This window comes from Caballeronia sordidicola (assembly GCF_001544455.2).
In the GTDB taxonomy this organism is placed as follows: domain Bacteria; phylum Pseudomonadota; class Gammaproteobacteria; order Burkholderiales; family Burkholderiaceae; genus Caballeronia; species Caballeronia sordidicola.
The window spans coordinates 1-114,949 of the sequence record NZ_FCOC02000013.1; the positions used below are offsets into that span (position 1 = coordinate 1).

The window sequence follows — 114,949 nt, forward strand, 5'->3', positions numbered from 1 at the left end:
TGAGGTCTTTATTGAAAACTGCGCCAAGCACGGCATTGTCATTGACCCCGCTGTTGCACTTGGAGTGTGAAAGCGCCAGGTTTAATATCGGCTGCCAGTGTAAAAACCGGGCGCAAGCGCTGACGCCAGATGTGGCGAGTCTGCACATTCACCCACAAAGCCTGTGTTTTGATAAACAATACCGGCACCGCACGTACTCGTGAGCTTCGAAACTACATCGCCGATGCCCGACCACCGTTTGCAGTTAATCACGCCCGACACGCATTGCGTTGCCATCGACCTGGTCTACGCAACCGACCGCAATCTCACCGGCAAACCGATCTACAAGGCGGCGCACTGCCTGCTGCTGAGCCCTGCTGAAACCGCGCTGAAAAAGGCTGTCGAACTGGCTGGGCATATTGGCATGACGCTCAGGATTTTCGATGCCTACCGGCCGCCGCAAGCGCAGCAAGTGTTGTGGGACTTCCTGCCTGACCCGACTTATATAGCGGACCTGAAGCGCGGCTCGAACCACAGCCGCGGCACGGCGGTCGACCTTACCCTGGTCGACGCCAGCGGTCAGGACCTAGACATGGGCACTGGTTTCGACGAAATGTCGGTGGCCTCCGAGCACTTCCATGCGGGCTTACCCGAACATGTGCAACGCAACCGCACGCTCTTGCTTGGCGTGATGCACGGCGCGGGCTTCACGCATATTCCGAGTGAGTGGTGGCACTACGAATTGCCGGGCTCGCGCGAGCTTCCTGTTATCGATAATGCGGACAGTGGTCCTTTGCGCCTGATGTAAAAGCACAGCAGGGACACTCTCAACTTCCACGGAGCGAGTATGAAACGAGCATTGCGTGACGCGCTGGCAACCATCACGATGATGTCTATTCTAAGCTTGACCAGCATGAGCTTTGCAAACGCGGCCACGCCGAAGGACATGCTGGTAATGGCGACCCTGCTCGATGAATTCACCACCCTCGATCCTGGTGAGATCTATGAACTGGTGCCACAGGAATACGTCGCGAACACCTACGATCGCCTGATTCGCGTTGATCTGAAAGACCCGGCGCGCTTCAATGGCGACGTGGCGCAATCATGGGCCGTGAGCCAGGACGGATTGACGTTCACGTTCAAGATCAGGCCGGGTCTCAAGTTCCACTCGGGCAATCCGCTCACCGCTGACGACGTGGCATGGTCGATCCAGCGCACCGCATTGCTCGACAAAGGCGCGGCGGCCGTGCCGGCCGGCATTGGGCTGACCAAGGCAAACGCGCTGCAGAACGTGAAGAAAATCGACGATACAACGGTCTCCATTACGACCGACCAGAAGTACGCGCCGACTTTCGTGCTGAACGTGCTCGGTTCATGGCCAGCTTCCGTGCTCGACCGAAAACTGCTTGAATCGCACGCCAAGGGTAACGATTTTGGCAACGAGTGGCTGAAGACGAACGAGGCGGGGTCGGGCGCGTACAAGCTCGTGAAGTGGACCGCGAACGACAGCGTCGTGCTTCAGCGTTTCGATGGTTATCGCGTGCCGCTTGCCATGAAGCGTATTGTGATGCGGCATGTGCCCGAAGCGTCGAGCCAGCGCCTGATGATAGAGAACGGCGATATTGATGTGGCACGCGACCTGAGTTCGGATGACCTCGTCACGCTCACGAAGAAGGGCACGATTCGCGTGACCTCGGTTCCGCAGGCGACGCTGATGTATCTCGGCTTGAACAACAAGAACCCGAATCTTGCGAAGCCGGACGTGCAGGAAGCCATGAAATGGCTCATCGACTACAACGGCATTCAGCACAATATCGTGCGCACGACTTACAAGGTTCACGAGGCGTTTCTGCCCGAGGGATTTCTCGGTGCGCTGAACACCAACCCGTATCATCAGGACGTTGCAAAGGCGAAGGCGCTGCTCGCGAAGGCCGGCGTTCCGAACGGATTCACCGTGAAGATGGACGTGCGCAACGACTCGCCTTATGGCGAAATCGCGCAGGCGGTGCAGGCGAATCTGGCGCAAGGCGGTATCAAGGTCGAATTGATCTCAAGCGACAACAAGCAGACGCTTGGCAAATATCGGGCGCGTCAGCACGATATCTATATCGGTGAATGGTCGGCTGACTATATCGATCCGCATAGCAATGCGCAGGGCTTCGCGTGGAATCCGGATAACTCCGACAACTCCAGCTTCAAGATGCTTGCATGGCGCAATTCGTGGGACATTCCGCAATTGACGAAAGAGACGCAGGCCGCGCTCGAGGAATCGTCGACCGCGAAACGCGCGCAGCGCTACGAAGCGATGCAAAAGGAAGTGCTTGACCATTCGCCCTTCGTGATCATGTTCCAGAAGGTCTCGCAGGTCGCGGTCCGGCCGGGTGTGACCGGACTGGAAGTGGGGCCGATCTTCGATCTGGTGTCATATCGTGACCTGAAGAAACAATGAGCGTGGCGGCGCGGCTTACCATTTTCCAACGTGCGCGCGGTGTGCTTGCCGGTCATGCCGGCGTGCGCCGCGGATGGTTGCTCGTGCACTGGATGTTGATGCTCGCGGTGACTTTTATCGGGTTGCTGGGCGTGACGTTTTTTATCGGACGAAAGATTCCTATCGATCCGCTGCTCGCCATGCTCGGCGAGCGGGCTTCGCCGCAGGCCTACGCAGCGGCGCGTCTCGCGCTCGGGCTCGACAAGCCGTTGATCGTTCAGTTTTTCATCTATGTACGTGACGTGCTGCACGGCAATCTGGGCATGTCGCTGCTGACGTCAAACCCGGTTGTCGATGACATCAAGCGCGTCTTTCCCGCAACTCTCGAACTTGCCACGCTGTCCACTTTCATGGGCATTGTGATTGGTGTGCCGCTTGGCGTGGCCGCCGCGGTAAAGCACAACCGCTGGATCGATCACGTCGCGAGGTTCATCGGACTGGCGGGAAGCTCGTTACCGGTGTTCTGGCTTGCGCTGATGGGCCTGCTGTTGTTCTATGCCAAATTACACTGGGTATCCGGACCGGGCCGCATTGATCCGCTCTACGATGGCCTGGTCGATACACGCACCGGCAGTCTGCTGATCGATTCCATCATTGCAGGCGAATGGGACGTGCTGAAAAATGCGCTCTCGCATATCGTGCTGCCCACTGCCATTCTCGCGTTCTATTCCATTGCATACCTGAGCCGCATGACGCGATCCTTCATGCTCGAACAGTTGAGCCAGGAATACATTGTGACGGCGCGCGCGATGGGTCTGAGCGAGCGCCGCGTGATCTGGCGTCATGCGTTCGGCAATATCGCGGTGCCGTTGCTGACCGTGATCGCGCTCGCTTATAGCTATTTGCTCGAAGGGTCGGTCCTCACCGAAATCGTGTTTGCGTGGCCGGGTATAGGTTCATATTTGACGGGTGCGCTGCTCAACGCCGACATGAACGCCGTGCTCGGCAGCACGCTGGTGATCGGCGCGACATTCATCACGCTCAATTTGCTGACGGACGCGCTGTATCGAGTATTCGATCCACGCGCTCAATGAACGCCAAAGGTTCATGACGTGCTTCCATCTACCGATTCGACTCCAATGACGAAACCGCGCAGGGACTGGCAGGCGTGGCTGTTGACTGACACACCCGCGTCCCGCAGGCAGGCTGCGCTGGGGTTGACGTATCGGCGCTGGCGGCGGTTTTCGAGCAATCCGCTCAGCGTGTTCGGACTCGCGATCTTGCTTTTGCTGATTGCGTTCGCCGCAATCGGTCCGTTGCTTCCACTTCACGATCCCTTGCGCCAGGTGCTTGGCGACCGTTTGCTGCCGCCGGGTTCGCCTTCGCATTGGTTCGGCACCGATCAACTCGGCAGGGATATCCTCGCGCGCCTCGTCATTGGATCGCGGCTGACGTTGAGCATTGCGATCCTGGTCGTGGTGTTGGTGGTGCCCGTGGGATTGCTGATCGGCACGGCGGCGGGTTTCTGCGGCGGATTCATCGATACCGTCCTCATGCGTCTCACCGACATTGCGCTTGCGTTTCCGAAGATCGTGCTGGCGCTCGCGTTTGCGGCCGCGCTCGGGCCGGGCGTGATCAACGCGGTAATCGCGATTTCCATCACGGCGTGGCCGCCGTATGCGCGTCTCGCTCGGGCCGAAACGCTGCGTCTCGTGCAAGCCGATTTCATTCACGTTGCGCGCCTGCAAGGGGCGTCGTCCATGCGGATCTTGTTGCGTTATATCGTGCCCATGTGTTCGTCGTCGGTGATCGTTCGCGCGACGCTTGACATGGCGGGCATCATCCTGACCGTTGCAGGGCTGGGTTTTCTGGGGCTTGGCGCGCAGCCGCCGAGTCCCGAATGGGGCTTCATGGTGGCGTCGGGACGCGGCGTGCTGCTCGATGCGTGGTGGGTCGCAACCATTCCGGGCATTGCAATTCTGCTGGTCAGCCTTGCGTTCAATCTGCTCGGCGACGGCCTGCGCGATGTCTTCGATCCTCGTCAGGGAGGCTGACATGCAAGCCGGCAAGCTTTGCGAAATCGATAACCTGCGTATTGCATTCGAGGCTCACGACGGCTCGCTGACCGAAGCCGTGCGCGGCGTTTCGCTGACGCTTGCAAAGGGCGAGCGGCTTGGGATTGTCGGCGAATCGGGATCGGGTAAATCGTTGACGGGCCGCGCGTTGCTCGGGCTCCTGCCGGCATCGGCGCGTTGGTCGGCCGACGCCATGCGCATCGAAAATCAGGACCTTCTAGCCATGCATCCGAAAGAGCGGCGGCGTTTGTGCGGCACGCAGATGAGCATGATCCTGCAGGACCCCAAGTATTCGCTGAATCCGGTCATGACCGTTGCGCAGCAAATGCGCGAGGCGTTCGGGCGGCAATCGCCAAAGTCGAGTGCGAAGGCAATGCGTGAGCGCATTGTCGAGGCGCTGGCGGCCGTGCATATACGTGATCCGCGGCGCGTCGCCGATGCATATCCGCATGAGCTTTCCGGCGGCATGGGCCAGCGCGTGATGATTGCGATGATGGTTTCATCGGGCCCGAAATTGCTGATCGCCGACGAACCCACCAGCGCGCTCGACGTACTCGTTTCCATGCAAGTTCTCGCCGTCCTCGACGAGATGATCGCGAAGCACAACACCGGCTTGATCTTCATCAGCCACGACCTGCCGCTCGTGATGTCGTTCTGCGACCGCGTCATGGTGATGGTCGGCGGTCGCGTCGTTGAAACCTGCGCGGCGCGAGATCTCGCGCATGCGCAGCATCCGTACACGCGCGCCTTGCTCGCCGCAAGCCCGCCGCTGCGCAATCCTCCCGATCAACTGCCCGTGCTTCAACGCGACGCGGCCTGGTTCGCCGAGGCCGCGCGATGATCGATGCAAACGGGGTACAGGTCCGCTTCAAGACCAAAACCGGTTTTGCCGACGCGGTGCGCTCGGCGACGTTTCATGTGGACGAAGGCGAGGTGTTCGGGCTCGTGGGTGAATCTGGCTCGGGCAAGTCGACCGTGCTGCGTGCGCTGACCGGGCTCGCGCCCATTGCCAGCGGGTCGATGCGCATCGGCCGTCATCTGCTTGGCGAGCGCATTGACCGGGCGTTCAGGCGCGAAGTGCAAATGGTGTTTCAGGATCCGTACGGGTCGCTGTATCCGCGCTTCACGGTCGACCAGACCTTGCGCGAACCGCTGTCGATCAATGGCATGGATCGCCACGACGAGCGCATCCTCGACGCACTGCGTGAAGTGGGTCTTGGACCGGCCTTTCGCTTCCGGTACGGGCATCAGCTATCGGGCGGACAGCGCCAGCGCGTGGCCATAGCGCGGGCGCTGATCGTCGAGCCGCGCGTGCTGCTGCTCGATGAACCGACATCCGCGCTCGATGTATCGGTGCAGGCGGAAATCCTGAATCTGCTGCGGCGGCTGCATCGCGAGCGCAATCTCACCATGATGCTCGTCAGCCACAACATGGCGGTGGTCGGATTTTTATGTCAGCGCGTGGCGGTGATGCGCGATGGAGATATTGTCGAGCAGCTTCCCGTTGAAGCGGTGCGGGAGCAGAATGTGGCGCATGAATACACGCGAAGCTTGTTGCTCGCCACGCAAGGATATACGCGAAGAACGGACGATTCAGGCGGCCGCGAGCCGTTTGATAGAATAGGGCGTTAGCTGGTGGCATCCCCGAAGCGCGCGTGACGCCGGGATCGCTTTCGTGGCTATCAGGCTTTCGTGGCGGCCCGCAGGTCCTGCTGGCGCCCAACGCAGCTCAAACGCAACCCCAAACGTGACAGTCCGGCCCGACCCGCTTTATCGACTACGTTCGAAAACCGGGTTGCCGGCACCTAAAACGCCGATGAAACTGCTAGATGCCCTGGTCGAACAGCGAATTTCGGCCGCAGCCGCGCGCGGTGAGTTCGACAATCTGCCCGGCGCGGGCGAGCCGCTGGAATTCGACGACGACGCACTGGTCCCCGAAGAAGTTCGCGTTGCCAACCGCATTATGAAAAACGCCGGTTTTGTGCCTCCTGCCGTGGAACATCTGCGGGCGTTGCGCGATCTGCAAAACGAAGCGGGCGAGGCGGAAGATCCGGCGACGCGCGTCAAACTGCAGGCCAAGATGCTCGCGCTCGACATGGCGCTCGAGTCATTGCGGGGCAATTGCGCCGTGGTGCCGCTTGAGTATCGGCGGCGCATTGCGCAGCGCCTGTCCGACCGCTGGTCGGAGCAGGAAAAGACCGCCGACGCCGCCGCGCACGATCAGGCCGGGCAAAAGTGATTGCCGTCTCCAAGTCTGCATCCGCGGATGAAATCGATTCCACCGCCGCCGAGCGCGACCGCCGTTTCATGGCGCTCGCGCAAGTCGCCGCCGAAAAAGCGCGCGCGCTAGGGGAAGTGCCCGTTGGCGCGGTGCTGGTGCGCGGGGACGACGTGATCTCGACCGGTTTCAATCATCCTATTGGCGCGCACGACCCGTCGGCACACGCTGAAATGGCCGCGTTGCGCGCGGCGTCCATCGCGCTCGAAAACTACCGGTTGCCCGGCTGCGAGTTGTTCGTCACGCTTGAACCGTGCATCATGTGCGCCGGCGCGATCATGCATGCGCGTATTGCGCGCGTGGTGTTCGGTGCGCACGACCCCAAGACAGGCGCGTGCGGCAGTGTTGTCGATGCGTTTGCCATCGGCAACCTGAACCATCACACGACCGTTACCGGTGGCATACTCGGCGAAGAATGCGCCAACGCGCTACGCAGTTTCTTCGCCGAGCGCCGCCGCGAAACGAAAGCCGCGCGCGACGCCCGCAACGCCGGCCTGGCTGACCCTACAGATCCGCTTCTACCCCGCCCATGACCCTTCGCGCACGCACTATCGATCTGGTTGCTCCTTCCGGTTACCCCGCTCTGGAACCTGTTGAACGTGCGATCACGCGCCTGCAGGAGCAGGGACATACGCTCGAAAACGCGACTTCCGCATGGCGCAGATATCAGCGCTTCGGCGGCACGGACAGCGAGCGCGCGTCGGACATCAACCGGCTCGCCGATTCATCGCGTCCGTTGCCGGAAATCGTTTTGGCGGTCAGAGGCGGTTATGGCGCTTCACGGATCCTGCACGGCCTCGACTACGATGGTTTGCAACGGCGCTTGCGTGATCGGCCTGTCGTGCTTGTCGGTCATAGCGACTTCACGGCCCTTCAGCTCGCGCTATTTGCACGCGCAGGCATCAAGACCTTTGGCGGGCCAATGCTCACCGCCGATTTTGGCGCGGAGGAGCCAAGCACGTTCACGATGGATCACTTCTGGAATGCGATCACGAAGCCGTCGCTCACAGTGACGAGCGATGCCCCACAAGCGCAATCCGCCGATGTAACCGGCATGCTGTGGGGTGGCAATCTCGCGATGATCGCGTCATTGATTGGCACGCCTTACATGCCGCTGGTGGAGGGCGGGATTCTGTTTCTCGAGGACGTGAACGAGCATCCGTTTCGGGTCGAGCGGATGATTTATCAGCTTCACATGTCCGGAATTCTTGCGCGGCAGCAAGCTCTCGTGCTGGGCCAGTTCACTGGCGTCAAACTGTCTGAATACGACAACGGCTACACGTTCGAGACAATGGTCGAACAAGTGCGCTCTTTGGTTGGGATTCCGGTCGTGACCGGATTGCAGTTCGGGCATGTGCCGGATCTGTTGACGTTGCCGTTCGGTGCGACTGCGCATCTGGTCGCAAAGCCTGACGGTTTTGAGCTCGCGCTTTCCGATTTTCCGCATTTGACCTGAGCGGATTGAAAGCCAATAACAGAAAGCGCCCCCGGGGCGCTTTTTTTGTAAGTGCGCACTTGGATTGGGCGGAAATGCACGACTTTCGTGCTTTAGATTGTCAACAAAATAAGCGTTTGAACGATGAGGGAAACTACCTAACTCGGTCGCGAACGCCTTTATTTAAAGGGTTTAGTGCAGGAGCATCTCGTTGAAACTGGCAAGCATCATCGATTTCTCGTCAGAAATTGTTGACAGTTTTTATGTCCGTCATAAGATGCAATACATACAAGCGAACGCGATCATGTCCGAAGCCAAAGTGAGCGATTTATCGAAGGTAAGCGTCATCGGCAATGCGGCGCCAGCCGCAGCGGCGACGGCCGAGTCGATCGCGGCGAACATTCGCGACGCGATTCTCGAGCATCGTCTGGCGCCTGCAGCCAAGCTGACAGAAGCGCAGTTATGCGAAGTATTCGATGTAAAGCGCGGAACGGTGCGTCAAGCCCTTGCACAACTCGCGGGCGAGCGCCTGGTCGATCTTGAGCCAAACCGCGGGGCATTCGTGGCGAGCCCTTCGGTGCAGGAAGTGCATGAGGTGTTCGAGATGCGGCGCATCGTGGAATTGGCGGTGGTCGAGCGCATTTGCAGCGGTCACGGCACACGTCGTTTGAAGTCGATCAGCGCCACCATTGGGCGTGAACGCAAAGCATATGAAAGCCGCGATTTTTCATCGTGGATCAGGCTGTCTGGAGAGTTTCACAAGGAGCTTGCGCAGCTTACCGGCAATACCGTTTTATGCGAATGCCTGTCTGGGCTCGTGGCGCGCTCCACGTTGATATCGGCGTTATACGAGTCGCTTGGCCGTAGCTCCTGCAGTTTTGAGGATCACGAAGAGATACTCGCTGCGCTGGACGCGGGCGACGCCCCGCAAGCCGCTGAACTGATGGCGCGTCATTTACAGGACGTGGAAATGAAAATGCTTGATCGACCCGCACGCGGTGCCGTCGATCTGCATGAAGTCTTTGCCAAACCGAAGGTGCCTGGGCGCGAGAAAAGCGCCTGAACAGAGCCTGAGCGATGTGATGAGCACGCGACCGCACTCGTGGGCGCGATGCGATTGTCTTAGCTGAAAGTCGAATGAACCTTAAGGTCCGCATTAAATGAATGCGTGACTTCACCATGCTTTTCCTGAGTGCATGCGCCTATGCGCGCGTGTTGAATAACCATATTGCGTCCGCGCCAACGTTTGTACGGTGACTGGAGCGCTAAACGAATCGACGAAAAGAACGCCGCGCGAAGGCCATGCGAAGGCGTCTTTAGATATACGACGTTGCATCACAGTCGCTAATCCAAAGCGGCGCGATTGCCAAGTTCATTCAAGGAGAAGTCATGGTTCAATTCAGCGCGACCCCTGGCAGTGCTGCAATACCCGCTTACGACGATTCAGGACGGGACCCGGACCATCCGGCCGGATATAGCGATCGTCTTTATAACGACGACCTTGCGCCTCTCAAACATCAGACCTGGAGCGCATACAACATCTTTGCTTTCTGGATGTCGGACGTTCACAGCGTGGGCGGTTATGTGTTCGCGGGAAGTCTGTTCGCACTGGGCCTCACGAGTTGGCAAGTGCTGGTTTCGCTGCTGGTTGGAATCGGTATCGTCAATGTGTTGTGCAACCTGATCGCAAAACCGAGCCAGCAGGCCGGCGTTCCTTATCCCGTGGCATGCCGCGCGACCTTTGGCGTGTTGGGCGCAAACCTTCCCGCGGTAATCCGTGGCCTGATTGCAGTCGCGTGGTATGGCATCCAGACGTTCCTCGCGTCGAGTGCGCTCGTGATCGTGCTGCTGAAATTCATGCCGCAATGGATGCCATACGCCGATGTCCACAAATACGGCTTCGCCGGATTGTCGGCATTGGGCTGGGCAGGCTTCATGTTGCTGTGGGTGCTGCAAGCCGTCGTTTTCTGGCGTGGGATGGAGATGATCAAGAAGTTCATCGACTTCGCAGGACCGGCGGTCTATGTCGTCATGTTCATTCTTGCGGGCTACATGGTGTGGCGCGCGGGGTGGCGCAACATTGGCTTGAATCTTGGCGGCGTGAAGTATCACGGCATGGAAGTCGTGCCTGTCATGATCACGGCAATCTCGCTGGTCGTGTCGTATTTCTCCGGACCCATGCTCAATTTCGGCGACTTCTCGCGATACTGCAAAAGCTATAAGAGCGTAAAGCGTGGAAATTTCTGGGGACTGCCGTTCAACTTCCTCGCATTCTCTCTGGTCACCGTGGTGACGACAGCCGCCACATTGCCCGTCTTCGGCCAACTGATCACGGACCCGGTCGAGACCGTGGGCCGTATCGACCAGCCGACTGCGGTCATTCTGGGCGCGCTGACTTTCACGATAGCGACGATTGGCATCAACATTGTCGCGAACTTCGTTTCACCAGCTTTCGATTTCTCTAACGTTGCACCGCGTTTGATTAGCTGGCGCATGGGCGGCATGATGGCGGCGGTGGCGTCGGTGTTCATCACGCCGTGGAATCTTTTCAACAACCCTGCTGTGATCCATTACACGCTCGACGTGCTCGGCAGTTTTATCGGACCGCTGTATGGCGTGCTGATCGTGGACTTCTACTTGATGAAGCGAGGCAAGTTCAATGTGGAAGAGTTGTACACGACGTCGGAGACGGGACGTTACTGGTACAACAACGGCGTCAACTGGCGCGCGGTTATAGCGTTGTTGCCGGCGGCGGCAATTGCGATTGCATGCGTGATGGTGCCTGCACTGCAGGGCTCGGCGAACTTCTCCTGGTTCATCGGGGCAGGATTGGGCGGCGTGTTTTACTGGATCATCGCGGACAAGAAATCAGCGTCCAATTTTGCTTGAGAAACCGTCATGCCGTGCATTGGCTTGAGCGGCATGACAGCGATTTCCACACGTGACGAAGAAGGAAGAAATGCGCATCAAACTGATCAATCCCAATACGACCAGCCGCATGACCCAGGCAATGGATCGTTGCGCCAGGGAAGTGGTATCGAACGGAACGGAAGTCATTTCAGTCAGCGCGTCGATGGGGCCGCCGTCCATTGAGGGTTACTACGACGAGGCGCTTGCCTCGCTGGCGTTGCTGCAGGAAATAGAGAAGGGAGAGAACGATGGCATGGATGGCTATGTCATTGCATGCTTTGGGGATCCGGCGTTGTATGCCGCGCGCGAACTGGCGCGTGGTCCGGTCATAGGAATAGCCGAAGCGGCAATGCATGCGGCTAGTGTGATTGCGCCGAGCTTTTCAGTTGTGACAACACTCAAGCGCACGTGCACGATGTCGTGGCATCTGGCCGAGCGCTACGGCATGAAGCGTTTCTGCAAGAATGTCCGTGCAACCGATGTTGCGGTGCTCGACCTCGATGTTCCCGGTTCCAGGGCGCGCTCGATCATTATCGATGAATGCCGCAAGGCTTTGGTGGAAGACGGCGCGGAATCCATTGTCCTTGGGTGTGCGGGCATGGCTGAGTTTTGCCGCGAGATTGAAGATGCAATCGGCGCGCCGGTAATAGAGGGCGTGACGACAGCAGTCAAATGGGCGGAGGCGTTAATTTCGCTAAGACTTAAAACCGCTAAGCGAGGCGACTATGCGCGTCCCTTGCCCAAGCAATACGATGGAGATCTGGCGATTTATAGCCCCCGCTAAGCGCAGATCATACCTGCCGCCTGACTCGCAATATCTGCGTATGAATATGGGCGCGGCCATGCGTTTTCGCTAAACTGGTCTATCGTCGCGCAGGGTCCATCAAGGTGCTGTTGGACACCGTGCGCGGCTCCATCGACTTCAACGCACTCATCCAGCCATGTCGAACGAATCGAATTACCCACGCGACCTGATCGGCTATGGCCGGCACCCCGTGCAGCCGAACTGGCCCGGAAATGCGCGTATTGCCGTGCAATTCGTGCTGAATTACGAGGAGGGCGGAGAAAACTGCGTGCTGCATGGCGATGTAGCGTCCGAGCAGTTCTTGTCGGAGATCGTGGGCGCGGCGGCTTATCCTTCGCGTCACATGAGCATGGAATCCATTTACGAATACGGATCGCGCGCGGGCGTATGGCGCATTCTTCGCGAGTTCGAAAAGCGCGGCTTGCCGCTGACCGTGTTTGGCGTTGGCATGGCAATTGAGCGTCATCCGGATCTGGGCCGCGCGTTCGTTGAACTGGGACATGAAATTGCGTGCCATGGGTATCGATGGATTCACTATCAGGACATGTCGCCCGAGAAGGAAGCGGAGCATATGCGTCTTGGCATGCAGGCTATCGAGCGCGTAACGGGCGTGAAACCGCTTGGCTGGTACACGGGACGCGACAGTCCCAACACGCACAGGCTGGTGGCAGAGCATGGGGGCTTTCTCTACGACTCGGATTATTACGGCGACGACCTGCCGTTCTGGATGGATGTGGAAGTGAGCGGCGGCGCGAAGGTGCCGCAGTTGATCGTTCCCTACACGCTGGATACCAACGACATGCGTTTCGCGACGCCACAAGGTTTCAACACGGCGGAGCAATTCTTTGTGTATTTGCGCGATGCTTTCGACGTGCTCTATGAGGAAGGGAGTGAGACGCCGAAGATGTTGTCGATCGGCATGCATTGCAGGTTGCTTGGGCGTCCCGGGCGCTTCCGTGCGCTGCAGCGTTTTCTTGATCACATCGAGCAACATGATCGCGTCTGGGTCACGCGGCGCGTGGATATTGCGCGTCATTGGCGCGAGCATCACCCGTACGAAGGAACGGCCGGAGCAAGCGCGTGATGACGACCGTACCAATGACACTGGAGCAGCTCAACGCGTTGAACGCGGACGATTTCGCTGTCGCTTTGTCGGGCATTTTCGAGCATTCGCGTTGGGTTGCCGAGGAAGCGGCAATGAAGCGTCCATTTGCGAGTATCGATGCGCTCTATACAACCATGGCAGCCATTGTCGATAATGCCAGCGCCACGCGTCAGCTTGCGTTGATCAATGCTCACCCGGAGCTTGCGGGTAAGGCCGCTGTGCGCGGTGAACTCACCCACGAGTCCACGCGGGAGCAGAGCGGCGCGGGGCTCGATCTTTGCACGCAGGAAGAGTTCGACGCGTTGCAGGCGCTTAACGCGAGTTATCGCGAGAAATTCGGTTTCCCTTTTATTCTTGCCGTGCGCGGGTTCGATCGTCACGGCATCATCGCGAACTTCAAGGCGCGGCTGCATAACAGCCGCGATGTCGAGTTGCGCGAAAGTCTGCAGCAAATCTACCGGATAGCGCGTTTCAGGCTCGACGATCTGATCGCCGCCTGAGGCCTGCGCGCCGCCTTCAATTCAATCAAGGAACCTCATGTCCATACCGACACTCGATCCCAACGCTCCTGAATTCACGCGCCGTTATGTGAATCTCGCGGACCCGCGGCTTGGTGCGCAGGCGTTCGAAGCCAGCGACGATTTTTTTGCGCCGAAGGAGCGCATGTTGAATCCTGAGCCGGCTGTTTTTATCGTGGGTAAATACGACGATAACGGCAAGTGGATGGACGGCTGGGAGACCCGTCGCAAGCGCGTGAGCGGTTACGATTGGTGCGTGGTGAAACTGGCGCGGCCGGGCGTGATCAAGGGGTTCGATATCGATACGAGCCACTTCACCGGCAATTTCCCGCCGGCGGCGTCTATTGAGGGCGCGCACGTGGCTGAGGGCGCGCCGAATCAGGCGACGAAGTGGACTGAAATCGTGCCGTCCATGACGTTGCAGGGTAATACGCATCACTATGTGAACGTCGCGAATGAGCAGCCGTTCACGCATTTGCGCGTGAACATTTATCCCGATGGCGGTATTGCCCGCTTGCGCGTTTATGGTCAGCCGCAGCTTGACTGGAGCAGCGCGAGCCGCAGTGAGTTATTTGATCTCGCCGCCATGGAGAACGGCGCGTATATCGTAGGCGCGAACAATCAGCATTTCGGCTTGGCGTCGACCTTGCTGATGCCGGGGCGCGGCGTGAATATGGGTGATGGCTGGGAGACGCGGCGGCGTCGTGAGCCGGGGAATGACTGGTGTATCGTGGCGCTGGCGCAACCGGGCGTGATCAGGAAGGTCGAAGTGGATACAGCGCATTTCAAGGGCAATTATCCTGACCGGTGTTCGTTGCAGGCTGCTTATGTGACGGGCGGGACGGATAGTTCGCTGGTTACGCAGGCGATGTTCTGGCCGGTATTGCTTGGCGAGCAGAAGTTGCAGATGGACAAGCAGCATGGGTTCGAAGCGGAGCTAGCCGCGTTGGGTCCTGTTACGCACGTGCGGTTCAACATTTATCCTGATGGCGGTGTATCGCGTTTGCGGTTGTTCGGCACGCTGGCGTGATGTGTTTAAAAACGAAACAGGTTCCACGATGAAAAAGTTGGCGATTGAACCGTTGACCAAGGCCGCCTTTGAGCCGTTCGGCGATGTCATCGAGCTCGAGGGTGCTAAGCAGATTCCGATCAATCTCGGGACGACTATGCGTTTTCACGATCTTGCTCGTATTGATGTGGAAGATGAGGGCGGGCGGCCGCTCGTGAATCTGTTTCGTGGGCAGCCGCGGGTGTTGCCTTTTGAGGTGTCGATGCTTGAGCGGCATCCGTTGGGGAGTCAGGCGTTTGTGCCGCTTAACGATCGGCCTTATCTGGTTGTGGTGGCGCCGGCGGGGGAGCTTGAACCTTCGGCTGTTCGGGCGTTTGTTACGCGGGGATGGCAAGGGGTTAATTATGCCAAGGGCGTCTGGCATCATCCGTTGATTGCACTTGGCGAAGTGAGCGACTTTATTGTGGTCGATCGGGGGGGGGATGGGGTTAATCTTAATGAGGTGCAGCTTGATGAACCGGTTTGGTTAATGGGCGAGGATTTTGTTCGCACTTGATTTAAGGCATGCGGGGGGCAGGTTTCATGTCTGGGGCCTGCTTTTTAGGGTTTCGCGCGTTTCTTGTTCGTTGGTCCTATTTAGCACTGTTAGCCACTATCCGTGGCGGGACTTCATTTCTTTGTCCAACGGCGACAAAGAAACGAAGCAAAGAAAACGCCTTTCAACCGCTAATTCTTAAGTGTCCCGAGCGTGCAGTGACATCTGCTTGGGACTTCAAAAGAACCCTCGACGCCATAACCACCATCACCTGAAACCCTTCCCCTCCGAACCCCTACATCCACACGCTTCGCCACCCGTGTTCTCGGGCAAGCACACAACCTCACGAAACCAGTACGGCCAAACACCCCAATTTGCGTGCAAGCACGCAAATGGGCGCGCGCTGCGCGCCGCGCTTTCCGGTTTGACGGCTACTCACACTGGTGGCGAAGCGTGTGGGTATCTGTGAACGAAGGGGAAGGGGTTCAACTGTCCGGGGTTTTACGCTGAGTGTTCTTTTGAAGTCCCAAGCAGATATCAGTGCACGCTTGGTCTCTTTAAGAATTAGCGGTGGAGAGGCGTTTTCTTTGCTTCGTTTCTTTGTCGCCGTTGGAAAAAGAAATGAAGTCCCGCCACGGACAGTGGCTAACAGTGCTAAATAGGACCAACGAACAAGAAACGCGCGAAGCCCCCAAGAGCAGGACCCCCACGCATTCCCCCCGAAGTGCGAACGAAAACCTACTTCAAAGCCCCACCTTGAAACCAAGCAGCAATCTTCGCCCGTTCGCCATCGGTCATCTGGGTAACATTCCCAAGCGGCATTGCTTTCAACACAACAGCCTGCTGATAAACCCGCTGCGCGTTCAAAGAAATGGCCTCTGGCGTATCAAGCAAAACACCAGCGGGCGCCGCCCCCATCATAGTAGGATGCGCAGCATGACAGGTCGCACACCGCTGCTGCAAGATAGGCGCAATATCGGCCACACGCACACCTGGCGCACCCGCCACTGGCGCAACAGTCGGCACCCCCTTCGGCATGGTCCACGCAAACGCACCAAACATCAGCAACACGCCAATCACCGGCAAGTACCACAACACCTGCCCGCGATGCCGCATCACAAAAAACTGCCGGATCAAAGCCCCAGCCAACATGATGATCAACAACACAGCCCAGTTATACGGATGCGTATAAGTCATCGCGTAGTGATTCGATAACATCACGAACACCACTGGTAACGTAAAGTACGTGTTGTGCACCGACCGCTGCTTGCCACGCTTGCCATAAATGGCGTTGGGCACTTCGCCCTTGAGCATCGCATCGACCATTTTGCGCTGGCCGGGAATGATCACGAAAAACACATTCGCCGACATGATCGTGGCAAGGGTCGCACCGGTAATCAAATAAGCCGCGCGCCCGGCAAACACGTGGCAGGCGAGCCACGCCGCAATAATCACATACACGCCCACGCAGATGCCGAGCAACCCATCGCGATTTCCAAGGACCCGGCACAGCGAGTCATAAACAATCCAGCCCGCCAGCAAGAACCCAAGCGCCGACGACACCGCAACAACCGGCCCCATGTCGAGCACATTCTTGTCGATGAGATACGTGCTCGGCGAGAACAGATACAACACCATGAAGAGCCCAAAGCCCGACATCCACGTGGTGTAGGACGGCCACTTCGACCAGTGCAGATCATCCGGCATGTTCGCCGGTGCGACGGTGTACTTCTGCATGTTGTAGAAGCCGCCACCATGCACGTGCCACAATTCGCCGAACACGCCGCGCTTCGTCGCGGCCGGATCTTTCGGCGGTTTCAAACTGTTGTCGAGCGCCACGAAATAAAAGGACTCGCCAATCCACGCAATCGCCACCACCACATGCAGCCAGCGCAACGCGAGATTCAACCAGTCAACAATAAAACCTTGCATGAAACGTCTCCACCACGAATTCTTTGATTAAGCCTGGAAGGCCGCCCTCGAGCGAAACTCAAAAACGCGCCTCAACTTCCGCGATACGTGCTGTAAGCCCACGGCGATACAAGCAGCGGCACGTGATAGTGCGAGGTGGCGTCGGCAATACCGAATCGCAGCACCACACGATCCACAAAGCGCGGTTCAGGCAAGTTCACGCCGCTCGCGGCAAAGTAATCGCCGGCATGGAAAACGAGTTCGTATTCGCCGGCAACAAACGCATCGTCCTGAAGCAACGGGGCGTCGCAGCGGCCATCGGAGTTTGTATGCGTGGTGAGAAGCGAGCGCCGGGCATCGCCGGCGAGCACGAAGAGTTCAACCTTGATACCGGCGCCTGGGCGGCCATGTGCGGTATCGAGTACGTGGGTGGTTAGCTTGCCCATTCGCGTTGTCCTTGTAGTGTGCGAGGAGCGGCTGCGCATCGAACCGTCTGGAACAGACTGGAGCGGCGGATCGAGGCTCCACAATCGTGGCTACATACCCGTCGGCGTGAATGGATGCGCGCCGTGTTCAGCATTGTAAAAAGTTGCCGTGACCATGACGCGCGCGATAAGCAAGATAATCCGCAGCACATGAGCGAAAACCCTGCAACGCGCGCTGTGAACGGCTCACGTTCCCACCCTTTTTCATCGCTTCCCGCCGATCCTACCCGCACCAAAATTCACGATCATATCGAGTCTGTGAAGACAAACATGGCGGCGTTCGCATTGTCAGGGTCTTTTTGGCTGGCGACAGTGAGGTCTTGCACAGCACGGCAGGCTGGCATCCCGAAGACGGCGATCGACGCTGGGTAACCGGGCAATCGCGCGAAGTCGAGTGATATTCTTCGCGCCCTCGGAAAAACAGTGAAGTAGCGGAGATCGACATGCAACAAAAGCTCAAGACCTTGCTGGTGAAGAACGCGCAGGTGCTCGTGACCATGGACGATACGCGGCGCGAGATTGCCGGCGGCGGCTTGTTCATCGAAGGAAACCGGATCGTGGCCGTGGGTCCGGCGAGCGAGTTGCCGCAAGAGGCGGACGAAGTGCTCGATATGTCGGGGCATCTGGTGATTCCCGGCCTGGTCAACACGCATCACCATATGTATCAGAGCCTGACGCGTGCTGTTCCCGCCGCGCAAAACGCCGAGTTGTTCGGCTGGCTGACGAACTTGTACAAGATCTGGGCGAACCTGACGCCGGAGATGATCGCGGTATCGACACTGACCGCCATGGCCGAGTTGCTGCTCTCGGGCTGTACCACGTCGAGCGATCATCTCTACATTTATCCGAATGGCGCGCGTCTGGATGACAGCATCGCGTCGGCGCAGCAGATTGGGATGCGGTTTCACGCGGCGCGTGGAAGCATGAGCGTCGGGCAGAAAGACGGCGGATTGCCGCCGGATTCGGTGGTCGAAAAAGAAGACGCGATTCTGAAGGACACGCAGCGCCTGATCGAAACCTATAACGACGAAGGCCGTTACGCGATGCTGCGTGTCGTCGTGGCGCCGTGTTCGCCGTTCTCGGTAAGCCGTGAACTGATGCGCGATTCGGCGCTCTTGGCGCGGGAATATGGGGTGTCGATGCATACGCATCTCGCCGAGAACGCGAACGACGTCACGTACAGCCGCGAGAAGTTCGGCATGTCGCCGGCCGAGTACGCGGAGGATCTGGGCTGGGTCGGGCCGGATGTGTGGCACGCGCATTGTGTGCAACTGGACCGCGCAGGCATCGAGTTGTTCGGGCGCACGGGAACGGGCGTCGCGCATTGTCCGTGCTCGAACATGCGGCTGGCATCGGGCATTGCGCCCATCCGTGCGATGCGCGACGCGGGCGTGAGCGTGGGCATTGGCGTGGATGGTTCCGCATCGAACGATGGCGCGCAGATGGTCGCCGAGGTGCGCCAGGCGATGTTATTGCAGCGCGTGGGTTTCGGTCCCGACGCCATGAGCGCGCGCGAAGCCCTGGAGATTGCCACACGCGGAGGCGCAAAGGTGTTGTGGCGCGACGATATCGGCGCATTGGCGCCCGGCATGGCGGCGGATTTCGTGTCCTTCGACTTGAGTCACCACGCCTTCGCGGGCGCGTTGCACGATCCGGTCGCGGCGCTGGTTTTTTGCGCGCCTTCGCAGGTGGCGACCAGTGTTATCGATGGGAAAGTGGTTGTGCGTCACGGTCAGTTGACGACCGTCGATCTGGGTCCGATCGTCGAGCGTCATAACCGGCTGGCGGGAAAGCTGATGCAAATGGCCCGCTAACGATCAAGGCACGTCGATCAGCGAGCGCGTGGCATCGGCGACGAGGTGACGGAGCCATCGCACTTCGTCGGAGTAATGGCAGCGCTCGTGCCATAGCTGGTAGTACTGCATCGGCGGAAAATCGAGCGGCGCGGGCACCACGGTCAATGGCAGGAACTTCGCGTAGTGATCGGCGAAAAGGCGCGTGGTCGTGAACACGAGATCCGACTTGATCAGCACGTACGGCGCGAGATTGAAGTACGGCAGCGTGACGACCACATGGCGTTTCAGGCGTTCACGTGCGAGATGGACATCGATCGCGCCGCGCTGGCCCACCGAATAGGGTGTGGGTGCGAGATGCGGCGCATTGAGATATTGATCGAGCGTGAGCGCGCCGCGACGTGCAAACGGATGATTGGAACTGACCAGACACACGATCTTGTCGACGAAAAGATTCGAGAGATGCAGTTGTTCAGGCGGTTCGGGCCAGTTGCCCACCACAATGTCGAGCTTGCCTTCTTCCAGCGCGAGTTCGTAGTCGAAAGCGGGACCGAGAGAATGGAATTCGAGCGTGGCGTTCGGTGCGGCGATCCGGAATCGTTCGACTACCGTGGGCACGAACAACACGTTCAGGTAATCCGGACAGCCAATCCGGTAGCACCGCACGGAAGTGGAGGGCTCGAAATTATGCTGCTGGACCTTGATGCGTTCGATTTCGCGCAGCGCGTTTTGCGTGGGTTCGAGCAGGCGCAGGCCGTATTCGGTCGGCACCATGCCCGCCTTGCCGCGCACGAGCAACGGGTCGCCGGTGATATCGCGCAGACGCCTGAGCGCCGCGCTGATGGCCGGCTGCGACTGGTTCAACTTCACGGCCGCGCGCGTGACGCTGCGTTCCATGAGCAGGGTGTGCAGGACGCGTAACAAGTAAGTATCGATTGCTTCGCGTTGCTGACTCATGTTTTCTCCAATATATGGTCAGGCTGATCGACCAGGGTGCGGGACATATCGTTTTTAATATGACACATTTATCGCGTCAAGCCAGGCATACCCGCAACCGCGCGCGTGGCAAGTCTTCAAGCCATGCGTTGTTGCTTGGAAGTGACTCCAACGCGAACTTATCGCGTTCACTATTTTGAGCAATCGACGCCCCGCACCGTTTTGGGTATCTTTTCCTCGCAGACCGCATGTTTTCCGTTGCCGTCATACCGGTCACCCCGCTTTTGCGCAATTCCGCACTTTCTGACTCCTTATGGGCGACGCTATTTCCTCATCCATTCAGCCGGGCGGTGCGCGTGTTCCGCGCCTCGCGCTACGCGGCATAAGCAAGCAATATCCGGCCGTCAAGGCTAATGACGACGTGACGCTCGTCGTGGAAGCCGGCGAGATCCACGCGGTGCTCGGCGAGAACGGCGCGGGCAAGTCGACGCTGATGAAGATCATCTACGGCGCGGTGCGTCCGGACGAAGGCGAGATTCAGTGGAACGGCGAGACCGTCGAGATCGACAGTCCGGCGGCCGCACGCAAGCTTGGCATCGGCATGGTGTTCCAGCATTTTTCCTTGTTCGATACGCTCACGGTCGGCGAGAACATCGCGCTTGCGCTCGACGACAAGTTCGATCTGAAGAGCCTGAGCAAGCGCATTCGCGAGGTGTCGGCCGATTATGGACTCGACGTCGATCCGCAACGCCATGTGCATAGTCTCGCGGTCGGCGAGCGTCAACGCGTCGAGATTGTCCGATGCCTGCTGCAGAACCCGCGTCTGCTGATCATGGATGAACCCACTTCCGTGTTGACGCCGCAAGCGGTGAAGAAGCTTTTTACAGTGCTGAGAAGGCTTGCGTCGGAAGGATGCAGCATTCTCTATATCAGCCACAAACTCGATGAAATCCAGGCGCTGTGCCAGACCGCGACGGTGATGCGCGGCGGCCGCGTGACCGGAAGCGTCGATCCGCGCAAGGAAACGCACGCAACGCTTGCGCAACTGATGGTCGGTCATTCGCTGCCCGATTACACGCGCCGCAAACATACGCCGGGCGACGTGAAACTCGCGGTGAAGAACTTGTCGGTTGCAAGCGCCGATCCGTTCGGCACGTCGCTGCAAGGCGTTTCGTTCTCCGTGCATGCGGGAGAAATTTTCGGCATCGCGGGTGTATCGGGCAATGGACAGGCCGAGTTGCTGGCCGCGCTCTCGGGCGAGATCCGCGACAAACACATCGCGCCCGATGCAATCACCATCGTCGGCCAACCGGCTGCACGTTACAGCGCAGGCGGACGACGCGCCCTCGGCTTCGCCTTCGTGCCCGAAGAGCGGCTCGGACGCGGCGCGGTGCCAGCCATGTCGCTCGCTGAAAACGCGCTGTTGACCGGGCATCGAGAACACATGGTGCGCGGCGGCTGGATCAGCACGAAGTCAATGCGCGCATTCGCCGACCGCTGCATCAACGCCTTCGATGTCCGTTGCGGCGGCAACGGAGCGCTCGCGCAAAGCCTGTCGGGCGGCAACTTGCAGAAGTTCATCGTGGGCCGCGAGATTTTGCAGGAGCCGAAGGTGCTCGTCGTCGCGCAGCCGACGTGGGGCGTGGACGTCGGCGCGGCCGGTTTCATCCGCCAGCAATTGCTCGATCTGGCGGCGCGCGGCGTGGCGATTCTGGTGATATCGGAGGAACTGGAAGAACTCTTCGATATTTGCGACCGTATTGCCGTTCTCGCGCGCGGCAAGCTTTCGCCGGTGCGTGAAACCGGTCTCACCAATGCGGAAGAAATCGGCCTTTTCATGGCGGGTCTCTTCGATGGTCATCGCGCCGAACCCGCCGCCCTCGACACCACGGCACCGACATCATGAATTTTCCATATCGACTCGAAGCGCGGCCAACGCCGTCGCGCGCCATGCAGCTTGCCGTGCCGGTGGTCGCCGCCGTGCTGACGCTGATCATCGGCTTCCTGATCTTCACGCTCGTGGGACAGGATCCGTTGCGCGCGATGCACGGGTTTTTCATCGAACCGTTGTCGAACGTGAATGGCTGGTCCGAGCTTGTGCTGAAGGCCTCGCCGTTGTGCCTGATCGCGCTGGGTCTGGCCGTGGGTTATCGGGCGAACGTCTGGAACATCGGCGCTGAAGGGCAGATGCTGCTTGGCGGGATCGTGGCGGGCGGGATTGCGATTCATCTCCCCGATGCCACAGGCTGGTGGCTCCTGCCGCTGATGATGGTGGGCGGCGTGATTGGCGGCATGGTGTGGGCAGCCATTCCCGCGTTGCTCAAGAGCCGGTTCAACACCAACGAAATCCTGACGAGCCTGATGCTCACCTACGTCGCAACGCAATTGCTGATTTATCTGGTGAGCGGTCCGTGGCGCGATCCGGAAGGCATGAACTTCCCTATCTCGGCCATGTTCAGCGATGCCGCGCAATTTCCGCGTCTCTACAGCGACTGGGGCTGGGCGTGGCTGAAGGGCACGCGCATCAACGCTTCCGTGTTCCTGACGGCGATCGCCATTCCGCTCGTGTGGCTGTTCATGAGGAAAAGCTTCGCGGGGTATCGGATGAACGTGGGTGGTCTCGCGCCGCTCGCCGCGCGCTACGCCGGTTTCTCCGATAAGAAGGCCATCTGGACCTCGCTGCTCTTGAGCGGCGGACTGGCAGGTCTCGCCGGGATGGGCGAAGTCGCCGGGCCGATCGGACAATTGCAGGCCGGCTGGTCGCCGGGATATGGCTTCACCGCGATCATCGTTGTGTTCGTGGGACGTTTGCATCCGGTCGGGATCGTTCTCGCGAGCCTCTTGATGGCGCTGCTGTATCTCGGCGGCGAAGCGGTGCAGACCTCGTTGCAGCTGCCGCAAGCGCTTGCCGGTGTGTTTCAGGGATTGCTGTTGTTCTGCCTTCTGGGTGCGGACCTGTTCGTCAACTATCGCGTGCGCCGCCGGGTCGTCGCGCATGCGCATTCGTAAATACACATGGACATCAATCAAGCCAGCTCGCTTGCATCCAGCGCTGTTGTCGCGGCCATTCCATTGATGTACGCCGGCGCCGGCGAACTCGTCGCGGAGAAGTCCGGCGTGTTGAACCTCGGCGTGGAAGGCATGATGCTGATGGGCGCCGTCACCGGCTACGCCGTGACCGCGATCACCGGCAACCCGTGGCTGGGCATAGCCGGCGCGGTGGTCGCGGGCGTGCTCATGTCGCTCGTGTTCGCATTCCTCACCATTACCATGCTTGCCAATCAGGTCGCCACGGGGTTGTCGCTGACGATCTTCGGCATCGGGTTTTCGGCGTATATCGGCAAGCCTTATACGTCGGCGGCGGTGCGCGCATCCATCGATGTCTTGCCCATACCCGGTCTCGCGTCCATTCCCGTCATTGGGCCGGCGTTTTTCATGCTGACGCCGCTGGGCTATCTCGCGTTCATCATGTTCGGCGTGATCGGCTGGTTCCTGTACAAGACGCGCGCGGGTCTCGTGCTGCGCTCGGTGGGCGAGTCGCCGTCGGTTGCGCACTCGGTCGGGTTTCCGGTAGTTGGCGTGCGCTATGCCGCCACGCTTTTCGGCGGCGGCATGGCGGGCATTGCCGGCGGTTATTACTCGATCGTCTACCTGCACTTGTGGCAGGAACAATTGACGTCGGGGCGCGGCTGGATCGCGCTTGCGCTGGTCGTGTTCGCGACGTGGCGGCCGGGCCGGCTGCTTATTGGCGCGTTGCTGTTTGGCGCCGTGATGGCGCTGCAGTTCTATGCACAAGCTATCGGCGTGCCGATTCCGACTCAATTCCTCGCGATGCTGCCGTACCTTGCGACCATCGTCGTGCTGGTGCTGATTTCGCGCAATCCGAACACGATCAAGCTCAATGCTCCGGCGTCGCTTGGCAAGCCGTTTTTCGCGGCGAGTTGAGCGAGCGGTCGAAGTCGATTATTTCTGGCACCACGATTTTCATAAACAACACCAACACATCGACAGGAGAATCACGATGAAAAAAAGCTGGCTGAACACGTTGGGCGCGGCGGGCGCCGTGGGTACGATGCTCGCGCTCTCGGCCGCAATGGTTTCGGTGCCCGCGCGGGCAGCGGACGCGCCGGGCGTTGCATTCGTCTACCTCGCAAACCCCGGCGATGCAGGCTGGACCTTTGCCCACGACGCCGGCACGAAGGAAATAGAAGCCAAGTACGGCAACAAGATCAAGATCACGCGGGTGGAAAACGTGCCGGAATCGGCTGATTCCGAGCGCGTGTTCCGCGATCTCGCTGCGAAGGGCAACAAGGTGATTCTGGGGACGAGCTTCGGCTACCAGGACTTCGAACTGAAAGTGGCACGCGACTATCCGGACATCACGTTCCTGACCGCGACGGGATATAAAAAGGCCAAGAACTTCGGCGTCTACGACAACCGGATGTATCAGGGCGCCTATCTCGCGGGCGTCGCGGCGGGGTATGTGACCAAGACGAACACGCTGGGATTTGTGGCGTCCGTGCCTATTCCCGAGGTCATCCGCAACATCAATGCGTACACGCTGGGTGCGCGGTCGGTGAATCCGAAGATTCACACCAAGGTTATCTGGATCAATAGCTGGTTCGATCCGGGCAAGGAAAAGCAGGCGGCCGAAACGCTGATTGGGCAGGGCGCCGATGTCTTGCTGCAGAACACCGATTCGAACGCAACGCTTGCCACTGCCGCCGAGAAAAAGGTTTATGCATTTGGCTGGGATTCGAACATGAAGAAATTTGGTCCGAGCGCGCACTTGGGGTCCGTGGTGTCGCACTGGGGCGTGTATTACAACTCCATGGTCGAGCAGCTTCTGGCTGGCAAGGTCAAGACAGATCCGGTGTGGCTGGGGATGCCGCAGAAGGCGGTTGATATCGAGGACATGAACACGGCCGTTGTCTCGGCTAAAGCGATGCAGGCGGTCCAGGCCAAGCGTGAGGAGTTGCAAAGCGGAAAATGGGATGTCTTCATGGGACCGGTGAAGGATCAAACGGGCGCGGTGAAGATCGAAGCTGGCAAGAATCTGACTGATCCGGAATTGCAGCGAATCAACTGGTACGTGGAAGGTGTGGATGGCGCGTTGCCGAAATGACCTGGGGTGATGAGTAGCTGTACGCGCAAGTCCTACTTAATGTGTGTCAACTTTCTTGTCAAATGAAAAGGCCGCGCTCGGGAAAGAGCGCGGCCTTTGTTGTCTGCGTCGCGATTAATCCTAATCGTCGATTCGCAGTCCAACTTTGAGGGTGACTTGCCAGTAGGCGACTTTCCCGTCTTCGATTTGGCCGCGGGTTTCGGTGACTTGGAACCAGTGAAGATTACGAAGTGTTTTCGATGCTTTTTCGATTGCGACGCGCACGGCGTCGTCGCTGGACTGAGTTGAGGAGCCAGTCAGTTCGATTTGCTTATAGACGTGATCGGTCATGAATTCTCCGGTTGGGTGGCGTTGCGCGGTTCAGGACATGAATGCGTCATGCAGACCCAGCAAAACTCGAGCCTAAAAAACAAGAGAACGACAAAGATACGCGGGCTTGCGAGCTTGCCCGAGAACGCGGGTGGCGAAGCGTGTGGATGTAGGGATTCGGAGGGGGAGGGTTTCAACTGTCGGGTGGATTACGCCGAGCGTTCTTTTGAAGTCCCAAGCAGATGGAATTGCACGCTCGGGACACTTAAGAATTAGCGGTTGGAAGGCGTTTTCTTTGCTTCGTTTCTTTTTCGCCGTTGGAAAAAGAAATGAAGTCCCGCCACGGATAGTGGCTAACAGTGCTAAAAATGACAGCCAAAACGGAACGCGCGAAACCTAAAAAGCAGTACCTCGCGCAGCCTAAACCCGTCCAAAGTGCGAAAAAAGCCCTATCTCAATCGAGAAGCCGCATCCCCCGCATCCTGACGCCTGGCCCCGCGCCTCGTCCTTGAACTCGCTGCGCCCGCGCCAAACTCGCTCAAAATCTGCGTCCTGGCCCGGCTGGCAAACACCAGAAACCCGAACCCATTAGCCTCATACCAATACCCACCGTTCTCGAGCCCATCGAGCGGCTGCTCCAGCGCATTGGTAATGCACTCAACACACCGCCGGTGCAATTCCTCCACAGCCGGATACGGCGGCTGCGCGCCCCTCACGCTGCACAAAAGCACATCAAGTCCCGGCAGGACATGCGCATACAACACCGGCTCATCCTGCGCGCGGGCGCGTGCGATCTTCGTATCGAGTTGGCCGAACGGCTTGAAATGCCTCAGCACGGCGAGAAACGACTCGTCGCCATCGACCTTCGCGCGTCTACGCTTTTTCGGGAAGGACATAAAAATTCGCCTGAAAAAGAATTGCAAAAAACGCAGCGTCCTCATGCGGCCACTCCCGTCTGGCGGGCCGCTCGTTTGTCTGGACACGTCGATCTTTTATAGCACATCGATGTGGTGGATTCACGGCGATTCAGGATAAGGGCGCAGCACTCGAGTCACTCGACCTCTCGTGCAACGCCGCACGAATCTTGCCGAAAACCCCGCTGCGGCTCGCATGGCATTCATGTCTCAATAATAGACCTACGAAACCCTGCTGCGCCAAAAATTGCGAGGAAAATTCAAGCGAATGTCACGAACGGGCGTCCCCGCAACGGTGCATGCAGAAAACACAAAGCCCGCGGCTGCCAACGCGGGCTTTGTGTATCGCGGCTGAATCAATTGCGAAGGTCGAGCTACGGCTCTGCCTCAAACGCGCGGCGAGCCCTTGAGCGAGTCACGGATTTCGCGCAGCAGAAGCACATCTTCCGGCGTTGCAGGAGCAGGCGCGGGCGCTTCGTTCTTGCGCAGGCTGTTGATGAACTTCACCATGAGGAAGATGATGAACGCAAGGATGATGAAGTTGATCAACACGGTAATGAACGATCCATAGCCAAACACGGCCACGCCTGCGGTTTGCAAATCTTTATACGAACCGGGATTTCCCTTGAATGTTGGCGGTATATCACCGAGCTTGATGAACAAATTGGAAAAGTCGAGCCCGCCTGTTGCCAGCCCGACGACCGGCATGATCAGATCCTTCACGATCGAATTGACGATGGTCGAAAACGCGCCGCCGATAATCACACCGACTGCCAGATCCATCACATTGCCTTTGAGGGCGAAGGCCTTGAATTCCTGAATCATGCTCATGCGTTGCTTCCTCCATTAAAGTTCATAAGAATCGGCAGCAAGGGATGTGCCATTGGATCGTATCCAGCGAGCTTCGCGCCGCCGTTCGCGAAGACTCACATGACTCCGGCGGCACAGTTTGAAACGAATTATGGCAATAATAGCCAATCGATTGCATTTCCGTCCCTGGTTTTTTGAGCAATAGACCCAGTTGGACGACGCTTTGCGCCGCTGTGGAGTCGGGCTACGTGGAGAAGATATGGGCTCAGTTTTCCTCCGGAGGCGCGGCTTTGACGCGACCCTGCGCGATCGCCTGCACGAAAGCGGCGTGATCTGCGACGGTCTGCGTGCCGTAGAGCTCGGCCCATTGCGCATACGCGGTATCCAGCCGATCCGAGCTGCCGCAATAGCCTGCGATCAGCGCGGCATCGCCGGTACGGGCATGGGCTCGCGCCAGCAGCAATCCCAGGCACCACGCATAGAAATCGAAAGTCGCGCCGTGCAGCCAGTCGACAGGAATTGATCCGCGCATGTTTTTCATTTGCCGGACATAGAAATCGCGCCCGGAAATGGTGGTCCAGCCAAGCAACGGATCTGACGAGCTTTGCAGAAGGCGCTGTCCGTGAACCACGCGCCGTCCCTGATGGCTGAACGGCTCGGGCATGGCCGGGACAAAAGGCGCGGCGGCCGGCACAATGCCTTCCTTCACCTGCATGAACAGCGGATCGCCATGTGCGCGCCCGAGCAGCAGCACCAAATATGCGCGCGTTCCGACACTGCCGACACCGACCACCCGATGCGCCACATCCACCAAGTCATAGCGTTCGAGCATCGTGCGCCACTCACCGGCGATTGTTTGCATATAACCGCGCAATCCCTGGATCACGTGGTTTGTCTCCGCTGCGTCGAGCCGCGTGAGAATGGGCGGATCCTCTCGAAAACGCCAGCTCTTGCCGTAAGGCTCAGCCACGCGCGCCAGCATCGTCGCGTGGCTTCGCTTCATTGCGCGCTCGACCGCTTTCGCAATCGTCGCCTTCTCAGCGGAATTGAGTGTGACGGGCGCTTCGATATGCAGCACGCTCGCGTAGGAACGCATCTGCCAGATATCGTAGGCCGGTATCTGCCATAGCGCGGACATGGTCGTTCGGTACCCCGCGCAGGCCGTGCGCACAGCGTGTTCGCGGCCGCTGGCATCGACCCCGTTTTCCCGCGCCGCCACGTTGATGCTCGCCGTCAGCCGCTTGAGATCCCATTCCCAGGGAGCCACGATGGTTTCGTCGAAGTCGTTCAGGTCGAACACCACGTCCTGACGCGGCGTGCGAAAAAGGCCGAAATTATTGAGATGCGCATCGCCGTCGATCATCACGTGATGTCCAATGGACGGCGTTCGCGCCAGATCCCACGCCATCACGTTCGCCGCGCCGCGCAGGAACGCAAACGGGGAGACTGCCATGCGCGCCATGCGCAACGGCACGAGCCGTTCCTGTCGGCCGGCATTGTTTGCAAGCACGCGCTCCACGGGATCCGGCCTGTCGCTTTCGGGCTGCCAGGCGGCGTGGGCATTGAACGGAACGGTGTCGCGTAATGAGCGGCCTTGTGCCCGGCGTTCTTCGGCACTGCCATTCGGAGTGGCACCTGGCGCTATCGGAGCGGAGACGGGTTGAGTGGGCAAGAGAGGTCTCCTTGTCAATAGATGGCGGTGTCCCGAGACATGTGAACAGCATGGTGCGCGCCCATTCTGCTCGACAACCTGATCGACACAGGCACGTAACCTGCTAATAGTTTCTGCCCGTAGGCAATAGGCGATGCAGTTGGAAGTTTACCGGACTCCAATACCCAAGCCGACACCACGCGCACCAATTATCGATCGCATGACCCAAATACCTGGACATCCGCATACATGGCTCACGATATCCGCATTGCCGAAGGTTCGCCGTTTCCGTTGGGCGCGACCTGGGACGGCGAGGGCGTCAATTTCGCGTTGTTCTCCGCGAACGCCACGAAAGTCGAACTCTGCCTTTTCGATGAAAACGGCGAGAAGGAACTCGAGCGCATCGAACTGCCTGAATACACCGATGAAGTTTTCCACGTCTATCTGTTCGGCCTGAAGCCGGGCGCGGTCTATGGGTATCGCGTTCATGGGCCGTACGAACCGGAAAACGGGCATCGGTTCAATCCGAACAAGCTGCTGCTCGATCCGTATGCGAAGGCGCATGTTGGCGAACTCAAGTGGGACCCGGCGGTATTCGGCTACACGCTCGATGACGAAGGCGAAGACCTGAGTTTCGACGAACGCGACAGTGCGCCGTTCATGCAAAAGTGCCAGGTCGTGGACCAGAGCTTTTCATGGGTTCACCCAACGCGCGTTCGCGTGCCCTGGGAACAAACCATCTTCTACGAAACCCATGTGCGCGGCTACACGAAGCGCCATCCGGCCGTGCCCGAAAATTTGCGCGGCACGTTCGAAGGCCTCGGCACGAAGGAGGTGATCGAGCACATCAAGAGTCTTGGGGTGACGTCGGTCGAACTGCTGCCCATTCATGCGTTCGTGAACGACAGCCATCTCACCGACAAAGGCCTCACGAACTACTGGGGCTATAACACCATCGGCTTCTTTGCGGCCGATCCTCGCTTTTTCGCGCAAGGCCCGGGCGCCGTTTCCGAACTCAAGCAGATGATCGACCGCTTCCACGAAGCCGGGCTCGAAGTGATTCTCGACGTGGTGTACAACCATACGGCCGAGGGTAACGAACGCGGGCCGACTCTTTCGTTCAAGGGCATCGACAACGCTTCGTACTATCGCCTGCCGGACGACAAACGGTATTACATCAACGATACCGGCACGGGCAATACGCTCAACCTGTCGCATCCGCGTGTACTGCAAATGGTGACCGATAGCCTGCGTTACTGGGTGACGGAAATGAACGTCGATGGATTCCGCTTCGATCTTGCGACCATTCTCGGCCGTGAACCCTACGGATTCGACGAAGGCGGCGGTTTTCTCGACAGTTGCCGCCAGGACCCCATCCTGTCCAGCGTGAAGTTGATTGCCGAACCGTGGGATTGCGGCCCCGGTGGTTATCAGGTCGGCGGTTTCCCGCCCGGCTGGGCCGAATGGAACGATAAATTTCGCGATACCGTGCGCGAGTTCTGGAAGGGCGAAGAGGGCGTGGCAGCGGAACTGGCCACGCGCATTACGGGTTCGGGCGACAAGTTCAACCATCGCGGACGCCGTCCGTGGGCGAGCGTGAATTTCATTACCGCTCACGACGGCTTTACATTGAACGATCTCGTCTCGTACAACGAAAAACACAACGAGGCGAACGGCGAAGGCAACAACGACGGCAGTTCGGACAACCGGTCATGGAATTGCGGCGTGGAAGGCCCGACCGACGACCCGGAAATCCGCGCACTGCGCGAACGCCAGAAACGCAACATGCTGGCTACGTTGCTATTCTCGCAAGGCACGCCCATGATCCTCGCCGGCGATGAATTTGGCCGCACGCAGCAAGGCAACAACAATGCGTACTGTCAGGACGACGACATAAGCTGGGTGAACTGGGATATCGATGAAGACGGTCGCGCCCTCATCGACTTCGTGCGCAAGCTCACGACCTTACGTCATACGCTGCCGGTGCTGCGGCGGGGGCGTTTCCTCACAGGCGAGTTCCACGAAGACCTGCAGGTGGCCGACGTCAAATGGTTCAGTCCTTCGGGCGACGAACTCACGCCCGAGCAATGGGACGATCCGGCGATGCGCTGCTTCGGTCTTGTCATTGACGGCCGCGCGCAGGCTACCGGCATTCGACGTCCGGCATCAGATGCCACCTTGTTGCTGGTCGTCAACGCGCATCATGATGTCGTGGATTACACGCTGCCGGAAATCCCGGGCAGCGACCAGTGGAGTTGCCTGATCGACACCAACGCACCAATCCGCGAGGAACTCGAAGACTTCGATTCGGGTGCGGTGTATCAGGTGACAGGACGCTCGCTGTTGCTGTTCGCGCTGCACGCCCGGGGCGCGACGAAACGCATTTTCAAGCGCCTTGAGGAAGCGCTGACAGACGAAGTGGAACCGGACGGTAAGGAAGAGGGCAATAGCGCAAGTTGATGAACGCAGGGCGTATTCACGTCGGAGTGTAGTCACAGCGGCTATCATGCGGGTCATGAAACCTTCAAAGCCGTTGACATTCCGCTTCTGCCTGCTTTTTTCAACCATGCCGCGTGTCGTTCCTCGCGCCCATAGAACGTGATGCTGGCGGCGTTTTTGCGTGTCGCCGGTTGGGATCAGCTAGAACGGATCTGGGAATTCGTGGTCGGATTCTTCAAGTTCCTGTGGGCGCTGCTGCGGTTTCTCGGCGGGGGATGAAAACAAAAACGCCGGACGATGCAAATCGTCCGGCGTTTTTCAGTTTCGCAGGCAAGCGGTCAGCTATTGTTGTCCCAGTCGCCTGAATCGTTGCTGCCCAAATCCACGCCGCCGCCGTTATCGCTCCAGTCGTTCGAGCCGTTGCCGAAGTCGAGTCCGCCGCCGTTGTTGCCGCCGCCTCGACGGCGCAATTCGTCGTCCACATCCACGGGCACTTCGCGTTCGATCACGCGTTCACGATTGCCGCCAGAGAGCGCTTCGCCGAGCAGCAGACCGCCGATCAAACCTCCCAGGCCGCCACCGAAACCGCCGCCTTGCTGCACGACGACCGGCGGCTGCTGTTGTTGCGGATAGGGCGAGTAAGGCGGCTGACCTGGCGCGGTGCGACCGAAACGCTCAGCTTCCTGCGCATACACCGACTGGTTGTCGGCGGCGCTCGCAGCCGACGCTGCGGCGCGCGGGTCGGGGCGTCCTTCCGAGCGCGCCCGCACGCTGTCGATCTGATTCGACAGATCCTCGATCGCATACGGCGGCACAGGGTTCTTCGAGTTCGACAACGCCTCGACCATCTGGCGCAGTTGTGTCTCGATGCCTTCCACTTCCTTGAGCATCCCTTCGTGCCCCGGTTGCGTCGATAAACGCACGTCGAGCTTGAGCGAGCGTACGTCGTTAAGCAGTTCTGTCGCGCGTTTAAGCTGTGTGCGGCGATCGGCATCTGCCTGGCCGTCCTCAGTGGAGCGCGCGCGCTTCAGGCCCCAGCGCAACACCAGCGCAATCCCGGCGATCACCACGGCGAGCAAGACCCACATTCCCATGGACGGGCCGTGCTTCTCGGGAGCCGCTACTGCGCCCTGATTGAACGGATTGCGCGTGACCGACGTCATCGCATTGCCGGAAGAACGCTCGCTCATCTGCCCGCCCAGATTCGCCGATGAATTCACGCGGTTCGCATCCGAGCGAATCCGCGCTTCCATGGCGTTGAAGCGCGACGGATCGGTGAACTTGATTGCGGGGTCGAGCGTCCTGGCCTGCTGGATCTGGGCCAGCGCATCCGCTGGACGGCCTTCGCGATCCAGCACCTGCGCGTAGAGATAGCGCGCCTTGGCGTTGTTCGGATGCGCCTGGATCACCTCGCTCAGTTGCGAGTCGGCCTGGCTCCAGTTGCCTTGCGTCATCGACTGTTCGATCTGGCCGGCGCTCGGCACGGCAAACGCCGCGGCCGAAACCAGCATGAGCGATGCAGCCAGCGCCATCACATATTTTTTCATCTGCGGACCGGGGGCGTTTGCACCCGTCTCCATTCGGTGCGACATGTCGATGCAATATCCGGACGTTGCCCGCAGAGCGCGCTGTTGAATGGCTGACCTCTGCGTCGTTTGTTCACGGCGTGGCGCGTAATGGTGCGCGAGCTTTCCTGCCTGCTTGCCGCGTGACTTTACAGCGCCCTTGCGCGTGGACGGCGCAAGTTTCGCGCCGTCCACGCACGAGTGAAGCTTACTGCGCTGGCGGATTGATCTGCTTCTTCAGCGCTTCCAGGCGATCTTCGACTGACGGCCCGCGCGTAAGCGCTGCGAGTTTGTCGTCGAGCGCCTTGCCGCTCTTTTGATCGGCGGAGTTCAGCCGGGCATCCGAACGCGCGTTCGATAGCTGCACCTTGTCTTCCAGCTTCTGAAAGTCTTCCGACAGGTTTTTCCCGCCAATGCCACCCAGCGCCGTCGCGGCGACATCCTTCGCGGTCGCGATCTGCTGCTTCGCCTGCAGGATGTTCGAACGCGAGTTGAGCTCGTTGCGGCGCTGGCGCATATCTTCGATTTGCTGCTTGAGATGATCCGTCGAAGGAACCAGCGTCGCCAGTTCAGCGGCCAGCGCGTCGCGCTCGGATTCGGCATTGGCTTGCGCGCTCAGCGCTTCGCGGGCCAGCGCTTCGTCGCCGCCTTGCAGCGCACGCTTTGCGCCTTCTTCGTACTTCTTGGCCTTTTCGGCCGCGACGTCGCGCTTGCTCTGCTGCGTGGCAACCTGCGCCTCGATTTCGATCAGCGAGTTCTCGGCTTTGGCAATGCTGTCGTCGAGTTCGCGCACGATCTGACGAGCGTCTCGCGACGGGTCCTGAACGGTGTCGGCGGCGTCGTTCAACAGGCCCTTGACGGTGCGCGAGATGGAATCCAAAAGCGACATGAGTTTCCTCCTGAAATAAGTCGGCTGCCTAGCGGTGGACCATTCGGCGGACGGTGCTGCAACGTTCACGAATATCCGATGAACGCATGCTCTAAAAGTTGCCCGAACGCGGCGCGCATTGCGTCGCCGGGCTTCGTGCGTCAGGTAAATCAGGCCGGGCGCGCCAATTGCAAGCTCGCCGATACACTTTGTTTCGAGCTTCGCAGCGAGGGCAGAGTTTCAGTCTTCGGCTGGCTTTAACGGCATTTGCCGACACATCCGGGCCAACGAATTAAACCATGCATCGGCTTAAACCGGACTTAACGGGTTCAACCGGCCCCGGTCAAGCACAACGGTACACCAAGCGGTTGACGGTGCGCGCACTGATGCGCGCCGGGCCAGAAAATTCACCGAGGCTTCAGCCATTCTTTACGCATTCAATGGATCGTTCATGTCGAAGACATTTCTTGTCGCGTTTGCCGTCACCGCTGTCGTTTTCCTGATTCTCGACGCCATCTGGCTCGGCGTGGTTTCGCGAAATCTCTATCAGCGGGAAATTGGCGAGTTGCTCCTACCGAAGCCGAATTTCGGCGCGGCGGCGGTCTTTTATGTGATCTATGTCGCGGGGCTGGTTTATTTCTGCGTCATGCCGGGTGTGGCAGAGGCAAGTGTCATGCGCGGGCTGATCAGCGGCGCGTTGCTCGGGGTCGTCGCGTATGCAACCTACGACCTCACGAATCTGGCGACGCTCAAGGGCTGGAGCGCGACGCTGGTTTTTATCGATATTGCGTGGGGCGCGTTTGCGAGTGCGGCGGCTTGCGCGGTTGCAGTCGCTGTGACCGCGCGCGTGGCTGCGGCGACTTGAGGCGACCTGAAGCTGTTCAGGGACGCCCGGAGAGCGACGCGTCTTCGTCCGATGCATCCGGTGACGCAAGGTCATCGGTGTAATCCGCGTTCGATTCTTCCGCTTTTTCCGCCGCGAGCGTCTGTTTGCTGGCTTCCCTCGCGACCTGAGCGGCATCTCGCGCCTCGCGCGCCGCGGCGCGTTCGGCAACTTGCCTCAATGCAACATTCAGCGGATCGGGTGTTTTTGGCGCACGCAGCCGATCGACAAGCCCCGCGACCTTGACCTGCTCGCTGGTTGCATTGAAGCTGAGTACGGCGCGCCGCATGAGTTCGCTGACACTGATGCCGAGGCCGTCGGCCGTGTTGGTGATCGCAAGTTTCTGCGCCGGGGTGACAAAAACAACGATGCGTTCGCTGGGTTTGGTGGTCATGAGCGCCTCACATGCAGGGGCCACGCAAGCACGGCCGGTCAACGTCCGTCAGCAGCACGACAGGTAACGCTTTGAATGTGCGCTGCAAGTACGGAGTCAGGCAAAATCGCGCAATCAATATATCCATCATATCGTTTTAGCGCTGCCGCGTGCTTATGTGCGTGAACGGCGCAGCGCGCGCGAGACAGCTAAGGAAGCCTTGCGGCATCAACAACTTGCATTGTGCAGATGAGAATGCTAAAGCCCGCTTTCCTATGCCGTGCGGCCGCGCGCGCACACGTGCAAAAAACGGAAAACCTTTCCGCATCAACGGTGCGTTCGGTCTGTATCAAAGGTCTCACAATGAATTTACTTACAAAAAAATCGGGGCTCCGCCGGTGCTCGTCGCTCGAATTCTTTAAAATGCGCTGTTATTCTGCGCGGGGCCGTGGGCGTTGCAGCTTTCTTACAACGCCATAATGGCCCAGCCGCGGGAACGCGCAGCCAGTCCGGGGACATTGGCGTGCAACGCATGCGACTCGCGCAGTCCGAGCCGCAGCGCTCATCCATGACGACGGCTGCACATTCGGCTTCAAGGCGCAAAGGGCTTTTGGCTTTGCAGCCTCAACATTTATCGTCACGCGGCAGGTTGGCGTGGCGCACCGGGCGCCCCAGAAGCGCACCGTTCAAATCCAGTCATGCCAATTATCAAACGACCAAAATCCTCGAACGCACCCCGCGATGACCGGGATCAAGACGGTCCTTACCGTTATCGCCAACCTTCCGGTCACGCCTCCGCCGGACCCTCCATAGCGCTGCGCCTCCTGCTGTGGTTTGTCGGACTGATCGCCGTCATGGCTATCGTTGGCGCGTTGATCGTGGGATACGCGCTCGTGGTGATGGGGCCGAACCTGCCTTCGCTCGACGCCATCACCGATTACCGGCCAAAAGTGCCTCTGCGCATCTATACGGCGGATCACGTGCTGATTGGAGAGTTTGGTGAGGAGCGCCGGCGCATTGCGCGCTTCGACGAAATCCCGGACCAGATGAAAAAAGCCGTGCTCGCAATCGAGGACTATCGGTTCTACGAGCATGGCGGCGTGGACTTTGTCGGCATTGCGCGTGCAGGCGTGAGCGATATCCTGCATGGCGGTGCATCGCAGGGCGCGAGCACGATCACCATGCAGGTCGCGCGCAACTTCTTCCTTTCCAGCGAGAAGACCTACACACGCAAGATCTACGAAATGCTGCTCGCGTACAAGATCGAGCGGGCGCTGACCAAGGACCAGATTCTCGAGTTGTACATGAACCAGATTTATTTGGGCGAGCGCTCGTACGGATTTGCATCGGCGGCGCGGGTGTATTTCGGCAAGGATCTGAAGGATCTCACGCTCGCCGAATGCGCGATGCTCGCGGGCCTGCCAAAAGCGCCGTCCGCGTATAACCCGGTGGTCAATCCGAAGCGCGCGAAGATTCGCCAGCAATACATCCTGAAGCGCATGCTCGATCTGAAGTTCATCACGCAGGAGCAATTCGATCAGGCGAGCGCCGAGGAATTGCACGCCCGAGTGGCGGGCACCGAATACAGCGTGCATGCCGAGTACGTCGCGGAGATGGTGCGGCAGATGATGTACGCGCAGTATCGCGACGAAACCTACACGCGCGGTTTCTCGGTGACCACGACCATTGATTCCGTCGATCAGGACGCGGCTTATCACGCGGTCCGGAAAGGCGTGATGGATTACGAGCGGCGCCATGGGTATCGCGGGCCGGAAGGTTTCGTCAATTTGCCGGCGAACCCGGATGACCGCGATGAGGCCATCGACGACGCGCTCGCCGATCATCCCGACAATGGCGACATCGTTGCGGGTGTAGTGACGTCGGTTAATCCCAAGCAGGTTGTGGTGGAATTTGTCAACGCCGATCCGGCGACCGTTACCGGCGATGGCTTGCGTTTTGTCGCCACCGGCTTGCGTGCCAACGCGCCGCAAGCGGTGAAGATCAAGCCGGGTTCCATCGTGCGGGTGATGAAGGACGCGAAGGACAACTGGACGATCACGCAGTTGCCGCAGGTGGAGGGCGCGCTGGTTTCGCTCGTGCCGCAGGACGGGGCGATTCGCGCGCTGATTGGCGGCTTCGATTACAACAAGAACAAGTTCAATCACGTCACGCAGGCGTGGCGCCAGCCGGGGTCGAGCTTCAAGCCGTTCATCTATTCGGCGTCGCTCGAAAAGGGTCTTGGACCGGCGACGATCATCAACGACGCGCCGCTATATTTCCCGCCTACATCGCCAGGTCAGCAGGCGTGGGAACCCAAGGACGACGATCAGCCGGATGGCCCGATGTCCATGCGCACCGCGTTGCAGAAGTCGAAGAATCTGGTATCGATCCGGATTTTGTCGTTCATCGGCACGAAGTATGCGCAGGATTACGTCACACAGAAGTTCGGTTTCGATGCCGATAAAACCCCGCCATATTTGCCGCTCGCACTCGGCGCGGGTCTCGTCACGCCGCTGCAACTGGCGGGCGGTTATTCGGTCTTTGCAAACGGCGGCTCGCGAATCAATCCGTACCTGATCGGTGAGGTCGCCGATGCGCGCGGCACCGTGATCTCGCGCGCCAATCCGCTGCTGGCGGGGAACAACGCACCGCAAACGCTCGAACCACGCAACGCTTACGTGATGAACAGCTTGCTGCATTCGGTCGCAACGGCCGGCACGGGTTCGGGCACCAATGTGCTCAAGCGCAACGACCTGCAAGGCAAGACCGGCACGACCAACGACGCGAAGGACGGCTGGTTCGCGGGTTACCAGCATCAACTCGTTGCTGTCGCGTGGATGGGCTATGACCAGCCGAAGTCGCTCGGTGGCCGCGAGTTCGGTGCGCAACTCGCGCTGCCGATCTGGGTCGAGTTCATGCAGCATGCGCTCGCCAAGATCCCTCAGCAGCCCATGGAAATGCCTGAAGGCCTGACGAGCATTGACGGAGACCTGTTCTTCGCCGATAAAACCCCGGGCAATGGTTTTGTCGCGAGTATCGGCATGGATACGGCGAATCCCGCGGAAGGTTCCAGCGATGCCGTGGGTGGCGTGGGACCGGGCGGCCTGACACCGCCGCCTCCGCCACCGGATGTTGCTCCGGCTGAACGCCAGGAGATCATGAATCTCTTCAAGGGCCATTGAGCCGATATAAAAAGCCAAAAGAAAAACGCGCCGCAATCAGATTGCGGCGCGTTTTTTATGGTGCAACGTTTATGGTGCGACAAGCCAGGCGTTGCGAACTTACTTGCCGAGCGTTGACGCCGGTTTCACGTCGCATTGAGTGCTGATGCTCGACTGGTCCGAGAACGTCAGTTTCAATGGAATCGTGGTGCCGGCTTTGAGCGGCTTGGGCGCGTCTTCGAGCATCAGGTGATAGCCGCTCGGCGCAAATGCCAGGGTGCCGTGCGCGGGGACATCGGCGGAATCAACCATTGCCATGGTCGATGTACTGCCGTTGCTGCTCGATTTATGCAGCATCGCCATGCCGAACGCGGGCGTTTCAGCGCCGGTGAGCGTAGCGGGTTTATCGCCGTTATTCGACACCACGAAGTAGCCCGATGAAGGCAAGCTCGCCGGCATCAAGCGGATCCAGCAGTCGTGTGCTGAGAGTGTCGCGGCTTGCGTGCTCGATACGGCCATGGCGCTTGCTGCAAGCAAACCAGCGTGAATCAGTGTGCGTTTTTTCATGTGCGGATCACTTCACGTTGAAGAGGTAGTGGCCTTGCGTACGATGCCCGTCTTCGGCCACCGCGGTCCATTCCACCTGGTACGCGCCGGTCTTGAGTTCGCCGAGCGCCACGCTCATATGCTTCTTGTTAGTGGCATCGATGGCTGACTTTGCGCTGTTGACCTGCTTGCCCGCTGCATCCACGACGATCAGCGTGCTGAAGGTCGGCTCCAGGCCTTCCGAGAAATCGATGGCAACTTCGTGCGGCGCTTCTACGGTCGCGTCGGGCGCCGGACTTTGCTGCTTCGGCAGTGCATGGGCCACGGCGAATTGGGCCGTGACCAGAAGGGCAGCGGCGAGCGCGCCATGCTTGAGCACGTTTGCGGTGTTTGAAAGAGACGAGTTCATGCTGATCCTGTTTGCGCGAGAAAAAGGTGCCGGCGATACAGCCAGCGGCATTGCGGCGAATCAGGCGAAGAAAGGCGGTGCGCGGGGAAGCGCCGCGAACACGGGCGTGTAGGGCGCGGCGGGCTGAGCCGGAGCAGTGCCCGGCGAAGTCGCGGCAATAACAAGCGCTGGAAGCGCATTAAGTGAAGAGGGGGCTGCGGGCGAGTGCGCGGCGAAATTGCAGTATCCGCACGCGTCCCAATGACCTGCGGCCGAGTGCTGCGAAGGCGTTTGATCGTGAGTGCGTGTCTGCGTGTGCGGTACTGCGGAACAGTGAACGCTTAGAATGGCGTTAGCGCGAGCGCCTGAAGCAAGTGCTTGCGATACGGCCGGCGCGAGAGCCGTCATCAGAATGACGAACATTCCAACAAGGCTGCCGAACTTGCGGACGAGACGACGGCGCATGAGGCTGGCTATGGCTTCCAAAGCAATGAACTGCTGATTATGCCACGCGCGGAACAGGGAATTTGTGCAGTTGCGCTGCCTGCGCTGCGACCGATTGCGGCACGCATTTGCGTACTCAACAATTTTTAATTGATGGACCAGACAGGCTCAGCACGATCACAGACCCAGAAACGTCAAAAGCCCGGAGAACCGGGCTTTTGACGTTTGGCATTCTTGGTTGCGGGGATAGGATTTGAACCTATGACCTTCGGGTTATGAGCCCGACGAGCTGCCAGACTGCTCCACCCCGCGAAAAAGATTATAAGACAACGGGCACCGCAGTGCAACATGTTTGTCATGTTGGTCCGGCTGATGAAGCTGATAAGCAAAAAAAACGGCTGCATATCTCGTGGAAGAGACATGCAGCCGCATCAGACAGCATGCGTCAAGAACGCTTGATTCTCGCTTAGAAGCCGAACGCGAAACCTGCGCCGCCCGTGGTTTCTTCGCCGGTCGTCGAACCGCCGATTGTCAGGACCATGTTGGTTCCAAAGCGCTTCTGGAAGCCGATCGCGATTGCAGCCTTGTCACGATACACACCCGTGCCCGCAGCAAAACGATTGTCCTTGTCGGCGATTGCTGCCGCGCTGCCCGCCATCATTGCCATCGCGCTGCTCATCGCGCCAACGCTGTTGATGTGGTTGTTCGCGAGCGACAGGCCGCTGTTCATGTCGGAGCGAAGCGCGTCCGTGTAGCCTTTCGCGGACTTCACACCCGTGTTCACGGACTGCTGCATCTGGTTCACGTTGACCGCATCCGTGCCTTCCGTACCGGCTTCGACGTTCGTGATCTGACGTTGTCCGCCTGCTGCTGTGGTTCCTACTGATACGGAATTAGCACGATCTGCTACCGAACCCGCGCCGAGCGCTACCGAATTCTTCGCCGTAGCCGAAGAATTCGCGCCCACAGCGACGGCATTCGCGCCGCTCGCCACCGACGAAACGCCGGAAGCGACCGAGTTCGCGCCCGAGGCCACGGCCTTCGCGCCCGATGCCACCGAGTACGTGCCGCTCGATGTCGCCGCTTCCGTGTCACGGCTGCCGTCTGCTGTGAACATCGGGTTGTACGCGCCGTTGGCGAGGTTGGTGACCTGGCCGATCATGTCGTTGATCTGCCCGAGGTTCACGGCGTCCATGCTGCTTGTGCCCGCTGCGACGTTATGCAAGGCCGTACCCGATGCATTGCCATTGCCAAGCGTTGCATTGGCGTAGTCGGGCGTGCCGTCGGCGTTGGTGTCGTACTTGATTGCGCTGGCGCCAAGCGCCGTTACGCTGTTCGATACCGCGTTGAGCTGGCCGACGTTGGCGGCATCGGTGGAAGCGGTGCCCGCTGCCACGTTGGTGATCTGACGCTCGCCGCCCGCTGCGCCGACCGACACCGAGTTGTCGCGATCCGCCACCGAGTTAGAGCCGAGCGCAACCGAGTTCTTGCCCGAGGAAACAGCCGCGCCGCCAATCGCCACTGAATCCGCACCGGTAGCCGATGAATCGGCAAGCGTCGAATTGGAGTGGAAGTACTTGATGCCGCCGCCATTGCTGATGTTGTTCGTAAAGTCCTGCAGTGCCGCGACGTTCGTGTTCGTGGCGAATAACTGCGAACCGTTCACGGCGTCGGTACTGTCCGCGTTCAGTCCACCGGCCTTGACGTTGGTCAATAGCGTAGGCTTCGTGGCGCCTGCACCGCCAAGCGTGATCTTCTGGTAGTCCGGCGCACCGTTTGCGTCCGTGTCGTACTTGACCGCGAAGCTGCCGAGCGTGTCGACGTTATTCGAGACAGCCGTCAATTGACCCAGATTGACTGCATCTGTCGAAGCCGTACCCGCTGCCACGTTGGTGATCTGGCGTTCTTTGCCCGCTGCGCCGACTGAAACCGTATTATCGCGATCCGCCACCGAGTTAGAACCGAGTGCGACCGAGTTCTTGCCCGAGGACAACGCCGCGCCGCCGATGGCCACCGAATCCGTGCCTGTCGCCGATGAATCTGCAAGCGTCGAGTTCGCGTGGAAGTACTTGATGCCGCCGCCGTTGTTGATGTTCGTCTCGAACGTTTCGAGCGAGCCTACGCGCTGATTGGTCGAGTACAACTGCGAGCCATTGATGGCGTCCGTGCTGGTCGAACTGAGGTCGCCAATTTTCAGGTTCGTCAGTTTGGTTGGATTTGCGGCACCGACGCCACCGAGCGTAACCTGCGACTTGTCGGCCGTGTCATACGCGACCTTGTTGGAAAGTTCCGAATCGATCTTGGAAATTGCATCGCCTACGGTCCCGGCCTGTGCGCCTGCAACGGTATAGGTCGGCGCCTGAACCGTGCCATCGGCGTTCACTTTCGCTCCTCCGCCAAGCAGGGCGGTCACGCTCTGAAGCTGCGTCACGTTGACTGCGTCGTACGCTTGGGTACCGGCTGCAACGTTGACGATCCTTCTTTGCTTGGTGGAACTGCCGACCGAAACGGTGTTATCCAGATCGGCTACCGAGTTGGCACCCAGTGCGACTGAGTTAGCACCCGTCGCTGTCGCACGATAGCCCAGCGCAGAAGCCAGTTTGCCGTCTGCAATAGTGCTGAAGCCTACGGCTGTTGCTGAACCGTAAGCTCCGGTACCTGTGGCCTGCGCGAGTGTTCCGATCGCGACATCGCCGTTTGACGCGGCCGTTGCAGATGTGCCGAGCGCCAGTGTTTGCATGGTGCTTGCTTCGGCGTGCGTCCCGATAGCGATCGCCGATCCAGATGAATCACTGCTTCCCGTCGCGCTTGAATAGGAGCCGATCGAAATGTCGCCGTTGCTGTTTGCCGCTGCCTCACCGCCGATTGCGACTGACTCCGTTCCCACGGCGGTCGAATCTTCCAGTGTCGAGTTGACGTGGAAGTACTTGTTCGTTCCGGACGCAGCGGAAAGAGCAGTCAAGGCGTCGCCTACGTTGTCGTAACTTTTTGCGCCGATGGTGTAGCTCGGTGCGGTCATTGCGCCCTTGCTATCCAAGGCAGCCTTGCCTCCGAGCGCCGTGACAAGCGGAGACAATTGCCCCAGATTGACAGCGTCGGTACTCGACGTGCCTGCTGCGACGTTGATGATTTTTCCCGACGATACGTTGACGCCGTTCGTCGAGCGCAGTGTCAGATCAGTGCCCGATACTGTAGTGCCGGAAGCGTCGATCACGACTCCGTTCGTTCCTCCCGGTCCGCTGCCGTAAAACAAACCGGACGACAAGTTTCCAGCCCAAACGCCGCCTTCACTTGTTCCGTTAAGAGAGGTGAGGTAGGCGAGACGGCTTCCAGAAACAGCTGTGAAGCCTGAACTCCAGGCTTCACAGGGTTGCATGTTGGATCCAGCTCTTGAACAGGTGTCGACACCATTGTCCTCACTACCCAGATAGGGCGCGTTTTGTGCCAGGACGCTGATTGGCGACAGCATCCCCACAGTTGCTCCCAAGGCGGCCGAAGCGGACGCGACCTTTACCGCCAATTTTTTCGCTGAGGACTTGCCGCGAGTTGGACTATTTTCCGAAGCCGCCACCCAAGCGCCAATCGATTCGTTCCAGACGGACTTATAAACCTTGTTCATTTTGCATTCCTGCGTAGAGTTGATCCGTGTCCAAGACACGAGCACGCAAACGAAATCGTTCGTTGCGTGTCGGGATCAGCGCCGGTATCGAGTCCGAATGGACCCGCCAATGGCTTTGTGGACAAAGCTTTGAACTCTACTGAGCCGGACGAAATGCTCGAATGAGTATTGTCCTAATTCAGCAGGCGGTGCAATTTAAACAACACGTTGGCATGCAGCATTAACCAGATATATCGATTAACTCAAAGAAAATTAAGAGCTATTGAGGCGTTGGCTGAATCTCAAAACTGATTGGTCAAATGACGTACTCGTCGTCGACGTGCATTTGAATGACGTACATACACAAGCCTGCTATTGAAGTCGTGTCACAATTTATGCATTCGACTCGTTCTACTCACACTTGCATACGGAAACATCGTCTATGGATATTCTTAAAGACCTGCAAACCATCGCGCACCAGGAAAAAACCCTCGTCTTTCCGCACTTCGATTCCAACCGCGCATGGCAGCTTGGCTCTCAACTTCGCGAGATGGCGGTGGCGCGAGGCTTGGCAATGGTGATCGACGTACGCACCTTCGGGCAGCCGCTGTTTTTTTGCGCACTCGATGGCGCCACGCCCGACAACGTCCGCTGGGCGCAGCGCAAGGCGCGCACGGTCGAGCATTTTCGCGTGAGTTCGTATGCAATTGGCCTGGGGCTTCAACAGGCATCCGCAACACTCGCCGATAAATACTCACTCCCCGCCGCTGAATTCGCTTCCCACGGCGGTGCGTTTCCACTGACCGTGCAAGGCGCAGGCGTGATAGGCGTAGTGACGGTGTCGGGCTTGCCGCAACGAAAGGATCATGAGTTCGTGGTCGAAGCGTTATGCGCCGTGCTCGGGCACGATGCAGGCACGCTCGCGCTTGCATCGGACAAGGTGTAAACGATGCGAACTTCCGCATACGCGCTGCTCGCCATCGCGATTGTTGCCGAGGTCGTGGCGACATCGGCCTTGCGGGCGTCGGAGGGCTTCTCGCGGCTGGTGCCAGCTGTGATCGTGGTGATCGGCTACGGCATCTCGTTCTACTTGCTCTCGCTCACGCTCAAGTCACTGCCGGTCGGCATTGTGTACGCCGTCTGGTCAGGGGCGGGCATCGTGCTGATCACGCTGGTTGCAGCGCTCCTGTTCAAGCAAATCCCCGATCTGCCCGCCGTGCTCGGCATGAGCCTGATCGTGGCGGGCGTGATCGTGTTGAACGTGTTTTCAAAGGTCAGTCCGCATTAGCGATTGCTGGCGGCGGACGCCGGGATTCAATTGCAGCGAACGACCATCGACCGATTTTTTACATTTGCCGATATCACGTTCGTAATGCCGCCGCCCGTTGGACCGCCTTCCTCGTTGTCCTTCGAGACGATCGTGTAGCCGGTCGCACCGCACTTGTCGCCGGCCATGACGTAGCAGCTTGCCCACGTGGTGCTGGCGTCGGCGCCGCTGCAGTTGATCGCGTAGCCGGATTGGCCGTCGGGCAGATGGATCAGCGAAGCATCGTTGGACGATGCACAGCCGCCAAGACTCAACAGGCACGCGGTCGAAAGTGCCGCGCCCACGCTCTGCAGCGCGCGAACAATGGATTTGTCGGGCGGCATGCGCCATGCAAATTGCTTCATTCTCTTCCTTTGGTTGCCAAGCGCCGGATTGTGCTCCGGGCATGTTCGTGCCGCATTTTCCCACAAGCGCACAGTCGCTGGAAAAAGCACTGTTCTTGATGCACATCAACAACGCCTGAATGGCTGGCGCGGGCCTTGCGGTAATCGTTGGCAGGCTTTTAGCGCCGGTAATCAATTGATCGTTTTATCGTCCCCAACGTTCGCGCAATACCGGAAGAAAATGCAACCGGATGCAACGAACACGAACTAATTGCAGGTTGGCAGACCTTACGGTCCATGTACATCGAATAAACGTTCCATAAAACTACGAGAGGACAACCATGGCAGAACGCGTTACAGGCCCGTATCGCGGGTATTACATCAGTGCGGCTGCACGTCTTACGCCCGCGCCCGGACAAAGTGATGATCAACCGGCGCCGCCCATTTATGTCGGCACCGTCAATGTCGCGCAGGGCGGCCCGGACAATGTGCACCGGTTCGAAACCATGGTCGATCTGGGCGGGAGACAACGCTTTGCGACAGAAGACGAGGCACTCAGCCAGGTCGAAGATGCAGCGCGCGCCTACATCGACAGATTGTTGCAAAATACCTGATGCGCACGCTCAACATCCGTCACCCGGCGATGCGCTGCGTGGCCGAGGCGCTGCTCGACCTGTTTCCGAGCGGCGCGGATATCAGCGAGATTGGCACGGACGCGAAGCCCTGCCTTTTTGTGAGCTGGCGTACGAGCGGCACGGCCGGGCAGCCGGGCAATATCGCCTGGGGCGTGCACTACCGCTTTGAAGCCGACGCGCTGAGCCTTTTCGATCTCGCGAGCGAGCCCGCCCAACAGCGGTTTTGCGAGCACGTGAGGGACATGAGCCGGCATCTGAAGTTCGACTACGCCGATCGTGATGCGGTCTCGCTGAAGATTGTCGATGTGCCGGCCGAGATGGTTCGCGATTGCATGAATACGGCATAGGGCCGGCCGAAGCCGTCCGCTGCGATTCATGTCAAAGTTCTTCTGTTTCTTGCGTCCGAGGCAATCATGAACATCCAGTTTCCGGCAGACGCGCCCGCGTATCGCGATGCGAATCTCACCGTGGTCTTTCCTGCGTTGGTCGACGGCGAGCGCGTGCCGTGCGCGATCTCGGTTGAAGCACTGGAGGATCATTTCGGCGTGGAGAGTTGCGATAGCAACGGCTGGATTCGCGCATTCCATGCCGCTCGTCCGAAAATCGAAGCGGTGGCGCGGGAACATTTATCGGTTACGCGAGGTGCGCCCGTGCTTTTGAAAAGCGGTCATTTTCCTCCGGGCGCCGTTTCGTACTAAACAGCGTTCAGGTTTCAATTGACTTGACGGTCACCTGGCGGAAAATGCGCTGATGGCCAGTCAAAAACCACATTCGTCCGATCAACCGCTGCTTCGCAGCCATATCCTTGACGCCGCTCGCGCAATCGTAGTGCGCCAGGGTTTTGACGCGCTCTCCATGCGCAAACTCGCGGAGGTTGTCGGCTATTCGCCCGCTTCGCTTTATCTACATTTTGCCGGACGCGATGCGATTGCTCACGCGCTTGGTGCAGAGGGTTATGCCAGGTTGCTCGCCGCGCTGCATTCCTGCGACTCGATTGCCGACGAGCTGGAGCGCGTGAAGTCGATGGCGCATGGTTATGTTGAATTTGGGCGTACGCATCCGGCAGTGTACCGGCTGATTTTCATGCAGAATTGCGCTTACACCGTGGCGATATTCAGCGACACGGCGATATCTGGTGAAACGCCCCTTTCGGTTTTCGCGAAGGCGCTTGCGCCGTTCAATCTGTCGCCGGCTGCCGCTGAAACCTTGTGGACGGCATTGCATGGCATTGTGTCGCTGAGTTTGACTGCGGCGAAATATCTTTCTACGCCGACTGACGCGCTTATTGATTCAACGCTTGAACTTTGTCTGTCAGGCGTCGGAAAAAAGCCGGTGCGGTCATCAGGCTCACGCGCCGTTTGACCCCTATGGCCATACTTTCCAGTTCCCTTTGAAATCACCGAACCCGTATTGCACATGAACGAGACCATCGACGAAATACATATTGAACGCGCGCGGGGCATTGGTTTTATTGCGCTGGACCGGCCGAAGGCGCTCAATGCGCTTTCCACGCCGATGATCCATGCCATTCATGGCGCGCTTGACGCCTGGCGCGACGACGAATCGGTGCACGCCGTGGTTATTTATAGTCGGCATGGCAGAGCGTTTTGCGCGGGTGGCGATGTCCGGTTTCTGTATCAGTCGGCGAAGGCCGGCGAGCGCGAAGCCATCGATGAATTTTTCACCGATGAATACCAATTGAATCACGCGATCTTTACGTATCCGAAGCCGTATATCGCGTTGCTCAACGGCGTGGTAATGGGCGGCGGAATGGGCATTTCACAAGGCGCGCGCCATACGGGCGGTCTGCGCGTGGTGACGGGCTCGACCAGGATGGCGATGCCGGAGACGCGTATCGGCTTGTTTCCGGATGTTGGCGTGAGCTGGTTTCTCGCACGCACGCCTGGCGCAATTGGGCGTTATCTCGCGGCGACGGGCGCGACCATCGACGCAGCGGATGCCCTCTACGCCCATCTCGCCGATGTCTACATGGACGAAGATGAGCTCGCCGCGCTCGTTGGTACGCTCAAGCAGCAGAGTTTCGCGTCGGGCGGGGAGGTTGTACGGTTTATCGAGGGAGAAGGGCGGCCTGACGCAGGGGGGGAAAGTGAGCTTGCGCGCAATCGCGCGTATATCGACAAGCATTTTGCATCGGGCAACGGCGCGGCGTGTCTGAAGTCGCTCGAGAGCGCCACAAGCGGCGCCGAGCACGAATGGGCGGCGCATGTGGCGGCCGAGTTACGCGAGCGCTCGCCGCTGTCCATCGATGTATCGCTGGAATTGATCGATCGGGCAAAAACGTCGACCATGGCCGAGACGCTTCGGCGCGACCTCGGGCTCACGCGTGCGACGTTTCATCATGGCGACGTGATGGAAGGCATCCGGGCGCGCATTGTCGACAAGGACAATCAGCCGAAGTGGAAGGTGACGCACGTGGAACACGTAACGCCCGAGGCGGTGCTGCGGATGTTCGAGAGCCCCTGGGCCGAAGCGGGTCATCCGCTTGGCCATCTTGCGGATTAATCCGCGTCGCTGCCGGCCGTGAAGGCGCGCATGAAGACGAGCGCGCCCCAGCCCCACATTGCATTCGACGCAAATCCGAGCGCGAGGCGCGGCAGCATGTTGCCGCTTGGCCAGATGCCGCGCACCGGATCGAGCACGAACACGCTCGCCGCAGTAAGCACGATCCCGCCGAACACCAGCGCGCCGATCCACGGTGCGGAGCGGTCTGGCGCAACACGCAGCAGCCACGCCATCAGAATGCCGAAAAATCCGCTCCACAATGCCGCCACGATGAATTCCGGAATGCCCAGCGGCAAAAACGGGGCCGTGGAATAACCGGCGGCATCTATTACGCCAGCCGCATGCAATAGCGCAATTGTCGGTTCACGAAAGAACAGGGCGGCGAGAAAGCCCGCGACGAACGGCAAAATGACTTTTTGCATTAAAAACACCGCTTGGGACGCGAGCCGCGGCCGCGCCGATTTTTTGGAGTGGCGTCATTATAGGGGCGGGCATGCCGCGTTATGGTGCAATCAGCGGCGGCTTTGCCGCAGATGCAACGCGACGGTGTTTGTCGCTACTTTGCGATGGCGTCGCTGGCCGGATTGTTGTGCAGCATCCGGTCGCTATTGGCGGGCAACGCCGGGCGCTTGGTCGGCATGTTGTCCGGGTTGCTGGGGCGCGCCCCGCCTGCGCCTGGAGCGTCGGACGTGGCAGGTGGCGGCTTGACCATGGACGCGGAGTCGGCGGCTTTTGCGCTCTGAGCTTGCACACAGGTAGCGCCGGCGAGAAGTGTTGCCGCAACCAACGCAGCGCCAGATGATTTTCTAAGGGTACTGGAATTCATAGGTATCTCCGGGGCGGCGTGCATGCCGAACGTGCTGTGCAGAGCGCTTCCATTTGCTTTTGTGACAGCACCGACCGCAGAAGATTCGAGGTATTTGTCGATGGAACATACCGCGCTGCAGTTCTCAGTCGCATTCCGGGTGTTACGGTAAAATTACGCATTCGGCGCAAATATCGCGCCTCACATCCCGAATGCAGCAGTTTTCATGTCGACAGCATCAAAATTCAGCCCGCGCCGGGTTTCGGTGGCCCCGATGATGGATTGGACGGACAGGCATTGCCGTTCGCTCCATCGCATGATTTCCCGCCACGCGTGGCTTTACACCGAGATGGTCACGACCGGCGCCTTGCTGCACGGCGACGTTGCGCGGCATCTCGCGTTCACGCCCGGCGAAGCTCCCGTCGCCTTGCAGCTTGGCGGCAGCGAACCGGCCGACCTCGCCCATAGCGCGAAGCTCGGCGAGCAATGGGGCTACGACGAGATCAACCTGAACTGCGGTTGTCCTTCCGAGCGCGTCCAGCGCGGTGCGTTCGGCGCATGCCTGATGAATGAACCGCAACTTGTCGCCGATTGCGTGAAGGCGATGCGCGACGCTGTACAAATTCCAGTCACGGTGAAACATCGGATCGGCGTGGATGCCGTAGAAGACTACGCGTTCGTGCGTGACTTCGTCGGTACCGTGGCCGATGCCGGTTGTGAAGTGTTTATCGTCCACGCACGCAACGCGGTTTTGAAGGGCTTGAGCCCGAAAGAAAACCGCGAGATTCCACCGTTGAAGTACGAGTACGCGTATCAGTTGAAGCGCGATTTTCCGCATCTGGAAATATCGATTAACGGTGGCATCAAGACGCTCGACGAGGTGGAAGAACATCTCAAGCACGTCGATGGCGTCATGCTCGGCCGCGAGGCTTATCACAATCCATACGTGCTGGCGGGTGTGGATGCGCGTTTTTACGGGGCGTCTACAACCGTTCTTTCCCGGGAAGAGATCGAGGCCGGATTGATCGAATATGCGCGCGAGGAAGTGGCGCGCGGAACCTATCTCGGCGGTATCACGCGCCACGCGCTCGGCTTGTATCGCGGTGTGGCGGGTGCGCGTGGCTGGCGTCGTGTGTTGTCGGATAGTCGCAGACTTGCCACCGGCGATCTGGCCATTTTCGACGAAGCGCGCACGCATCTACGTGAATCGATCGAAATGGTCGAATAAGGACTAGGCAAACCGAATCTTTGTTCGTATAATCTCGTCTCTCGATTCAGCAAGCAGGTTTTGTTGCGGTAGAGAAGAAGTAAGTCAGTGGTGGCTGTAGCTCAGTTGGTAGAGTCCAGGATTGTGATTCCTGTTGTCGTGGGTTCGAGCCCCATCAGCCACCCCAAAAGATTCAATGACTTAGCAGTGTTTTTAGCCGCTTGGTTACTCTGCAAAAAAGCCCATCTAACCGTGGGCTTTTTTGCTTTCCGCCCGACCTTTCCTACCGCTATCAATCACCAATTTTCTTGGTCCACGGCATTGCTGATCGGTCACAGCGTCGCTCATACACGCCTGGCTAACAACAATGGGCTTCGATTCAAACGTATGTGGATAACACGAATCCGCAGTGCAACGTTTTGAAGAGCCGCGTTGGCTTGTATGTGGACTTGCACATTTTTAACAGTTGCGAAAATTAAATCTCCTGCTGAAACCGAAGCAATGAAAATCAAACATGCTGCAATACGCTGAATAATATCCCGACGAAATAAATAATCCCCAAATCCTTACAAAAAGCATACTTAATGCTGCACCGCATTCAACTTTATCGGCCTTTAAAGCATTGTTTTCGGCAAAGGCGATTTGTCTTACCAGACTGACGGCTAATCTATCCCTTTCTCAAGAACGTGAGGCATAGTTCGAGCATACGACGAAATCGCCACTCGGTGTGGCTCCGACGGTTCGCAGAAGGGCGCTGGCATTTGCTTGGTGGCAACTGTGTACGCCCCTGCCAAGGTAAGAAACTGCTCACGATAGTCAATCTTTTATAGAACCAGCTTCGCCAACTCGAAAATGGTTTTAATGAAATCCGCTCGTGAACAAAATGCAATCAGATCCAATCATATTCCGAATAACACGGAGGCTTAGTTTCTATGCATGTGTTCCAGCGAGCCCAGAGACTTCCGAAGAGAGTTTCAGCTTTGATCAAAAACACGACGCTTGTCGACAAGCGGAAGCTTTATCCGATTTGGGAGCAAACTCATCTGTCAAAATTGCTGACTTACCTGGACGTGGATTGCGTATTCGATATAGGTGCCAATCAAGGGCAGTACGCCACGATGCTGAGAAAGAAAGCGGGCTATAAGGGATTTATATTTTCATTTGAACCGAATCCGCACGACGCCCGTATTGCGCGTGACCATGCGAAGGGCGACGATAAGTGGATCGTCGACGAGATTGCTGTTTCGGAGGAGGACGGCGAGGCGCAGTTCAACGTTATGCGTGCCAGCGAGTTCAGTTCCTTAAGCATGCCAAGCCACGAAGACGTTCAGCTTTTTCGTGGAATGAATTCGGTTATCGAGACTGTCGCGGTGAGAACGGAACGTCTGGAGACCGCTCTTCAACGATTGCGCGCGAAGTATTTGTTCAAAAGGCCATTTTTAAAGATGGATACTCAGGGCTTCGATGTCAAGATCGTAAAATCGTCGGAGAACATCATGCGGCAATTCGTCGGGCTGCAAAGCGAATTGGCGATCGCGAAGCTGTACACTGATTCCGTGGACTTCCGTGAAGCAATTACCGTATATGAGCGTTGTGGGTTTTCCCTCAGCGCATTTGTGCCCAATAATTCCGGGCATTTCCCTCATCTCCTGGAGACCGATTGTGTGATGATCAGATCCGATTTGGCGAAAGACTGATTGTCGAAACACAGAAGATTCTCAGTCACTGAAACTCTGTGAGCGTGTCCGCCTCAAGCAATTGGATGGGACGCCGGAGCGATCATCGTTTGCATAAGCGCGAGTAGCAGGGAGGGCGGTTGTCCCTTCTGAAAATACCCGTCGAATTCGGTGTTGGGCGCCTGTTTTCGCACAGTCGCTTCGTCTAACGCTGTGAATGCGATTATCGCGATGTCCTGGGTTGCCGGGCGGCATCGAAGAAATCGAGCCGCCTCAAAGCCATTTATTTCTGGCATCGAGATGTCCATGAGGACGATATGTGGTGTCCATTCGCCAGCAATATCGACGGCCGCTCGACCGCCATATGCGACACGGCAATCCAGTCGTTCCAATGACATATAAGCAAACAGGGCATCTGCTGCACATTGATTGTCGTCGACGACCAGGACCTTGGGAATATGCCCGTTGACAGGTACTTGCCGGATTGACCAGACCCCGTAGTGTCTGACTTTTTGTATTTTCACATTCTGCCGCTAGTCGACAACGACATGCGAAGCACGCGTTTCGACCATATTATTTTCACGATGGCTGTGTTAATACCGCAATCATTGGTCCCAACGTTCCAAAACCGTTCATATAAGCGAAAAGGTAACGAGGAACCGTGATTTTTACCGGATCAGCCTCAAAATAACCGCCGCTTGATGGATGCTGATCTTGTCGGGGCAGGTTCTGCGCCGCCGGTATTGCAATAAGCCGATCAAGCCGGGAAAGCGCACGACAAGTTGCGAGCCACAGCCGTCCTCAGGGCAATAGTGAGCAGCGCGGGATGCTACTTTGGGGCGAACGGCGCCGCTGATATGATCAGGCGACGGCCGTTTTCCTGCATTCATCAAGTCGTTCGCGCAATTGGAACCTGCGCACCGCCATCCAGGATTTGCCTTAATGTCCAATGAGAAAGCTGTTCTTTGTAGAGTGCTTCCCGACCCGGGCTCAAGTGGGGAGCCCGCCGAACTGCTGACCACGCTCTTCGAGCAATCACCGAGTTTCATGGCGATACTTGAAGGCCCGACTCATCGGATTGTGCGGGCCAATGCGAATTATCTGCGACTGGTGGGGGACAGGCCGATCTTGGGCCGTACCGTCGCCGACGCGTTACCAGATGCTCAGGCGCAAGGCTACGGTGAATTGCTTGACAAGGTTTTCAACACGGGCGAGGCCTATTCCGCGTTCAGCGCCAAATATGCTGTGCAGACCGTTGCGGGCGGCCCTGTTGTTGAGTGGTTCGTCGATTTCGTCTTTCAGCCACTGCGCGATTCCGATGGCACCATAACCGGCATTTTCGTGGAAGGTTACGACGTCACCGACCGGACGCAGGTTCACGCATTCCATCTTGCGCTGCTTCGCTTGAGCGACGAATTTCAGACACTGGGTACACCGGAGGAATTCAGCTTTGCCGCTTGCCGTGTTTTGGGGGAGGCGCTGCAAGTCAGCCGCGTGGGGTACGGTACGATCGACCCGATTGCCGAAACGTTGCACGTGGAACGGGACTGGACGGCTCTCGGCATCGAGACGCTGGCGGGCGTGACGCCGCTGCGCGAATATGGTTCGTTTATCGACAGTCTCAAGAAGAACGAATTCATCAGGATCGCGGACGTCCGGGAAGATCCGAGGACCAGCTTTGCGGCGGCGGCCCTTGAGAGCAAGAGTGCCCGCTCTTTCATGAACGTCCCCGTGGTCGAAAAGGGTGTTCTGGTCGCCGTGCTGTTTGTCAATCACGCGCAACAAAGGGACTGGACCGAGACCGAGACCACCTTCATGCGGGAAGTTGCGCTTCGCACGCGCACTGCGGTGGAACGTGCACGGGGGATTCTGGATCTGCAGGAAAGCGAGTTGAGACTTCGTGCCGCCAACGAATCGCTCGAGCAGAGAGTGCAGGAGCGAACCCGCGCACTGATGGAAATCGAGGAGCGGTTTCGTCAATCCCAGAAGATGGAGGCAATTGGACAACTGACCGGTGGGATCGCGCACGACTTCAACAACCTCCTGGCCTCCATGAGCGTCAGTATGGAGGTTTTGGAGATGCGCCTGAAACAGGGCGATACTGAAAACGCGCAGCGTTACATTGGCATGGCGAAGGATTCCGTCAAGCGCGCGGCTTCACTCACTCAAAGGCTGCTCGCGTTCTCCCGGCGTCAGACGCTCGACCCCAAGCCAATGGATGTGAACCGGTTGATCGGCAACCTCGAAGACCTGATCAGCTGGACGGTGGGTCCGTCCGTCAGTGTCGACGTGGCTGGTGCAGGCGATCTCTGGCTCACGAAGGTCGATGCGTCGCAACTGGAAAATGCGTTGTTGAATCTATGCATCAACGCGCGAGACGCCATGACGCCCGCCGGCGGAAAGTTGACCATCGAGGCGGCCAACAAATGGCTCGACGCAAGCGCGGCAGCCCAACTGGACTTGGCCCCTGGCCAATATATTTCCATCGGCGTGACGGATACCGGCTGCGGCATGTCGCCCGAGACAATTTCCCGCGCGTTTGATCCGTTCTTCACGACCAAGCCGATGGGTCAGGGCACCGGTCTTGGATTGTCCATGGTCTACGGCTTCGTGCGTCAATCGGGAGGGCAGGTGCACGTCGCTTCGGAGATAGGCCGCGGAACGACCATGAGCCTGTATCTTCCCAGGTATTCTGGAGGCATCGATACCGAATCGGCGCGAGCTTCGCCCGAACACCTCAAGATGCACGCGGATGGAGAATGCGTGCTGGTAGTCGAAGATGAGGAAACGATTCGGGAGATCATCGTCGAGTCATTGACGGCCGAGGGCTACGTTGTCCTGTCCGCCGCAAGCGGCGTCGATGGACAGAAAGTCTTCGAATCCGGCCGCAAGATCGATCTGCTTCTGACCGACGTCGGCCTTCCGGGCGGCATGAACGGCCGGCAACTGGCGGATGCCGCGCGCGTCAGATGTCCTGGGCTCGCGGTGATTTTCATGACGGGTTACGCTGAACATGCCGTCGTTGGAAAGGGGTTTCTGGAGCAGGGAATGTCGGTCGTCACGAAGCCGTTTGAACTGGGACCATTGACCGTCATGATCCGGTCGATGATTGACGGCAACCGCGCAATGCCTGATGCAGCTTCGCGAAGTTGACGCCACTCAGGGGTCGTGTGGCTCCATTGCGCCGGGCGGCTTCAAGGGCGATGCATGTCGTCCTCTTCGGCGTGATGCGCAGAGCCGCTATCCGAGCCCGATCCACCGATGCCGCCTCCGCCTCCACTTCCGCCACCGCCAAGCCCCTTGTTACCTTGTGCGCCTCCGCCGTCCCGGCCACCGTCCTTTGGCTTCGAGCCCGAAAGCCGTGCAGGACCTTGTTCTGGAATCGTTATGCCGCGGTGAACGGGCTCAAGATCGAGAACCTCGCGGATGAAGTTGCGCAGCGAAATGACCAGTTCCGCCGTATGGATGGTTTGCCCCTCCGTCATTTCCCGGGCGGCTTTAGCAGCCAATCGAACCTGTTCTTCGGTGCCTAGCAGAATGATGTCGGCCAGCGCCACTTCGACTGCATCGCGAATGCGCCGGGAACGGTCCGAGCGGCTGGAATAATTCGCCTTCGCGAGTTCGTCCGTCGTCGCAGCGTTTTCAGGAGGGGTGGGCAGTGCCGCTTCCGCCGCAGCAGGGACGGCCATCGCTGCACGCTTCAAGTCGCGCAGATGGGCAGGATCGACGGCAAGGTTGCCAGTAAAGGAACCGCCGAGGGTCTTGTACGCGGCAATGAGCGTGCGCAGCCTTTCGTTTATCTGCCGGTTTTCGCGCTCGCGCCGTTGCTGCACGGTTTGCATGAGCAAGAGCCGGATACCGACGCCGATCAGCGTGATCACGGCTAGCCCGAGCAGCGTGGACAGCAAGGCTTGCCAGGAACTGAAATCGAGGTTGCGCATTAAAGACTTTTCTCGGACGCTGGTTTGTAGGGCGATCGCAAGCAAGTGATGGACCTTGCCGGACAGGCGCTGCAGCAAGGCGCGCGCTATGGTAGTTTCGGCGTCTGGCCGAAGCGTCGAATCACGGCCTCAAACCTGAACATAACCATGGGGAAGCATACGATGGAGTACCGGAAACTCGGTGGAACGGATGTCAATGTCAGCCTGATCGGACTGGGTACGATGACCTGGGGCGAACAGAATACGGAAGCCGACGCGCACGCGCAAATCGATGCCGCGCTCGCCGCCGGCATCAATCTGATCGACGCCGCCGAAATGTATCCGGTCCCGCCGCGCCCTGAAACACAAGGGCGCACGGAAGAATACATCGGCACATGGCTGCGTGCGCATCCGGCGTCGCGCGACAAGATCGTGCTGGCGACGAAGATTGCGGGCCCCGCGCGTCAGCCGCATAACCCGCGTCATATCCGCGGCGAAGACAACCGGTTCGACCGGAAGAACCTGACAGAAGCCATCAATGCCAGCCTTGCACGGCTGCAAACGGATTACGTCGATCTGTACCAGTTGCACTGGCCGGACCGCAGCACGATGACGTTCGGGCGCGCGAATTATCCGTGGATCGAGGACGAATCTACGGTGCCGGTAGAAGAGACGCTAAGCGTGCTCGGCGAGTTCGTGAAAGCGGGCAAGATCCGTTATGTGGGGGTATCGAACGAGACGCCCTGGGGTGTCGCCCAGTTTCTCAAGGCCGCCGATAAACTCGGCCTGCCGCGCATTGTCAGCATCCAGAATCCATATAGCCTGGTGAACCGCACGTTCGAGGCAGGGCTTTCGGAATTCACGCACAAGGAAGGCGTTGGGCTGCTTGCATATTCACCCATGGCTTTCGGCTGGCTTTCCGGCAAGTATGAAGGCGGCGCGCGTCCGGACGGCGCGCGCATTACCTTGTTCGAGCGTTTTCAGCGCTATAGCAAGCCGCACGCGGTCAAGGCGGTCAGTGCTTATGTGGCGCTCGCCCGTCGCCATGGACTGAGCCCGGCGCAGCTTTCGCTCGCGTTTGTGAACAGCCGTCCGTTCACGACCAGCACGCTGATCGGCGCCACGACGCTTGCGCAATTGCACGAGAACATCGGCAGCGTTGACGTGAAATTGTCCGATGAGATCCTCGCGGAAATCGACGCCATTCACGAACTCCAGCCCAACCCTGCGCCCTGACCGGTTCGCCAAAAATTGTCATGCATGGCCGCTACGCTCAACCGTGGCGGCCACGAAAAATTACCTCCCGCGTCGTTTTTGCATGGTTTCAAGCGTAAAGTTGTTGTCTTAGTAAGTGCCGTAATCGTCTGTCATAAGCCGCGCCGCGCCTTTTGCGGCGCGCGCTTCGCTGTTCTTTGGTGACGCGCCAGTTCTCATGGCACTACACTTGCTCGAAAGACCCGGTTGCCCGCTGTGGCGCCTCTTGTGCCTCAGCGCGCCCTACGCAAAAGGAGTCGTCGCTCATGCCGCAAACCCCCTCGAATTCGTCCGATCTCGACACCCTCGCCATCAACACCATCCGCACGCTGTCCATGGACGCAGTGCAAAAAGCCAATTCGGGGCACCCCGGAACGCCGATGGCGCTGGCGCCAGTTGGATTTCATCTGTGGCAAAACCATCTGCGTTATGACCCGACCGAGCCGCTCTGGCCCAATCGCGACCGCTTCGTCTTGTCGGTGGGGCACGCTTCCATGCTGCTGTATTCGCTGCTGCATTTGACGGGCGTCAAGGCCGTCGATCACGCGGGCAAGGCGACTGGCGCTCCGGCGGTATCTCTCGACGACATCAAGCACTTCCGGCAACTGGACAGCAAGACGCCGGGACACCCGGAATACCGGATGACCACCGGCGTGGAAACCACGACCGGCCCGCTCGGGCAGGGCCTGGGAAACAGCGTTGGCATGGCCATGGCCGCGCGCTGGTATGAATCGCATTTCAACAAGCCGGATGCGAAGATTTTCGACTATCGCGTGTACACGTTATGCGGCGATGGCGACATGATGGAAGGCATTTCGCACGAGGCGGCTTCCATGGCCGGGCACCTGAAGTTGTCGAACCTGATCTGGATCTACGACAGCAACCGCGTGACGATTGAAGGGCACACGGATCTGGCGTATAGCGACGACGTGGAAACGCGCTTCAAGGGCTATCACTGGAACACGCTTCACGTGGACGACGCCAACGACGCCGGCGCACTGGAAGCCGCGCTGAATCAGGCCAAGGCGAGTACGGACAAGCCCACGCTGATCGTGGTGAAGAGCATTATTGGCTGGGGCGCGCCGCACAAGCAGGATACGTCGGCGGCGCATGGCGAGCCGCTGGGTGTCGATGAAATCAAGCTCGCGAAGAAAGCCTATGGATGGCCGGAGGACGCGAGCTTCCTCGTGCCGGATGGCGTGTACGAGCATTTCAACGAAGGCATTGGCGCACGTGGGAAAGCGGCGCGCGAAGCGTGGCAGAAAAGCTTCGATGAATACGCCAGTAAGTATCCGGAACTGGCAAAAGAGTTCGCTCAGATCGAAGCGCATGAATTGCCGGAAGGCTGGGACGCCGACATTCCGGTCTTCGATGCCGACGCCAAAGGCGTGGCCTCGCGCGAGTCGTCGGGCAAGGTGTTGAACGCCATCGCCAAGCGGATTCCGTGGATGATCGGCGGTTCGGCGGATTTGTCTCCATCGACGAAAACCGATCTGAAATTCGAAGGCGCGGGCAGCTTCGAATACGACAACTATGCAGGCCGCAACCTGCATTTCGGCATTCGCGAACACGTGATGGGCGCGATCTGCAATGGCATCGCGCTGTCGAACCTGCGGCCCTATGGCTCGACGTTCCTGATTTTCAGCGACTACATGAAGCCGCCCATCCGGCTCTCGGCAATCATGGAAGTGCCCGTGGTCTACGTTTTCACGCACGATTCCATCGGCGTGGGCGAGGATGGTCCGACGCATCAGCCGATCGAACAACTGGCGTCTTTGCGTGGCGTGCCCGGCCTGAGCACGTTCCGTCCGGGCGATGCGAACGAAGTGGGCGAAGCGTGGCGTTTCGCGCTGGCGCAACCGCAAACGCCGGCTTGCATTGTCGTATCGCGCCAGCCCATGCCGACGTTCGACCGCTCTAAATACGCATCGGCGAAAGGCGTGCACAAGGGCGCCTATATTCTCGCCGATGCCGATAACGGCAAGAAGCCCGAAGTCATCCTGATGGGAACGGGCACGGAAGTGGGCGTGTGCATCGAGACATACGAGAAATTGAAGAGCGAAGGCATTGCCGCGCGCGTGGTCTCCATGCCGTCGTGGGACGTGTTCGAGAAGCAGGACAACGACTACAAGGAATCCGTGCTGCCGCCGGACGTCGATGCGCGCGTGTGCGTGGAACAGGCCGGCTCGCTTGGCTGGGACCGGTATGTCGGCCGCCTGGGCTCGGAAATCGTGATGCATACGTTCGGGGCATCCGCGCCGCTTGCCGACTTGAAGAAGAAGTTTGGCTTCACGCCGGAACATGTCTACGAAGAAGCCAAAAAGCAGATCGAACGCGTCAAAACCAGCCATAAGGAGTAAGCCGTCATGCAAATTGGAATCGTTGGACTCGGCAGGATGGGCGCAAACATCGCGCGTCGCCTCATGCGCGGTGACCAGACTTGCGTGGTGTACGACCACAATCCGGATGCAACGCAAGCCGTGGTCGCTGACGGCGCAACGGGTTCAAGCGACCTGGGCGATCTCGTTCAGAAGCTGACCGCGCCGCGCACGGTCTGGCTGATGCTGCCGGCCGGCAAGATCACCGAAGATTCCATGAACGATCTCTACGAGATTCTGGAAGCGGGCGATACGATCATCGACGGCGGCAACAGCTTCTACAAGGACGACATCGTTCACGCAGCGAAGCTCAAGCAAAAGGGCATTCATTTCGTCGATGTCGGCACGTCTGGCGGCGTGTGGGGACTGGAACGCGGTTACTGCATGATGATCGGTGGCGAGAAGGATGTGGTGCAGCGGCTCGATCCGATCTTCTCCGTGCTGGCTCCGGGGCGCGGCGATATTCCCGCGACGCCGAACCGGGAAGGCCGCGACGCGCGCGTTGAAAACGGCTACATGTATGTCGGGCCGGTCGGCTCGGGTCACTTCGTGAAAATGGTGCATAACGGCATCGAATATGGCTTGATGCAGGCATATGCAGAAGGCTTCGATATCCTGAAACACAAGTCGTCGACAGATCTGCCCGAAGCGCAGCGCTACGATCTCGATCTGGCCGACGTGGCCGAAGTCTGGCGGCGAGGCAGCGTGGTGTCGTCTTGGCTGCTCGACCTGACGGCGGGTGCGCTGGCGGGCAACGTCACGCTCGACAAGTACTCGACCGAAGTTGCCGACAGCGGCGAAGGGCGCTGGACGATCGAGGCGGCGATCGAGGAGGCGGTGCCGGCGCAAGTGTTGTCGGCGGCGTTGTACACGCGCTTTCGTTCACGCGATGGAAACTCGTTCGCTGACCGGATGTTATCGGCAATGCGTTTTGGATTCGGCGGTCATAAGGAGTTCACGCCGGGTTTGAAGTAGGATTGCTGATGAGTTGATAGCAGGAAAGCCGCTCGGCGCAAGCTGCAGCGGCTTTCTTTTTTGCTTCGGCACATTGACGCGCTAACACGTCAACGCATCATGCGCCGGCGAAACAGGATCGCGCAGATGAAGAACGGGATGATTGCATAGGCCGCGAGCACCGCGACGTGGATAACAAGTTGCTCCGGCGGCCGGTCAAGCATCGCGGGGCGGATCAACGCTACGGCGTGCGACAACGGCAACAACAATGACACGTGCTGGGCGAGCGCGGGCAGTTGCGTCAGCGGAAAAAACACGCCGGAAAGCAGCAGCATGGGCGTAAGCGCAAGCGTCTGGTAGAACATGAAAAAGTCATAGCTCGGCGCGAGCGCCGTCACGATCATCGCCGTGCTGGAAAACGCCAGACCGGTCAGGACGATCACCGGTAACGCATAGAGCATCGATGGAAAACTCGCGTACCCGAGCACGCCGGCCACCAGCATGATGGCAACACCCGAGAGCACGGACTTGCTCGCGGCCCACACGATCTCGGCAAGCACAATATCGCCGAGCGTGAGTGGCGTATGCATGATCGCCTCCCACGTGCGCTGGACGTGCATGCGGGAGAAGCCGGAATACATGGCCTCGAAGCTCGCCGACATCATCACGCTCGACGCCACCGTGCCCGCCGCAAGAAACGCGATGTACGAAACGCCGTCCACGTGGCCGACCATCAGCCCCAGTCCGAGACCCAGGCCGAACAGATAGATCATCGGGTCCGCCAGATTGCCGAACATCGATGCGATCGCGAGCTTTTTCCAGACGAGGTAGTTGCGCCGCCAGACCGACATCCAGTTCGAGGCGTTTGCCGGCATGGATGACAGGAACGGCTCGTGTTCGGGCTTCGGCACGGCTTGACGGGAAATGTCCGGGGCGCTTGTTTGCGTTTTGCTCGACATTGGCTAGTCCACCATCTCGCGCCCGGTCAGGCGCAAAAACACGTCTTCAAGATTGGCGGGCCTGTGCAGGTAACGCACGCCCGGCCGGCCCTTCACCCGCCGATGCACGGGCGCAGGGTCATCGACATAACAAAACAGCGTTTCGCCGCTGATTTCCATACGGCCCACGAACGGTGCGAGTTCCTCGCGCAAGGCCTGCGGATCGGGTCCGTAGATCTCGATCACGTCGCAACCGATCACCCGCTCGATCAGTTCATCGGGCTTGCCTTCCGCGACCTTGCGTCCTTCCTCGATCACGCACAGCCGGTCGCAAAGCCGTTCGGCTTCCTCCATGAAGTGCGTGGTGAGAAGAATGGTCTTGCCGCGCGCGAGCAGCGAGCGCAGCCGTTCCCAGATCAGGTGGCGTGCTTGCGGATCCAGACCCGTGGTCGGTTCGTCCATCACCAGGACGTCGGGATCGTTCACAAGCGCACGTGCGAGCGTCAGCCGCCGCTTCATGCCGCCAGACAATTCGCCGACCCGCGCATTCGCCTTGCTTTCGAGCCGCGCGAATTCCAGCAGTGACGGGACCACGGCCTCGATCTCCCGCCCGCTCATGCCGAAATACCGGCCGAAGATCAACAGGTTTTCGCGGACCGTGAAATCCGGGTCGAGATTGTCGAATTGCGGAACAACGCCAACGCGCCGCCGCGCGTAGCGGGCGCGCGACGGAATGGGTTCATCGACGAGGCGGATCGTGCCGATATCCGGCGCTGCGAGCCCGAGCAGCATCTTGAGCGTGGTCGTCTTGCCCGCGCCATTGGGTCCGAGCAGCCCGAAACACTCGCCAGGTTGTACGTGAAAGGACAATCCATTGACGACCGTCTTGTCGCCGTAGTGCTTTTCGACATCGATAAACTCGATAGCCGGGCGTACCGGCGCGTGATCCGCCGGTCGGGTGTCGTGGGGTAACACTGCTGCATCTGCCATGCGGGAGGACTCGGCGTCGGGACGGAAACAAGCTGCCTAGTTTAATCGATTGCACCAGCGCGGCGCGGCGGCGCGCATGGCCTGCACTGCCTATGCGCATGAACGCCATCCCGTGACTGCGCGGGGCTCGTGGTGAAGTGCCGGTCAAACCCGCAGAGCCCCGTCAGACAAGGCGTTACGCGTGCTGGCACGCTGCACGCTTGAAGTTTTTCCGCGATGCACATGCATTAGCGTTTTCCATCGTTGCAAGCGTTTTAGCGACGCACCATGATGACGGCAACGCGACACGCGTTTTGTCGCCCGCTGGGCACAGGGCAGAACACGCAACACGTTGACGACTGTTTTTTCGATGCCCTTTGCTGCCACGAGCAGCGCGGAGAACCACCATGGCGAGCTACCGAAAAATCCTGCTGTGCTACGACGGCTCTCGTGAAGGACGAAAGGCGCTGCGTGACGGCGCAAATCTCGCGCTCGAGCTGAAGGCCGAAACGCATCTGCTGGCCGTTGTGGATATGCGTTCCAGCATTGCACAAAGCGCAGGCCTGCTTACGGACATGGCCTGCGGGCGCTTCGAAGATGCCGCACGGGATATCTTGCGCGAAGGCGTGGAGTGGCTGACGGAGCGCGGCGTGAGCGCGCAGGGCCATTTTGCGTTCGGTCACCCTATCGATGAAATCGCCGGATTGGCGCAAAGCCTGCAGGTGGATCTGGTGGTGGTCGGACACCGTTGCCGCACGGGCCTTGCACGGTGGTGGATGGGCGCGGGTAACACACCGCTGATGGACCGTGTGTCGTGCAGCATCCTGGTGGCCGTGTCGCCGGTCGGATCAACGGCCGAGCAGGAGGACGCGGCGCATGCCGCAGTGCCTGCGAAGGCGGAAGTGAATGCTTGACGACGAACCTGCCCGGTTCACCCGTTCAACTCGATACCCGCCAGTTTCCACGAGAACAGGCCGTATCGTTTGAGAATGGCCGAGTAGCGCGCGTCTCCGGCGCCATGCTGGTAGTTGACCGCGAAGGTATCGAAACTCCTGTAGCCAGCCGTAGTCTGAGGCGGCTGTTTGGGCGCGGGTTGGGCAGGCGTGCTCGTCACGGGCGGCGGTTGTGACGAGGCTGGCGGTGTTCCAGCAGCCGTAGGATCGCTCGGAGACGGAGCCGGTGGTTTCTCGCCAGGCTCGCCTCGCGGCGGCATGCCATTTAAAATCGCCGCTACGCCATCCGGCGTTGCATACGAATCCACGAGCGGGCCAATTAGCGCCGCGCCGATCATTGCACCAAGTAGCGCCAGCGGATTGCCGCTTTTTTGCACATCGATCTTTCGCGTAATCAGTTGACCGACCTGGTCCTTCAGGCTCTCACGCAACAGCGGGAAGTCCACGTATGCATTCACCGTCGCGGCGTCGCGGGCGTCGGCGGCGCGTTTGATCCTGTCGAGCGCGATATACGGGGACGCGTAGAACATCCCGAGCGCCGCAATGACCGCAACCACAATCAATGCAGTTAAAACCGACTTGCTGGTACGAGACATACGTCAGGGCGCCTTCGTGCAAATGAGCTGAATAACTGGATGAGCGAACCGCGAATTTCCGGGCGTGAGATGAGAAGTCCAACCACTGTTAGTTGACCGCGCCGCCACGAAATCGATCCCTCAAACTCATTGGCAAAAAAACGACCCGAAGGTTCATGCAAGCAAGCCACCTTCGACACCCGCACGTTCTTCGTCGATACAGCGGTCGATCATGCGCGACACCGCTTCGATATTTCCAACCATGATGACGCGCGATTCACCGCGATAAACGCGTACCGGTGCACGCCGCTCGGCCTGCGCATGCACGGAAGCATTCAGCGACACACGCGCGAACGCCGGCTGCCGCGATGGAAGGACGGGCGGTTCGTCGAAGAGGTCCGGCGTATGGGTGTCCTTGCGCGTCTTGCAGGAAATCAGCGCGCGCAGATGCCGAAAGCGGCCGAACTCCCGGAATTGCCTGAACGAAAGTGGTGAGCGCGCTGCGGGCGCAAAAGAAGCCGACGCAGCCGATAAAAACGCGACAGAAAACAGACGGGCAAATCGTTCCATGATGTTTCTCCGTGAACAATAGGGTGCGCGCCGGTCAATCGCGAATGCGATGTCCGTCACGCTTTACAAAACCGGAAATTCGACTGTGGCGCGGCCGGAAGCAGGAGCACCCGTTGCCGCCACGCAGATTCAGAAAACAGCGTCTTGAACGAAAGAACCGAACAAAACCAAACGCCGTCGTTAATTCAACAGCATCCGGCGCGCGTCAGAGTTCGCCGGATCGAATCAGTCCTACAGCAATACCTTCAAGTGCGAATTCGTCGCTGCCCGAAGCCACGAAGATATTTTCGTAGTCAGGATTTTCGGCGATCAGTTCAACCCCGTCAGGACGGCGCTTCCAGCGTTTCACCGTTACGTCGTCGCCAAGGCGCGCGACAACGATCTGGCCATCCTTGGCTTCGTTCTTCTTTTGCACCGCGAGAAGGTCGCCGTCGAAGATGCCTGCGTCTCGCATGGAAAGTCCGCGAACCTTCAGCAGATAGTCGGGCTTGCTGGAGAACAAGGCCGGATCACAGGCGAAATGCTGCGAGATATGTTCCTGCGCAAGGATTGGGCTGCCCGCAGCCACGCGCCCGACCAGCGGCAATGACAATTGCATGATGCTGGCATGCGGCAACGTGAATTGATGCGGTCCGTCGTCGGGACCTGCCTGGTTCAGCAGGCGGATACCGCGTGACGATCCGGCGGCCAGCTCGATCACTCCTTTACGAGCTAGTGCACGAAGATGTTCCTCGGCGGAGTTGGCCGAACTGAAGCCGAGTTCCGCGGCAATCTCGGCGCGCGTGGGCGGAAACCCCGTCCGCTCGATAGCGCGCTGGATCAGTTCGAATACCTCTTGCTGCCGCGCAGTCAGTTTGCTCATTTTGGTCACGTGCTTTAGCCCCTTGTCTGGTCCGCGATCCACTGTATGGATGAACAGATGCCTGTAGTTTTATACAGTATTCGCCGCTTTTCAAGCTTTACTTTAAGTTCGGCGTCGTTTGAACCACACAAGAGCCCGAAACGCGGCGCTTCAACAGCCATTTATTGGTCGCAACGCCGCTTCCAGTCTTCATTAGCACTTTTCGATCTAAAAGAATGAGGAACAATTATTTTTAATAATGAAAGCCCGTCGATAGACTCAGCCCATCAAACACCATAAGACGGAGAACGGGGAATGCTGAGTCGGAATTCGGGATGGGGCGCGCGTGCAAGGAAACTGCTGGCGACAGCGGTTATCGGGGCTGCGTCGGGGGTAGGGATGATCGCGCAGGCGCACGCCGATACCTCGTTTCTCAACGTGTCGTACGACCCGACGCGTGAGCTGTATCAGGACTTCAATCAGGCTTTCGGCAGGAAATGGAAAGCCGAGACTGGCGAAACCGTCACGTTCAAGCAGTCGCACGGCGGCTCGGGCGGTCAGGCGCGCGCCGTTCTGGATGGTTTGCAAGCCGATGTGGTGACGCTGGCGCTTGCTTACGACATCGATGCGTTGTCGGCGAAGGGCATCGTGGCGCAGGACTGGCAAAAACGCCTCCCGGACAATGCGTCGCCGTACACGTCGACGATCGTCTTCCTCGTGCGCAAGGGCAACCCGAAGCAGATCAAGGACTGGCCGGATCTGGTCAAGCCGGGTGTATCGATTGTGACGCCGAACCCCAAGACGTCCGGCGGCGCACGCTGGAACTACCTCGCGGCGTGGGCGTATGCGGAACATCTGCCAGGCGGAAATGCAACGACGGCCAAGGACTTCGTGACGAAGCTGTATAAAAACGCCGGCGTGCTGGATTCAGGCGCGCGCGGCGCGACCACGAGCTTCGTGCAGCGTGGTCAGGGCGACGTGCTGATTGCGTGGGAAAACGAGGCGTTCCTGTCGTTGAAGGAGTTCGGTCCGGACAAGTTCGAGATCGTAGTGCCCTCGGTGAGCATCCTGGCTGAACCGCCGGTTGCTGTTGTCGACAAGGTCGTTGACCGTCATGGCACGCGCAAGCTTGCCGAGGCGTATCTCAAGTACTTGTATAGCGAGGAAGGTCAGGAGATCGCGGCGCGCAACTTCTACCGGCCGCGTTCGACCACGGTTCCGGCCGCGCTCACCAAGCAGTTCCCGAAGATCAAGCTTTACACCATCGACGATTCGTTCGGCGGCTGGACAAAGGCGCAAAAGACGCATTTCGCCGATGGCGGCGTGTTCGATTCGATCTATCAGCCGCAGTAATTGTGGCGGCATGAAAGCAGGAAATACAGCATCGCCCGCGGTCATCCGCTCGCGATGCTGTAGTCATAAAGGGTCGTCAAAGGTCGAAAAACAGAAGAACCCGGAAGCGCCAACACGGCCGCACAGACGGTCAGAACCTTGAAACACCCTGAAGCGCCGTCCCCGCGGCGCAACGGTACTGGATGATGGACGCATGACAACTTTCACTTTCCGCAAGCCCAGCGCACTGCCGGGCTTCGGCCTGACGCTTGGCATCACGGTGGCGTATCTGAGCCTGGTGGTTCTGATTCCGCTTGCCGCGACCTTTGCCAAGACGGCCACGCTCGACTGGGCGACCTTTATGCGCGCGGTCACGGCGCCTCGCGTGATGGCGTCGTACCGCCTGACGTTTTCGGCGGCGCTTGGCGGCGCATTGATCAACGCGGTGTTCGGCTTCCTGGTCGCCTGGGTCCTCGTGCGATACACCTTCCCGTTCAAACGCATCGTGGATGCAGTGGTCGACCTGCCGTTCGCCTTGCCCACGTCCGTTGCAGGGATTGCGCTCGCGGCCGTGTACGCGCCCAACGGCTGGATAGGGCAATTTCTCGCGCCGCTCGGGCTCAAGGTGGCGTTCACGCCGCTTGGCGTGCTGGTGGCGCTGACGTTCATCGGCTTGCCGTTCGTGGTGCGCACGGTGCAGCCGGTGCTCGAGGACTTCGAGCGCGAGCAGGAGGAAGCCGCCGCGTGCCTGGGCGCAACGCGCTGGCTGACGTTTCGCCGCGTGGTGCTGCCGTCGCTTTTCCCCGCGCTTCTGACCGGCTTTGCGCTTGCTTTCGCACGGGCGCTCGGCGAATACGGCTCGGTGATTTTCATCGCGGGCAATGTGCCGATGAAATCCGAAATCACGTCGCTGCTGATCATCACGAAGCTGGAACAATACGACTACGCCGGGGCAACTGCGATTGCCGTGGTGATGCTGTGCGTGTCGTTCCTGATGCTGCTGCTCATCAACACGCTGCAATGGTTTCTCCAGCGGCGCACGAGCCGTGGCGGCGCGGGTCCCGCGCCCGCGCTCGCCGGTTCGTTGCACATCGACGGAGCCAAGGCATGAGCAGCGTCAACCAGAAAACGGCCGATATCGCGGCGTTGCGCGCGGTAGAACACAAGCTCGATCCCGTCACCGAACCGCGCGCAGTGCGCTGGATCCTGACTGCGGTCGCGCTGATTTTTCTCGCGCTGTTTCTCGTCGTGCCGCTTGTCGCCGTATTCGCGCAAGCCTTCGCGAAGGGCGTGGCCTATTACTTCGATTCCTTGAAGGACCCCGATGCGTGGTCGGCCATCAAGCTCACGCTGATCACCGCCGCGATTGCCGTACCGCTGAACGTGGTGTTCGGCCTGTCGGCGTCCTGGGCGATCGCGAAATTCGAGTTTCGCGGCAAGGCGTTTCTCACCACGCTGATCGACTTGCCTTTCTCTGTTTCGCCGGTCGTCTCGGGCCTGATCTACGTGCTGATGTTCGGCGCGCAGGGCTGGTTCGGACCCTGGCTTATCGACCATAACGTGCAGATCATCTTCGCCGTGCCCGGCATCGTGCTCGCTACGATCTTCGTCACGTTCCCGTTCGTTGCGCGCGAGTTGATCCCGCTGATGCAGGCGCAAGGCAACGATGAAGAAGAGGCCGCGCATGTACTCGGTGCATCGGGCTGGCAGATTTTCCGGCGCGTGACCTTGCCCAACGTCAAGTGGGGTTTGCTGTATGGCGTGATCCTCTGCAACGCCCGGGCGATGGGCGAGTTCGGCGCGGTGTCGGTGGTTTCGGGCCACATTCGCGGCCAGACCGACACCATGCCGCTGCACGTCGAAATCCTCTACAACGAATACAACTTCTCGGCGGCGTTCGCCGTGGCGTCGCTGCTTGCGCTGCTTGCGCTCGTCACGCTCGGTCTGAAACTGCTCGCCGAGACCCGCATGGCGCAGTCGATGGAAGCCGCGCAGGCCCAGCCCGCCGATATCGATGCCAGCAAACCCGCTGCCGCGTCACTCCAGAACTAGAAGGCGAAGATCACCATGAGCATCATCGTTCGAAATTTGCAGAAGCGCTTTGGCGATTTCGTCGCGCTGGATAACGTCTCGCTCGATTTTCCGGCGGGTGAACTGGTCGCGTTGCTCGGACCTTCGGGTTGCGGCAAGACCACGTTGCTGCGCGTGATCGCGGGGCTCGAGTACGCGGATGCGGGCTCGGTCGTGCTGAACGGCGAGGACGTCGCGGCTGTCGGCGCACGCGAGCGTCAGGTCGGTTTCGTATTCCAGCATTACGCCCTGTTCCGTCACATGACCGTGTTCGAGAACGTCGCGTTCGGTTTGCGCGTGAAGCCGCGCAAGGAGCGGCCATCGGAAGCGGTGATCCGCGAGAAAGTGCATGAACTGCTCAAGCTTGTGCAGCTTGACTGGCTGGCGCAACGGTTTCCGTCGGAGCTTTCGGGCGGGCAGCGGCAGCGGATTGCATTGGCGCGCGCGTTGGCCGTCGAGCCGAAAGTGCTGCTGCTCGACGAGCCGTTCGGCGCGCTCGACGCCAAGGTCAGAAAGGAATTGCGCAGTTGGTTGCGGCGTCTGCATGACGACCTGCATATCTCGACCATCTTCGTCACGCACGACCAGGAAGAAGCGCTCGAAGTCGCCGACCGGATTGTGGTGCTCAATCGCGGGCACGTGGAACAGGTCGGCAGTCCGCAGGACGTCTACGACCATCCGCAGACGTCGTTTGTGTATGAGTTTTTGGGCGCGGCCAACCGCCTGAGAGGTACGGTCGATAAGCAAGGTTTCGTAGCACAAGGCGCCGCGCAGCCGATCGCCACCGAAGCGAATTTTGCAGGCCCGGCGATAGCCTACGTGCGCCCGCACGATCTCACGCTGTTTCCAACGGCCTCGGGTCATCGGGATGGCATCGTGGTCGACGTGCGCCGGGTGGTCACGCTCGGCGGGTCCGTGCGCGTGGACCTGGAAGGCGCGGAAGGCAACGTGCTCGAAGCCGAACTCGATCGCGAGACGTGGCGTGGTTTGAACCTGAATATAGGTGACGGCGTGACGGCCGTCCCGCGCGTCCTGCGCGTGTTCCCGGCGCACTGAAAATTCCCAAGAAGAGAGGCTGACATGAACTTCCAGCAATTGCGTTTCGTCCGCGAGGCCGTGCGCCAGAACATGAACCTGACCGAGGTCGCGAACGTGCTGTATACGTCGCAGTCGGGCGTGTCCAAGCAGATCAAGGATCTCGAGGACGAACTCGGCGTGGACATCTTCATCCGGCGTGGCAAGCGTCTCACCGGTCTCACGGAGCCGGGCAAGGAAGTGCATCAGGTGATCGAGCGCATGTTGCTCGACGCCGAAAACCTGCGCCGCGTCGCGCGCCAATTCGCCGATCAGGACAACGGCCATCTGGTGGTTGCAACCACGCACACGCAGGCGCGTTATGCGTTGCCAAAAGTCATCCGCCAGTTCACCGAGGTGTTCCCGAAAGTCCATCTTGCGCTGCGCCAGGGCAGCCCGCAGCAGATCGCGCAGATGATCATCAATGGCGAAGCGGATATCGGCATCTCGACAGAAGCGCTCGACAGATATCCGGATATCGTCACGTTCCCTTGCTATTCGTGGCATCACACGGTGGTGGTGCCGAAGGGGCATCCGCTGGTTGGCCGCGAGAACATCACGCTTGATGAAATCGCCGAATATCCGATCGTGACCTACGACAACGACTTCACCGGCCGCTCGCACGTGGACCAAGCGTTTGCCCGGGCGGGCGCACTGCCGGACGTGGTGCTGACCGCCATCGACGCCGACGTGATCAAGACCTATGTGGAACTCGGCATGGGCATTGGCATTGTGGCCGCGATGGCCTTCGATGAAAAACGCGATACCGAACTCGTCGCGCTGGATACCCAGCATCTGTTCGAAGCCAGCACCACGCGCGTGGGTTTGCGCAAGGGCGCGTTTCTTCGCGCTTACGCGTACAAGCTCATCGAAATGTTCGCGCCGCAACTGGATGAAGCACAGATCGCGGCGCAGTTGCGCGAAGCGGCGTAGGCCTCGCGCGGAACCGGCTTCAAACAAGCTTTAAACCGGCTCCGCTACAATTGCGGCATGAACTCCTTACACACTTCATCGCCGTCCGGATTGCCGCCTGGATTGCCACGGATCGCCGTGCTCGCCACCGGCGGAACCATCGCTGGCGAGGCGGGTGACGCCGCGAAAACTTCCGGGTACAAGGCGGGCGTTGTCGGTGTCGATAAATTGCTCGATGCCGTGCCGTCCTTGTCGCAAGTCGCGCGGATTCACGCGGAGCAAGTGGCGAGCATCGACAGCAAGGACATGACGCCGACACTCTGGGCGACCTTGTGTGCGCGCGTGAATGCGTTGCTCGCGCTGGACGACATTGACGGTGTCGTCATCACGCACGGCACGGATACGCTCGAAGAAACCGCGTACTTGCTGCATCTCACTGTAAAAAGCGACAAGCCGGTTGTGCTGACGGCCGCCATGCGGCCCTCGACGGCTTTATCCGCCGATGGCCCGCTCAACCTGCTCAACGCAGTCACGGTGGCGGCGAGCAAGGCGTCGTGGAAACAGGGCGCGCTGGTCGCATTCAATAACCAGATCCACAGCGGGCGCGACGTGGTCAAGACCAGCACCTATGCGGTCGATGCTTTCCGTTCACCCGAAGGCGGCGCGCTGGGCTGGGTGCAGGATGGTCAGCTTGAATATCAGCGCACGGTCGTGAGGCCGCATACGTTGCAGACGCCATTTCAGATCGCGGCTGATTTGCCGACGGTTGAAATCGTAGCGAGTTACGCGGGTGTATCGCGAGTGGCTGTGGATGCCCTGGTCGCTGCCGGAGTGAAAGGGCTGGTGATCGCGGGCACGGGAAACGGCTCGATTCATTCAACCTTGCAACAAGCCGTGGCCGATGCCGCGAAGCAAGGAGTAGTGGTCGTGCGTTCGTCGCGAGTCGGCTCGGGTCATGTGATGCGCAACGGCGCGGCGCCCGACGACACGCTGGGATCAGTCACGGCGGGGAGCCTGAACCCGTACAAGTCGCGCGTGCTGCTGATGCTGGCGCTGGCGGCGGGAACGCCGCCAAAATACATGCAAAGCGTCTTCGATACCTACTGACTTCCAATAAAAACGCGAACCGAAGCTCGCGTTTTCATCAACAAAATCAATCGTTCAAGCTAGCGGCGGAATGCGCAAGACCTGTCCCGGGTAGATCTTGTCCGGGCTGCTGAGCATGGGCTTGTTCGCCTCGAAAATCACATCGTTTTTCGCGCCATTGCCGTAGTACTTCGTTGCGATCTTCCAGAGATTGTCGCCTGCGGCAACCGTATGGAATTGTGAAGCCGGCGTGGGATTCAATACGGTCATGCGGTCGTCGACTTTATCGACGTGCTGCACATTGCCTGCGGCGACGAGGATCTTTTCCTTCGTCGCCTGATCGGCGGCTTGCCCGCTGACCGTGACCGTATGCGAGGCGCCGTCGAAGGCGACCTGGAGGTTGTCGGCGCTGAGGCCTTGAGTGCGGATATACGCCGCGATGGCGTCTCCGGCGGTCTTGTTGAGCGCCGCCACGTCCGGCGCTGCTGGCGCGGCGGACGCCGTGGTCGACACGGCGCCGAATAACTTTTCGCCTGCTTCCTTGATGAAACTGAACATGCCCATGTTGCAACTCCTGTATTAACCGGTGAAGCGGCCCAGTCGAGCCGAGCTTCTTAGTCGCGTAGCCCCAGGCTTAGTTCGCGGACTTCACGGCAGGAGTTGTAATACTGTGTCGATGAACACGATGTAAAACAAAAGCACGAAACAAGACAACGAATCAAAAGCAAAAAAAGATCCGGCAGGCGGACACCCGGCAATGACGTCTGACCGACCAAGGCTTCCACGTCATCGCCGGGCGCCGCTAGACGGACCCAACGTTATTACACTTTTTGCAACCCACCGGAGATCAGCCGGTTTTCAGCAATTCAATTTCCTTCGGTAACCTGATGATTCGACATCAGTTCCAGCGCCTTCACCATTCCCGAGTGATCCCACTCGCGTCCGCCGTTCGCCACGCACACGCTGAACAGTTGCTGCGCGCTCGCCGTATGCGGCAATGCGAGTCCAAGCTTCCTGGCGCTTTCCAGTGCGAGGTTCAGATCCTTCTGATGAAGCTCGATCCGGAAGCCTGGATTGAATGTGCGTTTGGTCATGCGTTCGCCGTGCACTTCCAGGATCCGCGATGCGGCGAAGCCGCCCATCAACGCCTTGCGCACGCGCTCAGGATCGGCGCCCGACTTCGATGCAAACAGCAGCGCTTCCCCCACCGCTTCAATATTGAGCGCCACGATAATCTGGTTGGCGACCTTGCACGTTTGCCCCGCGCCGTTTTCGCCGATGAGCGTGATGTTCTTGCCCATCACTTCGAACAGCGGCTTCGCGCGTTCGAACGCGGCTTCGGGGCCGCCGACCATGATCGTGAGTGTTGCTTCGCGCGCGCCGACTTCGCCGCCGGAAACGGGTGCATCGAGATAATCGCAGCCGAGCGCGTTGATTTTCTTGGCGAAAGCCTGCGTCTCGAGCGGCGAGATGGAGCTCATGTCGATCACGAGCTGGCCTTTCTCGAGTCCTTTTGCCACGCCGTCGTCGGCGAAGAGAACATTGGCCACATCGGGCGTGTCCGGCACCATCAGGACGATGATTTCGCTGCCGCGCGCTACTTCTGTCGAATTGCCGGCCACCGTGCCGAGCGCGCGCAGATCGTCGGGCACCGGATATGCGCCGTTGAGTACCAGCGTGTGGCCGGCTTTCTTGAGGTTGCGCGCCATGTGGGCGCCCATGATGCCGAGTCCGATAAAACCGATTGTTGCCATTACGTGTGTCTCCTCCAGATAGTGTGGGCCAGGGCGTCAGGCCGCCGCGTGCGCGTTCTTCCAGCCAGCGAGTTCCGCGAGCCATCCGAGGCCGGCTTCGGTCGTTGCACGCGGTTTGTATTCGCAGCCAATCCAGCCTTGATAGCCAATCGAATCCAGCAGCGAGAACAGGAACGGATAGTTGATTTCACCCGTGCCCGGTTCGTTGCGGCCAGGGTTATCAGCCAGTTGAACATGCGCGATCGATGGCAGGTTGCGCTTGATCGTCGCCGCCAGTTCGCCTTCCATGCGCTGCATGTGATAGATGTCGTACTGCAGGAACAGGTTGTCCGAGCCGACATCGCGAATCACGTCCAGTCCTTCCTGCGATTTGTTCAGCGCGAAGCCGGGGATATCGAAGTGATTGCACGGCTCGACCAGGAGCCTGATGCCTTCTTTCTTCAACGCGCCAGCCGCGAACTTCAGGTTTTCGACGATCGTCGCCCGCGCTTCCTCGCGGCTGACCGATGCCGTAGGAATGCCCACCAGGCAGTTCAGTTGCGGCACTTTCAGCGCCTTCGCGTATTCGATTGCCTTAGCCACGCCTTCGCGAAACTCTTCCTTGCGATCCGGCAAACACGCGATGCCACGCTCACCGCCTTCCCAATTGCCCGCGGGCAGGTTGTGCAGCACGATTTGCAGATTGTTGTCGTCCAGACGCTGACGCAGATCCGCAATGGAATACGGATACGGGAACAGGAATTCCACCGCTTCGAAGCCCGCTTCCGCCGCCGCTGCAAAGCGGTCGAGGAAGGGCACTTCGTTGAACAGCATTGTCAGGTTTGCGGCAAATTTCGGCATGGTTTCTACTCTCTCAGACGGCTTTCAGACTAATACTCAGGCACTCAGGCGTTCGATGTCGATGCAATGGCGGTCGGTGCATCCTGCTCGGTTTCTGCGAGCGGCTCGAATTCGTTGATGTTGTCGATTTCCGTGCCCATCGCGATGTTCGTCACGCGCTCCAGAATCACTTCCACGATGATTGGCACGCCGAACTCCGCCAGCATTCCCTCGGCTTTGCGGAGAGCGGGAGCCAGGTCTTCCGGCTTGAATACTCGCATCGCCTTGCAACCGAGACCTTCGGCAACAGCAACGTGATCGACACCGTAGCCATTCAGATCCGGCGCGTTGATGTTCTCGAACGCGAGCTGGACGCAATAGTCCATGTCGAAGCCGCGCTGCGCCTGACGAATCAGGCCGAGGTACGAGTTGTTCACGACCACGTGGATATAAGGCAGCCTGAACTGCGCGCCGACCGCAAGCTCTTCGATCATGAACTGGAAGTCGTAGTCGCCCGAAAGCGCGACGATCGGCCGTTGCGGGTCTGCGGCGCGCACGCCGAGCGCCGCCGGAATCGTCCAGCCGAGCGGGCCGGCCTGACCGCAGTTGATCCAGTTGCGCGCCTTGTACACGTGCAGGAATTGCGCGCCGGCAATCTGTGACAGGCCGATGGTCGAGATGTAGCACGTGTCCCGGCCGAAGACCTTGTTCATCTCTTCGTACACGCGCTGGGGTTTCATTGGCACGTTGTCGAAGTGCGTCTTGCGATGCATCGTGCGCTTGCGTTCCTGGCATTCGCCCACCCACGCGCCGAGATCCTTCAGCTTGCCCGCGGCCTTCCATTCGCGCGCCACTTCCACGAAGAGTTCGAGCGCGAACCGGGCGTCGGAGACAATGCCGAGCTCCGGTCCGAATACACGGCCGATCTGCGTCGGTTCAATGTCCACGTGCACGAACGTGCGGCCCTTCGTATAGACCTCGACACTGCCGGTATGGCGGTTCGCCCAGCGATTGCCAATGCCCAGCACGAAGTCGGAAGCAAGCATGTTGGCGTTGCCGTAGCGGTGCGCCGTTTGCAGGCCGCACATGCCGGCCATCAGCGGATGATCGTCGGCAATCGCGCCCCAGCTCATCAGCGTCGGGATCACCGGTACGTTCACGAGTTCGGCGAACTCGACCAGGAGGTCTTCAGCCGCCGCGTTCAGCACGCCGCCGCCCGACACGATCAACGGCCGCTCCGACGCGACAAGCATCGTCAACGCTTTTTCAATCTGGGCGCGCGTGGCTTTTGGCTTGTAGACGGGCAGGGGTTCGTACGTATCGATATCGAATTCGATTTCGGCGAGTTGCACGTCAATGGGCAAATCGACCAGCACCGGCCCCGGACGGCCCGAGCGCATCAGGTGAAAGGCCTGCTGGAATACGCGCGGCACAAGCGCCGGTTCGCGCACCGTGACAGCCCATTTCGTCACAGGCTTCGCGATGGACTCAATATCGACGGCCTGGAAGTCTTCCTTGTAAAGGCGCGCGCGCGGCGCCTGCCCCGTGATGGCGAGAATCGGGATGGAGTCAGCCTGGGCGGAATACAGGCCGGTGATCATGTCCGTGCCGGCCGGTCCCGACGTGCCAATACATACGCCAATATTGCCCGGCGACGCCCGCGTATAACCTTCAGCCATGTGCGACGCGCCTTCCACGTGCCGCGCGAGCACATGCCCGATACTGCCGGCCCGCTGCAGCGCGGAGTAGAGCGGATTGATCGCCGCGCCCGGCACGCCGAACGCCATCTCGATGCCTTCTTTCTCCAGCACCAGAACGGCTGCGTCTACAGCTCGCATTTTTGTCATGACTGTCTCCATCCACTTGGTGTTTGCTGTGTCCCGCCATGGCGAAACGTCGTTTAACGGACTTTATGCGTATGCCGGAGTGTTGATAAGATCAGCCAGAGTCGTTTGATCCGATACAAAAAGTATGGAACGGATGGGGCAACGGAGACAGGAAAATGGATCGATTCAAGCAGATAGAGACGTTCGTGAAAGTCGCCGAGGCTGGCAGCCTCGCCGCGGCCGCGCTGGAGGAGGGCGTGTCGCCGGTGATTCTGGGGCGGCGTATCGATGCGCTGGAAAAGCGCCTTGGCGTCAAACTGATGTACCGCTCGACGCGCCGGCTGGTGGTCAGCGAAGAAGGCGCCGCGTTCCTGGAGCGTTGCCGTGGACTGCTCGCCGACTGGAACCAGGCGGAAAACGAACTCGCCGATGGCCAGCGCACGGTCGACGGCCACCTGATTGTCTCGGCGCCCGCGGCTTTCGGGCGGATGCACGTGGCGCCGCACGCTCCCGGGTTCCTCGCCGACAAACCCGCGTTGCAGATGTCGTTCAATCTGAACGACCGCGTGGCCGACCTGATTCGCGAAGGTTACGACCTGTCGATCCGGATTGGCGGCGCGGTGGACCAGAACTTCGTGGCGGTGAAACTTGCCGAAAACCATCGCGTGGTCTGCGGCACGCCCGCGTATTTCAAGAAGCACGGCAAGCCGAAAACGCTCGACGACCTGCCGCGCCACAACTGTCTCGCCTTCAACCTGCAAGGCGGCCAGAACCGCGGCTGGTATTTTCGCCGCAACGGCAAGCTGGCGACGGTGCGCGTCTCCGGAAACCTGGATTGCAACGACGGCGAATTGCTTCACCGCTGGGTGTCCGAGGGCCACGGGCTTGGCTGGCGCTCCACGTGGGAGATCCAGCGGCAACTCGCGGCGGGCGAACTGGAAACCGTGCTGGATGAGTTCGCGTTGCCGGACTACGACATCCTCGCGGTGTATCCGCAGCAGCGCTATGTGCCGGCAAAAGTGCGCTACTTCATTGATTATTTGAAGAAAGTCTACGCGCAGCCGGACTACTGGAGCCGATGAGCGCCGATCGCACCAACCCGCGCAACACGCAGGACCGGGACCTAAGCCATTGAAAACACAGCGGAACTAAAGCGCAAAAGACCTAAATCAGTTGTGAGCGCGTCCATATCCCGCTATAATCGTTGGCTTCTCTCTTGCCGCACCGGTCCGACGCCCGGGTGGCTTTATATCCTCAAGGAGTAACAATGCGTCATTACGAAATCGTATTTATCGTGCATCCGGATCAGAGCGAGCAAGTGCCCGCCATGATCGAACGGTACAAGACCACGATCACGTCGCACGGTGGTTCGATCCACCGCATCGAAGACTGGGGCCGCCGTCAGCTTGCCTACATGATCGAGAAACTCGCGAAGGCTCACTACGTGTGCATGAACATTGAATGCAGCCAGGAAACCCTGGAAGAGCTGGAACACGCATTCAAGTTCAACGACGCAGTGCTGCGTCACCTGATCGTCAAGATGAAGAAGGCCGAAACCGGCCCGTCGCCGATGATGAAGGAAGTGCACCGCGAAGAAGCCAAGAAGGCGGCCAGCCAGCCGTCGACTGAAGCGCAGGCTTAATAGACACCTCGAGACACCTCGGATACCTCTCAGAGGCGTCAAGCCACCAGGATTCAAGTGAACCGGCTGCAACTGACAGCAAGCGTCGTGGAACGCGAACCGGTGCGGTACACCCCCGCCGGCGTCCCCATAGCAAGCTGCACGTTGCATCACTGCACGGAAGTTGTCGAAGCGGGCATTGCCCGTCAAATCGAACTGACGCTTCCAGCGGTAGCGGCCGGTGCTGCGAGCGGCAAGCTGGAAAGCCTTGCAATGGGCGTTGAAACGCTCTTTACAGGCTTCATGGCCAAGAAAAACCGCAACGCGCGAACCCTGGTGTTTCACATCACAGAATTGCAGGATATTGGAAAGGACTGAACATGCCCCGCCCGACTGGTAAGAAATTCGACAAACGTCGTCAGCAACAAAACCCGCTCTTCAAGCGCAAGAAATTCTGCCGTTTCACGGCTGCCGGTGTTGAATACATCGACTACAAGGACACGGAAACGCTGAAGGACTTCGTTGGTGAGAACGGCAAGATCACGCCGGCTCGTCTGACAGGAACGAAGGCTCACTACCAACGTCAGCTCGACACGGCTATCAAGCGCGCTCGTTTTCTCGCGCTCCTGCCGTACACCGACCTGCACAAGGCCTAATCAGACGACGCAATAAGGAAAAGCCAAATGCAAATCATTCTTTTGGAAAAAGTCGTCAACCTGGGCAACCTCGGCGACATCGTGAAGGTCAAGGACGGTTACGCACGTAACTTCCTGATCCCGGGCAAGAAGGCTCGCCGTGCAACGAAGGACGCAATTGCGGAATTCGAAGTGCGCCGTGCCGACCTGGAAAAGGTTGCTGCTGAAAAGCTGGCGGCCGCTACGGCTCAAGGCGAAAAGCTGAGCGGCGCAACCGTTCAGATCTCGCAGAAGGCTGGCGTCGACGGCCGTTTGTTCGGTTCGGTGACGAACGCGGATATCGCCGACGCGCTGAAGAAGCAAGGTCTGGCAGAAGTCGAAAAGTCGCAAGTGCGCCTGGCCGACGGCCCGCTGAAGCTGGTTGGCGATCACGCCGTCCAGATCGCACTGCACACAGACGTTATTGTCGATGTGACGGTGTCGGTGCTGGGCGAGCACGCTTAAAGCTTCCGGTCAGCCGGGATTTCTCCGGCGCCGATGAAAAGTCACAGCACGTAGTCCGGCTGTAAAAAGAAGGGCGGGAACCCTCAACGGTTCCCGCCTTTTTTGTTTCTGATCGCCCGCCGCCTCGCCATTTCGCCGATAATTGCCGCCATGAACGCACCCTCGAAAGATCCGCAAATGGATGCGCTGAAGGTTCCGCCGCATTCCATCGAAGCCGAACAGTCCGTCATTGGCGGCTTGTTGCTCGACAACGCCGCGTGGGATCGCATAGCGGACCTGATGTCGCACAGTGATTTCTACCGCTACGACCACAGGATCATTTATGAGGCGATCGGCAAGCTGATCGCGACCACGCGCCCGGCCGACGTGATCACGGTCTACGAGGCGCTGACGAATACGGGCAAGGCCGAGGAAGTCGGCGGTCTTGCCTATCTGAACGCGCTCGCGCAGAACACGCCGAGCGCCGCGAACATTCGCCGATACGCGGAAATCGTGCGCGACCGGGCGGTCTTGCGCAGGCTGGTTTCGGTCGCCGACGAAATTTCCGCCGATGCCTTCAATCCACAAGGCAAGGAAGTTCGCCAGTTGCTGGACGAGGCCGAGGCCAAGGTGTTTTCCATCGCGGAAAGCGGCGCGCGCGGCACGCAAGGATTTCTCGAAATCGGGCCGCTTCTGACGGAAGTCGTCGAGCGCATTGACACGCTTTATCACACGGCGAATCCCAGCGACGTTACCGGTACGCCAACCGGTTTTGTCGACCTGGACCGCATGACCTCGGGCATGCACGGCGGCGAGCTGATCATCGTGGCGGGGCGGCCATCCATGGGCAAGACCGCGTTTTCGATGAACATCGGCGAATACGTGGCCGTTGAATATGGTCTGCCGGTTGCCGTGTTCTCCATGGAAATGCCGGGCACGCAGTTGACCATGCGTATGCTGGGTTCGGTCGGCCGACTCGACCAGCACAGAATGCGTACTGGCCGCCTTACCGACGAAGACTGGCCGAAGCTCACGCATGCGGTGCAAAAAATGAGCGAGGCGCAGATTTTTATCGATGAAACCGGCGGCCTGAATCCAATGGAGTTGCGCTCGCGCTCGCGGCGTCTGGCGCGGCAATGCGGCAAGCTTGGTTTGATCATTGTCGATTACTTGCAGCTTATGTCGGGTTCCGGCTCGGGTGGCGAAAACCGGGCAACGGAAATCTCAGAAATCTCGCGTTCGCTCAAAAGCCTCGCAAAAGAACTCGATGTTCCCGTTGTCGCGCTATCGCAGCTTAATCGTGGGCTGGAACAGAGGCCGAACAAGCGCCCGATCATGTCGGATTTGCGCGAATCCGGTGCTATCGAGCAGGATGCAGACGTCATTTTGTTTATCTACCGCGACGAAGTTTACAACCCCGACAGCCCGGACAAAGGGACGGCCGAGATCATTATCGGCAAGCAGCGAAATGGCCCGATCGGCCCTGTTCGGCTCACGTTCCAAGGCCAATACACGAAGTTCGAGAATTTTGCCGGCGCGCAGAACTTCTATAGCGATTAAGAAACGTGTTGTGCAGCCGTGCTACGATTGACCCCAATCGGAGTGCGGCGCCGTCCCCGCGAAGGTACAATGTGGCAGTTTTATGTCAGCGCCACCTTGAGCCACTTTCCGGGATTTTCATGTTCGGTCGATTCATGCCCACCGAGGGCAAATTTTTCGAAATCTTCAATGCGCACGCAAAGTGCATCGTCGACGCGAGCCACGAACTCGAACTGCTGATCGACAACATGGACCAGATGGAAGTCCACAAGCAGAACGTCCAGACGAACGAAAAACGTGCTGACAAGCTCACGCACGAAACCATCGACCTGCTGCACAAGACCTTCATCACGCCGCTCGATCGCGACGAAATCCACAAGCTCATCACGACCATGGACGACATCCTGGACCTGATGGAAGACGTGGCCACGGCGATCTCGCTCTACGACGTGCGGGAATCGACCGCAGAAATGAGCCAGCTTGCGCATATCTGCACGGCAACTTCCGAACGCGTGCAGCAAGCCGTGCAACTCCTCGCGGACATGAAACGCGCGAGCGAGATCCTCAAGATCTGCGAAGAGATCGACCGGCTGGAATCGGACGCGGACCGCGTGCTGCGCTCGGCCATGTCCAAGCTCTTCCGCGAAGAGGACAACGTCAAGACGCTGATCAAGCTGAAGGCAATCTACGAGTTGCTCGAGACGATCACCGATAAATGCGAGGATGTCGCGAACATCATCGAAGGCATCGTGTTGGAAAACGCCTGATCTCAGCCGCGCCACTCATCCAATAAACGATGCATTCGATTCAACTCGCCCTCTGGGCTGTCATTACGCTCGTCGTGGTCGCGCTGGTTTTCGACTTCATGAACGGCTTTCATGACGCCGCCAACTCCATTGCAACAGTCGTTTCCACCGGCGTGCTGAAACCCCAGCAGGCCGTCGCGTTTGCCGCGGCGTTCAACGTCATCGCGTATTTCATCTTCCATTTGAAGGTCGCGGCGACTGTAGGCAAGGGGACCATCGACCCGGCCATCGTCGATCAGTACGTGATCTTCGGCGCGCTGGTCGGGGCTATCGGCTGGAACATCATTACCTGGCATTACGGGATTCCTTCGAGTTCATCGCATGCGCTGATCGGCGGACTGATGGGTTCCGCGTGGGCGAAGTCTGGTTGGGGCTCGCTCAACATGGACGGTCTGCTCAAGACCGTCTCCTTCATCTTCATATCGCCGCTGCTGGGTTTCGTGCTCGGATCGCTTTTCATGCTGATCGTCTCGTGGATGTATTTCCGGACACCGCCATCCAAGGTGGACCGGCGCTTCAGGCGCTGGCAGCTTGTATCGGCGGGACTGTACAGCCTTGGGCACGGCGGCAACGACGCGCAGAAAACCATCGGCATTATCTGGATGCTGCTGATTGCAGCGGGTTATGCATCGGCCACGGCGGACGCACCGCCGATCTGGGTGATTGGCGGCTGTTATCTGTCGATGGGACTGGGCACGCTGTTCGGCGGCTGGCGCATTGTCCGCACGATGGGGCAGAAGATCACGAAGCTCAAACCGGTTGGCGGGTTTTGCGCGGAGTCGGGCGGGGCTATCACGCTGTTCGTGGCCTCGTTCCTAGGCATTCCTGTATCGACCACGCATACGATCACGGGCGCGATTGTTGGCGTGGGCGCCACACAGAAGTTCAGCGCGGTTCGATGGGGCGTGGCGGGAAATATTGTGTGGGCGTGGATCTTGACGATCCCGGCATCGGCTGTGATGGCCGCGGGCGCGTGGTGGCTTGGACGGCACTTTTTCTAAAGCATCAGGGCAGCCACACGGTTTGAGAAAACGGGCGACCAAAGTCGCCCGTTTTCGTTTATGTTTTCAGATGAGCGGTGCGCCAACGCCGTCCATCGGAATGATCGCGCCAGATACATAGCTCGCCTGACGGCTCGCCAGGAACAAAGCCACGTTGGCGATTTCATCAGGGTTCGCGTATCGGCCGAGCGGCACTTTTGCCTGGCTGCGAGCCAGCGCCTCGTCGCGCGTAATGCCTTCGCGCTGCGCTTCCAGCGCGAGTGCTTCCTCCACGCGTTCCGTCAGCGTCGCGCCCGGATTGATCGCGTTGATGCGGATCCCGAGCTTTGCATAATGATGCGCGAGACCGACTGTCGCCAGCATCAGCGCCGCGTTCGCCGCGCCGCCGGCGATATGGATATCGCTCGCAATCTTGCCGCCCATTCCGATGATGTTGACCACCGCGCCCGGTTCGCTTTTCGGGTCGGCTTTCACGCGCTCGGCCATTTTTTTCAGCACGGCCTGTTGCGGATAAATGCACGTAAAGTACTTGGCTTCCATCGCGGCTTTGTAGGCGTCGGCATCGAGCAGATCGGGGTCGTAGCGTTTCGCCGCGCCCGCGCAGTTCACGAGAATATCGATTGGCCCAAGCGCGCTTGTGGTTTCTTCCACCACGTCCTGCGCGCTGTGCGCTTCGTGAAGATCGGCGCGCGCGAGATGCACGTGATGGCCGTCCTGTGCAAGTTGTTCGCGCGCGCGTGCGAGGTTTGCTGCATCGCGGGAGACGATCGCGACGCGCGCGCCCTCTGCGGCAAATGCTCGCGCGCATGCGAAGCCAATACCCTTGCTGCCGCCCGTGATGAGAACGACTTTGCCCGCAAGTCCCAAGTCCATGAGCTCACTCCTTATTGAGGCTGATTGCGATTGTTCTACGCCTGGAACCGGTGAACTACACACGATAGCAGAGGCCACCGGGACGTGCGCGTCAGTCGATAAGCTGAAGGCGCTCAGTAGCTGCCGTTGGCAAACTTGGCGATGGGATCGTCGGCGGGGGCGGGGCGTGTGGGCGTGAGCGGATTCGTCGATGCACGCATTACGTGGACGGCCGGGTCCGAGGCAGGAATGCGGGACACGGACGACGGCTGCTGTTCCTGCACCGCGCGCACCTGCTGGGCGGCGAGGCGGGCAGTCGGCGGCGGCGGTTCAAAGGCGTCGGCCGCGGCCGCGATTGGATCCGGCGAATTCGATGCCGCAGCGATCGCATTCGATTCCGTCTGCGGCGCGCGTGCCGGTGAGCTTGCATTTGCCGCTTGCGACTGGCGTTGCGCGGCGGAAAGCGCGGGCGGTGGCGGTTCGAAAGGATCGGCACCCGGGCTCACGCTCGCCATGGCGGGTGAAACTGCGCCGGCGGATTGCGCTTGCCGCTGAGCCGCGGACAATGCGGGCGGCGGTGGTTCGAACGCGTCAGCGCCTGGAGCGGTCCTGCCGCTGGTCGTCGCAACCTGCGTCTGCGATGAACGGCCCGATCCACTATCAGCGGGTACGGGAACCGGCGAGGCCAGATACGTCGGCGAATCGAATGGCGTTGGCGCGGCTTTCGGCGGCGCGACGCGGCGGATGCCATCGAAACGCTTCGCCCAGTACGGGTTCGTCAGGTAATCGAGGCGAACGGTGCCCCCAGTGGACGGCGCGTTGACAAAGCGCAGCTTGCCCACATAAATCCCGACATGCGAGTGCGCGCGTCCGGTCGTATTGAAGAAAATCAGGTCGCCGGGCGCCACTTCGTCCGGCTCGATCGACTCGCCGCGCGAGCTCATGTCGGCGGTCGTGCGTGGCAGATTGACCGATGCCGCCCGATCGACCACATACCGGACCAGGCCACTGCAATCGAAACCGGCTTCCGGCGTATTGCCGCCCCAGCGGTACGGCACGCCGACAAGCGACATTGCCTGAATCGAGATTTCTTCTTGCCCAACGCTGTGATCGACGAAATTCGGGAAGCCCGATGGTTTGGCGAACGTGCGGTTCGCGGCGTTCGCGCTCGATTCGCCCGGCGCGTGCGATATCCGTTGCGGCGCGCTGGAACACGCGGCAACGAGAAAGGTGAGCAGCAGCAGTGACCAGAATCGACGCATTAGGAAGGGCGAGCCCGGGCGAAATCCGCGCGCTCGCCATGTTGATGGTCTCGCGATACTAGCCCGTCAGACGGGCCTGCGGCAAGTTTTCTTGACAAGTTACTTGAGGTTTACGCTGTAAGTATCGTCTGAGCGATGATAAAAAACCACAAAAAAAGCCCGGCAAGCGATGCTTGCCGGGCTTTCAAAACGCGTTGCTGACTCAAAGAATATCGGAAGCGTAATCCGCCAGACGGGACCGTTCGCCGCGCGCCAGGGTCACGTGCCCGCTATGCGTCCAGCCCTTGAAGCGATCAACCACGTAGGTCAGGCCCGAACTGCCTTCGGTCAGATAAGGCGTATCGATCTGCGCAATATTGCCCAGGCACACGATTTTCGTGCCGGGACCCGCGCGCGTGACGAGCGTTTTCATCTGTTTCGGCGTCAGGTTCTGCGCTTCATCGATGATCACGTACTTGTCCACGAACGTCCGTCCGCGCATGAAATTCATGCTCTTCACCTTCAGGCGCGAGCGGATCAGTTCCTGCGTGGCGGCCCGGCCCCATTCGCCGGCGGCGTCGTCCGTCTTTTGCAGGACTTCGAGGTTGTCGTCGAATGCGCCCATCCATGGCTGCATTTTTTCCTCTTCGGTACCCGGCAAAAAGCCGATATCTTCGCCGACCGGGACCGTCGCGCGCGTCACGATAATCTCGTTGTAACGCTTGTCGTCAAGGACTTGCGCAAGGCCTGCAGCCAATGCCATCAAGGTCTTGCCCGTTCCGGCCTGACCCAGCAGCGTGACGAAATCCACATCCGGGTTCATCAGCAGGTTCAACGCAAAATTCTGCTCCCGATTGCGCGATGTAATGCCCCACACATTGTTCTTGTGATGGCTGTAATCACGCAGCGTTTGCAGCAGCGCCGTCTTGCCGTTGAGTTCACGCACGATTCCGTAAAACGACGGCTCGCCGTTCTGCGGCTCGAAGTACACGAACTCATTGACCAGCATGGACGCGCATTGCGGACCGGTGACGCGGTAATACGTCGTGCCCGTCTTCGTGTCCTGCCAGCTTTCCATGCCCTTCGCGTGTTTCGTCCAGAAATCCGAAGGCAGCGCGCGCACGCCGGAATACAGCAGGTCCTTGTCTTCGAGAACCTGATCGTTGAAATAGTCTTCCGCCGGCAGGCCGAGCGCGTGGGCCTTGATGCGCATGTTGATGTCTTTCGACACCAGCACGACCTGGCGATCCGTCCGCTCTTTTTGCAGCGCGCGGACCACGCCGAGAATCTGGTTATCGGCCTTGCCGACCGGCAGGCCCTCGACCGGTTCGATATCGGTCAGCGTGGTCTGGAAGTACAGACGGCCGGTTGCATCGCGATTACCCAGCGCGGACAGCGGCAATCCCGCCGACATTTCGCCGACGTGAGCGACCAGCGCATCCAGCGTGCGGCTGACCTGACGCGCATTGCGTGCCACTTCCGACATGCCTTTCTTGTGGTTATCGAGTTCTTCGAGCGTCATCATGGGCAGATAGACGTCGTGTTCCTCGAACCGGAACAGCGATGACGGATCGTGCATCAGCACGTTTGTGTCGAGCACGAACAGCTTGCCAATCTCGTTCTCCGGCTGGCCGCGCTGGCGGCGCTTTTGCTGGCCGCGCGGTTGGGCGGCGGCGGAGGCCGGCGCGGCAGGGGCTTCGGAGCGGGTGCGCACCTCGACCGGCGCGCGGGCGACGGCAGGCTGATTCGTCTCGACCTGTTCGGCTGGCGCAGTTGCGGGCTGCAGCAAGGCCGCGGTTTGTCTGGCACGGCGCGTACGCGCGGCGGGCGCGGTATCGGAGGCTTCCACGGCCGACCCTTTTGCGGCATTCGCGAGCGTTTCGCTGGCGATCGCGCGCAACGTGTTCGCAGTGTTTGCCGCAGCGGGGCGCGAAGCGCCTACGGGTGCGGCGAATTCGGTATCGGACTCGGCGGTTGCCAGGTCGCCCTCGCTCGCCTGTTTCTTCGATGGCCGGGCAGGCCGGGCTTTGGCCTTGTATTCTTCAGACGGCAGGAGGTTGCCGAGCTTGACGGGTGCGGTAGGCAAAGGCATGGTTTCCCTCGAAAGGATCGGATCGTATGTCGTGCGTCGCCTGTCGCATCCTGCTGGATTGGCCCTGGCAATCAAGGCCGGACTACTTGCAGTTTGCGCCCGGTGACGCGCTTCGGTTTCGAAAACGCCGGTTCGCCTAGATTTCGATCGGCTCCTTGGAAGTTGCGTCCTGAAGATCAAACGGGGAGTCAAACGCGCGGACGGCGCGGCGCGCCGAGGGCGCGTGCGCAGCGGAGGAGGGAGCGTCCGCAAACAAAAAAGCCGCCGTCCCGGACGATGGGACCAGCGGCTCGGCAGCGCCTGCTTCCTTACTCCTTTCGTCCTTCGCTTCGCCCGGAAAGCCCGGGGGTTGCGTGTAGCGTAGACCGGTGCCGGTCGCGGGCAAACCCGCGATACACCGGGCGCTACGTAAAGAGAAATGGAGGGAGGGGCATGCGCTCATTGCGAATCAATATAACGTGCCTCAAAGCGCTTGTACAGCTTCCACAATCTGCTCGACGTGACCCGGCACCTTTACGCCACGGAACTCCCGGCGAAGCACGCCTTTGCCGTCCAGAAGGAAGGTCGAACGCTCGATTCCGCGGACTTCCTTGCCATACATTTTCTTCATTTTGATGACGCCGAACAGCGAGCAGATGGCTTCGTCGGAATCGGATACGAGCGTGTACGGCAGTTCCAGCTTCGCCTTGAAGTTGTCGTGCGACTTCACGCTGTCGCGCGAAATGCCGATGACTTCGGCGCCCGCCGCTTTGAACCGTTCGTAAAGATCGCGGAACTGCAGGCTTTCGGTCGTGCAGCCCGGCGTGTTGTCCTTCGGGTAGAAAAACAGCACGACCTTCTTGCCTCGCAGGCTGGACAACGAAAAGTCGCCGCCGGTTGCGGGGGCTGTGAAATCGGGAACGGGTTGATCGACTGCGATCGGCACGGAGTTTCTCCTCTTTTTTATCGATGACGCGCGTTCGAGCGCCAGTTTCTGGCGGCCGGACACGTTGAGACGGTGTTGCGGAGGTGGTGCAGATAAACGATGGGTTCTCGGCAGCGCGTTTGGCGTTGGACCCGCGTGAACCGAACCCGCTCCGAGGATCAATCCGGCTGCAGGATCAACTCGCCCGCGCGGCCGGGAATCTCTCCCCACGCGACAGGGTACGTGGGCAGCGCCGCGCGGTCCAGCGTCGCATAGTAGTCACCCATCGTGCAGAAAGTGTGACCTTGCGCGCTCCAGCCGGCGAGCATCTGCTCGAAAACCGGGGCGAGCTTTTGTCCCTCGAGTTCGGCGTGCAGCGTGAACACCTGATCGCGATTCTGTTTCGACGTCAGTCCCAGCAGATGCGCGGCAACGTTGCCGACATCGACTCCGTCCACGCCCAGCACTTCGTCAAGCGTGGGCAGCGTCGTCGGCATTTGCACGTGGTTCAGGACACGTCCGTCGAGGACCGGAATGTACGGCGTGTGGCCACGGCCGTCGGACGCGTATTTCATGCCCCAGGCATCGATCTGTTCGAACGAGTAGCCGTTCATTTGCCAGCCCGCCGCGCCATGAGTCAAGGGCGCTGCGCCGAAAATTTCGACAAAACGCGCGTGGCTGCGCTGCATCTGCGCGGCCGTCCATTCGCGGTTGCCGGCACGGACGTTGTCCTGCCAATAGACGTGATCCCACGTATGGATGCCGCACTCGAAACCTGCTTCATGGATCGCGCGCATTTCCGCGACGGCGCGACGGCCAATATCCGGCCCCGGCAGCAGCACGCCATACATGAGCGTCTTCACGCCGTAGTGCTCGACGACCGACGTCCGCGAAACCTTCTTGAGAAATCCCGGGCGAAACACGCGGCGCAGGGCCCAGCCGGTATGGTCGGGCCCGAGACTGAACAGGAAGGTCGCGCGGGCGCGATATTTGTCGAGCAGGCGCGCGAGATTCGGCACGCCTTCGCGCGTGCCGCGCAATGTATCGACGTCGATTTTCAGAACGATGCGAGCCACGCGCCGCCCTTAGCTCTGGTCTTCGACAAGACGCCGGGCCGTGGCCACATCGCCGCGATACGCTTCGAAAATCTTGCGCAGCGCATCGTCCATGGTCGCAACCGGCTTCCAGTCGAGCTCTTCAATGGTGTTGTCGATCTTTGGCACGCGGTTCTGGACGTCCTGATAACCCGCGCCGTAGTAAGCGCCCGACGAGGTCTCGACCAGTTGCACGGTCTTCGCGCTTTCTGCGTACTCGCTGATCTCGTTGGCGAGCTTCAGCATCTTGTTCGCGAGTTCGCGCACCGAGAAGTTGTTGCTCGGATTGCCGATGTTGTAGATCTTGCCCGTCGCCACGCCGTTCTTGTTCTCGATGATCTTCATCAACGCGCCAATGCCGTCGTCGATGTCCGTGAACGCACGCTTTTGCGCGCCGCCATCCACGAGACTGATGTTTTCGCCGCGCACGATATGGCCGAGGAACTGCGTGACCACGCGCGAGCTGCCTTCCTTCGGCGTGTAGATGGAATCGAGTCCCGGGCCGATCCAGTTGAACGGACGGAACAGCGTGAAGTTCAGGCCTTCCATGCCGTAGCCCCAGATCACGCGGTCCATCAGCTGTTTCGAGCACGCGTAGATCCAGCGCGGCTTGTTGATCGGGCCGTAGCTCAGTTGCGATTCTTCGGGGTCGAACTGCTCGTCCGTGCACATGCCGTACACCTCGGAAGTCGACGGAAACACGAGATGTTTGCCGTACTTCACGGCCGAACGCACGATGGGCAGGTTGGCTTCGAAGTCGAGTTCGAACACGCGCAGCGGCTGTTTCACGTAGGTTGCCGGCGTGGCGATAGCGACCAGCGGGAGAATCACATCGCACTTCTTGATGTGGTATTCGACCCATTCCTTGTTGATCGTGATGTCGCCTTCGAAGAAATGCATGCGCTCGTGATTGGCGAGCTCGCCCAGGCGGTCGCGCTGCATGTCCATGCCGAAGACTTCCCAGTCGGTCGTTTCGAGAATGCGCTTGGAAAGGTGGTGTCCAATGAAGCCGTTGACACCCAGGATCAGGACTTTTTTCATGAATGGGGAAATGATTGAGTGAGTCGGCCGAATTCGGCGGGACTGACGACGCGTTCGCCGCCGGCCGGAATCTGGCGGGCTTGGCGGGTTTCGCTATCGTCCACGAATGGTTGCCGTAATTCACGGATGGCGACGACGCGGCCATCGCCGCATACGCCAAACAGCGCATTATCCTTCACGTGCAGGCCGGGGGGCAAATCCCCGAGCGCGCGCAAGGTCTCGGCGGCAACGCCGGGGCTGCCGTTATCAGGAACAAGCCGGGCGCGCGCGACAATGAACCGCAATGATCCAATGTCCGTAAAAGCGCCCGGATATGGCGGTGCGACCGCGCGAATGAGGTTGTAGACCTGCTGCGCAGTCTTTGACCAGTCTATGCGGCCGTCCTCCGGCTTGCGTCCGCCAAAGTAGCTGCCTCGGCTGAGGTCGTTCGGCAGATGCGGCGCTTCGCCCGCAATCAGCGCCGGCAACACGCGCCAGAGCGTTTGTTCGGCCGCGACGGTGGTTTTGTCGAAGACTTGCGCCGCGGTGTCGTCGGGGAGGATGGGGACGGGCGTCTGGGCGAGAATAGCGCCGGCATCGGGCTTTGCCGCCATTTCATGCAGCGTCGCGCCAGTTTCCGTTTCACCGTTCAGCACGGCCCAGTTGGTCGGCACGCGCCCGCGATATTTCGGCAGCAGCGAGCCATGCATGTTGTATGCGCCGCGCGTGGCGAGCGCGAGCAGGCCGACCGGCAGCATGTGCCGGTAGTAGAACGAGAAGACGAAGTCCGGCGCCAGCTTGCTGATCGCGTCGTGCAGTTCCGGCGAGGTGGGATCGGCGGGCGTAATGACGTCGATTCCATGATCTTCCGCCACCGATTTGACGCTGCCGAACCAGATGTTCTCTTGTGGATTGTCTTCGTGCGTGACGACCAGCGCGACGTCCACGCCGCGCGCGAGCAACACTTGCAGACAGCGCACGCCAACATTGTGATACGCGAATACGACTGCGCGCGGCTTCATGGCGAAACCCTCATGACGGATCGACTTCGCGGGTGATCGCGGCCACCGCTTCCTGACGCGGCTTGCTGCGCGAAAGCTGGCCTTCGCGTTCTTCCAGGATGGTTTGCACCAGATACCGGGGCCGTGCGCGGACTTGCTGATAAATCCTGCCTATGTACTCGCCGAGCAGCCCCAGCGCGAAGATGATCACGCCAAGCATGAAGAACGTAATGGCGAACAGCGTGAACACACCTTCCACTTCCGCGCCGAACATGAAGCGCCGCACGAGCAGCAGCAGGAACAACCCCGCGGATCCCACCGAAAGAATCACGCCGATAAACGACAACCATTGCAGCGGCACGACCGAAAAGCCGGTGACGAGATCGAAGTTCAGACGGATCAGGCTGTACAACGAATATTTCGATTCGCCGGCGAACCGCTCTTCGTGCGCGACATCGATTTCAATTGGATTCTGTGCAAACGTGTAGGCGAGCGCGGGGATGAACGTGTTGATTTCGCCGCAACGATTGATCGTATCGATAATGTGGCGGCTATAACCACGCAGCATGCAGCCTTGGTCGGTCATGCGAATCCGCGTGATGCGTTCGCGTAAGCGGTTCATCAGCCGCGAGGCCTTCTTGCGCCAGAAGCTGTCCTGGCGCTGCTGCCGGATCGTGCCGACGTAGTCGTAACCTTCCCGCATCTTGGCAAGCAGCTTGCCGATTTCCTCGGGCGGATTTTGCAGATCGGCGTCGAGCGTGATCACGCTCTCGCCGCGCGACTGTTCGAAACCGGCGAGGATGGCCATGTGCTGGCCGTAATTGCCGTTCAGCAGGATCACGCGCGTGGTGTCGGGGCGCGAGCGGAATTGCTGCGCAAGCAGCGCCGCGGACTTGTCCCGGCTGCCGTCGTTGATGAAGATGACCTCGTACGTTGCGCCGAGCGCATCGAGCGCGGGATACAGGCGCGAGAAGAGCGCGGCGAGGCCGTCTTCTTCGTTATATACCGGGACCACGACCGTCAACTCGGGTCCGGTCGGCAGAAAATCGGTTTGACTCATATTGGCGATGGTTCCGCTGGATATCCGTAATCAATGGGTGCTGAGCCCGCCGCCGCAACCGCGATACGGCTTTCAAACTTATATGGCGTGCGCGGCGCAAATTTCATCGACCGCCTCTACAACACGGGTTACGTCGTCGTGGGTCATCTGCGTGAACAGCGGCAGCGTGACTGTCGATGCGCCGTACTTTTCGGCCTGCGGGAACATGCCTTCGTGAAACCCGCGCGCGCGATAAAGCGTGAACAAATGAAGCGCCGGGTAATGCACGCCCGTGCCAATGCCGCGCTCCTTCATCTTCCCCATGAACTCCGGACGAGTGAGCGACAGGCGTTCGAGCGGAAGCGCAATCTGGAACATGTGCCAGTTGCTGTCGGTGAAATTCTGCACGGGCAGTTGAACGCCCGCGCGCACGGCCGAGCCGTTGGCAAAACTCTCGAAATATGCGCGCGCAAGTTCGCGGCGCTTTTCCGTAAAACGTTCGATGTGTTTCAACTGCCCGAGGCCGACGCGAGCGGCGACGTCGGTGAGATTGTATTTGCCGCCAAGCAGGTCGCAGTCCATGCCGTCGAAGCCGGTGCGCGTAATGCCTTGCAACCGGTACTTTTGCGCCAGCACCGCTTCTTCCTCGTTGTTCAGGACGAGCGCGCCGCCTTCTATGGACGTCACGTTCTTGTTGGCGTGGAAACTGAACGAGACCATGTCGCCAAAAGAGCCGATTTTCTTGCCGCGCCACGATGACCCGACGGCCTGCGCGGCGTCTTCGATCACGCGCAGTTTGTGGTCGCGTGCAATGCCGTAGAGCCGGTCCATATCGACCGGCAACCCGGAGAGGTACACCGGCAGGATGGCCTTGGTGCGCGGCGTGATGGCCTTTTCCAGCAGATCCAGATCGATGTTGCGGGTCATCGGATCGATGTCCGCGAAAACCGGCGTCGCGCCCGTTTCAATGATGACATTGCTGGTCGATACCCACGTCATGGGCGTAGTGATGACTTCATCGCCTTCGCCCACACCCGCTATGCGCAGGCCGATTTCCATGGTCGCCGTGCCGGAATTGAACGTGCGAACCGGGCGGCCGCCGCAATAAGCGGACAACTCGGCCTCGAACTGCGTGTTTTGCGGTCCGGTCGTGATCCAGCCTGAACGCAGCACGTCGGCGACGCCCTGGATCGTCTCTTCATCAATCTCGGCGCGCACGAACGGCAGGAAAGGAAGCGTTTTGGGGGTCACGTTCTGGGTCATGGAGTCTCTGCGTAAGAAGTGAAAGAGCGTGCTTCGGACAAAAACCGAACAGATGCTAGCTGCGGGTCAGGACCACCACGCCAACCAGGATGATGCCGATACCGACCAGTCTCTGCACTGACAGGATTTCGCCAAACAGATACCACGCCGCGAATGCGTTCACCACGTAGCCCAACGAAAGCATGGGATACGCCACGGACACGTCGACTCGCGACAATCCTACGATCCACACCACGACGCTGAACACGTAGCACGCAAGGCCACCGATGATCGGCCATTGCGTTGCGATCTTTAACCCGATCGGCACAATGTTCGAGGGCGTGAACTCGAAGTGGCCGACCGCGTTCACTCCAGCTTTGAGCAGTAACTGTGCGCCGGCGTTCAACATGACGCCTGTGATGATGCAAATGAAGGATATCGGGTTCATCGCGGACCGTAAAAGTCGTTTTTATTGGCGCATTGCAGCGCAACATTGCTTCATGAGGGCCATGGGCGCAAACGACGCGCCATTGTTTCAAGGCTGTGGCTTTTCCACAATCACCCTTCGATCATCCCGCGCAATGACCTGCATTGGCACATTTTTGGCACGTAAGTCGTCATATTGGCCCGGCGGCATCAGGGCGAGAGCATACCGGTCGGCGTTCCAGCGCTGAATCCATGCGTCGATGGTCGGCAGCCACTTTTGCGGCTCCGTAGTCACGCCGAACTGCAATTCGTCGGGTTCCTGGACCATGATCATGGTGTGGCCGAGATAGAACGGCATGGTGTGGTCGAGCTTCGCAATCGAGTAAAACGGCGTATCGGCGGGAAGGCTCGCCATGGCGGCCTTGACTGCCGGCACCATTTTTACGCCAGAACTCTCCCGGCCGAAGACATCGTGTCCGGTTCCCGCGATCGTACCCAGCAGCAACCACGCCGTACCCAGCAAAACAACGCCGCCAATGGAGCTGCGCCGGTTAAACCAGATAGCCGCGAGTGTGACCACGAAGGCCACTGCGATCGCCGCGTACACCCAGACCTGAAATTCACGGTAAAGATAATTGGGCGTGTGACCACCGCCCATTCTTCCCAAAAAGATCGCGCCAAACGCCGCCGCGACCAGAAATACGGCGTAGCCAATCAGGTGCCGGCTCCATTGCATCCGCGTCAGCAAGGGCAAATAAATCGCGATCAACAGCGCGATGGATGGAGCAATTGGCAGCGTGTAAGAAAGAAGTTTTGAATGTGACGCGCTGAAAAACAGGAAAATGAACGCGGTCCAGACGAGCAGCAGCGTGACCGGTGCGAAGCCGTTCGGCTGGCGCGGCACTTTCACCGCGTGGCGGGTGCTCTGAAATACGACGGACAGCCATGGAAGAAATCCGACAATCAGCACGGGCACGAAGTAGTAAAAAGCGCCCGGCCGATTCTGTTCGGGCGTGAGATAACGCTGGAACTGCTGCACTATGAAAAAGAAGTTCAGGAACTCGGGATTTTTCATCTGTACGAGCGCAAACCAGGGCACGGAAATGACCGCGAACAGGATCAGCCCGCTGCCAATATAGAGCCGCCGCCAGAGGGCCCAGTCGCGCGCAATCAGCGTGTACAGCACGAGCACCGCGCCCGGCAGGATCAACCCGATCAATCCCTTCGACAACAGCGCGAGCGCCATGCCGGCCCAGCAAAGCCACATCCAGAGCCGGACCTGTTTGAGCGGTAGATTCGGGCGTTGCGCGAGCAGCAAGCTGCAAAGCGTGAGCTCCATCCAGAAGGACAAACCCATGTCGAGCGTATCGAAATGGGCCATCAGGTTCCAATAGGGCGACGTGGCGAGTACCACAGCCGCGCAGAATCCCGTCACGCCGTTGAATACCCGCGCTCCGGTATAGCCGATCAGCAGCACGCCGGCAAAACCTGTCAGCGCTGTATAGAGCCGCGCCTGCCATTCGCCGATGCCGAACCATGCGAATGTCAGCGCGTTCGCCCAGGTTTGCAGTGGTGGTTTTTCGAAATATTTGTAGCCGTTGTAGCGCGGCGTGATCCAGTCGCCGGTCACGAACATTTCGCGGGCCATTTCCGCATAACGGCCTTCGTCGCTGGGAACGAGGTGACGCAGGCCGAGCGGCGCGAACCAGATCACAGCAAGCGCTGCGATCAGCAACAACAGCGAGAGGCGGGTGAGCGGTAGCCGGTAAGGCGTATCGTTCATGAGAGTCGACCTGTCCAATGCCGCTTGCGCGGCGAAAAGCAAATTCAAAAAGGGGGCTCGAGGGTGGCATATCGAGACTTAAGCGCGGCTTAGCCAGACTTCAAAAACGCTGCACGCGCCTGATCGATGAACACATGCAGGTTCCGCTGCTTCGGCAATGCGCACAAGTCAGCCAAACGGACTGGTACGTGAGCAGGTCGCGACGCATTTTCGGATCGGAGAACGCTGAAGATGGCCGTCGCAGAGCCGCCGCCGGGCGGCAGTTTATCGCATTGGCGCGTCGGTCCCGTGCCTGCGCGGCGTTTGGACCATGACTGACGGTATTTCGAGCCGGCTCAGCGACGAGGATTACGCTTCGAGCAACAGCGCGGCGGCGACGCGACGGCCTTCGGACATGAGAATGTTGTAAGTGCGGCACGCCGCGCCGAAGTCCATGGTCTCGACGCCAATGCGCAGCTGCGTGAGCCTGGCCGTGAGCCGCGGATGAGGAAAGCGCAAGCGCGAGCCGCTGCCGAAAACAACGACTTCAGGCGCAAGTTCGAGCAGTGCATCGAAATTTTCGGGTGCAAGCGTCTCGAACGATGTGACGGGCCACTGGATCACGGGTGTTTCCGGCATGACGATGATGCTGCCTTCGTGACGTTCCAGATTGATCGCGACGTAATCGGCGCCGTAACTCGTGATGGTATTGAGTGCGCCGCTGGCTTCCTGATGTAATTTCAAATCGATAGTCCGACAGGCGGGTTGATGGCAAGAAGTGACTGCGCGCAGGCACGTTGCGGAATAATCCGCCCATGAGCACGGCTCGCGCATTGCGAAAGTCACGCTTAATCCGCTAAATTATAACTTTTCGGCCGTCGACGGGTTGCAAGCCCGCACGGTGCAGTGATTAGCGTGCCGCCACAAGCTGCCTGCCGACACGCAAAAAAGGGCGTTTTGCCTTGGCCTGATGGCCAAAACTCACACGTTTGAGCCCAAACCCGCCTTTATCCGGCGCATTTTCGCTAGACTGCCTGTTCTGCGCTGCTTTTGGAGTATCGGGGTTTTGCCCGGAACCCATTGCCAGGACGTACATCCCGGTCCGAGATCCTTGTCGCATTGGTGACTGAATCGCTTGCTTGACCGCAAACGCGGCCTTGGCGAAACGCCTTGCAGCGCAGGCCGCAAATGCCGGTCGTGGCAAACGACCGTCGCAGTAACCGTATCAACCAAAAAAGCCTGATTTCAAGTAACTGAGTGAGCCTTCCCGCCGTGAAACCGATTCTCAAGTCAAATAAATTGCAGAACGTCTGTTATGACATTCGCGGGCCCGTGCTCGAACACGCGAAGCGTCTCGAGGACGAAGGCCACCGGATCATCAAGCTCAACATCGGCAATCTGGCGTCGTTCGGTTTCGACGCACCGGACGAGATCATCCAGGACATGATCCGCAATCTGCCCACGTCGTCGGGCTATTCGGACTCGAAGGGCGTGTTCGCCGCGCGCAAGGCGATCATGCATTACACCCAGCAAAAAGGCGTGCTGGGCGTGGAACTGGACGATATCTACATTGGCAACGGAGCGTCCGAGCTGATAGTCATGGCCATGCAGGGCTTGCTCAATGATGGCGACGAAGTGCTGCTGCCCGCGCCCGACTATCCGCTGTGGACGGCGGCGGTAAGCTTGTCGTCAGGAACGCCCGTGCACTATCTCTGCGATGAATCCGCCGACTGGATGCCCGATCTCGACGACCTGCGCTCGAAGATCACGCCGAACACGAAGGCGCTTGTCATCATCAACCCCAACAATCCGACTGGCGCGCTCTACTCGGACGCGTTGCTGACTGAAATGATCGAGATCGCGCGCAAGCACGGCCTGATCATTTTCGCCGACGAGGTCTACGACAAGATTGTCTATGACGGCCGCAAGCACACGGCGGTTGCAGCGTTGTCCGAGGACGTGCTGACGGTCACGTTCAACAGCCTTTCCAAGAGTTACCGGGCTTGCGGATATCGTGCTGGCTGGATGTTCATCTCCGGCCTGACGGGGGAAAACCGCCGCATAGCCCACGACTATATGGAAGGGCTCGGGATTCTCGCGTCCATGCGCCTGTGCGCGAACGTGCCCGGGCAGTACGCCATCCAGACGGCGCTGGGCGGCTATCAAAGCATCAACGACCTGATCGTGCCGGGCGGGCGCCTGTTCAAGCAGCGCGAACTCGCCTATGACATGTTGACGGCCATTCCCGGCGTAAGCTGCGTCAAGCCGCAAGCAGCGTTGTACATGTTTCCGAAGCTCGACCCGAAGATGTATCCGATCGTCGACGACCAGCAGTTCATCACGGATTTGCTGCTTGAAGAACGTACGCTGCTCGTGCAGGGCACAGGCTTCAACTGGCCGGCGCCCGATCACTTTCGCGTGGTGTTTCTGCCGAACGTGGACGATCTGGCTGACTCGATCAACCGTATCGCGCGCTTTCTCGATGGGTATCGAAAGCGTCACTCCGTCTAAACCTCTCTTAAAAGACTTACGCTGCAATGGAACCGATCAAAGTTGGCCTCTTGGGCTTCGGCACGGTCGGCAGCGGCACCTTCACGGTGCTGCGCCGGAATCAGGAAGAAATCAAACGGCGCGCTGGACGCGGTATTGAAATTTCGCGTATTGCCGTGCGCACGCCGTCCAAGGTGAAGGGCGCCGAAGGCATCGGGATCACGACGGATTTCAATGCGGTCGTGGACGATCCTTCCATTGACATCGTGGCTGAAATGATTGGCGGCACGGGCGTGGCGCGCGATCTGGTGCTGCGCGCGATTGCCAACGGCAAGCACATCGTGACGGCGAACAAGGCGCTGCTCGCCGTGCACGGCAGCGAAATTTTCGAGGCGGCCAGCAAGAAGGGCGTGATGGTGGCGTTCGAGGCTGCGGTCGCGGGCGGCATTCCGATCATCAAGGCGCTGCGCGAAGGGCTGACAGCCAACCGGATCGAGTACATCGCGGGAATCATCAACGGTACGACAAACTACATTCTCTCGGAGATGCGCGACCGTGGGCTCGACTTTGCGACCGCGCTGAAAGCGGCGCAGGATCTGGGTTACGCGGAAGCGGACCCGACCTTCGACATTGAAGGCGTGGACGCCGCGCACAAGGTCACGCTCATGAGCGCGATTGCGTTCGGCGTCCCGGTGCAATTCGACCGCGCGTATGTGGAAGGCATCAGCAAGCTCGACGCAATCGATATCCGCTACGCCGAGAATCTGGGCTACCGGATCAAGTTGCTGGGCATTGCGCGCCGCACGGAGAAAGGCATCGAATTGCGTACGCATCCAACGCTGATTCCGGAAAAGCGCTTGCTGGCGAACGTGGAAGGCGCAATGAACGCGGTGGTCGTCCATGGCGACGCCGTGGGCACCACGCTTTATTACGGCAAGGGCGCAGGCGCCGAGCCAACGGCGTCGGCGGTGGTCGCGGATCTCGTGGACGTGACGCGCCTGCATACGGCTGACCCCGAGCATCGCGTGCCGCATCTGGCGTTCCAGCATGACAGCCTCGCCAACACGCCGATCCTGCCCATCGAGGAAGTGACGAGCAGCTACTACCTGCGTTTGCGCGTGGCGGACGTGACGGGCGTGCTTGCCAACATCACGCGGATTCTCGCCGACAAGGCCATTTCCATCGACGCGTTGCTGCAGAAGGAATCCGAGCATGTCGATGGTGAAGACAAGGGCGAGACCGACATCATCCTGATCACGCATGAGACGGTAGAAAAGGAAATCAACGCAGCGATCACGCAGATCGAAGCGCTCTCCACGGTGGTTTCGAAGGTGACGAAACTGCGCATGGAAGGGTTGAAATAGGGTCTTGAAATGAACTACATCTCCACGCGCGGCGCCGGTATCGGCGAGCGTCATACTTTCTCCGACATCCTGCTCGGCGGTCTTGCCAAGGACGGCGGCCTGTATTTGCCCGCCGAGTATCCCTGCGTCACGGCGCAGGAACTCGATACCTGGCGCTCGCTGCCTTATGCCGATCTTGCCTATGAAATCCTGCGCAAGTTCAGCGACGATATTCCCGACGAGGATTTGCGTTCGCTCACGCGCCGCACCTACACGGCGAGCACGTACAGCAATGTGCGCGACCACGAGAGCGCGTCGCAGATCACACCCATCAAGACGCTTGGCGTCGAGAACGGCACGACAGTGTCGCTGCTGGAGTTGTCGAACGGACCGACGCTCGCGTTCAAGGACATGGCCATGCAGTTGCTCGGCAATCTGTTCGAGTACACGCTGGCCAAGCACGGCGAGACGCTCAACATTTTGGGCGCGACTTCGGGCGACACGGGCAGCGCGGCCGAATACGCGATGCGCGGCAAGCAGGGCGTGCGCGTGTTCATGCTTTCGCCGCATCAGAAAATGAGCGCATTCCAGACGGCGCAGATGTTTTCGCTGCAGGATCCGAACATTTTCAATCTGGCGGTGGTTGGCAACTTCGATAACTGCCAGGACATCGTCAAAGCTGTATCGAACGATCACGCGTTCAAGGCCAACAACAAGATCGGCACGGTCAACTCGATCAACTGGGCGCGCGTCGTGGCGCAAGTGGTCTATTACTTCAAGGGTTACTTCGCCGCAACCCAGTCGAACGCGGAACGCGTGTCGTTTACGGTGCCGTCCGGCAATTTCGGTAATGTCTGCGCCGGCCATATTGCCCGCATGATGGGCTTGCCGATCGAGCAACTGGTCGTCGCCACGAACGAAAACGATGTGCTCGACGAATTCTTCCGCACGGGCGTTTATCGCGTGCGCACGGCGGCCGAGACGTATCACACGACCAGCCCGAGCATGGATATCTCGAAGGCGTCGAACTTCGAGCGTTTTGTGTTCGATCTGCTCGGACGCGACCCGTCGCGCGTCCTGCAGCTTTTCCGCGACGTCGAGGAGAAAGGCGGTTTCGATCTTGCTGCAAGCGGCGACTTTGCACGCGTCAAGCAGTTCGGTTTTGTGTCGGGCCGCAGCAGCCACGCGGATCGCGTGGAAACAATCCGCGACGCGTTCAACCGCCACGGGACCATGATCGACACGCACACGGCCGACGGGCTGAAAGTGGCGCGCGAACACCTGATACCCGGTGTTCCAATGATCGTGCTGGAAACTGCACAGCCCATCAAATTTGGCGAGACTATCCGCGAAGCCTTGCAGCGCGAACCGGAACGCCCGGCGGCGTTTATTGGCATGGAAGAATTGCCACAGAAATTCGATATTGTCAGTGCTGATCCGGGTGTGGTGAAGGCGTACATCGCCGAGCGCGTCTAGCTTCAGGCAGGCGGCAGCGGGCGGCCGACGCGTCTCTCACTGGCTGTAGCCCGGCCAGTTCCGCTGCAATGCCGCAAATCGTCGCAAAAACTGCTAAAATTGCAGGTTTTTCGCCGTACACCATTCAAAAGGACGCGCTGTGCTGTCTACTGCCAATATCACCATGCAATTCGGGCCGAAGCCCCTCTTCGAGAACATTTCGGTCAAGTTCGGGGAAGGAAATCGCTACGGACTGATCGGGGCGAACGGCTGCGGCAAATCCACCTTCATGAAGATCCTGGGTGGCGACCTGGAACCAAGCTCCGGCAACGTGATGCTCGAGCCGAACGTGCGCCTGGGCAAATTGCGCCAGGACCAGTTCGCGTATGAAGACATGCGCGTGATCGACGTCGTGATGATGGGCCACACCGAAATGTGGAACGCCATGTCCGAACGCGACGCCATTTACGCGAACCCAGACGCGACAGACGACGACTACATGCACGCCGCGGAACTGGAGGCAAAGTTCGCGGAATACGACGGCTATACGGCCGAAGCGCGCGCGGGCGAACTCTTGCTGGGCATAGGCATTGCCATCGAAGACCATATGGGGCCAATGAGCAACGTTGCCCCGGGCTGGAAGCTGCGGGTGCTGCTTGCGCAGGCCCTGTTCTCGAAGCCGGACGTGCTGCTGCTCGACGAACCGACCAACAACCTGGACATTACATCCATCCGCTGGCTCGAAGACGTGCTGAACCAGTACAACTCGACCATGGTGATCATTTCCCACGACCGGCACTTCCTGAATCAGGTCTGCACGCATATGGCGGACATGGATTACGGCACGCTCAAGGTTTATCCGGGAAATTACGACGACTATATGCTGGCGTCGGCGCAGGCGCGCGAGCGTCAGGCAAGCGCGAACCAGAAGGCGAAAGATCGCGTGGCCGATTTGCAGGACTTCGTGCGCCGCTTTTCAGCCAACAAGTCAAAGGCGCGCCAGGCGACCAGCCGCGCGAAGCAGATCGAGAAGATCAAGATCGAGGAGTTCAAGCCTTCGTCGCGCCAGAATCCGTTCATTCGCTTCGACTTCGAGAAGAAACTGCATAACATCGCGGTCGTGGCCGACGGCATCACGAAGAAATACGACCGGACCATCTTCAGTCACTTCAACCTGAGCGTGCAGCCCGGCGAACGGATTGCGATCATCGGCGAGAACGGTGCTGGCAAGACCACGCTGCTGCGCGCGCTGAAGGGTGCTATCGAACTGGATGGCGGCACGGTCAAGTGGGCGGAAAATGCGCTGGTCGGCTACATGCCGCAGGACACGTACGAAGAGTTTCCGAAAGACGAGACGCTGACCGACTGGGTCGATCAGTATCGTCAGGACGGCGACGACGACCAGATGGTGCGCGGCACGCTCGGCCGCTTGCTTTTCAACGCGGACGATATCAAGAAGTCCGTGAAGGTGCTTTCGGGCGGTGAAAAAGGCCGCATGATCTGGGGCAAGCTGATGCTCGGCCGCCCGAACGTGTTGCTGATGGACGAGCCGACCAACCACATGGACATGGAGTCGATCGAATCCCTGCAGATTGCACTGGAGAAGTACGAAGGCACGTTGATCTTCGTGTCGCATGACCGCGAATTCGTGAACGGACTGGCGAACCGGGTGATCGAGGTCAAGAACGACGGCACCATTCGTGACTTCGGCGGCACGTATGAAGAGTTACTGGCGAGCCAGGGTATTCAATAACTCGCAGTCGAATTGCCGAGCAGCAAAGGGCCCGCTTCGTAAATAAGCGGGCCCTTTTTGCATTTTGAGTCGCGGAACAGCCAAGCCGTTGGACATGGCCTGAACTCGCAACAAAACAAACCACAAACACGTTGACCTAAACGAAACACGCTACAGTCGAACTTGATTGATAAATCTCAACGTGGGTTTGTCAAACCTCCTGCAAGCTAAAAACTTTGACCCAGGAGTTGACCCCCAATGACGCCTCTTTCCCCTCTGACCATCCGCGGCCGCACGTTGCTTCCTGTTGTCCAGGGAGGCATGGGCGTTGGCGTTTCCGCGCATCGGCTGGCCGGTACGGTTGCGAGGGAGGGCGCCATGGGTACGATTTCGAGCATCGACTTGCGCCACCACCATCCCGACCTGATGGAACTGTGCAGGCAAAATCCGGTTCAGGCGACGCTCGAAGCAGCGAACCAGACCGCGCTTGCCCGGGAAATCATCGCGGCCAAGGCACTCAGCGAAGGCCGCGGCATGGTCGCCGTGAACGTAATGCGCGCGGTCGCTTCCTATGCGGAGGCGGTGCGTACGGCGTGCGAAAGCGGCGCTGACGCCATTGTCATGGGTGCGGGCTTGCCGCTCGATCTGCCGGACATGACCGAAGGCGTCGATATCGCGTTGATTCCTATTCTCTCGGATAGCCGCGGCATTGCGCTGGTGCTCAAGAAGTGGATGAAAAAGAAGCGCTTGCCGGACGCCATCGTGATCGAGCATCCGGCGCACGCAGGCGGTCATCTTGGCGTGGCAAGCGTCGCGGATATCCCAAGCGAGCGTTTCGAATTTGCGCGCGTGATCGAGGAAACCATGCAGACCTTCGATTCGCTCGGCCTGAGCCGCACGCAGATTCCGCTGATCGTGGCAGGGGGCATCAACAGTCACGCCGCGGTTCGCCACTGGCTCACGCTCGGCGCCTCCGGCGTGCAGCTTGGTACGGCGTTCGCCGTGACCGAAGAAGGCGACGCGCATCTTGAATTCAAGCGCATTCTCGCCGATGCAAAGCCTGACGATATCGCCGAGTTTGTGAGCGTGACCGGTTTGCCGGCGCGCGCCGTGAAGACGCCCTGGCTTGTGCGGTACATGCGGCAAGAAACAAAGATCCGCGAAAAAATCGGCACGAAACAGCAACTATGCGAAACGGGTTTGAACTGTCTGACAGCGTGCGGCTGGCGTGACGGCATCGAGAAGTTCGGGCACTTCTGTATTGATGCACGTCTGAGCGCCGCCTTGCGCGGCGACCGGGAGACCGGTCTGTTCTTTCGCGGGCGCGAGATATTGCCGTTCGGTTCGGCAATTCGCAGCGTGCGCGAACTGCTTGATCTGCTCGTGGCGGATATCCGTCCCGCCGTGTCTGCATGAGGGGCATGCGCGAGCGGTGCCGAAATCCCGTTTCAGACCTTATCGCGCGTAAAGCGCATTGCCGTGCCTTCGCGGTTGATGCGCTCCCAGATGGCGCGCTTTTCGTCGTCGCTGAGGAATACCCAGTTGGACACTTCGGAAGCCGTACGGCCGCAACCTTTGCAGACGTCGTCAAAGAGTGTGGAGCACACGCCAATGCACGGGCTGTCGGGTAAATCGTGAAGATTCGATGCCATAAGACGCCTGTAAAGCGGACGCTGCATTTAATCCCAATGCAGTACCCGCGCAGAAAGTAACCCCGATTTTACCTTGCAATGCTGTATCCGATCCGCGCGATCCAGTGTTGCCGCTGGTTGTAGTCGAGAATATCTTCGCCGTATCCGTTGAAATAGCCCACCCACAAATAACCGCCCCAGGCGCTGTTGATAAGCTTGGCGAGCGGGTAGGTGAACTGGGCGTCGACGCTGCCGTATTTTGCCTTCGTTCCCTTGCGCAACGTTGCCGCGAGCTGCCAGCTATCCGGGCTGCCGTACTTGACCAACAGGTCTACGTATCCGCGATAGTCCTGGATATCCTCGTTGCCGCTCTTCGTGATGTAGTAGTAAATCTTCGGCGATATGGTCAGGTGGTTCGAATCGATATCGCCGAAATCCCAGGTCGGACGCACGAAGGCAATGTTGATCGCGCGGGAATCGGCGCCGCTCTTGCCGTTCGATTCATGGCCAATACCCGCTGTCACGCCCATGCGCGACCAGAGCGAGCTCTTCCAGCCCGTGTCCTGCAAATAGTAGAAAAGCTGCGGCTGATAGCTCGTGTCGCGAAAAGGCGCCGACTCGGCGGACAAATCCCATATCGACGTCTGCGTGTACGCGAGATACAGGTTGTCTAGAAAACTGCGCGAGCGGGGATCGTCGGGCAGCATCAGCCGGTACTTGAAGCTGAACTGGAACTTGGCGAGGTTGTCGCCGTTCTGGCCATCGGCGAAATACATGGGCTCGAACGTCGACAAACGGCCGCTCAGCATGCGATCGGTCGTAGGCGTAGGCACGGCCGACGTGTTGGCCGCAGTCTCGGCCGTTGCAAGTTGCTGCGGCGTTTTAGCCTGCGTCTCGGCGGTTTCTGCGGCGACGACCTGAGCCTGCTTTTCGCCCCGGTTTAGCACGATCAACATGGGCGATGAATCGAAACCGACCGGATCGACTTTCACCGTGCCGCGCGCGGACTCGGGCCACGGCGCCGAGTATCGGACCTTTCTGTATTGGCCGGGGCGCAGCGTGAGCTTGTCGGGCACGTTCGCTTCGCGTTCGAGCGTGAGCGGTTTGGGCGGTAGATCGCCGTTCGTCAACGTGACGGTCAGGTTTTTCGGGACATCCACGCTGAGCGGTTTCCGGTCGTCATCGCTGTAAAGCAGCGTGAGTTCGAGCGGTTGCTGGGCCGCGGCTTCGCGTACGGGTTGCAGCACAGAGACCGTTGCATGTGCAGTCGTCCAGCAAAGAGCCAGGCCCAGCACTGCTGCGAGCGGGGTGAAACGGGAAGCGCGGAGCATGTCGCGCCAGGGCGAGCGGTTGATGAAATGCAATGAGCCACGGGCCATGAAACGATTGTCCTTGTTGTGCGTTGATGAGCGTCGGGCAGGGCGATGCGGCAAAACAATGAAATGATTTACCTTGCCTCTGATCGAGCGCGGATCGCAACCGCCAGATTCGCTGATCCACGATTGCTCGCGGCATCTCAAGATGCCAATGAATTCGTGAAACGCAGAATTGTAAACGCGATGAGCGTCTATCTCGGAATGCGGTGCGAAAGGGGCAGGGAAAGCAAGAAGCGGTCCCGTCAGCCGGCAATCAGTGCGCGGTCGAATTGAATCGGACTGTCGGACGCGTTATAGCGGTTCGAGCTAAACAGCGGCTTTGGCAGATTGAAGCGCCATGAATAAGTCAGCGAGCCGGCTCAAACATCCGTCACCAGTTGCCACAACAAGGCCACGTTCAGCACCACGATAATCCCGGCGCACATCCACGCCAGCGCGAGCGGAATGCGCTTGACGCGCCAGCGGCCCATGAGGCCGGCATCGGAGGCAAATCGGACAAGGGGAATCACGGCGAGCGGCAGTTGCAGGCTCAACACCACCTGGCTCGCGACCAGCAACTGGTTCGAACCATGTTCGCCGAATGCGCCGACAGCAAGCAGCGCCGGCCCGATGGCAAGCGTGCGGGTCAGGAGCGCACGCGCCCAGCGCGCAATCTTCAATTGCAGGAAACCTTCCATGACCGCCTGCCCGGCCAGCGTGCCGGTGACCGTCGCGTTCAGTCCGCAGGCGAGCAGCGCCGCCGCGAAGATGACGCTCGCCCACTTGCTTCCGACGAGCGGGGCGATCAGACGGTGTGCATCGGCGAGATCGCTTACGTCGTAATGGCCGCTCGCGTGGAACACGGCCGCGGCCACGATCAGGAGCGACGCGTTCACCGTGAAAGCCAGGCTTAACGATGCAAACGTGTCGATGTTCACGCCTTTCATGGCGTCAGAGATGGATTCGTCATCGCCGCTTTTTGCGTGGTCCTTCACCAGCGACGAGTGCAGATAAAGATTGTGCGGCATGACGGTGGCGCCGAGGATGCCCGCCGCGAGCCAGATCATGCCGGCGTCGCGCAATAGCGCAGCAGGCGGCGCGAGGCCTGCCAGCGCGCCTCGCCATGAAGGATTGGCAAGTGCGAGTTCAACGACAAAGCAAAAGCCGACAAAAAATATCAGCGTGGTGATGACGATCTGCAAAGGACGTTGTCCGCGACTTTGCAGCGCCAACATGGCGAAGGTGCCGACTGCGGACATTAGCACGCCGACCGAGAGCGACACGCCGAGCAGCAGTTGCAACGCAACGGCGCTGCCGACGACCTCCGCCACGTCGCACGCAATGATCGCGATCTCGCAAGTGATCCAGAGAAAAATCGTGGTGCGGCGGCTATAGCGCGCGCGGCACAACTGGGCGAGATCGCGTCCGGTCACTACGCCGACTTTCGATGCCACCCATTGCAGTAGCAATCCCATGAGGCTTGCCGCCAGCACGACGCTCAGCAATTGATAGCCGTACTTGGCGCCGCTGCCGAGCGCGGTGGCCCAGTTGCCCGGGTCCATGTAGCCGACTGCGACCAGCGCGCCCGCGCCGACAAACGAGAACCAGCGTCCGCGCACGCGAGGCGAGCCGTCGGGCGGGTCGCCGCGATGATCGGGTTCAGCGGTGGTGGCGGAGCCAGTCTGGTCGATAGCGGACGAATTCGTGTTCATGCAGTTCTGAGGCCTGTTTGCCGATACCGGAAAGGTGCAGAGCGGGTGGAAAAATGGCGGGTCCGGCAATCGCATTCATGAATGGCCTGGAACGCGTCTATCAGCAACGACTGTTCCGTCGCCATCGGCCAATGACATCGACAAGCATGAACAAAAGGCCTTCAATTCGTTAACAAACGCAATAATTCCCCAATAATGACATTACGCAAGCGAATACGCTTTTAGATTCAATGGCGGCATTGTGGTCTTTGCCCGCCGGGATGTATCTGAGCACCTCGAATCCTGTCCAAAATCCTGTCCATTAAGCGTCCCGAAGCAGACGCCAGCCACAACGCGGCATCCCGCGCCAGTCCTTGCTGGCGGTGAATTGATCGCATGTGAACTTTGCGCTACAACCCCGCCCAATTGTTTTTTGGTGCGACGCGTTTTGATGATAGTTTTCGTTTTTTTGCAGAGTCTTGGTCGGGCACTGGAAAGAAGCTCATCGGGACGAGGGCGGTCAATGGTCGGCAAGTCGAAAGGACGGAGAAACTGATATGGCAATGAAAATGGCGGACCAGTCGTTCAAGCGCGCACCGAAACGCTCACCGAAGCGCACAGGCGCTGCCGCGCGCGCGATCGCCACCCTGGCTGCAGCCGGCGCAGTGGCAATGGCGGCGCCCATGGCGGCATCGGCGAAAGACACGCAGCTCAATGTCTACAACTGGTCCGACTATATTGCCAAGGACACCATTCCTAACTTCGAAAAACAGTCGGGCGTGAAGGTCAAATACGACAATTACGACAGCGACGACACACTGCAAGCCAAATTGCTCACCGGCAATTCGGGCTACGACATCGTGGTCCCGACCAGCAACTACGCGGGCAAGCAGATCGCCGCAGGCATTTTTTCTCCGCTCGATAAATCCAAACTTCCGAATCTCAAATATCTCGATCCTGACCTGATGGCGCTGGTCGCGGGCGCCGATCCGGGCAACCAGTACACGGTGCCGTGGGCCTACGGCACGACCGGTCTTGGCTACAACGTGACCAAGGTCCAGCAAATCCTTGGCAAGAACGTTCCGCTCGACAATTGGGACATTCTCTTCAAGCCGGAGAACATCTCGAAACTGAAGGCGTGCGGCGTGTCGGTGCTCGACGCGCCCGATCAGATGTTCGCAGCGGCCCTGCATTACATCGGCAAGGATCCGATGAGCACGAACCCCGCCGACTATCGCGCCGCGCTCGCGATGCTCAAGAAGATCCGCCCGTACATCACGCAGTTCAATTCGTCGGGTTACATCAACGACCTGGTCGGCGGCGATGTCTGCTTTACCTACGGCTGGTCGGGCGACGTCGTGATTGCCAAGCACCGGGCGGTGGACGCGAAGAAGGCGTTCAGGATCGAGTACTACATCCCGAAAGGCGGCGCGCCGGTCTGGTTCGACGTGATGGCGATCCCGAAGGACGCGAAGAACAAGGAAGCCGCGCTCGAATGGATCAACTACATCGAGACGCCGCAGGTTCATGCTGGAATCACGAACGAGGTGTATTACCCGAGCGCGAACAAGGAAGCACGCAAGTATGTGTCGAAGGATGTGGCCGAGGATCCGGCGGTGTATCCGCCGCAGGACGTGATCAAGACGCTGTTCCTGCTCAAGCCGTTGCCGCCGGAAATCCAGCGTCTGCAGACGCGCTTGTGGACGGAACTGAAATCCGGCCGATAGTACGACAGAACCGCAAGGCGTACGATGGACGCGAAGCCCCTGGTCATCCGGGGGCTTTGTTCGTCGTCAGTTTGAATATCAGAGCAGGAGATGGCGCAGTGGAACGAGGCAGCACGAACGCGCAAAAGCGCAGGAGCCGGGCACCCGATCATGAGTGAGCAGTTGAGCGCAGCGCCTGCCCAGCCGGGCGGCCCGGGCGGTTCCGGCGTCCCCGCCGGTCCCAACGGCCGCCGCCCCGAACCCGGCATGCGCAGCCCGGACTGGGCCGAAAACAACTTCGTGCGGATCGTCGATGTCTTCAAGAAGTTCGACGAAACCGTCGCGGTGAAAGGCGTGAATCTGTCGGTGAAAAGGGGCGAGTTGTTTGCGCTGCTCGGCAGTTCCGGCTGCGGCAAATCCACTTTGCTGCGCATGCTCGCCGGGCTCGAGTCGGTGAGCTCGGGGCACATTCTCATCGATGGCGAGGATCTCGCCGCCATGCCGCCGTATCGACGGCCGACGAACATGATGTTCCAGTCGTACGCGCTGTTTCCGCATATGTCGGTGGAGTCGAATGTCGCGTTTGGGCTCAAGCAGGAGGGCGTGCGCGGCGCGGAACTGAAAGAGCGGGTGCACGCGACGCTTGAACTCGTGCAGATGGCGCGCTACGCGCAGAGAAAGCCCAGTCAGTTGTCCGGTGGACAGCAACAGCGCGTGGCGCTCGCCCGCAGTCTTGTAAAGCGTCCGAAACTGCTGCTGCTCGACGAACCCATGTCCGCGCTCGACAAACAAATCCGTCAGCGCACGCAGATCGAGCTGGTGAACATTCTCGATAAGGTCGGCGTCACATGCATCATGGTCACGCACGACCAGGAAGAGGCCATGACCATGGCCGGCCGGATTGCGGTGATGAGCGAGGGCGAGATCGTGCAGACCGGCACGCCGCACGAGGTCTACGAATATCCGAATAGCCGGTTCACGGCGGAATTCATCGGTTCGACCAATCTGTTCGACGGCAACGTGGTCGAGGACGAACCCGATCATATCTTCGTGGAATCGAAAGATCTGCCTTCGCGCCTGTACGTGAACCACGGAATCACGGGACCGCTCGGCATGCCCGTCACCATCTCGGTTCGCCCCGAGCGCATCGCGCTGACGCGCAAACCGCCCGAAGGCGCCTACAACTGGGGCCACGGCACGATTGCGAACATCGCGTACATGGGCGGCTATACGCTTTATCACGTGAAGCTCGACAGCGGCAAGGTGGTGCTGGCGAACTTGTCGAGCCTCACGGCTGGCGAACTCGAATCGCCCACCTGGGACGACGAGGTTTATGTGCGCTGGTCGGCATCCGCGGGCGTGGTGCTCACAGCATGAGGGCGCTGCAATCAATCCGGCAGCGGTTCGGCCTCTCCGGAAGGACGGCTGTGATTGCCGGGCCGTATCTTTGGCTCGTGCTGTTGTTTCTCGTGCCGTTCCTTCTGGTTGTAAAGATCAGTTTCTCCGATTCACGCCTCGGCATTCCGCCCTACACGGAATTGACCGCGTTGAAAGAGGGCGTGCTGAGTATCGCGCTCGATTTCTCGCATTATGCGTTTCTGCTGACGGATAGCCTGTACTTCGCGACGTATATGAACTCGCTGCTGGTCGCGGGCGTATCGACGTTGCTGTGTCTGCTGATTGGTTATCCAATGGCGTATTACATCGCGCGTTCGAATCCGGCGACTCGCAATCTGCTGATGATGGCCGTGATGCTGCCGTTCTGGACGTCGTTTCTGATTCGCGTTTATGCGTGGATTGGCATTCTCAAGAATAACGGCTTGCTGAATAACTTCCTCATGTGGACAGGGATCATTCATTCGCCCATTGAGCTGTATCACACGAATATCGCGGTGTATATCGGCATGGTGTATTCGTATTTGCCGTTTCTCGTGATGCCGCTTTACGCCCATCTGGTGAAGATGGATCTGACCTTGCTTGAAGCCGCTTATGACCTTGGCGCGAAGCCGTGGAAAGCGTTCTTGCAGATCACGCTGCCGCTGTCGAAGAACGGGATTATTGCCGGTTGTCTGCTGGTGTTTATTCCCGCGGTCGGCGAGTACGTGATTCCGGAATTGCTCGGCGGCGCGGACACCTTGATGATCGGCCGCGTGATGTGGAATGAATTCTTCGATAACGCCGATTGGCCCATGGCTTCAGCCGTGACGTGCGCAATGGTTCTGTTGCTGCTCGTGCCCATGGCGGTCTTCCAGTATTACCAGGCGAAGCAACTGGAGGAGAAACGATGATCCAGCCCAGCCGCTCGCTGCGCTTCACGTTTCTCGGGATCGGATTTCTGTTTCTTTATATTCCGATCATCAGCCTGATTGTGTACTCGTTCAACGAATCGCAACTGGTCACGGTCTGGACCGCATTTTCGTTCAAGTGGTACCGCGCGTTGGTTCACGATGACGAACTGATTAACGCAGCGTGGTTATCGATTCGAATTGCGGTATTTACCGCGTGTGCTTCAGTGGTGATCGGGACGTGGGCGGGTTATGTACTCGCGCGCATGGGCCGGTTTCGCGGTTTCACGCTGTACGCCGGCATGATCAACGCGCCGCTGGTGATTCCCGAAGTGATCCAGGGGATATCGCTGTTATTGCTGTTCGTGGAAATGGCCAAGGTATTCGGCTGGCCGGCGGGACGCGGCTTGTTCACCATCTGGATTGGCCACGTGATGCTGTGTATTTCCTACGTTGCTATCATTGTGGAATCGCGGGTCAGGGAATTGAATCCGTCGCTTGAAGAAGCCGCGCTCGATCTGGGCGCAACGCCATTGAGCGTGTTTTTTGCGATCACATTGCCGTTGATATCGCAGGCATTGGTGGCGGGGTGGCTGCTGTCGTTCACGCTTTCCATCGATGACCTCGTTTTGTCCGCGTTCCTGTCGGGACCGGGATCGACCACATTGCCACTGGTCGTGTTTTCGCGCGTCCGGCTCGGATTGAATCCCGAAATGAACGCGCTTGCCACGTTGTTTATTGCGTTTGTGACGGTCGGCGTGATCGGCGCGAATTACGTCATGCAGAGAAACGAGCGCAAGCGCCTGACCAACGTGCTTTAGCCGTTTTGCGCCGCCGCCGAAAGGTGCTTGTTCAGGGTTGCCGGGTCGGTGTTCGTGCCGCACAGCAGGACGCCGACGCGTTTTCCTTCCAGCGATTCGCGCAACGGCCCGAGCAACGCCGCCGTGGCCGCGGCGCATGCAGGCTCGACCGCCAGCTTCAGCTCGTTGAACACATGCAGCATGGCGTGGCGCAAGTCGTTATCGGTTACGGTCACCAGACGGTCGATATGCCGCCGGCACAACTCGTAGCTATATTCCTCGGTATGCGGCGCCATCAATGAATCCGCGATGCTTTGCATTGCGCCCATCTTGATCGTGTGATTTGCTGCGAAGCTCTGGCTCATTGCGTCGGCGCCCGCGGGCTCGACGCCATATACGTGTATCGATGGATTCGCGAGCCGGAACGCCAGCGACACGCCCGCCGCGAGCCCGCCGCCACCGATAGGCAAGATCACCGCATCGAGATCGGGCGCCTGCGAGGTCCATTCGTAACCGAGCGTGGACGTTCCGATCACAGTCCTGTATCCATTGAACGGATGCACGAAATAGCGGCCTTCTTCCGCTTCGATCTTCCGCACGATCTCGAACGCTTCAGCCCCGTTCTCCGCCATCACCACTTCGGCGCCGTAACGGCGGCACAGCGCGATGCGCGCCGGACTTGCCGTCTTGATCATCACGACCTTCGCGCCAATCTCGAGCCGCACGGCGGCATAAGCGACGGCCACCGCGTGATTTCCCGCCGACACACACGTGACGCCGGCATCGCGTTCGCTTTCGGAGAGCGCAAGCAGGTGCGAGAACGCGCCGCGCGTCTTGAATGTGCCGCCGACCTGCAGCAGTTCGAACTTGAAATTGACGGACGTGTCTTCGAGCGTGGGGAAGTCGTGCCGCTCGAAGGTCGGCGTGCGCGCGACCCACGGCGCGAGCGCCATGTGCTGGGCGGCGATGTCGTCGAGAGTGGGGATCGGCGTGCCGTCGATGGTCTGGTCGGGGTGATGGGCGGTGGACATGAGATGTATTGTGCTAGTCAGGCGAATTTGAAGAGTGACCAGGGCCTATGCCTTCGTTGTCGTACTGCGCGCGTGTTTTTGTTCAATTGGTCCAGCAACGCGGTCTGAACGGTATCCCATACCAGATCGAGGTCGATTTCGAAGTAGCCGTGCGCAATACGATTACGCATTCCTCGCATGCTACGCCAGGGAATCCCGGCGTGTTGCTGCGCGAATTCGGGATGCCGATCCATGACTTTCGTCGATGCTTCGCCCATGATGACCAAACTCATGACGACTGCGCTTTGTGTGCGTTTATCCGCTAAAAATTGAGCCTTGTCCATTCCGCTAACAAAGCTGTATGCATCACAAGCGGCTTGCTGAATGTGATCGAGATAATCTGAAAGACGGATGTTATCGCTCATACCGGCGCTGCTTCCGCTAACACCTGCGCTCGAAACCTGATTGGCAGGTCGCCTGGCGTGAGCAGATCAACGGCCACGCCAAGCATCTCCTCAAGTTCTATTTGCAAGCCGCCCAAGTCGAACAGCGTAGCGCCCGGCAACGCGTCGACCAGCAAATCCAGGTCACTGCCATCCAGGTCGGTGCCGTGCAAAACCGAGCCGAACACACGCGGATTGGCGGCGCGAAAGCGGCCAACAGCTTCCCGCACGATGTCGCGTTTTAGATCGAGGGCGGCAGAGGGTTTCATGGAATCAACGCGCCTGCGCCTCAACCGACATGCTGTGAATGAACTTGCCCAAAAACGCCTCGCAAGCCACAAGCTGTTCCAGCGACACATATTCGTTAGCCTTGTGCGCCTGCTCAATGTTCCCCGGCCCGCACACAATGCTCGGCACGCCAGCCAACTGGAACAAGCCGGCTTCCGTGCCATAGGCGACCTTGCGCTTGTCCTGATTCGCCGTCAGCGCGCGCACGAGTTGCGTGATGGCGGCTTGCTCGGACGCATCCAGCCCCGGCGCCGAAGCGATCTTCGAAAACTCGATTGCCGAATTCGCGTGTTCCTTCTGCATCTTCGGCAGCAATTCCTCGCGGGCGTATTGTTCGATACGCCGATAAATCGGCTCCGGATCCAGCGTCGGCAAGTTGCGGAATTCGAACGCGAAGTTGCATTCCGCAGGCACCGTGTTGATTGCGTTGCCACCATTGATCGTGCTCGTCTGCGCGGTCGTGAAGGGCACGTCGTATTGTTCGTCGAACGGACCTTGCGCGCGGAATTCGTCGGCGACGTCGCGGATAAAACAGATCAGGCGCGCCGCGTATTCGATCGCGTTCAAACCCTTCGGCGTCAATGACGAATGCGCCGCAAAGCCGCGCACGCAGCAGTTATAGGCGTTGATGCCCTTGTGAGCGATGATCGGCCGCATGCTCGTTGGCTCGCCCACAATGCAGCCATCAGGATTCAAGCCACGCTTTTGCAGGTCGGCGATCATGAGCGGCGCGCCGGCGCAGCCGATTTCTTCGTCGAAGGAGAGGGCGAAGTGAATGGGGCGCGCGAGTTTCGTGGCCTGCATCTTCGGCAGCAACGTCAGGGCCGCGCCAATAAACCCCTTCATGTCGCACGTGCCGCGGCCATACAGCAGACCGTCGCGCACTTCGGGCTTGAACGGATCGCTATCCCATTTCTGGCCGTCGACCGGCACTACGTCCGTGTGCCCCGACAGCACGATGCCGCCATTCGTCGCGCCGTCGTGCGCGGGAACGGTCGCGAACAGATTGGCCCATTTGCCGGTCGGATCGGTGGTGAGCGTGCCTTCAATTCCCGCCGCGCGCAGTTCGTCGCGCACCGTTTCGATCAAGCCCATGTTCGGGTTGCGGCTGACGGTATCGAAGGAGACGAGCTTCTTGATCCACGCCAGCGACGCCGGTTCGGAGGAAGGTGTTTGGGCGGCGGAAGCCGTCGGTTCAGCGATCTGCGACATGACACTCTCCTTGATTTTCACTTTCGATGATACCGAAAAAGCCTTGAAAAACTAACGCGATGGCGCAATGGCGGCCGCCGGCTTCGCTTGCCGTACCGGCGCGCCCAGCGCGCGCAACGTTTCCTTCACCGTGGAAATGCGAACGGCGAGATCCGGGCTGCGCACTTCGATGCGCAGCTTGTCCTGCCCCGCGAGCTTGATGTGCTTGTGCTTTTGCACCATCTCGATGATCTTCATTGCATCGATAGGCGGGTTCGGAATGAACTGCAGCGCAATCACGTGCTCGGCCGCGTCGATCTTCAGGATGCCGAGCGGCTTGGCCGCGAGCCGCAGCTTGTGCGTCTCGATCAGCGCATTCGCCTGTGGCGGCAACTTGCCGAATCTGTCTACGAGCTCTTCCAGGATCGAATCGATGGCATCGCTCGACTCGCAGTTCGCCATACGCTTGTACAGCGACAGACGTTCCTGCACGTCGCCGCAATAGTCGGCCGGGAGGATCGCGGGCGCGTGCAGGTTGATCTCGGTCGTGGCGGCGAGCGGCGCGTTCAAATCCGGCTCGCGGCCTTCTTTCAGCGCCCGCACGGCGTCGTTGAGCATGTCGGTGTAAAGCTGGAAACCGATCTCGTGGATCTCGCCGGATTGTTTGTCGCCGAGCACTTCGCCCGTGCCGCGAATTTCCAGGTCGTGCATGGCGAGATAGAAGCCCGAACCGAGTTCCTCCATTTGCTGGATCGCTTCAAGCCGGCGCTGCGC

At 59.5% G+C, this 114,949-nt stretch carries 110 protein-coding genes, 2 tRNA genes and 1 pseudogene (1 of these 113 cut by a window edge); 63 read left to right on the forward strand and 50 right to left on the reverse strand.

Translation table 11 applies throughout. The features are described from left to right. The 17 genes from AWB64_RS32060 to AWB64_RS19605 all read left to right on the forward strand — a co-directional run. A partial coding sequence (locus tag AWB64_RS32060; protein WP_208603291.1) for a hypothetical protein occupies positions 1-203 on the forward strand: 203 nt, incomplete at its 5' end. Between the two features lie 20 nt (positions 204-223). Then, positions 224-787: a D-alanyl-D-alanine dipeptidase gene (gene ddpX / locus AWB64_RS19530; protein ID WP_060857240.1), complete on the forward strand. Its 564-nt coding sequence runs from the start codon at positions 224-226 to the stop codon at positions 785-787. A 78-nt stretch (positions 788-865) separates the two neighbouring features. Beyond that, the gene (locus AWB64_RS19535) at positions 866-2,428 is read left to right on the forward strand and encodes an ABC transporter substrate-binding protein (RefSeq protein ID WP_374728637.1); all 1,563 of its coding nucleotides are present in this window, start codon (positions 866-868) and stop codon (positions 2,426-2,428) included. A 92-nt stretch (positions 2,429-2,520) separates the two neighbouring features. Beyond that, complete coding sequence (locus tag AWB64_RS19540; RefSeq protein WP_244164125.1) at positions 2,521-3,501, forward strand: ABC transporter permease; 981 nt, start codon at positions 2,521-2,523, stop codon at positions 3,499-3,501. A 45-nt stretch (positions 3,502-3,546) separates the two neighbouring features. Continuing rightward, entirely contained in the window at positions 3,547-4,461 is a 915-nt protein-coding gene (locus AWB64_RS19545) for an ABC transporter permease (protein ID WP_060857089.1), read from the forward strand. 1 nt (position 4,462) lies between these two features. Continuing rightward, on the forward strand, positions 4,463-5,323 hold the full coding sequence (locus tag AWB64_RS19550; RefSeq protein WP_208603292.1) for an ABC transporter ATP-binding protein: 861 nt from the start codon (positions 4,463-4,465) through the stop codon (positions 5,321-5,323). Continuing rightward, positions 5,320-6,114, forward strand: a complete 795-nt coding sequence (locus AWB64_RS19555; RefSeq protein WP_060857091.1) for an ABC transporter ATP-binding protein — start codon at positions 5,320-5,322, stop codon at positions 6,112-6,114. The genes AWB64_RS19550 and AWB64_RS19555 overlap by 4 nt, the downstream gene beginning before the upstream one ends. A gap of 184 nt (positions 6,115-6,298) precedes the next feature. Continuing rightward, positions 6,299-6,721, forward strand: a complete 423-nt coding sequence (locus AWB64_RS19560; protein ID WP_060857092.1) for a DnaJ family domain-containing protein — start codon at positions 6,299-6,301, stop codon at positions 6,719-6,721. Continuing rightward, positions 6,721-7,293 (forward strand): tRNA adenosine(34) deaminase TadA, encoded by a 573-nt coding sequence (gene tadA / locus AWB64_RS19565; protein ID WP_374728638.1) that lies wholly within the window; start codon positions 6,721-6,723, stop codon positions 7,291-7,293. Before AWB64_RS19560 ends, tadA begins: the two co-directional genes overlap by 1 nt. Beyond that, entirely contained in the window at positions 7,290-8,216 is a 927-nt protein-coding gene (gene ldcA / locus AWB64_RS19570; RefSeq protein WP_060857094.1) for a muramoyltetrapeptide carboxypeptidase, read from the forward strand. The genes tadA and ldcA overlap by 4 nt, the downstream gene beginning before the upstream one ends. Positions 8,217-8,499: 283 nt before the next feature. Further along, the gene (locus AWB64_RS19575) at positions 8,500-9,258 is read left to right on the forward strand and encodes a GntR family transcriptional regulator (protein WP_060857241.1); all 759 of its coding nucleotides are present in this window, start codon (positions 8,500-8,502) and stop codon (positions 9,256-9,258) included. Positions 9,259-9,584: 326 nt separating this feature from the next. After that, positions 9,585-11,084 (forward strand): NCS1 family nucleobase:cation symporter-1, encoded by a 1,500-nt coding sequence (locus AWB64_RS19580; protein WP_060857095.1) that lies wholly within the window; start codon positions 9,585-9,587, stop codon positions 11,082-11,084. A gap of 70 nt (positions 11,085-11,154) precedes the next feature. Next, on the forward strand, positions 11,155-11,889 hold the full coding sequence (locus AWB64_RS19585; RefSeq protein WP_060857096.1) for an aspartate/glutamate racemase family protein: 735 nt from the start codon (positions 11,155-11,157) through the stop codon (positions 11,887-11,889). Positions 11,890-12,046: 157 nt separating this feature from the next. Continuing rightward, entirely contained in the window at positions 12,047-12,994 is a 948-nt protein-coding gene (gene puuE, locus AWB64_RS19590; RefSeq protein ID WP_060857097.1) for an allantoinase PuuE, read from the forward strand. Continuing rightward, positions 12,994-13,515 (forward strand): 2-oxo-4-hydroxy-4-carboxy-5-ureidoimidazoline decarboxylase, encoded by a 522-nt coding sequence (uraD, locus tag AWB64_RS19595; protein ID WP_060857098.1) that lies wholly within the window; start codon positions 12,994-12,996, stop codon positions 13,513-13,515. The genes puuE and uraD overlap by 1 nt, the downstream gene beginning before the upstream one ends. Before the next feature lie 37 nt (positions 13,516-13,552). Then, a complete protein-coding gene (alc, locus tag AWB64_RS19600) occupies positions 13,553-14,563 on the forward strand; it encodes an allantoicase (RefSeq protein WP_060857099.1) in 1,011 nt (336 codons plus the stop codon). A gap of 28 nt (positions 14,564-14,591) precedes the next feature. Then, positions 14,592-15,098, forward strand: a complete 507-nt coding sequence (locus AWB64_RS19605; protein ID WP_060857100.1) for an ureidoglycolate lyase — start codon at positions 14,592-14,594, stop codon at positions 15,096-15,098. Positions 15,099-15,815: 717 nt separating this feature from the next. Here AWB64_RS19605 and AWB64_RS19610 read toward each other — a convergent pair. Together AWB64_RS19610 and uraH are read right to left on the reverse strand one after the other, a co-directional pair. Further along, a complete protein-coding gene (locus AWB64_RS19610) occupies positions 15,816-17,009 on the reverse strand; it encodes a urate hydroxylase PuuD (protein WP_060857101.1) in 1,194 nt (397 codons plus the stop codon). Positions 17,010-17,080: 71 nt separating this feature from the next. After that, positions 17,081-17,434 (reverse strand): hydroxyisourate hydrolase, encoded by a 354-nt coding sequence (gene uraH / locus AWB64_RS19615; protein ID WP_060857102.1) that lies wholly within the window; start codon positions 17,432-17,434, stop codon positions 17,081-17,083. 482 nt (positions 17,435-17,916) lie between these two features. Here uraH and AWB64_RS19625 point away from each other — a divergent pair, with 482 nt between their 5' ends. After that, entirely contained in the window at positions 17,917-19,287 is a 1,371-nt protein-coding gene (locus AWB64_RS19625) for an 8-oxoguanine deaminase (protein ID WP_060857104.1), read from the forward strand. A 3-nt stretch (positions 19,288-19,290) separates the two neighbouring features. Here AWB64_RS19625 and AWB64_RS19630 read toward each other — a convergent pair whose 3' ends face one another. Next, on the reverse strand, positions 19,291-20,223 hold the full coding sequence (locus AWB64_RS19630; RefSeq protein ID WP_056352995.1) for a LysR substrate-binding domain-containing protein: 933 nt from the start codon (positions 20,221-20,223) through the stop codon (positions 19,291-19,293). Between the two features lie 292 nt (positions 20,224-20,515). Between AWB64_RS19630 and AWB64_RS19635 the strand changes: the two genes are divergently transcribed. The 4 genes from AWB64_RS19635 to AWB64_RS19650 all read left to right on the forward strand — a co-directional run bounded on the left by AWB64_RS19635 (position 20,516) and on the right by AWB64_RS19650 (position 25,327). Continuing rightward, a complete protein-coding gene (locus tag AWB64_RS19635) occupies positions 20,516-22,108 on the forward strand; it encodes an ABC transporter ATP-binding protein (RefSeq protein ID WP_060857105.1) in 1,593 nt (530 codons plus the stop codon). Beyond that, positions 22,105-23,211 (forward strand): ABC transporter permease, encoded by a 1,107-nt coding sequence (locus AWB64_RS19640; RefSeq protein WP_060857106.1) that lies wholly within the window; start codon positions 22,105-22,107, stop codon positions 23,209-23,211. The genes AWB64_RS19635 and AWB64_RS19640 overlap by 4 nt, the downstream gene beginning before the upstream one ends. Positions 23,212-23,217: 6 nt before the next feature. Continuing rightward, positions 23,218-24,147: an ABC transporter permease gene (locus AWB64_RS19645; RefSeq protein WP_060857107.1), complete on the forward strand. Its 930-nt coding sequence runs from the start codon at positions 23,218-23,220 to the stop codon at positions 24,145-24,147. 76 nt (positions 24,148-24,223) lie between these two features. Then, positions 24,224-25,327, forward strand: a complete 1,104-nt coding sequence (locus tag AWB64_RS19650) for a BMP family ABC transporter substrate-binding protein (RefSeq protein ID WP_060857108.1) — start codon at positions 24,224-24,226, stop codon at positions 25,325-25,327. A gap of 120 nt (positions 25,328-25,447) precedes the next feature. On the opposite strand, the gene AWB64_RS19655 is transcribed toward AWB64_RS19650, so the two are convergent. The 4 genes from AWB64_RS19655 to AWB64_RS19670 form a co-directional block, all read right to left on the reverse strand. Next, positions 25,448-25,657 carry a dodecin gene (locus AWB64_RS19655; RefSeq protein WP_060857109.1) on the reverse strand — a complete coding sequence of 70 codons (210 nt, stop codon included), beginning with the start codon at positions 25,655-25,657 and terminating at the stop codon, positions 25,448-25,450. A gap of 428 nt (positions 25,658-26,085) precedes the next feature. Continuing rightward, entirely contained in the window at positions 26,086-26,577 is a 492-nt protein-coding gene (locus tag AWB64_RS19660; protein ID WP_060857110.1) for a hypothetical protein, read from the reverse strand. 360 nt (positions 26,578-26,937) lie between these two features. After that, complete coding sequence (mscL, locus tag AWB64_RS19665; RefSeq protein ID WP_060857111.1) at positions 26,938-27,381, reverse strand: large conductance mechanosensitive channel protein MscL; 444 nt, start codon at positions 27,379-27,381, stop codon at positions 26,938-26,940. Positions 27,382-27,625: 244 nt separating this feature from the next. After that, a complete protein-coding gene (locus AWB64_RS19670; protein ID WP_060857112.1) occupies positions 27,626-29,032 on the reverse strand; it encodes a DUF2252 domain-containing protein in 1,407 nt (468 codons plus the stop codon). A 228-nt stretch (positions 29,033-29,260) separates the two neighbouring features. Between AWB64_RS19670 and glgX the strand changes: the two genes are divergently transcribed. Next, positions 29,261-31,471 carry a glycogen debranching protein GlgX gene (gene glgX, locus AWB64_RS19675; protein ID WP_060857113.1) on the forward strand — a complete coding sequence of 737 codons (2,211 nt, stop codon included), beginning with the start codon at positions 29,261-29,263 and terminating at the stop codon, positions 31,469-31,471. Positions 31,472-31,788: 317 nt separating this feature from the next. On the opposite strand, the gene AWB64_RS19680 is transcribed toward glgX, so the two are convergent. After that, complete coding sequence (locus tag AWB64_RS19680) at positions 31,789-32,997, reverse strand: tetratricopeptide repeat protein (protein ID WP_060857242.1); 1,209 nt, start codon at positions 32,995-32,997, stop codon at positions 31,789-31,791. 226 nt (positions 32,998-33,223) lie between these two features. Then, positions 33,224-33,904: a PspA/IM30 family protein gene (locus AWB64_RS19685; RefSeq protein ID WP_060857114.1), complete on the reverse strand. Its 681-nt coding sequence runs from the start codon at positions 33,902-33,904 to the stop codon at positions 33,224-33,226. Between the two features lie 430 nt (positions 33,905-34,334). On the opposite strand from AWB64_RS19685, the gene AWB64_RS19690 reads away from it, so the two are divergent. After that, positions 34,335-34,748 (forward strand): DUF2177 family protein, encoded by a 414-nt coding sequence (locus AWB64_RS19690; protein ID WP_060857115.1) that lies wholly within the window; start codon positions 34,335-34,337, stop codon positions 34,746-34,748. A gap of 16 nt (positions 34,749-34,764) precedes the next feature. Here the strand turns inward: AWB64_RS19690 and AWB64_RS32735 are convergent, their stop codons facing one another. Then, entirely contained in the window at positions 34,765-35,160 is a 396-nt protein-coding gene (locus tag AWB64_RS32735) for a hypothetical protein (RefSeq protein WP_060857116.1), read from the reverse strand. A gap of 677 nt (positions 35,161-35,837) precedes the next feature. Here AWB64_RS32735 and AWB64_RS19700 point away from each other — a divergent pair. Continuing rightward, the gene (locus AWB64_RS19700; RefSeq protein ID WP_060857117.1) at positions 35,838-38,321 is read left to right on the forward strand and encodes a penicillin-binding protein 1A; all 2,484 of its coding nucleotides are present in this window, start codon (positions 35,838-35,840) and stop codon (positions 38,319-38,321) included. Between the two features lie 99 nt (positions 38,322-38,420). Here AWB64_RS19700 and AWB64_RS19705 read toward each other — a convergent pair whose 3' ends face one another. From AWB64_RS19705 to AWB64_RS32745, 6 genes and pseudogenes are all read right to left on the reverse strand, one after another. Next, complete coding sequence (locus AWB64_RS19705; protein WP_060857118.1) at positions 38,421-38,867, reverse strand: copper chaperone PCu(A)C; 447 nt, start codon at positions 38,865-38,867, stop codon at positions 38,421-38,423. A gap of 7 nt (positions 38,868-38,874) precedes the next feature. After that, positions 38,875-39,255, reverse strand: coding sequence for a copper homeostasis periplasmic binding protein CopC (gene copC, locus AWB64_RS19710; protein WP_060857119.1), 381 nt, complete (start codon positions 39,253-39,255; stop codon positions 38,875-38,877). Between the two features lie 60 nt (positions 39,256-39,315). Beyond that, positions 39,316-39,699 (reverse strand): DUF2946 domain-containing protein, encoded by a 384-nt coding sequence (locus AWB64_RS32740; RefSeq protein WP_075643313.1) that lies wholly within the window; start codon positions 39,697-39,699, stop codon positions 39,316-39,318. Between the two features lie 214 nt (positions 39,700-39,913). Then, positions 39,914-39,990: transfer RNA gene (locus AWB64_RS19720), tRNA-Met, on the reverse strand. A 154-nt stretch (positions 39,991-40,144) separates the two neighbouring features. Continuing rightward, the gene (locus AWB64_RS19725) at positions 40,145-42,892 is read right to left on the reverse strand and encodes a YadA family autotransporter adhesin (RefSeq protein WP_060857121.1); all 2,748 of its coding nucleotides are present in this window, start codon (positions 42,890-42,892) and stop codon (positions 40,145-40,147) included. 273 nt (positions 42,893-43,165) lie between these two features. Further along, positions 43,166-43,297 (reverse strand): annotated as a pseudogene (locus tag AWB64_RS32745) (ESPR domain-containing protein); the annotation flags it as partial. Positions 43,298-43,718: 421 nt separating this feature from the next. Between AWB64_RS32745 and AWB64_RS19730 the strand changes: the two are divergent. Together AWB64_RS19730 and AWB64_RS19735 are read left to right on the forward strand one after the other, a co-directional pair. After that, positions 43,719-44,222, forward strand: coding sequence for a heme-degrading domain-containing protein (locus AWB64_RS19730; protein ID WP_060857122.1), 504 nt, complete (start codon positions 43,719-43,721; stop codon positions 44,220-44,222). A gap of 3 nt (positions 44,223-44,225) precedes the next feature. Then, positions 44,226-44,564 carry a DMT family transporter gene (locus AWB64_RS19735; protein WP_060857123.1) on the forward strand — a complete coding sequence of 113 codons (339 nt, stop codon included), beginning with the start codon at positions 44,226-44,228 and terminating at the stop codon, positions 44,562-44,564. Between the two features lie 26 nt (positions 44,565-44,590). Here the strand turns inward: AWB64_RS19735 and AWB64_RS19740 are convergent, their stop codons facing one another. After that, positions 44,591-44,947, reverse strand: coding sequence for a hypothetical protein (locus tag AWB64_RS19740; protein WP_060857124.1), 357 nt, complete (start codon positions 44,945-44,947; stop codon positions 44,591-44,593). A 320-nt stretch (positions 44,948-45,267) separates the two neighbouring features. Here AWB64_RS19740 and AWB64_RS19745 point away from each other — a divergent pair, with 320 nt between their 5' ends. The 5 genes from AWB64_RS19745 (at position 45,268) to AWB64_RS19765 (ending at position 48,084) form a co-directional block, all read left to right on the forward strand. Beyond that, positions 45,268-45,540, forward strand: coding sequence for a hypothetical protein (locus tag AWB64_RS19745; protein ID WP_060857125.1), 273 nt, complete (start codon positions 45,268-45,270; stop codon positions 45,538-45,540). After that, entirely contained in the window at positions 45,540-45,908 is a 369-nt protein-coding gene (locus AWB64_RS19750; RefSeq protein ID WP_244164122.1) for a hypothetical protein, read from the forward strand. Before AWB64_RS19745 ends, AWB64_RS19750 begins: the two co-directional genes overlap by 1 nt. A gap of 66 nt (positions 45,909-45,974) precedes the next feature. Further along, entirely contained in the window at positions 45,975-46,259 is a 285-nt protein-coding gene (locus AWB64_RS19755; RefSeq protein ID WP_060857127.1) for a DUF1488 family protein, read from the forward strand. 52 nt (positions 46,260-46,311) lie between these two features. Further along, on the forward strand, positions 46,312-46,923 hold the full coding sequence (locus AWB64_RS19760; RefSeq protein WP_060857128.1) for a TetR/AcrR family transcriptional regulator: 612 nt from the start codon (positions 46,312-46,314) through the stop codon (positions 46,921-46,923). 54 nt (positions 46,924-46,977) lie between these two features. Next, positions 46,978-48,084 carry an enoyl-CoA hydratase/isomerase family protein gene (locus AWB64_RS19765; RefSeq protein ID WP_060857129.1) on the forward strand — a complete coding sequence of 369 codons (1,107 nt, stop codon included), beginning with the start codon at positions 46,978-46,980 and terminating at the stop codon, positions 48,082-48,084. On the opposite strand, the gene AWB64_RS19770 is transcribed toward AWB64_RS19765, so the two are convergent. Next, positions 48,081-48,506 carry a hypothetical protein gene (locus tag AWB64_RS19770; RefSeq protein ID WP_060857130.1) on the reverse strand — a complete coding sequence of 142 codons (426 nt, stop codon included), beginning with the start codon at positions 48,504-48,506 and terminating at the stop codon, positions 48,081-48,083. The genes AWB64_RS19765 and AWB64_RS19770 overlap by 4 nt on opposite strands. Before the next feature lie 134 nt (positions 48,507-48,640). Further along, a complete protein-coding gene (locus AWB64_RS30985; RefSeq protein ID WP_075643315.1) occupies positions 48,641-48,910 on the reverse strand; it encodes a hypothetical protein in 270 nt (89 codons plus the stop codon). A gap of 205 nt (positions 48,911-49,115) precedes the next feature. Here AWB64_RS30985 and dusA point away from each other — a divergent pair, with 205 nt between their 5' ends. The 3 genes from dusA (at position 49,116) to AWB64_RS19790 (ending at position 51,793) form a co-directional block, all read left to right on the forward strand. Then, positions 49,116-50,117: a tRNA dihydrouridine(20/20a) synthase DusA gene (gene dusA, locus AWB64_RS19780; protein WP_060857132.1), complete on the forward strand. Its 1,002-nt coding sequence runs from the start codon at positions 49,116-49,118 to the stop codon at positions 50,115-50,117. Between the two features lie 90 nt (positions 50,118-50,207). After that, positions 50,208-50,283, forward strand: a tRNA-His gene (locus tag AWB64_RS19785). A 745-nt stretch (positions 50,284-51,028) separates the two neighbouring features. Beyond that, on the forward strand, positions 51,029-51,793 hold the full coding sequence (locus AWB64_RS19790) for an FkbM family methyltransferase (protein ID WP_082850559.1): 765 nt from the start codon (positions 51,029-51,031) through the stop codon (positions 51,791-51,793). Positions 51,794-51,846: 53 nt separating this feature from the next. Here AWB64_RS19790 and AWB64_RS19795 read toward each other — a convergent pair whose 3' ends face one another. After that, entirely contained in the window at positions 51,847-52,296 is a 450-nt protein-coding gene (locus AWB64_RS19795) for a response regulator (protein WP_060857133.1), read from the reverse strand. A gap of 418 nt (positions 52,297-52,714) precedes the next feature. On the opposite strand from AWB64_RS19795, the gene AWB64_RS19800 reads away from it, so the two are divergent. Further along, positions 52,715-54,925, forward strand: coding sequence for an ATP-binding protein (locus AWB64_RS19800; protein WP_082850560.1), 2,211 nt, complete (start codon positions 52,715-52,717; stop codon positions 54,923-54,925). A 41-nt stretch (positions 54,926-54,966) separates the two neighbouring features. Here the strand turns inward: AWB64_RS19800 and AWB64_RS19805 are convergent, their stop codons facing one another. After that, positions 54,967-55,713 (reverse strand): hypothetical protein, encoded by a 747-nt coding sequence (locus AWB64_RS19805; protein WP_060857135.1) that lies wholly within the window; start codon positions 55,711-55,713, stop codon positions 54,967-54,969. Between the two features lie 162 nt (positions 55,714-55,875). Here AWB64_RS19805 and AWB64_RS19810 point away from each other — a divergent pair, with 162 nt between their 5' ends. The 3 genes from AWB64_RS19810 (at position 55,876) to gnd (ending at position 60,299) form a co-directional block, all read left to right on the forward strand. Further along, positions 55,876-56,928 (forward strand): NADP(H)-dependent aldo-keto reductase, encoded by a 1,053-nt coding sequence (locus AWB64_RS19810; RefSeq protein ID WP_060857244.1) that lies wholly within the window; start codon positions 55,876-55,878, stop codon positions 56,926-56,928. A 284-nt stretch (positions 56,929-57,212) separates the two neighbouring features. Further along, a complete protein-coding gene (gene tkt / locus AWB64_RS19815) occupies positions 57,213-59,306 on the forward strand; it encodes a transketolase (RefSeq protein ID WP_060857136.1) in 2,094 nt (697 codons plus the stop codon). Positions 59,307-59,312: 6 nt separating this feature from the next. Then, complete coding sequence (gene gnd / locus AWB64_RS19820) at positions 59,313-60,299, forward strand: phosphogluconate dehydrogenase (NAD(+)-dependent, decarboxylating) (protein WP_060857137.1); 987 nt, start codon at positions 59,313-59,315, stop codon at positions 60,297-60,299. An 89-nt stretch (positions 60,300-60,388) separates the two neighbouring features. Here the strand turns inward: gnd and nodJ are convergent, their stop codons facing one another. Next, positions 60,389-61,153, reverse strand: coding sequence for a nodulation factor ABC transporter permease subunit NodJ (nodJ, locus tag AWB64_RS19825; protein ID WP_244164126.1), 765 nt, complete (start codon positions 61,151-61,153; stop codon positions 60,389-60,391). An 87-nt stretch (positions 61,154-61,240) separates the two neighbouring features. Continuing rightward, entirely contained in the window at positions 61,241-62,206 is a 966-nt protein-coding gene (gene nodI / locus AWB64_RS19830; RefSeq protein WP_082850561.1) for a nodulation factor ABC transporter ATP-binding protein NodI, read from the reverse strand. Positions 62,207-62,592: 386 nt separating this feature from the next. Between nodI and AWB64_RS19835 the strand changes: the two genes are divergently transcribed. Further along, positions 62,593-63,099 carry a universal stress protein gene (locus AWB64_RS19835; RefSeq protein ID WP_060857139.1) on the forward strand — a complete coding sequence of 169 codons (507 nt, stop codon included), beginning with the start codon at positions 62,593-62,595 and terminating at the stop codon, positions 63,097-63,099. A 17-nt stretch (positions 63,100-63,116) separates the two neighbouring features. Here AWB64_RS19835 and AWB64_RS19840 read toward each other — a convergent pair whose 3' ends face one another. The 3 genes from AWB64_RS19840 to lexA form a co-directional block, all read right to left on the reverse strand. After that, positions 63,117-63,734, reverse strand: a complete 618-nt coding sequence (locus tag AWB64_RS19840) for a DUF2939 domain-containing protein (RefSeq protein WP_060857140.1) — start codon at positions 63,732-63,734, stop codon at positions 63,117-63,119. A 153-nt stretch (positions 63,735-63,887) separates the two neighbouring features. Further along, the gene (locus AWB64_RS19845; RefSeq protein WP_244164123.1) at positions 63,888-64,283 is read right to left on the reverse strand and encodes a hypothetical protein; all 396 of its coding nucleotides are present in this window, start codon (positions 64,281-64,283) and stop codon (positions 63,888-63,890) included. A gap of 205 nt (positions 64,284-64,488) precedes the next feature. Continuing rightward, the gene (gene lexA, locus AWB64_RS19850) at positions 64,489-65,145 is read right to left on the reverse strand and encodes a transcriptional repressor LexA (RefSeq protein WP_060857141.1); all 657 of its coding nucleotides are present in this window, start codon (positions 65,143-65,145) and stop codon (positions 64,489-64,491) included. Between the two features lie 294 nt (positions 65,146-65,439). Here lexA and AWB64_RS19855 point away from each other — a divergent pair, with 294 nt between their 5' ends. From AWB64_RS19855 to AWB64_RS19880, 6 genes are all read left to right on the forward strand, one after another. After that, positions 65,440-66,477: a sulfate ABC transporter substrate-binding protein gene (locus AWB64_RS19855; RefSeq protein ID WP_060857142.1), complete on the forward strand. Its 1,038-nt coding sequence runs from the start codon at positions 65,440-65,442 to the stop codon at positions 66,475-66,477. 193 nt (positions 66,478-66,670) lie between these two features. Further along, positions 66,671-67,567 (forward strand): sulfate ABC transporter permease subunit CysT, encoded by an 897-nt coding sequence (gene cysT / locus AWB64_RS19860; protein ID WP_060857143.1) that lies wholly within the window; start codon positions 66,671-66,673, stop codon positions 67,565-67,567. Next, positions 67,564-68,508, forward strand: a complete 945-nt coding sequence (gene cysW, locus AWB64_RS19865; RefSeq protein ID WP_060857144.1) for a sulfate ABC transporter permease subunit CysW — start codon at positions 67,564-67,566, stop codon at positions 68,506-68,508. Before cysT ends, cysW begins: the two co-directional genes overlap by 4 nt. A 15-nt stretch (positions 68,509-68,523) precedes the next feature. Beyond that, positions 68,524-69,582, forward strand: coding sequence for a sulfate/molybdate ABC transporter ATP-binding protein (locus tag AWB64_RS19870; protein WP_060857145.1), 1,059 nt, complete (start codon positions 68,524-68,526; stop codon positions 69,580-69,582). Positions 69,583-69,606: 24 nt separating this feature from the next. After that, a complete protein-coding gene (locus tag AWB64_RS19875; RefSeq protein WP_060857146.1) occupies positions 69,607-70,533 on the forward strand; it encodes a CysB family HTH-type transcriptional regulator in 927 nt (308 codons plus the stop codon). Positions 70,534-70,590: 57 nt separating this feature from the next. Further along, positions 70,591-71,619 carry an asparaginase gene (locus AWB64_RS19880; RefSeq protein ID WP_060857147.1) on the forward strand — a complete coding sequence of 343 codons (1,029 nt, stop codon included), beginning with the start codon at positions 70,591-70,593 and terminating at the stop codon, positions 71,617-71,619. A gap of 54 nt (positions 71,620-71,673) precedes the next feature. On the opposite strand, the gene lysM is transcribed toward AWB64_RS19880, so the two are convergent. The 4 genes from lysM to gcl form a co-directional block, all read right to left on the reverse strand. Further along, positions 71,674-72,162 carry a peptidoglycan-binding protein LysM gene (gene lysM / locus AWB64_RS19885; RefSeq protein ID WP_060857148.1) on the reverse strand — a complete coding sequence of 163 codons (489 nt, stop codon included), beginning with the start codon at positions 72,160-72,162 and terminating at the stop codon, positions 71,674-71,676. Between the two features lie 302 nt (positions 72,163-72,464). Beyond that, the gene (locus AWB64_RS19890; protein ID WP_060857149.1) at positions 72,465-73,352 is read right to left on the reverse strand and encodes a 2-hydroxy-3-oxopropionate reductase; all 888 of its coding nucleotides are present in this window, start codon (positions 73,350-73,352) and stop codon (positions 72,465-72,467) included. A gap of 36 nt (positions 73,353-73,388) precedes the next feature. Further along, entirely contained in the window at positions 73,389-74,192 is an 804-nt protein-coding gene (hyi, locus tag AWB64_RS19895) for a hydroxypyruvate isomerase (RefSeq protein ID WP_060857150.1), read from the reverse strand. 44 nt (positions 74,193-74,236) lie between these two features. Continuing rightward, positions 74,237-76,018 (reverse strand): glyoxylate carboligase, encoded by a 1,782-nt coding sequence (gene gcl / locus AWB64_RS19900; RefSeq protein ID WP_060857151.1) that lies wholly within the window; start codon positions 76,016-76,018, stop codon positions 74,237-74,239. 155 nt (positions 76,019-76,173) lie between these two features. On the opposite strand from gcl, the gene AWB64_RS19905 reads away from it, so the two are divergent. The 8 genes from AWB64_RS19905 (at position 76,174) to AWB64_RS19940 (ending at position 82,082) form a co-directional block, all read left to right on the forward strand. Further along, the gene (locus tag AWB64_RS19905; RefSeq protein ID WP_060857152.1) at positions 76,174-77,079 is read left to right on the forward strand and encodes a LysR family transcriptional regulator; all 906 of its coding nucleotides are present in this window, start codon (positions 76,174-76,176) and stop codon (positions 77,077-77,079) included. 185 nt (positions 77,080-77,264) lie between these two features. Next, positions 77,265-77,639: a 30S ribosomal protein S6 gene (gene rpsF / locus AWB64_RS19910; protein ID WP_056353082.1), complete on the forward strand. Its 375-nt coding sequence runs from the start codon at positions 77,265-77,267 to the stop codon at positions 77,637-77,639. A gap of 57 nt (positions 77,640-77,696) precedes the next feature. Continuing rightward, positions 77,697-77,996 carry a primosomal replication protein N gene (gene priB / locus AWB64_RS19915; protein ID WP_056353084.1) on the forward strand — a complete coding sequence of 100 codons (300 nt, stop codon included), beginning with the start codon at positions 77,697-77,699 and terminating at the stop codon, positions 77,994-77,996. 2 nt (positions 77,997-77,998) lie between these two features. After that, a complete protein-coding gene (rpsR, locus tag AWB64_RS19920) occupies positions 77,999-78,274 on the forward strand; it encodes a 30S ribosomal protein S18 (RefSeq protein WP_060857153.1) in 276 nt (91 codons plus the stop codon). A 27-nt stretch (positions 78,275-78,301) separates the two neighbouring features. Further along, positions 78,302-78,757 (forward strand): 50S ribosomal protein L9, encoded by a 456-nt coding sequence (gene rplI / locus AWB64_RS19925; protein ID WP_060857154.1) that lies wholly within the window; start codon positions 78,302-78,304, stop codon positions 78,755-78,757. Between the two features lie 150 nt (positions 78,758-78,907). Continuing rightward, on the forward strand, positions 78,908-80,296 hold the full coding sequence (locus tag AWB64_RS19930; RefSeq protein WP_060857247.1) for a replicative DNA helicase: 1,389 nt from the start codon (positions 78,908-78,910) through the stop codon (positions 80,294-80,296). 119 nt (positions 80,297-80,415) lie between these two features. Next, positions 80,416-81,042 carry a DUF47 domain-containing protein gene (locus AWB64_RS19935; RefSeq protein WP_056353092.1) on the forward strand — a complete coding sequence of 209 codons (627 nt, stop codon included), beginning with the start codon at positions 80,416-80,418 and terminating at the stop codon, positions 81,040-81,042. A gap of 29 nt (positions 81,043-81,071) precedes the next feature. Continuing rightward, positions 81,072-82,082: an inorganic phosphate transporter gene (locus AWB64_RS19940; RefSeq protein ID WP_060857155.1), complete on the forward strand. Its 1,011-nt coding sequence runs from the start codon at positions 81,072-81,074 to the stop codon at positions 82,080-82,082. 66 nt (positions 82,083-82,148) lie between these two features. Here AWB64_RS19940 and AWB64_RS19945 read toward each other — a convergent pair whose 3' ends face one another. From AWB64_RS19945 to AWB64_RS20005, 12 genes are all read right to left on the reverse strand, one after another. Next, positions 82,149-82,955 (reverse strand): SDR family NAD(P)-dependent oxidoreductase, encoded by an 807-nt coding sequence (locus AWB64_RS19945; protein ID WP_060857156.1) that lies wholly within the window; start codon positions 82,953-82,955, stop codon positions 82,149-82,151. A 113-nt stretch (positions 82,956-83,068) separates the two neighbouring features. Beyond that, on the reverse strand, positions 83,069-84,196 hold the full coding sequence (locus AWB64_RS19950; protein ID WP_060857157.1) for an NlpC/P60 family protein: 1,128 nt from the start codon (positions 84,194-84,196) through the stop codon (positions 83,069-83,071). A gap of 202 nt (positions 84,197-84,398) precedes the next feature. Continuing rightward, entirely contained in the window at positions 84,399-86,267 is a 1,869-nt protein-coding gene (locus tag AWB64_RS19955; protein WP_060857158.1) for a PhoH family protein, read from the reverse strand. 463 nt (positions 86,268-86,730) lie between these two features. Further along, positions 86,731-87,192 (reverse strand): peroxiredoxin, encoded by a 462-nt coding sequence (locus tag AWB64_RS19965; RefSeq protein WP_060857160.1) that lies wholly within the window; start codon positions 87,190-87,192, stop codon positions 86,731-86,733. Between the two features lie 158 nt (positions 87,193-87,350). Next, positions 87,351-88,247 carry a polysaccharide deacetylase family protein gene (locus AWB64_RS19970; protein WP_060857161.1) on the reverse strand — a complete coding sequence of 299 codons (897 nt, stop codon included), beginning with the start codon at positions 88,245-88,247 and terminating at the stop codon, positions 87,351-87,353. A gap of 9 nt (positions 88,248-88,256) precedes the next feature. Beyond that, positions 88,257-89,306, reverse strand: coding sequence for a bifunctional UDP-4-keto-pentose/UDP-xylose synthase (locus tag AWB64_RS19975; protein ID WP_060857162.1), 1,050 nt, complete (start codon positions 89,304-89,306; stop codon positions 88,257-88,259). Next, positions 89,303-90,307 carry a formyltransferase gene (locus AWB64_RS19980; RefSeq protein ID WP_060857163.1) on the reverse strand — a complete coding sequence of 335 codons (1,005 nt, stop codon included), beginning with the start codon at positions 90,305-90,307 and terminating at the stop codon, positions 89,303-89,305. The genes AWB64_RS19975 and AWB64_RS19980 overlap by 4 nt, the downstream gene beginning before the upstream one ends. Before the next feature lie 10 nt (positions 90,308-90,317). Beyond that, the gene (locus AWB64_RS19985) at positions 90,318-91,346 is read right to left on the reverse strand and encodes a glycosyltransferase (RefSeq protein ID WP_060857164.1); all 1,029 of its coding nucleotides are present in this window, start codon (positions 91,344-91,346) and stop codon (positions 90,318-90,320) included. 78 nt (positions 91,347-91,424) lie between these two features. Next, a complete protein-coding gene (locus tag AWB64_RS19990; protein WP_374728635.1) occupies positions 91,425-92,588 on the reverse strand; it encodes a DegT/DnrJ/EryC1/StrS family aminotransferase in 1,164 nt (387 codons plus the stop codon). Between the two features lie 55 nt (positions 92,589-92,643). After that, a complete protein-coding gene (locus tag AWB64_RS19995) occupies positions 92,644-93,015 on the reverse strand; it encodes an SMR family transporter (protein WP_060857165.1) in 372 nt (123 codons plus the stop codon). 87 nt (positions 93,016-93,102) lie between these two features. Continuing rightward, positions 93,103-94,776 (reverse strand): glycosyltransferase family 39 protein, encoded by a 1,674-nt coding sequence (locus tag AWB64_RS20000; protein ID WP_060857249.1) that lies wholly within the window; start codon positions 94,774-94,776, stop codon positions 93,103-93,105. 348 nt (positions 94,777-95,124) lie between these two features. Further along, the gene (locus AWB64_RS20005) at positions 95,125-95,499 is read right to left on the reverse strand and encodes an Mth938-like domain-containing protein (RefSeq protein ID WP_060857166.1); all 375 of its coding nucleotides are present in this window, start codon (positions 95,497-95,499) and stop codon (positions 95,125-95,127) included. Positions 95,500-96,027: 528 nt separating this feature from the next. Between AWB64_RS20005 and AWB64_RS20010 the strand changes: the two genes are divergently transcribed. The 5 genes from AWB64_RS20010 (at position 96,028) to AWB64_RS20030 (ending at position 103,191) form a co-directional block, all read left to right on the forward strand. After that, positions 96,028-97,266, forward strand: a complete 1,239-nt coding sequence (locus AWB64_RS20010) for a pyridoxal phosphate-dependent aminotransferase (RefSeq protein WP_167353932.1) — start codon at positions 96,028-96,030, stop codon at positions 97,264-97,266. Positions 97,267-97,292: 26 nt separating this feature from the next. Further along, complete coding sequence (locus AWB64_RS20015) at positions 97,293-98,609, forward strand: homoserine dehydrogenase (RefSeq protein WP_060857168.1); 1,317 nt, start codon at positions 97,293-97,295, stop codon at positions 98,607-98,609. 9 nt (positions 98,610-98,618) lie between these two features. Next, positions 98,619-100,064 carry a threonine synthase gene (gene thrC, locus AWB64_RS20020; RefSeq protein WP_060857169.1) on the forward strand — a complete coding sequence of 482 codons (1,446 nt, stop codon included), beginning with the start codon at positions 98,619-98,621 and terminating at the stop codon, positions 100,062-100,064. Between the two features lie 139 nt (positions 100,065-100,203). After that, a complete protein-coding gene (locus AWB64_RS20025) occupies positions 100,204-101,796 on the forward strand; it encodes an ABC-F family ATPase (protein WP_060857170.1) in 1,593 nt (530 codons plus the stop codon). Between the two features lie 237 nt (positions 101,797-102,033). Beyond that, positions 102,034-103,191: an NAD(P)H-dependent flavin oxidoreductase gene (locus tag AWB64_RS20030; RefSeq protein ID WP_060857171.1), complete on the forward strand. Its 1,158-nt coding sequence runs from the start codon at positions 102,034-102,036 to the stop codon at positions 103,189-103,191. A gap of 32 nt (positions 103,192-103,223) precedes the next feature. Here AWB64_RS20030 and AWB64_RS20035 read toward each other — a convergent pair whose 3' ends face one another. The 3 genes from AWB64_RS20035 to AWB64_RS20045 all read right to left on the reverse strand — a co-directional run bounded on the left by AWB64_RS20035 (position 103,224) and on the right by AWB64_RS20045 (position 106,473). Then, positions 103,224-103,427, reverse strand: a complete 204-nt coding sequence (locus AWB64_RS20035; protein ID WP_060857172.1) for a DUF1289 domain-containing protein — start codon at positions 103,425-103,427, stop codon at positions 103,224-103,226. 68 nt (positions 103,428-103,495) lie between these two features. Next, on the reverse strand, positions 103,496-104,785 hold the full coding sequence (locus AWB64_RS20040) for a phospholipase A (protein WP_099050574.1): 1,290 nt from the start codon (positions 104,783-104,785) through the stop codon (positions 103,496-103,498). A 356-nt stretch (positions 104,786-105,141) separates the two neighbouring features. Beyond that, positions 105,142-106,473 carry an Nramp family divalent metal transporter gene (locus AWB64_RS20045; protein WP_060857173.1) on the reverse strand — a complete coding sequence of 444 codons (1,332 nt, stop codon included), beginning with the start codon at positions 106,471-106,473 and terminating at the stop codon, positions 105,142-105,144. A gap of 650 nt (positions 106,474-107,123) precedes the next feature. Here AWB64_RS20045 and AWB64_RS20050 point away from each other — a divergent pair. From AWB64_RS20050 to AWB64_RS20065, 4 genes are all read left to right on the forward strand, one after another. After that, positions 107,124-108,179, forward strand: coding sequence for a polyamine ABC transporter substrate-binding protein (locus AWB64_RS20050; protein ID WP_060857251.1), 1,056 nt, complete (start codon positions 107,124-107,126; stop codon positions 108,177-108,179). Positions 108,180-108,425: 246 nt separating this feature from the next. Continuing rightward, complete coding sequence (locus AWB64_RS20055) at positions 108,426-109,535, forward strand: ABC transporter ATP-binding protein (RefSeq protein ID WP_060857252.1); 1,110 nt, start codon at positions 108,426-108,428, stop codon at positions 109,533-109,535. Beyond that, positions 109,532-110,446 carry an ABC transporter permease subunit gene (locus tag AWB64_RS20060; RefSeq protein WP_060857174.1) on the forward strand — a complete coding sequence of 305 codons (915 nt, stop codon included), beginning with the start codon at positions 109,532-109,534 and terminating at the stop codon, positions 110,444-110,446. The genes AWB64_RS20055 and AWB64_RS20060 overlap by 4 nt, the downstream gene beginning before the upstream one ends. Continuing rightward, positions 110,443-111,264 (forward strand): ABC transporter permease subunit, encoded by an 822-nt coding sequence (locus AWB64_RS20065; RefSeq protein ID WP_374728636.1) that lies wholly within the window; start codon positions 110,443-110,445, stop codon positions 111,262-111,264. Before AWB64_RS20060 ends, AWB64_RS20065 begins: the two co-directional genes overlap by 4 nt. Here the strand turns inward: AWB64_RS20065 and AWB64_RS20070 are convergent. The 5 genes in view from AWB64_RS20070 to mfd are tightly spaced (at most 51 nt apart) and all read right to left on the reverse strand, a layout consistent with a single transcriptional unit that may run on beyond the window. Beyond that, positions 111,261-112,274: a threonine/serine dehydratase family protein gene (locus AWB64_RS20070; RefSeq protein WP_060857175.1), complete on the reverse strand. Its 1,014-nt coding sequence runs from the start codon at positions 112,272-112,274 to the stop codon at positions 111,261-111,263. The two genes, AWB64_RS20065 and AWB64_RS20070, sit on opposite strands and share 4 nt — an antisense overlap. A 17-nt stretch (positions 112,275-112,291) precedes the next feature. After that, a complete protein-coding gene (locus tag AWB64_RS20075; RefSeq protein ID WP_060857176.1) occupies positions 112,292-112,678 on the reverse strand; it encodes a HepT-like ribonuclease domain-containing protein in 387 nt (128 codons plus the stop codon). Further along, positions 112,675-112,965 (reverse strand): nucleotidyltransferase family protein, encoded by a 291-nt coding sequence (locus tag AWB64_RS20080; RefSeq protein ID WP_060857177.1) that lies wholly within the window; start codon positions 112,963-112,965, stop codon positions 112,675-112,677. Before AWB64_RS20080 ends, AWB64_RS20075 begins: the two co-directional genes overlap by 4 nt. Before the next feature lie 4 nt (positions 112,966-112,969). Further along, entirely contained in the window at positions 112,970-114,196 is a 1,227-nt protein-coding gene (gene argE / locus AWB64_RS20085) for an acetylornithine deacetylase (RefSeq protein ID WP_060857178.1), read from the reverse strand. Positions 114,197-114,247: 51 nt separating this feature from the next. Then, on the reverse strand, positions 114,248-114,949 hold the 3' end of the coding sequence (gene mfd / locus AWB64_RS20090; protein WP_060857179.1) for a transcription-repair coupling factor. Its footprint extends 2,790 nt past the window's final position; 702 of the gene's 3,492 nt are visible here — the last part of the coding sequence; its start codon lies off the right edge, out of view; the stop codon is at positions 114,248-114,250.

Coding starts and splice junctions, on each gene's coding strand:
- ddpX (WP_060857240.1), top strand. CDS start 224: ATGCCCGACCACCGTTTGCAGTTAATCACGCCCGACACGCATTGCGTT.
- AWB64_RS19535 (WP_374728637.1), top strand. CDS start 866: ATGATGTCTATTCTAAGCTTGACCAGCATGAGCTTTGCAAACGCGGCC.
- AWB64_RS19540 (WP_244164125.1), top strand. CDS start 2,521: ATGTTGATGCTCGCGGTGACTTTTATCGGGTTGCTGGGCGTGACGTTT.
- AWB64_RS19545 (WP_060857089.1), top strand. CDS start 3,547: ATGACGAAACCGCGCAGGGACTGGCAGGCGTGGCTGTTGACTGACACA.
- AWB64_RS19550 (WP_208603292.1), top strand. CDS start 4,463: ATGCAAGCCGGCAAGCTTTGCGAAATCGATAACCTGCGTATTGCATTC.
- AWB64_RS19555 (WP_060857091.1), top strand. CDS start 5,320: ATGATCGATGCAAACGGGGTACAGGTCCGCTTCAAGACCAAAACCGGT.
- AWB64_RS19560 (WP_060857092.1), top strand. CDS start 6,299: ATGAAACTGCTAGATGCCCTGGTCGAACAGCGAATTTCGGCCGCAGCC.
- ldcA (WP_060857094.1), top strand. CDS start 7,290: ATGACCCTTCGCGCACGCACTATCGATCTGGTTGCTCCTTCCGGTTAC.
- AWB64_RS19575 (WP_060857241.1), top strand. CDS start 8,500: ATGTCCGAAGCCAAAGTGAGCGATTTATCGAAGGTAAGCGTCATCGGC.
- AWB64_RS19580 (WP_060857095.1), top strand. CDS start 9,585: ATGGTTCAATTCAGCGCGACCCCTGGCAGTGCTGCAATACCCGCTTAC.
- AWB64_RS19585 (WP_060857096.1), top strand. CDS start 11,155: ATGCGCATCAAACTGATCAATCCCAATACGACCAGCCGCATGACCCAG.
- puuE (WP_060857097.1), top strand. CDS start 12,047: ATGTCGAACGAATCGAATTACCCACGCGACCTGATCGGCTATGGCCGG.
- uraD (WP_060857098.1), top strand. CDS start 12,994: ATGACGACCGTACCAATGACACTGGAGCAGCTCAACGCGTTGAACGCG.
- alc (WP_060857099.1), top strand. CDS start 13,553: ATGTCCATACCGACACTCGATCCCAACGCTCCTGAATTCACGCGCCGT.
- AWB64_RS19605 (WP_060857100.1), top strand. CDS start 14,592: ATGAAAAAGTTGGCGATTGAACCGTTGACCAAGGCCGCCTTTGAGCCG.
- AWB64_RS19610 (WP_060857101.1), bottom strand. CDS start 17,009: ATGCAAGGTTTTATTGTTGACTGGTTGAATCTCGCGTTGCGCTGGCTG.
- uraH (WP_060857102.1), bottom strand. CDS start 17,434: ATGGGCAAGCTAACCACCCACGTACTCGATACCGCACATGGCCGCCCA.
- AWB64_RS19625 (WP_060857104.1), top strand. CDS start 17,917: ATGCAACAAAAGCTCAAGACCTTGCTGGTGAAGAACGCGCAGGTGCTC.
- AWB64_RS19630 (WP_056352995.1), bottom strand. CDS start 20,223: ATGAGTCAGCAACGCGAAGCAATCGATACTTACTTGTTACGCGTCCTG.
- AWB64_RS19635 (WP_060857105.1), top strand. CDS start 20,516: ATGGGCGACGCTATTTCCTCATCCATTCAGCCGGGCGGTGCGCGTGTT.
- AWB64_RS19640 (WP_060857106.1), top strand. CDS start 22,105: ATGAATTTTCCATATCGACTCGAAGCGCGGCCAACGCCGTCGCGCGCC.
- AWB64_RS19645 (WP_060857107.1), top strand. CDS start 23,218: ATGGACATCAATCAAGCCAGCTCGCTTGCATCCAGCGCTGTTGTCGCG.
- AWB64_RS19650 (WP_060857108.1), top strand. CDS start 24,224: ATGAAAAAAAGCTGGCTGAACACGTTGGGCGCGGCGGGCGCCGTGGGT.
- AWB64_RS19655 (WP_060857109.1), bottom strand. CDS start 25,657: ATGACCGATCACGTCTATAAGCAAATCGAACTGACTGGCTCCTCAACT.
- AWB64_RS19660 (WP_060857110.1), bottom strand. CDS start 26,577: ATGAGGACGCTGCGTTTTTTGCAATTCTTTTTCAGGCGAATTTTTATG.
- mscL (WP_060857111.1), bottom strand. CDS start 27,381: ATGAGCATGATTCAGGAATTCAAGGCCTTCGCCCTCAAAGGCAATGTG.
- glgX (WP_060857113.1), top strand. CDS start 29,261: ATGGCTCACGATATCCGCATTGCCGAAGGTTCGCCGTTTCCGTTGGGC.
- AWB64_RS19680 (WP_060857242.1), bottom strand. CDS start 32,997: ATGAAAAAATATGTGATGGCGCTGGCTGCATCGCTCATGCTGGTTTCG.
- AWB64_RS19685 (WP_060857114.1), bottom strand. CDS start 33,904: ATGTCGCTTTTGGATTCCATCTCGCGCACCGTCAAGGGCCTGTTGAAC.
- AWB64_RS19690 (WP_060857115.1), top strand. CDS start 34,335: ATGTCGAAGACATTTCTTGTCGCGTTTGCCGTCACCGCTGTCGTTTTC.
- AWB64_RS32735 (WP_060857116.1), bottom strand. CDS start 35,160: ATGACCACCAAACCCAGCGAACGCATCGTTGTTTTTGTCACCCCGGCG.
- AWB64_RS19700 (WP_060857117.1), top strand. CDS start 35,838: ATGCCAATTATCAAACGACCAAAATCCTCGAACGCACCCCGCGATGAC.
- AWB64_RS19705 (WP_060857118.1), bottom strand. CDS start 38,867: ATGAAAAAACGCACACTGATTCACGCTGGTTTGCTTGCAGCAAGCGCC.
- copC (WP_060857119.1), bottom strand. CDS start 39,255: ATGAACTCGTCTCTTTCAAACACCGCAAACGTGCTCAAGCATGGCGCG.
- AWB64_RS32740 (WP_075643313.1), bottom strand. CDS start 39,699: ATGCGCCGTCGTCTCGTCCGCAAGTTCGGCAGCCTTGTTGGAATGTTC.
- AWB64_RS19730 (WP_060857122.1), top strand. CDS start 43,719: ATGGATATTCTTAAAGACCTGCAAACCATCGCGCACCAGGAAAAAACC.
- AWB64_RS19735 (WP_060857123.1), top strand. CDS start 44,226: ATGCGAACTTCCGCATACGCGCTGCTCGCCATCGCGATTGTTGCCGAG.
- AWB64_RS19740 (WP_060857124.1), bottom strand. CDS start 44,947: ATGAAGCAATTTGCATGGCGCATGCCGCCCGACAAATCCATTGTTCGC.
- AWB64_RS19745 (WP_060857125.1), top strand. CDS start 45,268: ATGGCAGAACGCGTTACAGGCCCGTATCGCGGGTATTACATCAGTGCG.
- AWB64_RS19750 (WP_244164122.1), top strand. CDS start 45,540: ATGCGCACGCTCAACATCCGTCACCCGGCGATGCGCTGCGTGGCCGAG.
- AWB64_RS19755 (WP_060857127.1), top strand. CDS start 45,975: ATGAACATCCAGTTTCCGGCAGACGCGCCCGCGTATCGCGATGCGAAT.
- AWB64_RS19760 (WP_060857128.1), top strand. CDS start 46,312: ATGGCCAGTCAAAAACCACATTCGTCCGATCAACCGCTGCTTCGCAGC.
- AWB64_RS19765 (WP_060857129.1), top strand. CDS start 46,978: ATGAACGAGACCATCGACGAAATACATATTGAACGCGCGCGGGGCATT.
- AWB64_RS19770 (WP_060857130.1), bottom strand. CDS start 48,506: ATGCAAAAAGTCATTTTGCCGTTCGTCGCGGGCTTTCTCGCCGCCCTG.
- AWB64_RS30985 (WP_075643315.1), bottom strand. CDS start 48,910: ATGAATTCCAGTACCCTTAGAAAATCATCTGGCGCTGCGTTGGTTGCG.
- dusA (WP_060857132.1), top strand. CDS start 49,116: ATGTCGACAGCATCAAAATTCAGCCCGCGCCGGGTTTCGGTGGCCCCG.
- AWB64_RS19790 (WP_082850559.1), top strand. CDS start 51,029: ATGCATGTGTTCCAGCGAGCCCAGAGACTTCCGAAGAGAGTTTCAGCT.
- AWB64_RS19800 (WP_082850560.1), top strand. CDS start 52,715: ATGTCCAATGAGAAAGCTGTTCTTTGTAGAGTGCTTCCCGACCCGGGC.
- AWB64_RS19805 (WP_060857135.1), bottom strand. CDS start 55,713: ATGCGCAACCTCGATTTCAGTTCCTGGCAAGCCTTGCTGTCCACGCTG.
- AWB64_RS19810 (WP_060857244.1), top strand. CDS start 55,876: ATGGAGTACCGGAAACTCGGTGGAACGGATGTCAATGTCAGCCTGATC.
- tkt (WP_060857136.1), top strand. CDS start 57,213: ATGCCGCAAACCCCCTCGAATTCGTCCGATCTCGACACCCTCGCCATC.
- gnd (WP_060857137.1), top strand. CDS start 59,313: ATGCAAATTGGAATCGTTGGACTCGGCAGGATGGGCGCAAACATCGCG.
- nodJ (WP_244164126.1), bottom strand. CDS start 61,153: ATGCCGGCAAACGCCTCGAACTGGATGTCGGTCTGGCGGCGCAACTAC.
- nodI (WP_082850561.1), bottom strand. CDS start 62,206: ATGGCAGATGCAGCAGTGTTACCCCACGACACCCGACCGGCGGATCAC.
- AWB64_RS19835 (WP_060857139.1), top strand. CDS start 62,593: ATGGCGAGCTACCGAAAAATCCTGCTGTGCTACGACGGCTCTCGTGAA.
- AWB64_RS19840 (WP_060857140.1), bottom strand. CDS start 63,734: ATGTCTCGTACCAGCAAGTCGGTTTTAACTGCATTGATTGTGGTTGCG.
- AWB64_RS19845 (WP_244164123.1), bottom strand. CDS start 64,283: ATGGAACGATTTGCCCGTCTGTTTTCTGTCGCGTTTTTATCGGCTGCG.
- lexA (WP_060857141.1), bottom strand. CDS start 65,145: ATGAGCAAACTGACTGCGCGGCAGCAAGAGGTATTCGAACTGATCCAG.
- AWB64_RS19855 (WP_060857142.1), top strand. CDS start 65,440: ATGCTGAGTCGGAATTCGGGATGGGGCGCGCGTGCAAGGAAACTGCTG.
- cysT (WP_060857143.1), top strand. CDS start 66,671: ATGACAACTTTCACTTTCCGCAAGCCCAGCGCACTGCCGGGCTTCGGC.
- cysW (WP_060857144.1), top strand. CDS start 67,564: ATGAGCAGCGTCAACCAGAAAACGGCCGATATCGCGGCGTTGCGCGCG.
- AWB64_RS19870 (WP_060857145.1), top strand. CDS start 68,524: ATGAGCATCATCGTTCGAAATTTGCAGAAGCGCTTTGGCGATTTCGTC.
- AWB64_RS19875 (WP_060857146.1), top strand. CDS start 69,607: ATGAACTTCCAGCAATTGCGTTTCGTCCGCGAGGCCGTGCGCCAGAAC.
- AWB64_RS19880 (WP_060857147.1), top strand. CDS start 70,591: ATGAACTCCTTACACACTTCATCGCCGTCCGGATTGCCGCCTGGATTG.
- lysM (WP_060857148.1), bottom strand. CDS start 72,162: ATGGGCATGTTCAGTTTCATCAAGGAAGCAGGCGAAAAGTTATTCGGC.
- AWB64_RS19890 (WP_060857149.1), bottom strand. CDS start 73,352: ATGGCAACAATCGGTTTTATCGGACTCGGCATCATGGGCGCCCACATG.
- hyi (WP_060857150.1), bottom strand. CDS start 74,192: ATGCCGAAATTTGCCGCAAACCTGACAATGCTGTTCAACGAAGTGCCC.
- gcl (WP_060857151.1), bottom strand. CDS start 76,018: ATGACAAAAATGCGAGCTGTAGACGCAGCCGTTCTGGTGCTGGAGAAA.
- AWB64_RS19905 (WP_060857152.1), top strand. CDS start 76,174: ATGGATCGATTCAAGCAGATAGAGACGTTCGTGAAAGTCGCCGAGGCT.
- rpsF (WP_056353082.1), top strand. CDS start 77,265: ATGCGTCATTACGAAATCGTATTTATCGTGCATCCGGATCAGAGCGAG.
- rpsR (WP_060857153.1), top strand. CDS start 77,999: ATGCCCCGCCCGACTGGTAAGAAATTCGACAAACGTCGTCAGCAACAA.
- rplI (WP_060857154.1), top strand. CDS start 78,302: ATGCAAATCATTCTTTTGGAAAAAGTCGTCAACCTGGGCAACCTCGGC.
- AWB64_RS19930 (WP_060857247.1), top strand. CDS start 78,908: ATGAACGCACCCTCGAAAGATCCGCAAATGGATGCGCTGAAGGTTCCG.
- AWB64_RS19935 (WP_056353092.1), top strand. CDS start 80,416: ATGTTCGGTCGATTCATGCCCACCGAGGGCAAATTTTTCGAAATCTTC.
- AWB64_RS19940 (WP_060857155.1), top strand. CDS start 81,072: ATGCATTCGATTCAACTCGCCCTCTGGGCTGTCATTACGCTCGTCGTG.
- AWB64_RS19945 (WP_060857156.1), bottom strand. CDS start 82,955: ATGGACTTGGGACTTGCGGGCAAAGTCGTTCTCATCACGGGCGGCAGC.
- AWB64_RS19950 (WP_060857157.1), bottom strand. CDS start 84,196: ATGCGTCGATTCTGGTCACTGCTGCTGCTCACCTTTCTCGTTGCCGCG.
- AWB64_RS19955 (WP_060857158.1), bottom strand. CDS start 86,267: ATGCCTTTGCCTACCGCACCCGTCAAGCTCGGCAACCTCCTGCCGTCT.
- AWB64_RS19975 (WP_060857162.1), bottom strand. CDS start 89,306: ATGAAAAAAGTCCTGATCCTGGGTGTCAACGGCTTCATTGGACACCAC.
- AWB64_RS19980 (WP_060857163.1), bottom strand. CDS start 90,307: ATGAAGCCGCGCGCAGTCGTATTCGCGTATCACAATGTTGGCGTGCGC.
- AWB64_RS19985 (WP_060857164.1), bottom strand. CDS start 91,346: ATGAGTCAAACCGATTTTCTGCCGACCGGACCCGAGTTGACGGTCGTG.
- AWB64_RS19990 (WP_374728635.1), bottom strand. CDS start 92,588: ATGACCCAGAACGTGACCCCCAAAACGCTTCCTTTCCTGCCGTTCGTG.
- AWB64_RS19995 (WP_060857165.1), bottom strand. CDS start 93,015: ATGAACCCGATATCCTTCATTTGCATCATCACAGGCGTCATGTTGAAC.
- AWB64_RS20000 (WP_060857249.1), bottom strand. CDS start 94,776: ATGAACGATACGCCTTACCGGCTACCGCTCACCCGCCTCTCGCTGTTG.
- AWB64_RS20015 (WP_060857168.1), top strand. CDS start 97,293: ATGGAACCGATCAAAGTTGGCCTCTTGGGCTTCGGCACGGTCGGCAGC.
- thrC (WP_060857169.1), top strand. CDS start 98,619: ATGAACTACATCTCCACGCGCGGCGCCGGTATCGGCGAGCGTCATACT.
- AWB64_RS20030 (WP_060857171.1), top strand. CDS start 102,034: ATGACGCCTCTTTCCCCTCTGACCATCCGCGGCCGCACGTTGCTTCCT.
- AWB64_RS20035 (WP_060857172.1), bottom strand. CDS start 103,427: ATGGCATCGAATCTTCACGATTTACCCGACAGCCCGTGCATTGGCGTG.
- AWB64_RS20040 (WP_099050574.1), bottom strand. CDS start 104,785: ATGGCCCGTGGCTCATTGCATTTCATCAACCGCTCGCCCTGGCGCGAC.
- AWB64_RS20045 (WP_060857173.1), bottom strand. CDS start 106,473: ATGAACACGAATTCGTCCGCTATCGACCAGACTGGCTCCGCCACCACC.
- AWB64_RS20050 (WP_060857251.1), top strand. CDS start 107,124: ATGGCGGCGCCCATGGCGGCATCGGCGAAAGACACGCAGCTCAATGTC.
- AWB64_RS20055 (WP_060857252.1), top strand. CDS start 108,426: ATGCGCAGCCCGGACTGGGCCGAAAACAACTTCGTGCGGATCGTCGAT.
- AWB64_RS20060 (WP_060857174.1), top strand. CDS start 109,532: ATGAGGGCGCTGCAATCAATCCGGCAGCGGTTCGGCCTCTCCGGAAGG.
- AWB64_RS20065 (WP_374728636.1), top strand. CDS start 110,443: ATGATCCAGCCCAGCCGCTCGCTGCGCTTCACGTTTCTCGGGATCGGA.
- AWB64_RS20070 (WP_060857175.1), bottom strand. CDS start 112,274: ATGTCCACCGCCCATCACCCCGACCAGACCATCGACGGCACGCCGATC.
- AWB64_RS20075 (WP_060857176.1), bottom strand. CDS start 112,678: ATGAGCGATAACATCCGTCTTTCAGATTATCTCGATCACATTCAGCAA.
- AWB64_RS20080 (WP_060857177.1), bottom strand. CDS start 112,965: ATGAAACCCTCTGCCGCCCTCGATCTAAAACGCGACATCGTGCGGGAA.
- argE (WP_060857178.1), bottom strand. CDS start 114,196: ATGTCGCAGATCGCTGAACCGACGGCTTCCGCCGCCCAAACACCTTCC.